Annotated in this window: 107 protein-coding genes and 1 tRNA gene (1 of these 108 cut by a window edge); 53 read left to right on the forward strand and 55 right to left on the reverse strand. The window is 56.2% G+C overall.

The window, feature by feature from the left end:
• From ravA to NQH49_RS00120, 24 genes are all read left to right on the forward strand, one after another.
• A partial coding sequence (gene ravA / locus NQH49_RS00005; protein ID WP_256699404.1) for an ATPase RavA occupies positions 1–1389 on the forward strand: 1389 nt, incomplete at its 5' end.
• Entirely contained in the window at positions 1386–2846 is a 1461-nt protein-coding gene (gene viaA, locus NQH49_RS00010) for an ATPase RavA stimulator ViaA (RefSeq protein WP_154156963.1), read from the forward strand. The genes ravA and viaA, both read left to right, overlap by 4 nt.
• Positions 2847–2913: 67 nt before the next feature.
• Complete coding sequence (gene ovoA / locus NQH49_RS00015) at positions 2914–5040, forward strand: 5-histidylcysteine sulfoxide synthase (protein ID WP_256697884.1); 2127 nt, start codon at positions 2914–2916, stop codon at positions 5038–5040.
• Between the two features lie 106 nt (positions 5041–5146).
• Positions 5147–5608, forward strand: coding sequence for a transcriptional regulator AsnC (asnC, locus tag NQH49_RS00020; RefSeq protein WP_008106733.1), 462 nt, complete (start codon positions 5147–5149; stop codon positions 5606–5608).
• A gap of 154 nt (positions 5609–5762) precedes the next feature.
• Positions 5763–6203 carry an FMN-binding protein MioC gene (gene mioC / locus NQH49_RS00025; RefSeq protein ID WP_064738315.1) on the forward strand — a complete coding sequence of 147 codons (441 nt, stop codon included), beginning with the start codon at positions 5763–5765 and terminating at the stop codon, positions 6201–6203.
• Positions 6204–6645: 442 nt separating this feature from the next.
• On the forward strand, positions 6646–8535 hold the full coding sequence (gene mnmG, locus NQH49_RS00030; RefSeq protein WP_176973320.1) for a tRNA uridine-5-carboxymethylaminomethyl(34) synthesis enzyme MnmG: 1890 nt from the start codon (positions 6646–6648) through the stop codon (positions 8533–8535).
• A gap of 47 nt (positions 8536–8582) precedes the next feature.
• Positions 8583–9200, forward strand: a complete 618-nt coding sequence (gene rsmG / locus NQH49_RS00035; RefSeq protein ID WP_256697885.1) for a 16S rRNA (guanine(527)-N(7))-methyltransferase RsmG — start codon at positions 8583–8585, stop codon at positions 9198–9200.
• A gap of 713 nt (positions 9201–9913) precedes the next feature.
• Entirely contained in the window at positions 9914–10294 is a 381-nt protein-coding gene (gene atpI, locus NQH49_RS00040) for a F0F1 ATP synthase subunit I (protein ID WP_008106725.1), read from the forward strand.
• Between the two features lie 8 nt (positions 10295–10302).
• Complete coding sequence (atpB, locus tag NQH49_RS00045; RefSeq protein WP_007893608.1) at positions 10303–11121, forward strand: F0F1 ATP synthase subunit A; 819 nt, start codon at positions 10303–10305, stop codon at positions 11119–11121.
• A 49-nt stretch (positions 11122–11170) separates the two neighbouring features.
• Entirely contained in the window at positions 11171–11410 is a 240-nt protein-coding gene (gene atpE / locus NQH49_RS00050) for a F0F1 ATP synthase subunit C (RefSeq protein ID WP_003849523.1), read from the forward strand.
• Positions 11411–11517: 107 nt separating this feature from the next.
• Complete coding sequence (gene atpF / locus NQH49_RS00055) at positions 11518–11988, forward strand: F0F1 ATP synthase subunit B (protein WP_007893603.1); 471 nt, start codon at positions 11518–11520, stop codon at positions 11986–11988.
• A gap of 14 nt (positions 11989–12002) precedes the next feature.
• Positions 12003–12536 (forward strand): F0F1 ATP synthase subunit delta, encoded by a 534-nt coding sequence (gene atpH, locus NQH49_RS00060; RefSeq protein ID WP_008106723.1) that lies wholly within the window; start codon positions 12003–12005, stop codon positions 12534–12536.
• 14 nt (positions 12537–12550) lie between these two features.
• Positions 12551–14092, forward strand: a complete 1542-nt coding sequence (atpA, locus tag NQH49_RS00065; RefSeq protein WP_008106721.1) for a F0F1 ATP synthase subunit alpha — start codon at positions 12551–12553, stop codon at positions 14090–14092.
• Positions 14093–14144: 52 nt separating this feature from the next.
• Positions 14145–15011 carry a F0F1 ATP synthase subunit gamma gene (gene atpG, locus NQH49_RS00070; RefSeq protein ID WP_007893596.1) on the forward strand — a complete coding sequence of 289 codons (867 nt, stop codon included), beginning with the start codon at positions 14145–14147 and terminating at the stop codon, positions 15009–15011.
• A gap of 63 nt (positions 15012–15074) precedes the next feature.
• Positions 15075–16472 carry a F0F1 ATP synthase subunit beta gene (atpD, locus tag NQH49_RS00075; RefSeq protein ID WP_008106718.1) on the forward strand — a complete coding sequence of 466 codons (1398 nt, stop codon included), beginning with the start codon at positions 15075–15077 and terminating at the stop codon, positions 16470–16472.
• A 24-nt stretch (positions 16473–16496) separates the two neighbouring features.
• A complete protein-coding gene (locus NQH49_RS00080; RefSeq protein WP_008106717.1) occupies positions 16497–16916 on the forward strand; it encodes a F0F1 ATP synthase subunit epsilon in 420 nt (139 codons plus the stop codon).
• 163 nt (positions 16917–17079) lie between these two features.
• Positions 17080–18450 (forward strand): bifunctional UDP-N-acetylglucosamine diphosphorylase/glucosamine-1-phosphate N-acetyltransferase GlmU, encoded by a 1371-nt coding sequence (gene glmU, locus NQH49_RS00085; protein WP_256697886.1) that lies wholly within the window; start codon positions 17080–17082, stop codon positions 18448–18450.
• Between the two features lie 130 nt (positions 18451–18580).
• A complete protein-coding gene (glmS, locus tag NQH49_RS00090) occupies positions 18581–20410 on the forward strand; it encodes a glutamine--fructose-6-phosphate transaminase (isomerizing) (protein ID WP_256697887.1) in 1830 nt (609 codons plus the stop codon).
• A 174-nt stretch (positions 20411–20584) separates the two neighbouring features.
• Positions 20585–21628 (forward strand): phosphate ABC transporter substrate-binding protein PstS, encoded by a 1044-nt coding sequence (pstS, locus tag NQH49_RS00095; RefSeq protein WP_008106709.1) that lies wholly within the window; start codon positions 20585–20587, stop codon positions 21626–21628.
• A gap of 89 nt (positions 21629–21717) precedes the next feature.
• Complete coding sequence (gene pstC / locus NQH49_RS00100) at positions 21718–22680, forward strand: phosphate ABC transporter permease PstC (RefSeq protein ID WP_256697888.1); 963 nt, start codon at positions 21718–21720, stop codon at positions 22678–22680.
• On the forward strand, positions 22677–23564 hold the full coding sequence (gene pstA / locus NQH49_RS00105) for a phosphate ABC transporter permease PstA (protein ID WP_008106705.1): 888 nt from the start codon (positions 22677–22679) through the stop codon (positions 23562–23564). The genes pstC and pstA overlap by 4 nt, the downstream gene beginning before the upstream one ends.
• 43 nt (positions 23565–23607) lie before the next feature.
• Positions 23608–24381 carry a phosphate ABC transporter ATP-binding protein PstB gene (pstB, locus tag NQH49_RS00110; RefSeq protein WP_007893584.1) on the forward strand — a complete coding sequence of 258 codons (774 nt, stop codon included), beginning with the start codon at positions 23608–23610 and terminating at the stop codon, positions 24379–24381.
• Between the two features lie 14 nt (positions 24382–24395).
• Positions 24396–25130: a phosphate signaling complex protein PhoU gene (gene phoU / locus NQH49_RS00115; RefSeq protein ID WP_007893583.1), complete on the forward strand. Its 735-nt coding sequence runs from the start codon at positions 24396–24398 to the stop codon at positions 25128–25130.
• 119 nt (positions 25131–25249) lie between these two features.
• Entirely contained in the window at positions 25250–26488 is a 1239-nt protein-coding gene (locus NQH49_RS00120; RefSeq protein ID WP_256697889.1) for an MFS transporter, read from the forward strand.
• 171 nt (positions 26489–26659) lie between these two features.
• Here NQH49_RS00120 and yieH read toward each other — a convergent pair whose 3' ends face one another.
• A complete protein-coding gene (gene yieH / locus NQH49_RS00125) occupies positions 26660–27322 on the reverse strand; it encodes a 6-phosphogluconate phosphatase (RefSeq protein ID WP_256697890.1) in 663 nt (220 codons plus the stop codon).
• Between the two features lie 151 nt (positions 27323–27473).
• Between yieH and NQH49_RS00130 the strand changes: the two genes are divergently transcribed.
• Positions 27474–28787 (forward strand): NCS2 family permease, encoded by a 1314-nt coding sequence (locus NQH49_RS00130; RefSeq protein WP_256697891.1) that lies wholly within the window; start codon positions 27474–27476, stop codon positions 28785–28787.
• A gap of 28 nt (positions 28788–28815) precedes the next feature.
• Here the strand turns inward: NQH49_RS00130 and NQH49_RS00135 are convergent, their stop codons facing one another.
• The gene (locus tag NQH49_RS00135) at positions 28816–29565 is read right to left on the reverse strand and encodes a 4'-phosphopantetheinyl transferase family protein (protein ID WP_256697892.1); all 750 of its coding nucleotides are present in this window, start codon (positions 29563–29565) and stop codon (positions 28816–28818) included.
• Positions 29566–29860: 295 nt separating this feature from the next.
• On the opposite strand from NQH49_RS00135, the gene NQH49_RS00140 reads away from it, so the two are divergent.
• On the forward strand, positions 29861–30370 hold the full coding sequence (locus NQH49_RS00140) for a flavin reductase family protein (protein ID WP_256697894.1): 510 nt from the start codon (positions 29861–29863) through the stop codon (positions 30368–30370).
• Between the two features lie 46 nt (positions 30371–30416).
• On the opposite strand, the gene NQH49_RS00145 is transcribed toward NQH49_RS00140, so the two are convergent.
• The 6 genes from NQH49_RS00145 to rpmH form a co-directional block, all read right to left on the reverse strand.
• The gene (locus tag NQH49_RS00145) at positions 30417–31007 is read right to left on the reverse strand and encodes a malonic semialdehyde reductase (protein WP_256697896.1); all 591 of its coding nucleotides are present in this window, start codon (positions 31005–31007) and stop codon (positions 30417–30419) included.
• 221 nt (positions 31008–31228) lie between these two features.
• On the reverse strand, positions 31229–32593 hold the full coding sequence (gene mnmE / locus NQH49_RS00150; RefSeq protein WP_256697898.1) for a tRNA uridine-5-carboxymethylaminomethyl(34) synthesis GTPase MnmE: 1365 nt from the start codon (positions 32591–32593) through the stop codon (positions 31229–31231).
• A gap of 84 nt (positions 32594–32677) precedes the next feature.
• The gene (gene yidC, locus NQH49_RS00155) at positions 32678–34324 is read right to left on the reverse strand and encodes a membrane protein insertase YidC (RefSeq protein ID WP_256697900.1); all 1647 of its coding nucleotides are present in this window, start codon (positions 34322–34324) and stop codon (positions 32678–32680) included.
• 2 nt (positions 34325–34326) lie between these two features.
• Positions 34327–34584, reverse strand: a complete 258-nt coding sequence (yidD, locus tag NQH49_RS00160; protein WP_007893564.1) for a membrane protein insertion efficiency factor YidD — start codon at positions 34582–34584, stop codon at positions 34327–34329.
• Entirely contained in the window at positions 34548–34907 is a 360-nt protein-coding gene (gene rnpA, locus NQH49_RS00165; RefSeq protein WP_036648555.1) for a ribonuclease P protein component, read from the reverse strand. The genes yidD and rnpA overlap by 37 nt, the downstream gene beginning before the upstream one ends.
• Positions 34908–34921: 14 nt before the next feature.
• Positions 34922–35062, reverse strand: coding sequence for a 50S ribosomal protein L34 (rpmH, locus tag NQH49_RS00170; RefSeq protein ID WP_003849659.1), 141 nt, complete (start codon positions 35060–35062; stop codon positions 34922–34924).
• Between the two features lie 602 nt (positions 35063–35664).
• Between rpmH and dnaA the strand changes: the two genes are divergently transcribed.
• The 11 genes from dnaA to NQH49_RS00225 all read left to right on the forward strand — a co-directional run bounded on the left by dnaA (position 35665) and on the right by NQH49_RS00225 (position 49289).
• Positions 35665–37071 (forward strand): chromosomal replication initiator protein DnaA, encoded by a 1407-nt coding sequence (gene dnaA, locus NQH49_RS00175; RefSeq protein WP_008105301.1) that lies wholly within the window; start codon positions 35665–35667, stop codon positions 37069–37071.
• Positions 37072–37076: 5 nt separating this feature from the next.
• A complete protein-coding gene (gene dnaN / locus NQH49_RS00180) occupies positions 37077–38177 on the forward strand; it encodes a DNA polymerase III subunit beta (protein ID WP_008105300.1) in 1101 nt (366 codons plus the stop codon).
• Between the two features lie 138 nt (positions 38178–38315).
• Positions 38316–39401 (forward strand): DNA replication/repair protein RecF, encoded by a 1086-nt coding sequence (gene recF, locus NQH49_RS00185; protein WP_256697901.1) that lies wholly within the window; start codon positions 38316–38318, stop codon positions 39399–39401.
• Between the two features lie 17 nt (positions 39402–39418).
• Entirely contained in the window at positions 39419–41824 is a 2406-nt protein-coding gene (gene gyrB, locus NQH49_RS00190) for a DNA topoisomerase (ATP-hydrolyzing) subunit B (RefSeq protein WP_256697903.1), read from the forward strand.
• A 170-nt stretch (positions 41825–41994) separates the two neighbouring features.
• Positions 41995–42804 carry a sugar-phosphatase gene (gene yidA, locus NQH49_RS00195; RefSeq protein WP_008105292.1) on the forward strand — a complete coding sequence of 270 codons (810 nt, stop codon included), beginning with the start codon at positions 41995–41997 and terminating at the stop codon, positions 42802–42804.
• Positions 42805–43063: 259 nt separating this feature from the next.
• A complete protein-coding gene (locus tag NQH49_RS00200; protein ID WP_256697904.1) occupies positions 43064–43762 on the forward strand; it encodes a FadR/GntR family transcriptional regulator in 699 nt (232 codons plus the stop codon).
• Positions 43759–44637: a 2-dehydro-3-deoxygalactonokinase gene (locus tag NQH49_RS00205; RefSeq protein ID WP_256697906.1), complete on the forward strand. Its 879-nt coding sequence runs from the start codon at positions 43759–43761 to the stop codon at positions 44635–44637. The genes NQH49_RS00200 and NQH49_RS00205 overlap by 4 nt, the downstream gene beginning before the upstream one ends.
• On the forward strand, positions 44621–45238 hold the full coding sequence (locus NQH49_RS00210) for a 2-dehydro-3-deoxy-6-phosphogalactonate aldolase (protein WP_256697907.1): 618 nt from the start codon (positions 44621–44623) through the stop codon (positions 45236–45238). The genes NQH49_RS00205 and NQH49_RS00210 overlap by 17 nt, the downstream gene beginning before the upstream one ends.
• Positions 45235–46383: a galactonate dehydratase gene (gene dgoD, locus NQH49_RS00215; protein ID WP_007893527.1), complete on the forward strand. Its 1149-nt coding sequence runs from the start codon at positions 45235–45237 to the stop codon at positions 46381–46383. Before NQH49_RS00210 ends, dgoD begins: the two co-directional genes overlap by 4 nt.
• 192 nt (positions 46384–46575) lie before the next feature.
• The gene (locus NQH49_RS00220; protein ID WP_256697908.1) at positions 46576–47868 is read left to right on the forward strand and encodes an MFS transporter; all 1293 of its coding nucleotides are present in this window, start codon (positions 46576–46578) and stop codon (positions 47866–47868) included.
• A gap of 158 nt (positions 47869–48026) precedes the next feature.
• Positions 48027–49289, forward strand: coding sequence for a YidR family protein (locus NQH49_RS00225; protein ID WP_256697910.1), 1263 nt, complete (start codon positions 48027–48029; stop codon positions 49287–49289).
• Here NQH49_RS00225 and NQH49_RS00230 read toward each other — a convergent pair.
• Positions 49267–49626, reverse strand: a complete 360-nt coding sequence (locus NQH49_RS00230; RefSeq protein WP_293795770.1) for a YceK/YidQ family lipoprotein — start codon at positions 49624–49626, stop codon at positions 49267–49269. The two genes, NQH49_RS00225 and NQH49_RS00230, sit on opposite strands and share 23 nt — an antisense overlap.
• Positions 49627–49912: 286 nt before the next feature.
• Between NQH49_RS00230 and ibpA the strand changes: the two genes are divergently transcribed.
• A complete protein-coding gene (gene ibpA, locus NQH49_RS00235; protein ID WP_008105285.1) occupies positions 49913–50326 on the forward strand; it encodes a small heat shock chaperone IbpA in 414 nt (137 codons plus the stop codon).
• 47 nt (positions 50327–50373) lie between these two features.
• Here the strand turns inward: ibpA and NQH49_RS00240 are convergent, their stop codons facing one another.
• Genes NQH49_RS00240 through NQH49_RS00265 form a run of 6 tightly spaced genes read right to left on the reverse strand, consistent with a single transcriptional unit; the run spans position 50374 to position 56091 of the window.
• Positions 50374–51279 (reverse strand): EamA family transporter, encoded by a 906-nt coding sequence (locus NQH49_RS00240; RefSeq protein ID WP_256697912.1) that lies wholly within the window; start codon positions 51277–51279, stop codon positions 50374–50376.
• A gap of 21 nt (positions 51280–51300) precedes the next feature.
• A complete protein-coding gene (locus NQH49_RS00245; RefSeq protein ID WP_008105283.1) occupies positions 51301–51801 on the reverse strand; it encodes a YbaK/EbsC family protein in 501 nt (166 codons plus the stop codon).
• Between the two features lie 27 nt (positions 51802–51828).
• On the reverse strand, positions 51829–52629 hold the full coding sequence (locus tag NQH49_RS00250; protein WP_256697913.1) for a 2OG-Fe(II)-dependent halogenase WelO5 family protein: 801 nt from the start codon (positions 52627–52629) through the stop codon (positions 51829–51831).
• A gap of 5 nt (positions 52630–52634) precedes the next feature.
• A complete protein-coding gene (locus NQH49_RS00255; protein ID WP_008105281.1) occupies positions 52635–53342 on the reverse strand; it encodes a class II glutamine amidotransferase in 708 nt (235 codons plus the stop codon).
• A complete protein-coding gene (locus NQH49_RS00260; protein ID WP_256697914.1) occupies positions 53330–54607 on the reverse strand; it encodes an ATP-grasp domain-containing protein in 1278 nt (425 codons plus the stop codon). Before NQH49_RS00260 ends, NQH49_RS00255 begins: the two co-directional genes overlap by 13 nt.
• Before the next feature lie 17 nt (positions 54608–54624).
• Positions 54625–56091 (reverse strand): hypothetical protein, encoded by a 1467-nt coding sequence (locus NQH49_RS00265; RefSeq protein ID WP_256697916.1) that lies wholly within the window; start codon positions 56089–56091, stop codon positions 54625–54627.
• Between the two features lie 213 nt (positions 56092–56304).
• Between NQH49_RS00265 and NQH49_RS00270 the strand changes: the two genes are divergently transcribed.
• Positions 56305–57741, forward strand: coding sequence for an aminotransferase-like domain-containing protein (locus NQH49_RS00270; RefSeq protein ID WP_256697918.1), 1437 nt, complete (start codon positions 56305–56307; stop codon positions 57739–57741).
• Between the two features lie 27 nt (positions 57742–57768).
• Here NQH49_RS00270 and NQH49_RS00275 read toward each other — a convergent pair whose 3' ends face one another.
• From NQH49_RS00275 to NQH49_RS00315, 9 genes are all read right to left on the reverse strand, one after another.
• The gene (locus NQH49_RS00275; RefSeq protein WP_256697919.1) at positions 57769–59016 is read right to left on the reverse strand and encodes a valine--pyruvate transaminase; all 1248 of its coding nucleotides are present in this window, start codon (positions 59014–59016) and stop codon (positions 57769–57771) included.
• 82 nt (positions 59017–59098) lie between these two features.
• On the reverse strand, positions 59099–60073 hold the full coding sequence (gene ghrB / locus NQH49_RS00280; protein ID WP_256697920.1) for a glyoxylate/hydroxypyruvate reductase GhrB: 975 nt from the start codon (positions 60071–60073) through the stop codon (positions 59099–59101).
• A gap of 50 nt (positions 60074–60123) precedes the next feature.
• A complete protein-coding gene (locus tag NQH49_RS00285) occupies positions 60124–61407 on the reverse strand; it encodes an MFS transporter (protein ID WP_256697921.1) in 1284 nt (427 codons plus the stop codon).
• Positions 61408–61550: 143 nt separating this feature from the next.
• Positions 61551–62498 (reverse strand): sugar kinase, encoded by a 948-nt coding sequence (locus NQH49_RS00290; protein WP_372340029.1) that lies wholly within the window; start codon positions 62496–62498, stop codon positions 61551–61553.
• Between the two features lie 7 nt (positions 62499–62505).
• Positions 62506–63252, reverse strand: a complete 747-nt coding sequence (locus NQH49_RS00295) for a sugar phosphate isomerase/epimerase family protein (protein WP_256697922.1) — start codon at positions 63250–63252, stop codon at positions 62506–62508.
• Positions 63253–63379: 127 nt separating this feature from the next.
• Entirely contained in the window at positions 63380–64405 is a 1026-nt protein-coding gene (locus NQH49_RS00300; RefSeq protein ID WP_256697923.1) for a LacI family DNA-binding transcriptional regulator, read from the reverse strand.
• Positions 64406–64463: 58 nt separating this feature from the next.
• Positions 64464–65468, reverse strand: a complete 1005-nt coding sequence (locus tag NQH49_RS00305; RefSeq protein WP_256697925.1) for a LacI family DNA-binding transcriptional regulator — start codon at positions 65466–65468, stop codon at positions 64464–64466.
• Between the two features lie 157 nt (positions 65469–65625).
• Positions 65626–66288, reverse strand: coding sequence for an OmpA family lipoprotein (locus NQH49_RS00310; protein WP_008105270.1), 663 nt, complete (start codon positions 66286–66288; stop codon positions 65626–65628).
• Positions 66289–66397: 109 nt separating this feature from the next.
• Entirely contained in the window at positions 66398–66958 is a 561-nt protein-coding gene (locus NQH49_RS00315; protein ID WP_256697926.1) for a DNA-3-methyladenine glycosylase I, read from the reverse strand.
• Between the two features lie 140 nt (positions 66959–67098).
• On the opposite strand from NQH49_RS00315, the gene NQH49_RS00320 reads away from it, so the two are divergent.
• The 4 genes from NQH49_RS00320 (at position 67099) to NQH49_RS00335 (ending at position 70311) form a co-directional block, all read left to right on the forward strand.
• The gene (locus tag NQH49_RS00320; RefSeq protein ID WP_256697927.1) at positions 67099–67794 is read left to right on the forward strand and encodes an autotransporter; all 696 of its coding nucleotides are present in this window, start codon (positions 67099–67101) and stop codon (positions 67792–67794) included.
• Between the two features lie 101 nt (positions 67795–67895).
• Positions 67896–68432: a primosomal protein DnaT gene (gene dnaT, locus NQH49_RS00325; RefSeq protein ID WP_008105267.1), complete on the forward strand. Its 537-nt coding sequence runs from the start codon at positions 67896–67898 to the stop codon at positions 68430–68432.
• Positions 68432–69172, forward strand: a complete 741-nt coding sequence (gene dnaC, locus NQH49_RS00330) for a replicative helicase loader DnaC (protein ID WP_007893471.1) — start codon at positions 68432–68434, stop codon at positions 69170–69172. The genes dnaT and dnaC overlap by 1 nt, the downstream gene beginning before the upstream one ends.
• 8 nt (positions 69173–69180) lie before the next feature.
• Positions 69181–70311, forward strand: coding sequence for an ROK family protein (locus tag NQH49_RS00335; protein WP_256697928.1), 1131 nt, complete (start codon positions 69181–69183; stop codon positions 70309–70311).
• A 52-nt stretch (positions 70312–70363) separates the two neighbouring features.
• Here the strand turns inward: NQH49_RS00335 and NQH49_RS00340 are convergent, their stop codons facing one another.
• Complete coding sequence (locus NQH49_RS00340) at positions 70364–71827, reverse strand: sugar porter family MFS transporter (protein WP_256697929.1); 1464 nt, start codon at positions 71825–71827, stop codon at positions 70364–70366.
• A 401-nt stretch (positions 71828–72228) separates the two neighbouring features.
• Between NQH49_RS00340 and NQH49_RS00345 the strand changes: the two genes are divergently transcribed.
• Both NQH49_RS00345 and NQH49_RS00350 read left to right on the forward strand, forming a co-directional pair.
• Positions 72229–73221 (forward strand): LacI family DNA-binding transcriptional regulator, encoded by a 993-nt coding sequence (locus tag NQH49_RS00345; protein ID WP_256697930.1) that lies wholly within the window; start codon positions 72229–72231, stop codon positions 73219–73221.
• 246 nt (positions 73222–73467) lie between these two features.
• Positions 73468–73866, forward strand: coding sequence for a helix-turn-helix domain-containing protein (locus NQH49_RS00350; RefSeq protein ID WP_008105263.1), 399 nt, complete (start codon positions 73468–73470; stop codon positions 73864–73866).
• Here the strand turns inward: NQH49_RS00350 and NQH49_RS00355 are convergent.
• Positions 73823–74671 (reverse strand): AraC family transcriptional regulator, encoded by an 849-nt coding sequence (locus tag NQH49_RS00355; protein WP_256697931.1) that lies wholly within the window; start codon positions 74669–74671, stop codon positions 73823–73825. The genes NQH49_RS00350 and NQH49_RS00355 overlap by 44 nt on opposite strands.
• A gap of 271 nt (positions 74672–74942) precedes the next feature.
• Between NQH49_RS00355 and NQH49_RS00360 the strand changes: the two genes are divergently transcribed.
• Positions 74943–75602 (forward strand): DUF1345 domain-containing protein, encoded by a 660-nt coding sequence (locus NQH49_RS00360; protein WP_256697933.1) that lies wholly within the window; start codon positions 74943–74945, stop codon positions 75600–75602.
• A 17-nt stretch (positions 75603–75619) separates the two neighbouring features.
• Here the strand turns inward: NQH49_RS00360 and NQH49_RS00365 are convergent.
• The 5 genes from NQH49_RS00365 to xylF form a co-directional block, all read right to left on the reverse strand.
• Positions 75620–75714, reverse strand: a tRNA-Sec gene (locus NQH49_RS00365).
• Positions 75715–75775: 61 nt separating this feature from the next.
• Positions 75776–76954: a D-xylose utilization transcriptional activator XylR gene (gene xylR, locus NQH49_RS00370; protein ID WP_061719296.1), complete on the reverse strand. Its 1179-nt coding sequence runs from the start codon at positions 76952–76954 to the stop codon at positions 75776–75778.
• A gap of 93 nt (positions 76955–77047) precedes the next feature.
• Entirely contained in the window at positions 77048–78229 is a 1182-nt protein-coding gene (gene xylH / locus NQH49_RS00375; protein WP_256697935.1) for a xylose ABC transporter permease XylH, read from the reverse strand.
• Positions 78222–79748: a xylose ABC transporter ATP-binding protein gene (locus tag NQH49_RS00380; RefSeq protein ID WP_256697936.1), complete on the reverse strand. Its 1527-nt coding sequence runs from the start codon at positions 79746–79748 to the stop codon at positions 78222–78224. Before NQH49_RS00380 ends, xylH begins: the two co-directional genes overlap by 8 nt.
• Positions 79749–79770: 22 nt before the next feature.
• Positions 79771–80763, reverse strand: coding sequence for a D-xylose ABC transporter substrate-binding protein (gene xylF, locus NQH49_RS00385; RefSeq protein WP_008105256.1), 993 nt, complete (start codon positions 80761–80763; stop codon positions 79771–79773).
• A 345-nt stretch (positions 80764–81108) separates the two neighbouring features.
• On the opposite strand from xylF, the gene xylA reads away from it, so the two are divergent.
• The 3 genes from xylA to NQH49_RS00400 all read left to right on the forward strand — a co-directional run bounded on the left by xylA (position 81109) and on the right by NQH49_RS00400 (position 85038).
• Positions 81109–82431, forward strand: coding sequence for a xylose isomerase (gene xylA / locus NQH49_RS00390; protein WP_256697938.1), 1323 nt, complete (start codon positions 81109–81111; stop codon positions 82429–82431).
• A gap of 17 nt (positions 82432–82448) precedes the next feature.
• Positions 82449–83891 carry a xylulokinase gene (gene xylB / locus NQH49_RS00395; RefSeq protein ID WP_256697939.1) on the forward strand — a complete coding sequence of 481 codons (1443 nt, stop codon included), beginning with the start codon at positions 82449–82451 and terminating at the stop codon, positions 83889–83891.
• Positions 83892–84105: 214 nt separating this feature from the next.
• Entirely contained in the window at positions 84106–85038 is a 933-nt protein-coding gene (locus NQH49_RS00400; protein ID WP_154194656.1) for a GlxA family transcriptional regulator, read from the forward strand.
• Here NQH49_RS00400 and NQH49_RS00405 read toward each other — a convergent pair.
• The 10 genes from NQH49_RS00405 to NQH49_RS00450 form a co-directional block, all read right to left on the reverse strand.
• Positions 85023–86018, reverse strand: a complete 996-nt coding sequence (locus NQH49_RS00405) for an acyltransferase (protein WP_256697940.1) — start codon at positions 86016–86018, stop codon at positions 85023–85025. The genes NQH49_RS00400 and NQH49_RS00405 overlap by 16 nt on opposite strands.
• A 162-nt stretch (positions 86019–86180) precedes the next feature.
• The gene (locus NQH49_RS00410; protein ID WP_256697941.1) at positions 86181–87296 is read right to left on the reverse strand and encodes a mandelate racemase/muconate lactonizing enzyme family protein; all 1116 of its coding nucleotides are present in this window, start codon (positions 87294–87296) and stop codon (positions 86181–86183) included.
• Positions 87297–87328: 32 nt separating this feature from the next.
• Positions 87329–88090, reverse strand: coding sequence for a GntR family transcriptional regulator (locus NQH49_RS00415; protein WP_256697942.1), 762 nt, complete (start codon positions 88088–88090; stop codon positions 87329–87331).
• 14 nt (positions 88091–88104) lie between these two features.
• Positions 88105–89481, reverse strand: coding sequence for a dihydroorotase (locus NQH49_RS00420; protein WP_256697943.1), 1377 nt, complete (start codon positions 89479–89481; stop codon positions 88105–88107).
• Complete coding sequence (locus NQH49_RS00425) at positions 89481–90404, reverse strand: ABC transporter substrate-binding protein (protein WP_256697944.1); 924 nt, start codon at positions 90402–90404, stop codon at positions 89481–89483. The genes NQH49_RS00420 and NQH49_RS00425 overlap by 1 nt, the downstream gene beginning before the upstream one ends.
• Positions 90404–91447, reverse strand: coding sequence for an alpha-hydroxy acid oxidase (locus NQH49_RS00430; protein WP_256697945.1), 1044 nt, complete (start codon positions 91445–91447; stop codon positions 90404–90406). Before NQH49_RS00430 ends, NQH49_RS00425 begins: the two co-directional genes overlap by 1 nt.
• The gene (locus NQH49_RS00435) at positions 91431–92960 is read right to left on the reverse strand and encodes an amino acid ABC transporter permease/ATP-binding protein (protein WP_256697946.1); all 1530 of its coding nucleotides are present in this window, start codon (positions 92958–92960) and stop codon (positions 91431–91433) included. The genes NQH49_RS00430 and NQH49_RS00435 overlap by 17 nt, the downstream gene beginning before the upstream one ends.
• 55 nt (positions 92961–93015) lie before the next feature.
• Entirely contained in the window at positions 93016–93912 is an 897-nt protein-coding gene (locus NQH49_RS00440) for a transporter substrate-binding domain-containing protein (RefSeq protein WP_256697947.1), read from the reverse strand.
• Positions 93913–94112: 200 nt separating this feature from the next.
• Positions 94113–95084, reverse strand: a complete 972-nt coding sequence (locus NQH49_RS00445) for a D-2-hydroxyacid dehydrogenase (protein WP_256697948.1) — start codon at positions 95082–95084, stop codon at positions 94113–94115.
• Positions 95084–95476 (reverse strand): RidA family protein, encoded by a 393-nt coding sequence (locus NQH49_RS00450; protein ID WP_256697949.1) that lies wholly within the window; start codon positions 95474–95476, stop codon positions 95084–95086. Before NQH49_RS00450 ends, NQH49_RS00445 begins: the two co-directional genes overlap by 1 nt.
• A 347-nt stretch (positions 95477–95823) precedes the next feature.
• Here NQH49_RS00450 and glyQ point away from each other — a divergent pair, with 347 nt between their 5' ends.
• Together glyQ and glyS are read left to right on the forward strand one after the other, a co-directional pair.
• On the forward strand, positions 95824–96735 hold the full coding sequence (gene glyQ, locus NQH49_RS00455) for a glycine--tRNA ligase subunit alpha (RefSeq protein ID WP_008105242.1): 912 nt from the start codon (positions 95824–95826) through the stop codon (positions 96733–96735).
• A gap of 9 nt (positions 96736–96744) precedes the next feature.
• The gene (gene glyS / locus NQH49_RS00460) at positions 96745–98814 is read left to right on the forward strand and encodes a glycine--tRNA ligase subunit beta (RefSeq protein WP_256697950.1); all 2070 of its coding nucleotides are present in this window, start codon (positions 96745–96747) and stop codon (positions 98812–98814) included.
• A gap of 155 nt (positions 98815–98969) precedes the next feature.
• On the opposite strand, the gene NQH49_RS00465 is transcribed toward glyS, so the two are convergent.
• The 9 genes from NQH49_RS00465 to fdnG all read right to left on the reverse strand — a co-directional run bounded on the left by NQH49_RS00465 (position 98970) and on the right by fdnG (position 108967).
• Positions 98970–99158 (reverse strand): hypothetical protein, encoded by a 189-nt coding sequence (locus NQH49_RS00465; protein ID WP_256697951.1) that lies wholly within the window; start codon positions 99156–99158, stop codon positions 98970–98972.
• A complete protein-coding gene (locus NQH49_RS00470; RefSeq protein WP_256698467.1) occupies positions 99136–99408 on the reverse strand; it encodes a type II toxin-antitoxin system ParD family antitoxin in 273 nt (90 codons plus the stop codon). The genes NQH49_RS00465 and NQH49_RS00470 overlap by 23 nt, the downstream gene beginning before the upstream one ends.
• Positions 99409–99519: 111 nt before the next feature.
• The gene (selB, locus tag NQH49_RS00475; RefSeq protein ID WP_256697953.1) at positions 99520–101373 is read right to left on the reverse strand and encodes a selenocysteine-specific translation elongation factor; all 1854 of its coding nucleotides are present in this window, start codon (positions 101371–101373) and stop codon (positions 99520–99522) included.
• Positions 101370–102749, reverse strand: coding sequence for an L-seryl-tRNA(Sec) selenium transferase (selA, locus tag NQH49_RS00480; protein ID WP_256697954.1), 1380 nt, complete (start codon positions 102747–102749; stop codon positions 101370–101372). Before selA ends, selB begins: the two co-directional genes overlap by 4 nt.
• 8 nt (positions 102750–102757) lie before the next feature.
• Complete coding sequence (locus tag NQH49_RS00485; protein ID WP_256697955.1) at positions 102758–103369, reverse strand: glutathione S-transferase; 612 nt, start codon at positions 103367–103369, stop codon at positions 102758–102760.
• A 72-nt stretch (positions 103370–103441) separates the two neighbouring features.
• Positions 103442–104368, reverse strand: a complete 927-nt coding sequence (fdhE, locus tag NQH49_RS00490; RefSeq protein WP_008104689.1) for a formate dehydrogenase accessory protein FdhE — start codon at positions 104366–104368, stop codon at positions 103442–103444.
• Entirely contained in the window at positions 104368–105009 is a 642-nt protein-coding gene (gene fdoI, locus NQH49_RS00495) for a formate dehydrogenase cytochrome b556 subunit (protein WP_256697956.1), read from the reverse strand. Before fdoI ends, fdhE begins: the two co-directional genes overlap by 1 nt.
• Positions 105009–105908, reverse strand: coding sequence for a formate dehydrogenase subunit beta (gene fdxH / locus NQH49_RS00500; protein ID WP_256697957.1), 900 nt, complete (start codon positions 105906–105908; stop codon positions 105009–105011). Before fdxH ends, fdoI begins: the two co-directional genes overlap by 1 nt.
• Positions 105909–105919: 11 nt before the next feature.
• Positions 105920–108967, reverse strand: coding sequence for a formate dehydrogenase-N subunit alpha (gene fdnG, locus NQH49_RS00505; RefSeq protein ID WP_256697958.1), 3048 nt, complete (start codon positions 108965–108967; stop codon positions 105920–105922).
• Positions 108968–109146: 179 nt separating this feature from the next.
• On the opposite strand from fdnG, the gene fdhD reads away from it, so the two are divergent.
• Positions 109147–109929, forward strand: a complete 783-nt coding sequence (fdhD, locus tag NQH49_RS00510) for a formate dehydrogenase accessory sulfurtransferase FdhD (RefSeq protein WP_372340041.1) — start codon at positions 109147–109149, stop codon at positions 109927–109929.
• On the opposite strand, the gene NQH49_RS00515 is transcribed toward fdhD, so the two are convergent.
• Positions 109926–110702 (reverse strand): DeoR/GlpR family DNA-binding transcription regulator, encoded by a 777-nt coding sequence (locus tag NQH49_RS00515; RefSeq protein ID WP_256697962.1) that lies wholly within the window; start codon positions 110700–110702, stop codon positions 109926–109928. The two genes, fdhD and NQH49_RS00515, sit on opposite strands and share 4 nt — an antisense overlap.
• Before the next feature lie 174 nt (positions 110703–110876).
• On the opposite strand from NQH49_RS00515, the gene NQH49_RS00520 reads away from it, so the two are divergent.
• Positions 110877–112217 (forward strand): aspartate aminotransferase family protein, encoded by a 1341-nt coding sequence (locus NQH49_RS00520; protein WP_256697964.1) that lies wholly within the window; start codon positions 110877–110879, stop codon positions 112215–112217.
• Positions 112218–112282: 65 nt separating this feature from the next.
• On the opposite strand, the gene alsE is transcribed toward NQH49_RS00520, so the two are convergent.
• The 4 genes in view from alsE to NQH49_RS00540 are tightly spaced (at most 50 nt apart) and all read right to left on the reverse strand, a layout consistent with a single transcriptional unit that may run on beyond the window.
• Complete coding sequence (gene alsE, locus NQH49_RS00525) at positions 112283–112960, reverse strand: D-allulose 6-phosphate 3-epimerase (protein WP_256697965.1); 678 nt, start codon at positions 112958–112960, stop codon at positions 112283–112285.
• 50 nt (positions 112961–113010) lie between these two features.
• Positions 113011–114270, reverse strand: a complete 1260-nt coding sequence (locus NQH49_RS00530) for a PTS ascorbate transporter subunit IIC (protein WP_061719314.1) — start codon at positions 114268–114270, stop codon at positions 113011–113013.
• Between the two features lie 44 nt (positions 114271–114314).
• Positions 114315–114581 (reverse strand): PTS sugar transporter subunit IIB, encoded by a 267-nt coding sequence (locus NQH49_RS00535; protein ID WP_256697966.1) that lies wholly within the window; start codon positions 114579–114581, stop codon positions 114315–114317.
• 15 nt (positions 114582–114596) lie between these two features.
• Positions 114597–114877, reverse strand: partial view of a PTS sugar transporter subunit IIA gene (locus NQH49_RS00540; RefSeq protein WP_008104669.1) — the 3' portion only. Its footprint extends 163 nt past the window's final position; 281 of the gene's 444 nt are visible here — the last part of the coding sequence; the start codon falls outside the window, past its right edge; its stop codon occupies positions 114597–114599.

The raw sequence follows: 114877 nt of genomic DNA on the forward strand, positions 1-114877 counted from the left end.
TTAAGTGGCGAAAGCGTGTTTCTGCTCGGGCCGCCAGGCATCGCCAAGAGTCTGATTGCCCGCCGATTAAAATACGCCTTCCAGCACGCCCGCGCTTTTGAATACCTGATGACCCGTTTTTCCACCCCGGAAGAGGTGTTTGGTCCGCTATCGATTCAGGCCCTGAAAGATGAAGGGCGTTATCAGCGTCTGACCAAAGGTTATCTGCCGGATGCTGAAATTGTCTTCCTCGACGAAATCTGGAAAGCCGGCCCGGCGATTCTGAATACCTTGCTGACCGCTATCAACGAACGCCGCTTCCGCAATGGCGACAGCGAAGAAAAAATCCCGATGCGCTTGCTGGTTACCGCTTCCAACGAACTGCCGGAAGCCGATAGCGGACTGGAAGCGCTGTATGACCGCATGTTGATTCGCTTGTGGCTGGATAACGTGCATGAGAAGCAGAACTTCCGCAGCATGCTCACCCACCAGCAGGATGAAAACGACAATCCGGTGGCGGAATCGCTGCGCATCAGCGATGAAGAGTATGAACAGTGGCAGAAAGGCATCAGCCAGGTCAGTTTGCCGGATCACGTGTTTGAACTGATCTATCAGCTACGTCAGCAGTTAGAAACGCTGCCGGATGCGCCGTACATTTCCGATCGTCGCTGGAAGAAAGCCATTCACCTGTTGCAAGCCAGCGCCTTTTACAGCGGTCGCGTGACCATCGCGCCCATCGACTTAGTGCTGCTGAAAGATTGCCTGTGGCATGACGTGGCATCGATGAAACTGCTGGATCGCGAAATCGATACGCTGATGTCGCAACATGCCTGGCAGCAACAGGCTCTGCTGCACAAACTGCAGCAGATCAAAGGCCGCCGTCTGGCGCTGCAACAGCAGCAAAGCGTGGCGCAAGCGCTGACGCTGGAGAAACACAGCGGCATGTTCAGCCGCAAACCGCACTACGAATTACCCGCCGCCATTACCGATGAGCAGCTGACGCTGATGCTGCAACAGCCGTTAATGCTGCACGACATGCAGGTGACGCACATTCTGATTGGCCGTGAAGCACTGGAGCAGTGGCTGCTGAAGGGCGGTGAAATTCGCGGCAAGCTGAACGGCATCGGCTTTGGTCAGACGCTGGATATGCTGGTGGATACGCATCATTGTCTGACGCTGCGCGATGTTAGCCTGCAATCCACGCGTCTGACGCTACCGGGCGCCAGCAGCAGCAGCGAGATGCCGCAGGAGATCGCCGATGAGTATGACGCGCTGGAAACTCAGCTGCGCGCGCAGCGCACCCTGTTCAGCCAGCATCAGCGTTGCCTGTTCATTAGCGATGACTGGCTGGCGCGCATTGAAACCAGCCTGCAGGATGTCGCGGAACAGCTGAAACAGGCGAGAAAATGATCTCACTGGAGACGCTGAGTGCGCTGCTGTCGATTGGCGAAACCGAGTTAATCGAAGAGCTAATTATCGCGCTGCTCGCCTCGCCGCAGCTGGCGCTGTTCTTTGAGAAGTTTCCCCGCCTGAAGCAAGCCATGATGCGCGATCTGCCGCGCTGGCGATCGGAGATCGCCGAGCAGATCAAAGTCACGCCGGTGCCAGAAGCGCTGGCGCAGGAGTTTCAGCTGTTTCAACAGATGCAGCTGCTCAGCACACAACATTTCACCCAGCAGTTACCCAACATCATGACGCAGCTGAAAAGCCTGCCGTCGCCGTTCATCGAAGAAGCCAGCAAACTGCTGCTGAATGCCGAAAGCGACCAGCTCAGCAACGCGCAACACACCTTGTTCCTGCAACGCTGGCGTCTCAGCCTGACGCTGCAAACGCTAACGCTGAATGAAACCATTCTCGAAGAGCAGCGCGAACGCTTGATGGCCGAGCTGCAACAGCGCATGGCGATCAGCGGCCAACTGGCGCCAATCCTCACCGATGATGATGAAGCCGCCGCCGGACGCCTGTGGGATTTGAGCAAAGCGCCGCTGCAGCACGGCGATTATGAACTGATCGTGCAATACGGCGATTTCCTCGCCCAGCAGCCGGAGCTGATGAAGCTGGCGCAGCAGTTGGGTCGCAGCCGCGAAGCTAAATCGGTGCCGTCGCAGGATGCGCCGCTGGAGGAGTTTCACCAGCTGGTACGCGAACCGGATAACGTGCCGGAAGAGGTCAGCGGCATTCATCAAAGCGATGATGTGCTGCGTCTGTTACCGCCTGAATTGGCGGCATTGAGCATCAGCGAGTTAGAGCTGGAGTTTTACCGGCGCTTAGTTGAAAAACGCCTGCTGACTTATCGTCTGCAGGGCGATGCGTGGCATGAAAAAGTCACCATGAGTCCGGTCAGCCACCAGCAGCATGAAGAGCAACCGCGCGGCCCATTTATCGTCTGCGTTGATACGTCCGGTTCGATGGGCGGTTTCAACGAACGCTGCGCCAAAGCCTTTTGCCTGGCGCTGCTGAAAGTGGCGCTGGCGGATAAGCGCCGCTGCTACATCATGCTGTTCGCTCATGAAGTGATCGGCTATGAACTCACCGCCGACAATGGCATTGAGCAGGCAATCCGTTTCCTCAGCCAGCGTTTTCGCGGCGGCACCGATCTCGCTGCCTGCCTTGCGGCGGTGGTGAAACGCATGGAAGGCAGCGCCTGGCAGGAAGCGGATGCGGTGATCGTCTCTGACTTTATTGCCCAACGTTTGCCGGACGACATCGTCAGCACCATTAAACAGCGTCAGCGCCAACATCAACAGCGTTTCCATGCGGTGGCGATGTCCCTGCATGGCAAACCCGGCATCCTGCGCATCTTCGATCACATCTGGCGCTTCGATACCGGCCTGAAAAGCCGTCTGCTGCGCCGCTGGCAGCGCTAATTCATCTGACGGAAATGCTAATTTGCTATATTGATAAGTTCGAGCACATAGCAAACTGGAGCATCTTGTGACGACCGCCCAACTTCCCGTACCAACCCGCACGCTAAAACTTTCCGGCCATAACTCCGAACAAAAACGGGCCGAGCTGCTGGCGTACTTCACCCAAACCTGGGAACTGTATGAAAGCTTGTTTGATTGCCTGGCGGACGAGCGCGCCTGGTTTAACAAAGCCATTTCGTTGCGCCATCCGCTGATCTTCTATTTTGGCCACACCGCGACCTTCTACATTAATAAGCTGATGGCGGGCCGCTATCTCGATCAACGCGTTGACGATCGCATCGAAGCGATGATGGCGATCGGCGTCGATGAGATGAGTTGGGACGATCTCAACGACAGCCATTACGACTGGCCGAGCATCGCAGAGGTGCGCGACTATCGTGGCAAAGTGAAAAGCCTGGTGAGTGAGTTTATTCGCACTATGCCGCTGGAACTGCCAATCGGCTGGGACAGCCCGGCGTGGGTGGTGTTGATGGGCATTGAGCACGAGCGTATTCATCTGGAAACCTCCAGCGTGCTGATGCGCCAGTTGCCGATTGAATGGGTCAAGCCGCAGCCGTACTGGCCGGTTTGTCCGCAGGCGCGTCACGATCGTCAATCGGTACCGGAAAATGCCCTGATCGCGATGCCCGGCGGCCGCGTGCAGCAGGGCAAAACCGACGACACCTATGGCTGGGATAACGAATACGGCAGTCAGCAAACCGAACTCAAGCCGTTTAAGGCCAGTAAGATGCTGGTCAGCAATGCCGAGTTTTATCGCTTCATTGCGGCGGACGGTTATAACAATCGCCGCTGGTGGGATGACGAAGGTTGGGGCTGGCGTGAATTCTCCGGCGCACAGATGCCGACATTCTGGGTCGGTGACGAAAAGCTGCCCGATCAGCTAAAACTGCGCGTGCTGGCCGAAGAAGTGGCGATGCCGTGGGATTGGCCAGCGGAAGTGAATCAACTGGAAGCCGCCGCTTTCTGCCGCTGGCTGGCCGAAGAGACCGGTAAATCTATTCAGCTTCCCTGCGAGGCCGAATGGGCGCTGCTGCGTGAGCAGGTTGGCGGCGATCAGCCTGATTGGATTGAAGCACCGGGCAATATCAATCTGGCGTATTGGGCTTCCTCCAGCCCCGTCGACCGTTTCGCGCAGGGTGAGTTTTACGACATCGTCGGCAACGTTTGGCAGTGGACCACGACGCCAACCAACGGTTTCGAAGGCTTTAAGGTGCATCCGCTGTACGACGACTTCTCGACGCCGACCTTTGATGGCAAACATGCGCTAATCAAAGGTGGCAGCTGGATTTCTACCGGCAACGAAGCGCTGAAATCTGCGCGCTACGCTTTCCGTCGTCACTTCTTCCAGCACGCCGGTTTCCGCTATGTGGTTTCTTCCCATGAAGAGAGCATGGCCCTCAATCCCTATGAAACTGACAGCATGGTGTCGCAGTATCTCGATTTCCAGTACGGGCCGAGCTACTACAACGTGCCTAACTACGCGGCGGCACTGGTGGAAAAACTGCTGCCGCACTGCACTGCGCGCGGTCAGGCGCTGGACATCGGCTGCGCTACCGGGCGTGCCAGCTTTGAACTGGCACGACACTTCGACGCGGTAACCGGCATGGATTACTCGGCGCGTTTTATTGATGTCGCGCTGCAGCTGACCTCCGGTGAGGATTTCCGCTATGTTGTGCCCGAAGAAGGGGATCTGGTGGAGTATCGTCAGGTGCGGCTGAAAGAGTTTGGTCTCGAAGCAGAGCAAGCGCAGCGCATTCAGTTTGTGCAGGGCGATGCCTGTAACCTGAAGCCGCAGCCGGATCGTTACGATCTGGTGCTGGCCTCTAACCTGATTGATCGTCTGCGTCAGCCGAAGCGCTTCCTGCAGGATATTATCCCGATGATCCGTTCCGGCGGTTTGCTGGTGCTGTCATCGCCGTATACCTGGCTGGAAGATTTCACACCAAAAGAGAACTGGCTGGGCGGTGTGCGCGAAAATGGCGAAGCACTGACGACCTATCAGGCGCTGCAGCGTCTGTTGCGTGATGCTTTCGACGAAGTGGCACCGCCGCAGGATGTGCCCTTTGTGATCCGCGAAACGGCGCGCAAATTCCAGCACACGCAGGCGCAAGTGACCTTCTGGCGTAAGCGCTAAAAAGCAGGCAGACAACGGCAAGGCTGTTGTCTGCACCTTGCCTGCACCGCTAATTTGCTGCACATTCTCCTCTATTCATAGAAGAAGAACTCAACGAGGATGGATAATGGCGGAACACCTTCAGCTGGATAACCTGGATCGCGGCATTCTGAATGCGCTGTTACAGAATGCGCGCACCGCCTATGCCGAGCTCGCCAAACAGTTCAACGTCAGCCCCGGCACTATTCATGTGCGGGTGGAGAAGATGCGTCAGGCGGGCATTATTTTAGGCACGCGCGTGGAGATCGATCCGCGTCAGCTCGGCTTCGATGTGTGCTGCTTTATCGGCATTATCCTCAAAAGCGCGCGCGATTATCCGGCGGCGCTGAGCAAACTCGACGCGCTGGATGAAGTGGTGGAAGCTTGGTACACCACCGGCCATTACAGCATCTTTATCAAAGTGATGTGCCGATCGATCGATGCCTTGCAACAGGTATTGATCAACAAGATCCAGACCATCGACGAAATCCAATCCACCGAAACCCTGATCTCACTGCAAAACCCGATCATGCGCACCATTAAGCCGTGATCCCTCTCTAAGCTGTGCACAAACTTATCCCCGGCAGATCGCGCGTATGGCGCGACTTGTCGCCTGATGCTTTCATCTATTAACCCTGTTTTCCACAGGTGGATCACGGCTTGATCACAGCGTACAATGCTCGCCTTTAGTGCGGGAGAGCATCATGGCCGATATTACGTTAATCAGTGGAAGTACCCTTGGCAGCGCCGAATATGTTGCTGAACATCTGGAAGAAAAACTGCAGGAAGCGGGCTTCTCAACCGAGGTGCTGCATGGCCCAGAGCTGGATGAGCTGCAACCGGAAGGCATCTGGCTGATTGTGACCTCCACGCACGGTGCCGGTGAACTGCCTGATAATTTGCTTCCTTTATATGAAGCACTGCAAGAGACAAAACCGGACCTCTCGGGCTTACGTTATGGCGCAGTCGGCATCGGTAATCATGAATACGACCTTTTCTGCGGCGCGATCAAGCTGCTGGAAGAGCAATTGAACCAGTTGGGCGCCAAACGCATTGGCGATCGACTGGAGATCGACGTGCTGGAGCATGAGATCCCGGAAGACGCGGCTGAAGTGTGGGTCGCCACATGGAAAACGCAGATTTAAAACGATCGTCAGTGGCTGGGGATCGGGAAATTACAATGATCCCCAGTTGATTGCGCTGTTTTTTTACTTTAAACACGCGATCGACTGTGGATAACATAGCCTGATTCATGCGTATAACCAGTAGTTATCCAAAGAACAACGGTTGCTTCTATTTTGACCTGTGTATAAGTCGCTATTTTGATCCCAGCTTATACGGATCAGGATCACCGATCATTCACAGCTAATGATCTTCTCTAATCTGCTGTTAAGCCTGCGCTTTTCGAGGTTATCAACAGCAAGGTGCGATCCTAATAGTAGATCTAACAGAGAGATCATATAAAAGACTTAAGATCCTTTCTTTTAAACCTCAGGATCCCGCGACTTTCGCCGCCGACATTATTTCAGTAGAATCCACCGCCCAGGGCAACGATCCCTGTCCGAAACATTAACGAGGACCCACTTCATGTTTTATCCAGATCCTTTTGACGTCATCGTAATCGGTGGTGGTCATGCGGGCACCGAGGCCGCGATGGCCGCAGCCCGAATGGGTCAGCAAACCCTGTTACTCACCCATAACATTGATACGCTTGGACAAATGTCCTGTAACCCGGCGATCGGTGGCATCGGGAAAGGACATCTGGTGAAGGAAGTGGATGCCTTAGGCGGTTTGATGGCCACGGCAATTGACCAGGCAGGTATCCAGTTTAGGATACTAAACGCGAGCAAAGGCCCCGCCGTTCGTGCCACTCGTGCTCAGGCTGACCGTGTACTGTATCGCCAGGCGGTACGCACTGCGCTGGAGAATCAGCCGAACCTGATGATCTTCCAGCAGGCGGTTGACGATCTGATTGTGGAAAACGATCGTGTCGTCGGTGCGGTGACGCAAATGGGCTTGAAGTTCCGCGCCAAAACCGTGGTGCTGACCGTTGGAACCTTCCTTGATGGCAAAATCCACATTGGCCTGGATAACTACAGCGGTGGCCGTGCAGGCGATCCGCCATCAATCCCATTGGCAAAACGCCTGCGTGCACTGCCGCTGCGCGTAAATCGTCTGAAAACCGGTACGCCGCCACGTATCGACGCACGCTCGATTGATTTTTCAGTGCTAACACCGCAGCACGGTGATAATCCGATGCCGGTGTTCTCGTTCATGGGCAAGGTTTCACAGCATCCACAGCAAGTGCCGTGCTGGATCACCTACACCAACGAACAGACGCATGACGTGATCCGCAATAACCTCGATCGCAGCCCGATGTATGCCGGGATCATCGAAGGTATTGGTCCACGTTACTGTCCGTCGATCGAAGACAAAGTGATGCGCTTTGCCGATCGCAACGCGCATCAGATCTTCCTGGAGCCGGAAGGCCTTACCAGCAACGAGATCTACCCGAATGGTATCTCCACCAGCCTGCCGTTTGACGTACAGATGCAGATCGTACGTTCGATGAAAGGACTGGAAAACGCGAAGATCATCCGTCCGGGTTATGCTATTGAGTATGACTTCTTCGATCCACGCGATCTTAAACCGACGCTGGAGAGCAAATTTATCCACGGCCTGTTCTTTGCTGGCCAGATCAACGGCACCACCGGCTACGAAGAAGCGGCAGCGCAAGGTTTGCTGGCTGGTCTGAACGCAGCACGCGCTTCCGCCGACAAAGAAGGCTGGGCGCCACGCCGCGATCAGGCTTATCTCGGTGTGCTGGTTGACGATCTCTGCACGCTTGGCACGAAAGAGCCGTACCGCATGTTTACATCGCGCGCGGAGTACCGCTTGATGCTGCGCGAAGATAACGCCGATCTGCGTTTGACCGAAGCCGGTCGCGAACTCGGTCTGGTTGATGATGCACGCTGGGCGCGCTACAACCAGAAACTGGAAGCGATTGAGCAGGAGCGTCAACGTCTGCGCGATCTGTGGGTGCATCCAAAATCGGATAACGTGGCTGAAGTGAACGCGGTGATCAGCGCGCCGCTTACCAAAGAAGCCAGCGGTGAAGATCTGCTACGTCGTCCAGAGATGACCTATCCGCTGCTGACGTCACTCGCCAGCTACGGTCCGGCACTGCCTGATGAGCAAGCCGCTGAGCAGGTGGAGATTCAGGTGAAATACGAAGGATACATTGCTCGTCAGCAGGAAGAGATTGATCGCCAGCTGCGTAATGAAAACACCTTGTTGCCTGTTGAGCTCGACTATCGTCAGGTGAATGGCTTGTCGAATGAAGTGATCGCCAAACTCAACGATCACAAACCGACGTCCATCGGCCAGGCTTCGCGTATTTCGGGTATCACGCCTGCGGCAATCTCAATTCTACTGATTTACCTGAAAAAACAGGGCCTGCTGCGTAAAAGCGCCTGATAGACTTTGGGGCGAGGCAACTCGCCCCCGTTAATGGAATTCTCGTCGTGATCAACAAACTCTCCTCGCTGCTCAATGCGGCAAACATTTCCCTTACCGATCAACAAAAACAGCAGTTGGTTGGCTATGTTGAGTTGCTGCATAAGTGGAATAAGGCCTATAACCTGACATCGGTGCGCGATCCGCAGCAGATGCTGGTGCGCCATATTCTCGACAGCGTGGTGGTTGAGCCACATTTGCAGGGCGAACGCTTTATTGATGTGGGCACCGGTCCGGGCTTACCGGGTATTCCGCTGGCAATTGTGCGCCCGCAATCGCATTTCACCTTGTTGGATAGCCTTGGCAAACGCGTGCGTTTCCTGCGTCAGGTACAACATGAGTTAGGACTTACTAACGTCACGCCAGTGCAGAGCCGCGTTGAAGAGTTCCCGTCTGAGCCGCCATTTGATGGTGTTATCAGCCGTGCATTTGCGTCACTTGAAGATATGCTGAACTGGTGCCATCATCTGCCGAGCCCTGAAGGTCGCTTTTATGCCCTGAAAGGCGTGCGTCCGGATGATGAAATTGCTGCATTACCCGCAGGCTTTACAGTAGAGAAAATTCAACCGCTGCAGGTACCCGAACTGGATGGTGAACGTCATCTGGTGGTGATAACCCGCCAATAGCCTTTTAAACGGTATGGATTTAAGCCAGTTCATGCCGTTTGCCTTCGTCTTTTCACTGAACGAAAAAGCAGCGATTGAACACTTTTAGGTAAACGCTTTTATTTAGCAGGGCAGGGCGAGCGAGTTAACAACTCCGACGGAAATTATCCGAAAAGCTCTGTTACATTTAACGAACATTTCACATTTCATTATCACTTAGATCACTTTATTGCGTGTATTTACCCAACCAAATAATCACTGGGGAAAATATAACTTTGCAATAAATTGGCGTGCGTAATATCAGTTTTGCGTTTTTATTGCAGCGCATGATGTCAATAGAGTGTTTTTCTCGAAAATCGTAGTGCATCACCTAATAAATAAATTTAATGCACTGATTTATTGATGCTTTAGGCGTATTTGAAATCGTATAAATCTTGTCTGATACAAATTCAGTCAGGCATTCCTTGTTTATTATGTGATCTAAAGCACGCTTTAAAAGCAAGTCGATCGGGCATTTTCAGCATTTAAGTCAGACATTGCCTAAAGACGATGTTTTGAAAAATAGCCCTTCAGAAAGAAATTTAAATAATTGTTCACCTTTTCGCTACTTACCGATTGAAATCGCAGGTGGCGCCCGTATAATTTGCACGGCTTTTGCTGCTTGACTCAAATGAGTAAAGGCAGTCTTATACGACACGCGACATACCCCGTTCGGGGCAGGAGAGTTCAGCGTCATGTCAGTGTCTCTTTACAGTGTGAAATTAGCCCGGGCCGTGCTGATCATTCAGCTGGTGACCTTTGTCATCATCGGTGCGCTCTTTACCCTGAAAGAGGTTACCTGGGGCGCCTCCGCCTTCGCGGGTGGAGTGGCAGCCTGGCTGCCGAACGTGTTGTTTATGTTTTTGGCCTGGCGCCTGCAGGATCAAACGCCTGCGAAAGGACGTGTTGCCTGGAGCTTCGCCCTCGGTGAAGTGTTGAAGGTGTTCACAACCGTCATTTTCCTCGCGGTGGCGTTGGGTGTGTTTGGAGCGGTCTTCTGGCCACTCGCAATCACGTGGTTATCGGTGCTGGTGGTGCAGATCGTCGCTCCGGCTGTAATTAACAACAAAGGGTAAGAGGCATCATGGCTGCTGGAGAAATCTCTACTCCGCAAGAATACATAGGTCACCACCTGAATAACCTTCAGTTGGACCTGCGTACTTTCGAGTTGGTGAATCCGCACGACGCTCCCGCGACGTTCTGGGTATTAAATATCGATTCCATGTTTTTCTCTGTGGTGCTGGGACTGATTTTCCTGGTGTTGTTCCGTAAAGTGGCGAAAAGCGCTACCAGCGGTGTTCCAGGGAAATTACAAGCGGCTATCGAACTGGTTGTCGGCTTCGTTGATAACAACGTGCGCGACATGTACCACGGTAAAAGCAAACTTATCGCCCCGCTGGCTCTGACGATTTTCGTCTGGGTCTTCCTGATGAACTTCATGGATCTGCTGCCTATCGATTTGCTGCCGTTTATCGGCGAGCACTATTTAGGCCTGCCGGCGCTGCGCGTCGTGCCGTCTGCAGACGTGAACATCACGCTGTCTATGGCGCTGGGCGTATTTATTTTGATTCTGTTCTACAGCATCAAAATGAAAGGCATTGGCGGCTTCACCAAAGAGTTGACGCTGCAGCCTTTTAATCACCCGATCTTCATCCCCATTAACCTGATTCTTGAAGGTGTTAGCCTGCTGTCCAAGCCTGTTTCACTGGGTCTGCGACTGTTCGGTAACATGTATGCGGGTGAGTTGATCTTTATCCTGATTGCCGGCTTGCTGCCGTGGTGGTCGCAGTGGTTGTTGAATGTGCCTTGGGCCATTTTCCACATCCTGATCATTTCGCTGCAGGCTTTCATTTTCATGGTCCTCACGATCGTCTATCTGTCGATGGCATCTGAAGAACATTGATTTTTATCTCAACACTTAAGCTTTTAACTGAAACAAACTGGAGACTGTCATGGAAAACCTGAATATGGATCTGCTGTACATGGCTGCCGCTGTGATGATGGGCCTGGCGGCAATCGGTGCTGCGATCGGTATCGGCATCCTCGGAGGTAAATTCCTGGAAGGCGCCGCGCGTCAACCGGATCTGATCCCTCTGCTGCGTACGCAGTTCTTTGTTGTAATGGGTCTGGTGGATGCAATCCCGATGATCGCTGTAGGTCTGGGTCTCTACGTGATGTTTGCTGTCGCTTAAACCTGGTAGCCTTGTTCACTCATGGCACCTGGTGTGATGAGGGACGGATTCTGCCGTTTATCTCTGATAGCGGCAGAGCAAGTTAACTTAATAAGAGGCATTGTGCTGTGAACATTAATGCAACAATCCTCGGCCAGGCCATCGCGTTCATTCTGTTTGTCGCGTTCTGCATGAAGTACGTATGGCCGCCGATTATGGCTGCCATCGAAAAGCGCCAGAAAGAAATTGCTGAAGGCCTTGCTTCTGCTGAGCGCGCGAAGAAAGATTTAGATCTCGCGCAGGCCAATGCGACCGACCAGCTGAAAAAAGCGAAAGAAGACGCTCAGGTCATTATCGAGCAGGCGAACAAACGCCGTGCCCAGATTCTGGACGAAGCGAAAACCGAAGCTGAGACTGAACGTAACCGCATCGTGGCACAGGCGCAGGCAGAAATTGATGCCGAGCGTTCGCGTGCCCGTGAAGAGCTGCGTAAGCAAGTCGCGTTGCTGGCATTAGCTGGCGCCGAGAAAATCATCGAACGTTCCGTGGATGAAGCTGCTAACAGCGACATCGTTGATAAACTGGTCGCTGAACTGTAAGGAGGGAGGGGCTGATGTCTGATCTGATTACTGTAGCTCGCCCCTACGCCAAAGCAGCTTTTGACTTTGCTGTTGAGCATCAAAGCATCGATCGCTGGCAATCAATGCTGGCGTTTGCCGCAGAAGTGGCTCGCAACGAACAGATCGCAGATCTTCTTTCCGGTGCGCTCGCACCGGAAGCTTTGTCTGCTTCTTTCATTGCAGTTTGTGGCGATCAACTTGATGAAAACGCCCAGAACCTGATTAAGGTAATGGCCGAAAACGGACGTTTGACAGCGCTTCCAGCCGTACTGGCTCAGTACATTCAACTGCGTGACGCTTATGAAGCGACAGCCGAAGTTGATGTGATTTCTGCCAGCACGCTGAGTGACAGTCAGCTGACTAAAATCAGCGCCGCGATGGAAAAACGTCTGTCACGTAAAGTTAAGCTGAATTGCAAAATTGATAAGTCTGTAATGGCAGGTGTGGTTATCCGTGCGGGTGACCTGGTCATTGATGGCAGCGTACGCGGCCGTCTTGATCGTCTGGCAGACGTCTTGCAGTCTTAAGGGGACTGGAGCATATGCAACTGAATTCCACCGAAATCAGCGAACTGATCAAGCAGCGCATTGCTCAGTTCAATGTCGTGAGTGAAGCTCACAACGAAGGTACTATTGTTTCTGTAAGTGACGGTATCATCCGCGTACACGGCCTGGCCGATGTGATGCAGGGTGAGATGATTGCCCTGCCGGGCAACCGTTACGCTATCGCACTGAACCTCGAGCGTGACTCGGTTGGTGCAGTAGTGATGGGCCCGTATGCTGACCTCGCGGAAGGCATGAAAGTAAAATGTACGGGTCGTATTTTAGAAGTTCCAGTTGGCCGTGGCCTGCTGGGCCGTGTGGTGAACACCTTGGGTGCACCGATCGACGGTAAAGGCGCAATCGAAAACGACGGCTTCTCGCCTGTTGAAGTGATTGCACCGGGCGTTATCGACCGTCAGTCAGTAGACCAGCCTGTTCAGACCGGTTACAAATCTGTCGATGCGATGATTCCAATCGGCCGTGGCCAGCGTGAGCTGATCATCGGTGACCGTCAGACCGGTAAAACTGCAATGGCAATCGACGCCATCATCAACCAGCGCGATTCAGGCATCAAGTGTGTCTACGTTGCGATTGGCCAGAAAGCGTCAACCATTTCTAACGTAGTTCGCAAACTGGAAGAGCACGGCGCGCTGGCTAACACCATCGTGGTTGTCGCTTCTGCTTCTGAATCTGCAGCACTGCAGTACCTGTCACCGTACGCCGGTTGTGCGATGGGTGAGTACTTCCGTGACCGCGGTGAAGATGCATTGATCGTGTACGATGACCTGTCTAAGCAGGCTGTTGCCTACCGTCAGATTTCTCTGCTGCTGCGCCGTCCACCAGGTCGTGAAGCATTCCCTGGCGACGTGTTCTATCTCCACTCTCGTTTGCTGGAGCGTGCATCACGCGTTAGCGCTGACTACGTTGAGCGCTTCACCAATGGTGAAGTGAAAGGCCAGACCGGTTCTCTGACAGCACTGCCAATCATCGAAACTCAGGCGGGTGACGTTTCTGCGTTCGTTCCGACCAACGTAATCTCGATTACTGATGGTCAGATCTTCCTGGAATCTAACCTGTTCAACTCCGGTATTCGTCCAGCCGTTAACCCGGGTATCTCGGTATCCCGTGTTGGTGGTGCTGCACAGACCAAGATCATCAAGAAACTGTCCGGTGGTATTCGTACCGCGCTGGCACAGTATCGTGAACTGGCTGCGTTCTCTCAGTTCGCTTCCGATCTGGACGATGCAACGCGTAAACAGCTGAGCCACGGTCAGAAAGTGACCGAGCTGCTGAAACAGAAACAGTATGCGCCGATGTCAGTCGCGCAACAGGGTCTGGTGCTGTTTGCTGCTGAGCGCGGCTATCTGAACGATGTTGAACTGGCGAAAGTCGGCAGCTTCGAAGCCGCTCTGCTGGCGTTCGCGGATCGCGATCACGCTGAGCTGATGGCTGAAATCAACCAAGCGGGTAACTTCAATAACGAAATCGAAGAGAAGCTGAAAGGCCTCCTCGAAACGTTTAAAGCAACCCAGTCCTGGTAATGTCTGGCGGCTTGTCTGAAAAGGCAGGCCGCAAGGCTTTGAGGAGAAGCTAATGGCCGGCGCAAAAGAAATACGTAGTAAGATCGGAAGCGTAAAAAATACGCAGAAGATCACCAAAGCGATGGAAATGGTCGCCGCCTCCAAAATGCGTAAAACGCAGGAACGCATGGCGGCCAGCCGTCCGTATGCAGATACCATGCGCAAAGTGATTGGTCACCTTGCTCTGGGTAATCTGGAATACAAGCACCCTTACCTGGATGAGCGTGACGTTAAGCGCGTCGGCTACCTGGTCGTTTCGACTGACCGCGGGCTTTGTGGTGGTTTGAACATTAACCTGTTCAAAAAATTGCTGGCAGATATGAAAGGCTGGGCAGATAAAGGCGTACAGAGCGATCTGGCCGTTATCGGTTCGAAAGGCAATTCATTCTTCGGCTCTGTAGGTGGCAACATCGTGGCACAGGTCACCGGTATGGGCGATAAGCCTGCACTGTCTGATTTGATCGGCCCGGTAAAAGTGATGTTGCAGGCCTATGATGAAGGTCGCATCGACAAGCTGTATATCGTTGCCAACAAGTTTAATAACACCATGTCTCAGACTCCGACCATTACCCAACTGCTGCCGTTACCGCCAGCGGAAGGTGAAGAAGAGATGAAGGCGAAGACCTGGGATTACCTGTACGAACCCGATCCGAAAGCGCTGCTGGATACCCTGCTGCGTCGTTACGTCGAATCGCAGGTTTATCAGGGTGTGGTGGAAAACCTGGCCAGTGAGCAGGCCGCACGTATGGTTGCGATGAAAGCTGCAACCGATAACGGCGGAAACCTGATCAAAGAGCTGCAGTTGGTTTACAACAAAGCTCGTCAGGCCAGCATCACCCAGGAACTTACCGAGATCGTCTCGGGAGCCTCCGCGGTTTAACCAGGCATATATCCTGTCGCGCGAGCGCGGCTGGGTATTTTCGTATTAGGTAGAGGATTCAAGATGGCAGCTGGAAAGATTGTCCAGATTATCGGCGCCGTAGTTGACGTCGAATTCCCTCAGGACGCGGTACCGCAGGTATACAGCGCTCTCGAGGTGAAAAATGGTGATGCTCGTCTGGTGCTGGAAGTTCAGCAGCAGCTGGGTGGTGGCGTGGTTCGTACCATCGCCATGGGTACTTCTGACGGCCTGAAGCGCGGTCTGGAAGTTACTGACCTGAAAAAACCTATCCAGGTTCCGGTTGGTAAAGCAACCCTCGGCCGTATCATGAACGTATTGGGTGAGCCAATCGACATGAAAGGCGACCTGCAGAATGACGACGGCACTGTAGTAGAGGTTTCCTCTATTCACCGTGCAGCACCTTCTTATGAAGATCAGTCTAACTCGCAGGAACTGCTGGAAACCGGCATCAAGGTTATCGACCTGATGTGTCCGTTCGCTAAGGGCGGTAAAGTCGGTTTGTTCGGTGGTGCGGGTGTTGGTAAAACCGTAAACATGATGGAGCTGATCCGTAACATCGCGGCTGAGCACTCAGGTTATTCGGTATTTGCTGGCGTGGGTGAGCGTACTCGTGAGGGTAACGACTTCTACCACGAAATGACTGACTCCAACGTTATCGATAAAGTAGCGCTGGTGTATGGTCAGATGAACGAGCCGCCGGGTAACCGTCTGCGCGTAGCACTGACCGGCTTGACCATGGCGGAAAAATTCCGTGATGAAGGCCGTGACGTTCTGCTGTTCATCGACAACATCTATCGTTACACCCTGGCCGGTACTGAAGTATCAGCACTGCTGGGTCGTATGCCATCTGCGGTAGGCTATCAGCCAACGCTGGCAGAAGAGATGGGTGTGTTGCAGGAGCGTATTACCTCCACGAAGACCGGTTCAATCACCTCTGTACAGGCCGTTTACGTTCCTGCGGATGACTTGACTGACCCGTCACCAGCAACCACCTTTGCTCACTTAGACTCAACCGTTACGCTGAGCCGTCAGATCGCCTCTCTGGGTATCTACCCAGCCGTTGACCCGCTGGATTCAACCAGCCGTCAGCTGGATCCACTGATCGTGGGTCAGGAGCACTATGACGTTGCGCGTGGCGTGCAGTCTCTGCTGCAGCGTTACCAGGAACTGAAAGACATCATCGCCATCCTTGGTATGGACGAGCTGTCTGAAGAAGACAAACTGTTGGTGGCACGTGCGCGTAAGATTCAGCGCTTCCTGTCTCAGCCGTTCTTCGTTGCTGAAGTCTTCACCGGTTCTCCAGGTAAGTACGTGACCCTGAAAGACACCATCCGTGGCTTCAAAGGCATCATGGAAGGCGAATTCGACCACCTGCCAGAGCAGGCGTTCTACATGGTCGGCGCTATCGAAGAAGCCGTAGAAAAAGCGAAGAAACTGTAATTTAGGTTTCCCAGGAGGAATGGTATGGCTATGACTTATCATCTGGACGTGGTCAGCGCGGAGCAACAAATGTTCTCCGGTCTGGTCGAGCGTATCCAGGTGTCAGGTAGCGAAGGTGAGTTGGGGATTCGTCCTGGCCACGCCCCGCTGCTGACAGCCATCAAGCCTGGTATGATTCACATCGTGAAACAGCACGGCGAAGAGGAGTTTATTTACCTCTCTGGCGGCGTGCTGGAAGTTCAGCCTGGCAGCACCACCGTTCTGGCCGACACCGCGATTCGCGGTGAAGACCTTGACGAAGCGCGCGCGCTGGAAGCGAAACGTAAAGCAGAAGAGCACATGAACAGCAGCCACGGCGACGTGGACTATGCTCAGGCTTCTGCGGAACTGGCGAAAGCCATCGCGAAACTGCGTGTCATCGAGCTGACCAAAAAAGCGATGTAATCAGGCTTTATGCGTCACGAAATGCCAGCCCTTTGGGTTGGCATTTTTTTTGCCCAAAATTTGCCGCCTGGCGCTGAGCCCGGCTAATTTCGACCCGAGAAAAATGTAGTAATCTCGGGGTTAAACCTTACACTTTCGACAGTTGAAGAGAATCAGGATAGTTATGTCTACGAACGCGATGAGTGTGGTGATCTTGGCCGCTGGCAAAGGCACCCGAATGTATTCCGACCTGCCCAAAGTTCTGCACACCCTTGCAGGCAAACCGATGGTTCAACACGTGATTGATGCCGCCACCGGTTTGGGCGCCCAGCAGATCCATCTGGTTTATGGCCACGGCGGAGATTTGCTGCAATCGACGTTAGCGCATAACGCACTCAACTGGGTGCTGCAGGCCGAGCAACTCGGTACCGGCCACGCGATGCAGCAGGCCGCCCCTTTCTTTGCCGATGACGAAGATATTCTGATGTTGTACGGCGATGTGCCGCTGATTTCGCAGGCCAGCTTGCAGCGTCTGCGCGATGCAAAACCCGCTGGTGGCATCGGTTTACTCACCGTGGTTCTGGATAACCCAACCGGCTACGGCCGTATTGTGCGTGAAAACGACACGGTGACCGGCATTATCGAGCAGAAAGATGCCTCGCCAGAACAGCTGAAAATTCAGGAAATTAACACCGGCATCCTGATTGCCAACGGCGGCGACCTCAAGCGCTGGCTGGCGCAGCTGAACAACAACAATGCGCAGGGCGAATTCTACATCACCGATATCATCGCCATGGCGCACCATGAAGGCCGCGTGATCAATGCGGTGCATCCGGCGCGCATCAGCGAAACCGACGGCGTTAACAACCGCCTGCAGCTGGCAACGCTTGAGCGTGTCTATCAAAGTGAGCAGGCAGAAAAGCTGCTGCTGGCGGGTGTGATGCTGCGCGATCCGGCGCGTTTCGATCTGCGCGGTTCGCTGCAACACGGCCGCGATGTGGAGATCGACACCAATGTGATCATCGAAGGCAAGGTTACGCTCGGCAACCGCGTCAAAATCGGTGCCGGCTGCATCATCAAAAACAGCGTGATTGCTGACGACTGCGAAATCAGTCCCTATTCGGTGATCGAAGATGCCACCTTAGCCGCCGCCTGTACGGTTGGGCCTTTTGCGCGTCTGCGTCCGGGCAGCGAGCTGGCGGAAGAAGCGCACGTGGGCAACTTCGTAGAGATGAAGAAAGCGACGCTCGGCAAAGGCTCGAAAGCCGGTCATCTCTCTTATCTTGGCGATGCGGAAATTGGCGCGGGGGTGAATATTGGCGCGGGCACCATCACCTGCAATTATGACGGCGCCAACAAATTCAAAACCATCATCGGCGATAACGTGTTTGTCGGCTCCGATACGCAATTGGTAGCACCTGTAACCGTAGCGAGCGGCGCCACTATCGCTGCCGGCACCACGGTGATGAAAGATGTCACCGCGGCGGATCTGGTCTACAACCGTAAAGAGCAGAATCAAAAATCGGGCTGGCAGCGCCCTGTTAAGAAAAAATAAATTTTAAAGGCCGACAACGATCGGCCTGTTTGCAGTGCCATAAAAAAATATCCCCACTCTCTACAAGGCTCGGGGAAATCAGGTCAGATGACAACGCAATGGCCGAAAGCCATGAAGTCAGGAAATTACTATGTGTGGAATTGTTGGTGCAGTAGCGCAGCGTGACATCGCAGAAATTCTGCTGGAAGGTTTGCGTCGTCTTGAATATCGCGGTTATGACTCAGCGGGATTAGCCGTTGTCGATCGTCAGGGCCACATGACGCGCCTGCGTCGTCTGGGCAAAGTGCAGAACCTGGCGGAAGCCGCAGAGCAGCAGCCGCTGATTGGCGGCACCGGTATCGCACACACGCGCTGGGCGACCCACGGTGAGCCGTCGGAGGCCAATGCGCATCCGCACGTTTCTGAGCACATCATCATCGTGCACAACGGCATCATTGAAAACCATGAGCCGCTGCGCGCGCAGTTGCTTGAGCGCGGCTATCACTTTGCCTCAGAAACTGACACCGAAGTGGTGGCGCATCTGGTGCATTGGGAGCAGAAGCAGGGCGGCACGCTGCGTGAAGTGGTGCTACGCGTCATTCCGCAGCTGCGCGGTGCGTATGGCATGGTGATCATGGACAGCCGCGATCCGTCGCTGCTGGTGGCGGCGCGTTCCGGTAGCCCGCTGGTGATTGGCCGTGGCGTGGGTGAAAACTTTATTGCTTCCGATCAGCTGGCACTGCTGCCGGTGACGCGTCGCTTCATCTATCTGGAAGAGGGCGATATTGCCGAGATCACCCGCCGCGAAGTCACCATTATCGATCGTGACGGTAACACGGCTAAGCGCGCCGAAATCGAATCGACCGCGCAATACGATGCCGGCGACAAAGGCATCTATCGTCACTACATGCAGAAAGAGATTTACGAGCAGCCGAACGCGATCAAAAACACCATCACCGGTCGTTTTAATCACGGCGAAGTCGATCTCAGCGAGCTCGGTCCGGATGCTGAAAAGCTGCTGAGCCAGGTCGAGCATATTCAGATCATCGCCTGCGGTACGTCATACAACTCCGGCATGGTGTCGCGCTACTGGTTTGAGTCGCTCGCCAACCTGCCTTGTGATGTGGAAATCGCTTCGGAATTCCGTTATCGCAAATCTGCGGTGCGTAAAAATAGCCTGCTGATCACGCTGTCACAATCGGGTGAAACCGCCGATACGCTGGCGGCACTGCGCCTGTCAAAAGAGCTGGGTTATCTCGGTTCGCTGGCGATCTGTAACGTGGCCGGTTCATCGCTGGTGCGTGAATCCGATTTGGCGCTGATGACTAAAGCCGGTACCGAAATTGGCGTTGCCTCGACCAAAGCTTTCACCACGCAGCTGGCGGTATTGCTGATGCTGGTGGCGAAACTGGGGCGTCTGCACGGCATGAAAGCCGAAATCGAGCACGAAATTGTGCACGCGCTGCAAGCCTTGCCGAGCCGCATCGAACAGATGCTGGCGCAGGACAAAGTGATCGAAAATCTGGCGGAAGGTTTCTCGGATAAACATCATGCGCTGTTCCTTGGCCGTGGCGATCAGTATCCAATCGCTATGGAAGGCGCGCTGAAGCTGAAAGAGATCTCCTACATCCACGCCGAAGCCTATGCGGCGGGCGAGCTGAAGCACGGCCCGCTGGCGCTGATTGATGCCGATATGCCGGTGATCGTGGTCGCGCCGAACAACGAACTGCTGGAGAAGCTGAAATCCAATATTGAAGAGGTACGCGCGCGCGGCGGTTTGCTGTACGTGTTTGCCGATCAGGATGCCGGTTTCAGCGACAGCGATGGCATGAAAATCATCTCTCTGCCGCATGTAGAAGAGGTGATTGCACCGATCTTCTACACCGTGCCGCTACAGCTGCTCTCGTATCATGTGGCGCTGATTAAAGGCACCGACGTTGATCAACCACGTAACCTGGCGAAATCGGTTACCGTTGAATAATCAGTAACAAGAGTGGGCCCGCAATGGGCCCGCTTCATTTCTACATGCTGTCATATAACTGTCATATTTCGTACATTTCACTGTCATCAAACTGTCCTATTTTCCCTCCAGCAGCAATCACTAACTCCTACTAAAAAGGCATTGAGCCTGTTTTTTAAATCCCCTGGAGGGAACATGACACTGATGCGTAGCACCGTAGCCCGAATCCTCGCCGCCACCTTCGCAGTAAGCGCGGTCTCTGCTTTTGCAGCAACCGATCTGACGGGCGCAGGCGGGACATTCCCGGCGCCGGTTTATGCCAAGTGGGCAGCCGAGTACCAGCAAGCCACTGGTAGCAAAATCAACTATCAGGGTATTGGTTCTTCAGGCGGCGTGAAGCAAATCATCGCGAAAACCGTCGATTTCGGTGCGTCTGATGCACCAATGAAAGAAGAAGATCTGCAGAAAAATGGCCTGTTCCAGTTCCCTACCGTGATTGGTGGCGTGGTGCTGGCGGTTAACATCCCAGGTGTGAAATCAGGTGAACTGACTCTCGACGGTAAAACCGTGGGCGACATCTACCTCGGTACCATCAAAAAGTGGAACGACCCGGCGATCACTAAACTGAACCCAGGCGTGAAACTGCCAGATTCCAACATCAACGTGGTTCGCCGCGCTGACGGTTCCGGTACTTCATTCGTCTTCACCAGCTACCTGGCGAAAGTGAACGAAGAGTGGAACAGCAAAATCGGTAAAGGTAACACCGTTAACTGGCCGACCGGTCTGGGCGGTAAAGGTAACGACGGCGTGGCCGCATTTGTACAGCGTCTGCCGGGTTCAATTGGCTATGTGGAATACGCTTACGCCAAGCAGAACAACCTGACCTACACCAAACTGGTTGATGCCGATGGTAAAGCGGTCGCACCAAGCGAAGAGAGCTTTGCGAACGCCGCGAAAGGCGCAGACTGGAGCAAAACCTTTGCTCAGGATCTGACCTTCCAGAAAGGCAACGCAGCATGGCCGATCACCTCAACCACCTTCATCCTGATTTACAAAGATCAGGCGAATGCGGAGAAAGGTAGCGAAGTGCTGAAGTTCTTCGACTGGGCTTACAAAGGTGGCAGCAAAACCGCAACCGACCTGGATTACGCCGCGCTGCCAGAAAGCGTTGCTAACCAGATTCGTGCAGCGTGGAAAGCGAACATCAAAGATAGCTCCGGTAAAGCGCTGTATCAGTAACCGATTTACCTGGCCAGCCGAGACGGTTGGCCAACCCCAATGGGCGGCCTGCGTGCCGCCCTGACATCCTCCTGAGAACAGAGAATTCTATGGCTGCCACTAAGCCGACGTTCAAAGCCCCCGGTAAACAAGGCGACATGATTTTCGGCGCGCTGGTGAAGCTCTCCGCGCTTATCGTGTTGTTATTGATGGGCGGCATTATCGTCTCCCTGATTTTCTCCTCCTGGCCAAGCATCCAAAAATTTGGTTTCTCTTTCCTGTGGAATAAAACCTGGGATGCGCCAAACGAACAATTTGGTGCGCTGGTACCGATTTACGGCACCCTCGTCACCTCGATTATTGCCTTGATCATTGCCGTACCGGTGAGTTTCGGCATCGCGCTGTTCCTGACGGAACTGGCGCCAGGTTGGCTGCGTCGCCCGCTGGGCACCGCCATTGAGCTGCTGGCGGCGATCCCCAGCATCGTTTACGGCATGTGGGGCCTGTTTGTTTTCGCCCCGCTGTTCGCCGAATATTTCCAGACGCCGGTGGGTAACGTGATGTCGACTATCCCGATTGTCGGCACGCTGTTCTCTGGCCCGGCATTTGGTATCGGTATTCTGGCGGCGGGCGTGATTCTCGCCATCATGATCATTCCGTACATCGCCTCGGTGATGCGCGACGTGTTTGAACAAACGCCGGTGATGATGAAAGAGTCGGCTTACGGTATCGGCTGCACCACGTGGGAAGTGATCTGGCGCATCGTGCTGCCGTTCACCAAAAACGGCGTGATTGGCGGCGTGATGCTCGGCCTGGGCCGCGCGTTGGGTGAAACCATGGCGGTGACCTTTATCATCGGTAACACCTACCAGCTCGACAGCGCTTCGCTGTTTATGCCGGGTAACAGCATCACCTCCGCGCTGGCCAACGAATTTGCCGAAGCGGAATCGGGTGTCCACGTCGCGGCACTGATGGAACTGGGTCTGATCCTGTTCGTGATTACCTTTATCGTGCTGGCGATCTCCAAACTGATGATCCTGCGTCTGGCGAAGAGTGAAGGAGCCCGTTCATGACCGCTATTGAAGTTCAGGCTCGCGCTGAGCTGGAAGCCTCGCGCCGCAAAATGCAGGCGTGGCGCAGTACCAAAAACAAAATTGCCCTGACGCTGTCGCTGATGACCATGGCTTTCGGTCTGTTCTGGCTGGTGTGGATTCTGTTCACCACCATTACGCGCGGTGTTGATGGTTTAAGCTGGTCGCTGTTTACCGAATCGACGCCGCCGCCGAATACCGCGGGCGGTGGTTTGGCGAACGCCTTAGTCGGCAGTGGTTTACTGATTTTCTGGTCGACGATCGTCGGAACGCCGCTCGGCATCATGGCCGGGATCTATCTGGCGGAATATGGCCGTAAACACTGGCTGGCGGAAGTGATTCGCTTCATCAACGACATTCTGCTGTCAGCACCGTCGATTGTGGTGGGCCTGTTCGTCTACACCATCGTGGTATCGCAGATGCAGCACTTCTCCGGTTGGGCCGGCGTAGTTGCGCTGGCGCTGCTGCAAATCCCGATCGTGATCCGCACCTCCGAAAACATGCTGCGTCTGGTACCTGACAGCATGCGTGAAGCGGCTTATGCGCTGGGTACGCCGAAGTGGAAGATGATTTCGGCAATCACGCTGAAAGCCTCGGTTTCCGGCATCATCACCGGTGTGCTGTTGGCCGTAGCGCGTATCGCCGGTGAAACTGCACCGTTGCTGTTTACTGCGCTGTCGAACCAGTTCTGGAGCACCGACATGATGCAGCCGATCGCGAACCTACCGGTCACCATCTTTAAATTCGCCATGAGCCCGTTTGCCGAGTGGCAAAGCCTGGCGTGGGCAGGTGTGCTGATTATTACCGTGTGCGTGCTGCTGCTGAACATTGTGGCGCGTGTGGTTTTCGCCAAGGGCAAACACTAATTTCCCGGCGCGGCTTCGGCGGCGCTGCTTATGAGAGACGAGAATGAGTAACGTGACTTCATCAGCCGGTAAAATTCAGGTCCGTAATCTGAACTTCTATTACGGTAAGTTTCACGCGCTGAAAAACATCAACCTGGATATCACCAAAAACCAGGTGACCGCGTTTATCGGCCCATCAGGCTGCGGTAAATCCACTTTGCTGCGCACCTTCAACAAAATGTACTCGCTCTATCCGGAGCAGCGTGCAGAAGGTGACATCCTGCTGGATGGCGATAACATTCTGGCTTCTAATCAGGACATCGCCCTGCTGCGCGCGCGCGTCGGCATGGTGTTCCAGAAGCCGACGCCGTTCCCGATGTCGATTTATGACAACATCGCCTTCGGCGTGCGTCTGTTTGAAAAGCTGTCGCGTGCCGATATGGATGAGCGCGTGCAGTGGGCGCTGACCAAAGCCGCGCTGTGGAATGAAACCAAAGACAAGCTGCATCAGAGCGGTTACAGTCTCTCCGGCGGCCAGCAGCAGCGTCTGTGCATCGCGCGCGGCATCGCCATTCGCCCGGAAGTGTTGTTGCTGGATGAGCCTTGCTCCGCGCTGGATCCGATCTCAACCGGTCGTATCGAAGAACTGATCACCGAACTGAAGCAGGATTACACTGTGGTGATCGTGACCCACAACATGCAGCAGGCCGCGCGTTGTTCTGACCACACCGCTTTCATGTATCTGGGCGAGCTGATTGAGTTCAGCGATACCGATACCTTGTTTACTAAGCCCGCACAGAAGCAGACCGAAGATTACATCACCGGTCGTTACGGCTGATTCAGGAGACGCACATGGATAATTTAAATCTGAACAAACACATCTCCGGTCAGTTCAACGCGGAGCTGGAGCACATTCGCACGCAAGTGATGATCATGGGCGGCATGGTTGAGAAGCAGCTGATGGACGCCATCACCGCGATGCATAACCAGGATGGCGAGCTGGCGCGTCACGTGATCGACGGCGACCAGAAGGTCAACATGATGGAAGTGGAGATTGATGAAGCCTGCGTGCGCATCATCGCCAAACGCCAGCCCACCGCCAGCGATTTGCGTCTGGTCATGGCGATCATCAAGACCATTTCTGAACTGGAACGCATTGGCGATGTGGCGGAAAAAATCAGCCGCACCGCGCTGGAGAAGTTCAGCCAGCAGCACCTGCCGCTGCTGGTGAGCCTTGAAGCGCTGGGTCATCACACCGTGCAGATGCTGCATGACGTGCTGGATGCGTTTGCGCGCATGGATCTCAACGAAGCCATCAAAATCTACCGTGAAGATAAGAAGGTGGATAAAGAGTACGAAGGCATCGTGCGTCAGTTGATGACCTACATGATGGAAGATCCGCGCACCATCCCAAGCGTGCTGACCGCGCTGTTCTGCGCGCGCGCCATCGAGCGTATCGGCGATCGCTGCCAGAACATCTGCGAAATTATCTTCTATTTCGTCAAAGGTCAGGATTTCCGTCATGTGGGCGGCGACAAGCTGGATGAACTGCTGTCGGGCGATGATGGCAGCAATAAACCCTCTTGATTGACGCGTCGGCGGCCCGTTGCCACTGTGGCTAACGGGCTGCCTGCTTAAATTCTGTCTGTTCTCAGCGATTCCCTCTCTTTATACTTGGCGCACTTTTTTCTGCCAGGTGCTGTTACATGTCCTCCCCAACTCCTAAAAAACAAGCCATTACACCGGCGAAAGCCATGGTGGCTGCGATCAGCGGCTACGCGATGGATGGATTTGATCTGCTGATTCTTGGTTTTATGCTGCCAGCGATCAGCGTCTCGCTGGCGCTCGATCCTTCTCAGGCCGGTTCGCTGGTCACCTGGACGCTGATCGGCGCGGTGATCGGCGGCATTGTGTTTGGTCATCTGAGCGATCGTTATGGTCGCATCCGCATTCTTACCGTCACCATTCTGGTGTTCTCGGTGTTCACCGGCCTGTGTGCGGTGGCGCAAGGCTATTGGGATCTGTTGGCGTACCGCACGCTGGCGGGTGTGGGATTGGGTGGCGAGTTCGGCATCGGCATGGCGCTGATTGCCGAAGCCTGGCCGAAAGAGAAGCGCAACCGCGCCTCGGCGTGGGTTGGCATTGGCTGGCAGCTCGGTGTACTTCTGGCGGCCTTTATCACGCCGCCGCTGCTGAGCGTGATTGGCTGGCGCGGCATGTTCCTCGTCGGTTTGCTGCCGGCGCTGGTGTCGTTTGTGATCCGCCGCAGCATGGGCGAGCCGGAAAGTTTTACCCGCCACGTTGAGAGAACGCCGCAGCTCTCCTTTGCCGCACGCATTAAATTGCTGTTTGCCGACCGCGCCACCAGCAAAGCCAGCCTGGGAATTTTCATTCTCTGCTCGGTGCAGAATTTTGGTTACTACGGATTGATGATCTGGATGCCGAGCTATCTGTCATCCAACTTCGGGTTCAGCCTGACCAAATCTGGCCTGTGGACCGCCGTCACGGTGGTGGGCATGACATTCGGCATCTGGCTGTTTGGCGTGCTGGCCGATCGCTTCGCGCGCTGGAAAATCTTCCTGCTGTATCAGTTCGGCGCGGTGGTGATGGTGGTGGTGTATGCACAGCTGCGCGATCCAACGGTGATGCTGTTTACCGGCGCGCTGATGGGGATGTTTGTAAACGGCATGATTGGCGGCTACGGTGCGCTGATTTCCGACACCTTCCCACCGCACGCACGCGCGACGGCGCAGAACGTGTTGTTTAATTTGGGACGTGGCGTGGGCGGATTTGGTCCATTGGTGATTGGCCTGCTGGCCACCAATATCTCTTTCACCGCCGCGATTACGCTGCTGGCACTGATTTATCTGCTGGATATCGCCGCCACGCTGTTCTTGCTGCCGAAGAAGCAGAGCAACGAGGATTCGTTGGGGGCGATTGGCTGATTTAGATTGTGCTGGTTGTCCCCCATCCCGGCCTTCCCCCATAAATGGGGGAAGGAGATGCTGCCACATGCAACTCCCAACTCACATATTGCAGCATCTTCCTCCCCCCTTCATGGGGGAGGACCGAGGAGGGGGACAGCCAGCACGGACAGAGAAGCGGGACAGCCAGCACTACCCCACCAAATCCCACCCACGCGCACGCCACAGATCCGGCAACTGCGCCATATCATCAAAGCGCGTCACCAGCGGATGATCTAATTCAGGATTGTGCGCATCGGCGCAGTAGTAAAACACCGGAATCCCGGCAGCGATTCCCGCGCGCGCGCCAGCCTCGGAATCATCCACCAGAATGCACTTCTCAATCGGCACCTGCATCTGCTCGGCGGCGTGATACATCAGCTCTGGATCCGGCTTCCAGTGGTTAATGTCATAACCGCTATACAGCTTGCCATCGAGATACGGCAGCATGCCGGTCAAGCCCAGCGAATGTTGCATCTTCTTCACCGTGCCGTTGGAAACCACGCACATCTTCACTTTGACACTTTCCACCAGCGCTTTGGCACCGGCAATCGGCTTCAAATCGAGATCAAACAATCTCGCCACTTCGGCGCGATAGGCGGTTTCCACCTCTTCGAGCGGCAATTCAACCTGATGTTCGGCCGCCACATCGCGGATGATGTCGTAAAGCTTCACCCCTTTATACTGCTCAAACATTTGCTGTAGAGAGCGTTCAATACCGTAGCGGGCAAAGGTGTTGACGTAAGCTTGCGTACAGATCACTTCGCTGTCGACCAGCGTGCCGTCGCAATCAAAAAAAATACATTCAACCGACATCGCACATCATCCTTTTGTTAAACAATAAGCTGACACTCTAACGCACTGAGCGCAGAAAGCGACCCTGAGCAACCGGTTGCGAAAAATCAGTGTTTTGCCGCGCTAAACTCTATAGGATACGCGGCGATAAATTTTTTAGCGGAACAGTGGAATGACTAATCAGGGCCTTTTGCAGCGTATCTTCAAACTGCAGGAACACGGAACCACGGTGCGCACCGAAGTGATTGCCGGTTGCACGACTTTCCTGACGATGGTGTACATCGTTTTCGTTAACCCGCAAATTCTCGGTGTGGCGGGCATGGATACGCAGGCCGTGTTTGTTACTACCTGCTTGATTGCCGCGTTCGGCAGCATTCTGATGGGGCTGGTGGCGAATCTGCCGGTGGCGCTGGCGCCGGCGATGGGCCTGAACGCCTTCTTCGCCTTTGTGGTGGTCGGTGCCATGGGTTATTCCTGGCAGATTGGTATGGGCGCGATTTTCTGGGGCGCGCTGGGTCTGCTGATCCTTACGCTGCTGCGCGTGCGTTACTGGATGATTGCCAACATTCCGCTCAGCCTGCGCGTGGGTATCACCGCCGGTATCGGCCTGTTTATCGCCATGATGGGGCTGAAAAACGCCGGTATCATCGTGCCAAACGCCGATACCATCGTTGCCGTTGGCAATCTGACCTCGCACAGCGTGCTGCTTGGGGCGCTCGGTTTCTTCATCATCGCGATTCTGGCTTCTCGCAATATCCATGCGGCGGTGCTGGTGTCGATTGTGGTGACGACCGCGCTGGGCCTGATCATTGGCGATGTGAAATTCAGCGGCGTGTTCGCGGCGCCGCCTGCGATCACTTCCGTTGTCGGCCAGGTCGATATCAAAGGCGCGTTCAACATCGGCATGGCCGGTGTGATCTTCTCCTTTATGCTGGTCAATCTGTTCGACTCATCCGGCACGCTGATTGGCGTAACCGATAAAGCCGGGCTGACCGACGAGAAAGGCACGTTCCCGCGCATGAAGCAGGCGCTGTACGTTGATAGCGTCAGTTCAGTGACCGGTTCGCTGATCGGTACCTCATCGGTGACCGCCTACATTGAAAGCTCGTCCGGCGTGGCGATCGGTGGTCGCACCGGCTTGATGGCGGTGATTACAGGCATTTTGTTCCTGCTGGTGATGTTCCTGTCACCGCTGGCGGCGATGGTGCCTTCTTATGCGGCGGCGGGTGCGCTGATTTACGTTGGCGTATTGATGACGGCGTCGCTGTCACGCGTGCAGTGGGACGATCTCACCGAAGCGGTGCCAGCATTCGTTACTGCGGCGATGATGCCTTTCAGCTTCTCGATCACCGAAGGTATCGCGCTGGGCTTTATCTCTTACTGCGTGATGAAGTTGGGGACCGGCCGCTGGCGTGAAATCAGCCCGTGCGTGGTGGTAGTCGCGCTGCTGTTCGTGCTGAAAATCGTCTTTATCGACGCCCACTAAATAGAAGAGGCCGCTGATGCGGCCTTTTTTATGACGGATGTCCCATCTCATGCGGCGTGACCAAACTGGTGAGGCGCAAGGTACGCGGCCCGATATTGGGTTTGCTCATCTCGACATCGCGCAGCGCTTGCCAGTGCTGCGCGCCATCAATCTCCCACAAGTGTAAGCGTTCGGTGCCGGGCGACAGCGCGCATGACCACACCAGCGTTGGCTCAGCATCACACACCGCCTGAATATCGGGAAACACGGTGGAACGCAGCCGACCGGCCGCAGGATGCAAACGCAGTGAATCAATGCCGCTATTGGTTTCGCCGGTGAGCTTGAGAATGCTTTGGCGCAGCGTCCAGATTTGCGTCACCGCTTCCATGAAATCCTGCTGCGCGTTGATCCAGGCTTTTTCGCCGGAGGAAAGATCTTGCGTCAGCATATCCTGCGTTTGACGGCTGTGTGCGCGCACAATCTCCATATCCAATCCGGCGCGCCCGCCTTCTTCGGCCAGTAGCACACCGATGGTGTTTCCAGCGTAGGAAATACTGAAGTCGGGCAGGTTAGTATCGGCAAAGCAGGGACGTCCGCTGCTGGAGGTCGTCAGCGCGGGGAGTTCGCGAATGCCATAAACGCGCAGCATCAGTTGCGCCAGCAGTTCACGCGCGGCAAGAAAGCGTCCGCGACGCTTGTCAGCGAAGCGCTGAGCGCTGTTGATCACTTCCTGTGGCACCCGCATATTCTCGGAAGAAAAGGGCGGATTACCTATCCAACGTACAAAATGACTAGCCATCTGTCGCTCCGTGAAAATGGTCGAATAATCATCAGTGCTATTGTAAGAATTTTCTCATGGGTTTGCATCCGGCTTAAGATGGAATCGGCGATATTTCAGATAAGGACGAAGCCAGGCGGCAATCCCATTTGGCAACTTTGCATAGAACGCTTTTGCAGATTCGTGTCTCAACGGATGCCGAACGGCCTGATGTGGTGTAGGATTTGGACAGTAAAAAGGCACAGTGAAGTGCGCTAACCAATTCATTCATCTGCCAATCGTGCGCATCTTAGAAGCATGCACGTCGGAGTTTTCTATGTCAGTTACCGCTATTTCTCGCCAGGAATCGATCTCGCTTGATGAGTTTCGTCACGGCATGCGTCGCTTAACCGCGGGTGTTTCTCTGGTTACCACCGAATTTCAGGGCGAAAAGTTGGGGCTGATTGCGACGTCGGTCAGTTCGCTGGCGGCTGAGCCACCAAGTCTGCTGGTGTGCGTCAATCGCAGCGCATCCAGCCATGATGCCTTTATCAACGCCGGCCATTTTGCCGTTAACGTGCTGCGTGAACAGCATGACGACTTATGTGCTCAGTTCAGCCAATCCTCACGCCGCGACGAGCGCTTTCAAAGTGGTACGTGGCAGACATTAAATACCGGCGCGCCGATTTTAGCTGATGCGCTGGTGAGCTTTGATTGTCAGCTGGAGAAGGTGGTGGAGTGGAACACGCACAGCGTGCTGCTGGCGCGTATCGTGGGGATCGCTCTGCCTGGTGAAGCGGCAGAGCCGATGATCTACTTCAACAGCGGCTTCCATTCACTGGGATAACCGCTTAAAACCGGCGTCGTGGACTCAGCCCGACGCCTTTTCTCAATCAGGCAAAGGTGCTGGCTTCATCAAAGCCCAGACGCGGCAGACGCGCATGCAGTTTGCTGGCTTCGCCATAGCCGAGATTGATCAGTAAGTTCACCTGCCATTTACTCTCGCTGAAGAACGCCTCGTTCACTTTTGACGGATCGAAACCGGACATCGGGCCCGCATCCAGGCCCAGCGAACGCGCGGCCAGAATCAAATAACCTGCTTGCAAGCTGCTGTTACGGAACGCGGTTTCTTTCGCCAGATCCGGGCTGCTGGTAAACCAGCTGCGCGCATCACCGTGCGGGAACAGCTTTGGCAGCGCTTCGTAGAATTCAGGATCCCACGCCACGATCACCGTCACCGGTGCGGCCATGGTTTTATCGACGTTGCCGGATGAGAGCGCGGGTTTCAGCTTCTCTTTCCCTTCCTGCGAGGTCACAAATACAAAACGGCCTGGCGAGCAGTTAGCGGAGGTTGGGCCCAGCGCGGTCAGGCTATAGAGCTGCTTCAGCAAATCCTGCGAAACCGGTTTGTCCTGCCAATAGCTGTGGGTGCGGGCTTCGTTGAACAGCGCGTTCAGCGCCACGCTGTCGAGCGTTGTACTCATGTTTCTCTCCTGTTCAGGCAGCAACTGGCGCCCAATATTTAGCATGAATAATGAATGTACCCAGCAGGACCTGTACGCCGGGCAGTGATCGTTATACTGCAAAGGCGTTGGGGAGCCAAATAACAAAGACGCATGATTACCGTGAGCCAGGTTCACATGAATGCGCACCCTACATTAGAACGCCGTAGGGTCGCCATTCATGGCGACCACGTAACAGGTCATTACTTACCAATACAGAAACTGGAGAAGATTCTGCCCAGCAGATCGTCGGAGGTGAATTCGCCGGTGATTTCGCTCAGCGCCTGCTGCGCTAAGCGTAACTCTTCTGCCAGTAATTCCCCGGCCCACGCGCCTAACAGCTGATGCTTGCCCTGCTGCAAGTGCGTTGCGGCTAGCTCCAGCGCTTGCAGATGGCGGCGGCGTGCGAGAAATCCGCCTTCCATATTGCCGGCAAATCCCATGCTCTGTTTCAGGTGATCGCGCAGCGCTTCCACACCTTCCCCGGTGCGCGCCGAGAGACGAATCAGTGAGTGACCGTTCACTTCAGTGAGGCCCAGCTCTTCGCCGGTCATATCCGCTTTGTTGCGCACCACGGTTATCGGCAGCGCTTCCGGCAGACGGGCAACGAAATCCGGCCAGATTGCGGCGGCTTCGGTCGCGTCGGTGGTGGTGCCATCAACCATAAACAGCACGCGGTCGGCCTGCTCGATCTCCTGCCACGCGCGCTCAATACCGATGCGCTCGACTTCGTCGCTGGCTTCTCGCAAACCTGCGGTATCGATGATGTGCAGCGGCATGCCGTCAATGTGGATATGCTCGCGCAGCACGTCGCGCGTGGTGCCAGCAATATCGGTGACGATCGCCGCTTCGCGCCCGGCTAAGGCATTCAGCAGGCTCGATTTCCCGGCATTGGGACGACCGGCAATCACCACCTTCATCCCTTCACGCAGCAGGCTGCCCTGACGCGCTTCGGCACGCACGCCATCAAGGTCGCCGATCACCACATTGAGCTGGGCTTCAATTTTGCCGTCGGAAAGGAAATCGATCTCTTCATCCGGGAAGTCGATGGCCGCTTCTACATAGATGCGCAGGTGAGTAAGTGCTTCCACAAGCGCGTTGATGCGCAGGGAAAATGCGCCCTGCAACGAGTTCACCGCCGAGCGGGCGGCTTGCTCTGAACTGGCATCGATCAGATCGGCAATCGCTTCGGCTTGCGCTAAATCGAGCTTGTCGTTGAGGAAGGCGCGTTCCGAGAATTCGCCTGGCTGGGCAATACGCAAGCCGGGCAGCGCCACGATGCGTTTCAGCAGCAGGTCAAGAATTACCGGGCCGCCATGGCCTTGCAGCTCCAGCACATCTTCACCGGTAAAGGAGTTCGGGCCAGGAAACCATAGCGCAATGCCCTGATCGAGCACGCTGCCATCGGCATCGGTAAAGGGCAGATAGTCGGCATAGCGCGGTTTTGGCAGCTTGCCGAGCAAGGCTTGCGCCACCTCAGCGGCTTTTGCGCCGGAGATACGCAGAATGCCGACGCCGCCGCGGCCGGGAGGCGTCGCCTGGGCAACAATAGTGTCGCTGTGGCTCATGATTCACCTTTTCTCAAAACAAAAAAACAGGGCGACATAAATGCCGCCCCTTAATTATACGCTGCTGCTGGTTGCAGTCAGACGTTACGCTTTCTTCTTGTCGCGGCTATGCAGACCACGTTTTTCCAGGCCGCGATAAATCAGCTGCTGCTGGAGAATGGTCACCAGGTTGCTGACGATGTAGTACAGCACCAGACCTGATGGGAACCACAGGAAGAACACGGTAAAGATAACCGGCATGTAGGTCATGATCTTCTGCTGCATCGGATCGGTCACGGTGGTCGGTGACATCTTCTGAATGAAGAACATGGTGATACCCATGATGATCGGCAGAATGTAGTACGGGTCCTGCGCTGACAGGTCATGAATCCACAGAATAAACGGCGCATGACGCAGTTCAACCGAGCCTGACAGCATGTAGTACAAGGCCAGGAAGATTGGCATCTGGATAACCAGTGGCAGACAGCCGCCCAGCGGGTTCACTTTCTCCGCCTTATACAGCGCCATCATTTCCTGGCTCTGCTTCTGCTTATCATCGCCCAGACGTTCACGCATCGCCTGAATCTTCGGCTGCAGCATACGCATCTTCGCCATCGAGGTGTACTGCGCTTTGGTCAGCGGGTACATGATGCCACGTACGATGAAGGTGATAACGATAATGGAGAAGCCCCAGTTACCGATGAAGCTGTGGATGAACTTCAGCAGCTTAAACAGCGGCTGAGAGATGAACCACAACCAGCCGTAATCCACGGTCAGATCCAGGTGCGGCGCGATGGCTGCCATCTGGTCCTGAATTTCCGGGCCGACCCAAAGCGTTGCGCCGAGATCCTGCTGTGCGCCTGCGCCAACGGTAACCGGTGCAGATTTGTAGCCAATTGCCGCGATGCCATTGCCGAGGTTGCTGGTGTACAGCGTGTTGTTACCCTGCGTGCGTGGCACCCATGCGGTAGCGAAGTACTGCTGCAGCATCGCCACCCAACCATTGCTGGTGGTGGTATTCAGGTTCTCATTATCCGCGATGGTGTCGAATTTATATTTTTCGTATTTCGCATCGCTGGTTGAGTACGCTGCGCCACGGAAGGTGTGCAGAGCAAAGTTGTTGCTGCCGGTATCACGGTGCTTAGGCACGTCGATGGTCTGCTTCAGCTGACCAAACATCGACACTTCCAGCGGCTGCTGAGTGGTGTTGTTGATGTTGTAGTCAACGTTTACCGCATACTCACCGCGCTTAAAGACGAACGTCTTGGTGTAAACCACGCCGTTTTCACCGGTCCAGGTCAGCGGCACGCGCAGTTCGCTCTGGCCATCCGCCATCACGAAGCTTTCTTGCGAAGTGGTATACAGCGGACGTGCGCCATTGTTCGGGTTATCCGGACCGTTACGGCCCGTTAAGCCGCTCTGCGCCTGATAAACGAAGGCAGGTGTGGTTTCAAGCAGCTGGAACGGTGCGTCTGAACCCAGTTTGTCCGGGTAAGTCAGCAGCTGAGCCTGCTCAATATCGCCACCACGCGTATTGATGTTGAGTGACAGGACATCTGTCTTAACGGTGATCGTTTTGCCCTGTCCGCTAGCCGGCACGCCGGAAGTGGCGGCATCACCCGCTGCGCTGCTTGTGTTTTGCGTGGTCTGGGTTTGCTGTGGCTGCGGAGCGTGGTCCGTCTGCCAGGCTTGCCAGATCATAAAAGACACGAACAGAAAAGCGATGAGAAAGAGATTGCGTTGCGAATCCATCGTTAATGTTCTCTGGTATCAAAGGTTTTTGGCGGCACAGGATCGTCACCACCCGGGTTCAAAGGGTGGCATTTTAATACGCGTTTTATCGTCAACCAACTGCCTTTTACAACGCCAAAGCGGCGTAAGGCCTCAATCCCATACTGCGAACAGGTGGGATGGAACCGGCAATGAGGTCCCAGCAGTGGGCTGATGGCGCGTTGATAAACGCGTATCAGGGCAATCAGGAGCCGCGAGCCAGGCGACAGTGACGACGCCATAGTTTCTCCAACGCTTCCGTCAGCGCACGGTTATCCAGGTCAGCAATCCCTTTTTTAGCCACGATCACAAAATCCATCGCAGGGAGCTCATGTTGACGCAGACGAAAGCTTTCGCGGGTCAATCGCTTGATCCGGTTGCGTTCATGGGCACGTTTTACATGTTTTTTTGCGACGGTGAGACCGATGCGGGGATGCCCCAGCGCGTTAAGTCGGCCGAGTATGGTGATTTGCGGCGTACCGGCTCGTTGTGGCTGCTGGAAGACGAAAGTGAAATGAGTGGGAGTTAACAAACGTAACTCCCTGGGAAATGCGAGCTTAACCACGAGGGTTAGCTTTATTACTTAGAAACGGTCAGACGAGAACGGCCTTTAGCACGACGACGTGCCAGAACCTGACGACCATTTTTTGTTGCCATACGAGCACGGAAACCGTGTGAACGGTTGCGCTTCAGTACGGACGGTTGAAAAGTGCGTTTCATGGCGATTTCTACCTAAACTTGAAAATTTTCACTGGGTGACGCGTTTTCGGGCCAGTAAATCGACCAACGCCTCAATGTGTCTTTAATAAAGAGGCGGGATTGTAATAATTGTACAGTCCAGAGTCAATTTACTTCGCTGGTCGCGGCACCTGGAAACCCAGATACAGCCCGCTGATTCCGGGCATCAAGGCTTCACGCAATAATGCCGGGTGGGGAATTATACGGGCTGTGGGTTAAAGCGCAAGGATCGCGCAGGATCTTCTTGCGATCAATTTGCAGATTTGTTGCGCAGAAACGAGAGCTCGCCAGAAAAATTACCGCTTTCAGCCACATTAACGCTGGCTTTTTTCGCAGAAAGCGTAAACTCATTATCGCTTCAGCAGCCTGTGGATAAATTGGATCAAAACTGTGTAGAAAGGGAAGATCTCTGTGCGGCTTTACGTTATGATCCGCCCTTCCGCTGACGATCCTTACTGCGATCGCCGGGGAAGACTACCGCGAATAGCGGTCGCAGGCGCTTTCCAACCGTCTGTGTCTAAAAATTACGTTTCTATTTATTAGCGCCTAAAATTCTTATCGATTTTGTACGAGTGGAGTCCGCCGTGTCACTTACGCTTTGGCAACAGTGTCTTGCCCGTTTGCAGGATGAGCTTCCTGCCACCGAATTCAGCATGTGGATTCGTCCGCTGCAAGCTGAATTGAACGACAATACGCTGACCTTGTATGCACCAAATCGGTTTGTACTCGACTGGGTTAGAGATAAATATCTCAATAGTATCAATGGGCTGCTGAATGAATTCTGCGGTGCAAATGTGCCGTTACTGCGTTTCGAAGTCGGCACGCGTCCTGCCGCACAGGTGACAACCAGCCAACCGGCGATGGCCACGTCCAGTTACAGCGCACCTGCACCGATTGAAAATCGTCCCGCGCCGACGCAAATCCTGCGTCCAAGCTGGGATTCTGTGCCTGCGCCGGCGGATGTCACTTACCGCTCCAATGTGAATAACCGTCATAACTTCGACAACTTCGTTGAAGGTAAATCGAACCAGCTGGCGCGCGCGGCGGCACGTCAGGTGGCGGATAATCCTGGCGGCGCGTATAACCCACTGTTCCTTTATGGCGGCACCGGCCTGGGTAAAACTCACCTGTTGCACGCGGTGGGTAACGGCATTATTGCGCGCAAGCCCAATGCCAAAGTGGTGTACATGCACTCTGAGCGTTTTGTGCAGGACATGGTTAAAGCCTTGCAGAACAACGCCATCGAAGAGTTCAAGCGTTACTACCGCTCGGTTGATGCGCTGCTGATCGATGACATTCAATTCTTTGCCAATAAAGAGCGCTCGCAGGAAGAGTTCTTCCATACGTTTAACGCGCTGCTGGAAGGCAATCAACAGATCATCCTGACCTCGGATCGTTATCCAAAAGAGATCAACGGCGTAGAAGATCGCCTGAAATCACGTTTTGGCTGGGGATTAACTGTGGCGATCGAGCCGCCAGAGCTGGAAACGCGCGTCGCGATCCTGATGAAGAAAGCCGATGAAAACGATATTCGTCTGCCAGGTGAAGTCGCCTTCTTTATTGCTAAGCGTTTACGTTCCAACGTTCGTGAGCTGGAAGGCGCGCTGAACCGCGTGATTGCCAACGCGAACTTTACCGGTCGCGCCATTACTATCGATTTTGTGCGCGAAGCGTTGCGCGATCTGCTGGCGCTGCAGGAAAAGCTGGTCACCATTGATAATATTCAGAAAACGGTGGCCGAGTATTACAAAATCAAAGTGGCGGATTTGCTGTCGAAACGCCGTTCGCGTTCGGTAGCGCGTCCGCGCCAGATGGCGATGGCGATGGCGAAAGAGCTCACCAACCACAGCTTGCCGGAGATTGGCGATGCGTTTGGTGGCCGCGACCATACCACCGTGCTTCACGCTTGCCGTAAAATCGAGCAGCTGCGTGAAGAGAGCCACGACATCAAAGAAGATTTCTCTAACCTCATTCGAACACTATCTTCCTGACGCATATGAAATTTATTGTAGAACGTGAGCAGTTACTGAAGCCACTGCAACAGGTTAGCGGTCCACTTGGCGGACGCCCAACGCTGCCGATCCTGGGAAATTTACTGCTGCAGGTGAGCGAAGGCTCGCTGCGCTTGACCGGTACCGATCTGGAAATGGAAATGGTAGCCCGTGTTGCGCTGACGCAGCCGCACGAGCCGGGCGCCACCACGGTTCCCGCGCGTAAATTCCTCGATATTTGCCGCGGTTTGCCGGAAGGCGCGGAGATCAGCCTGACGCTGGAAGGCGACAGAATGCTGGTGCGCTCTGGCCGCAGCCGTTTCTCGCTGTCAACGTTGCCCGCCAGCGACTTCCCGAATCTGGATGACTGGCAGAGCGAGGTGGAATTCACCTTACCGCAGGCGACGTTGAAACGTCTGATCGAAGCCACGCAGTTCTCAATGGCGCATCAGGATGTGCGTTATTACCTCAACGGTATGTTGTTCGAAACCGAAGGCGAAGAGTTGCGTACCGTCGCCACCGATGGTCACCGCCTTGCGGTGTGCTCCATGCCGATTGGTCAGGCGCTGCCGAACCATTCGGTGATCGTACCGCGTAAAGGTGTGATTGAGCTGATGCGTTTACTGGATGGCGGCGAAACGCCATTGCAGGTGCAAATCGGTAGCAGCAACATCCGCGCACACGTGGGTGACTTCATCTTTACGTCGAAACTGGTTGATGGCCGTTTCCCGGATTATCGCCGCGTACTGCCGAAGAATCCCGACAAAGCGCTGGAAGCTGGCTGTGATATTTTGAAGCAGGCGTTTGCGCGTGCGGCAATTCTCTCGAATGAGAAATTCCGCGGCGTTCGCATCTATATCACGGAAAATCAGCTCAAGATCACGGCGAATAATCCTGAGCAGGAAGAAGCAGAAGAGATGCTGGATGTCTCTTACAACGGCACCGATCTGGAGATCGGTTTCAACGTCAGCTATGTGCTGGATGTGTTGAATGCGCTGAAGTGCGAGAACGTGCGTTTGCTGCTGACCGATGGCGTTTCAAGCGTGCAGATTGAAGATGTTGCCAGTCCGGCTGCAGCCTACGTCGTCATGCCAATGCGCTTGTGATCATGCCATTCCCCCTCCCACTTGTGGGAGGGGGCTAGGGGGAGGGACAGCGAGCAGATAACCTATTTCGCTGTCTTTCCCCCACCCAGCCTCCCCCGCAAGCGGGGGAGGTGAAAACCACTTCGACCCGGACTTTTCATGGCTTTAACCCGCCTCCTGATTAAAGATTTTCGCAACATCGAGCAGGCCGATCTGGCCTTAGCGCCGGGCTTTAATTTCCTGGTCGGTGCCAACGGCAGCGGCAAAACCAGCGTGCTGGAGGCGATTTACACGCTGGGGCACGGTCGCGCGTTTCGCAGTTTGCAAGCGGGCCGCGTGATTCGTCATGAGCAGGACGCCTTTGTGCTGCACGGTCGCATTGAAGGCAGCGAACGAGAATTGTCAGTAGGTTTAACTAAGAATCGTGCTGGCGACAGTAAAGTGCGTATTGATGGCAGCGATGGCCACAAAGTGGCGGAGTTGGCGCAGTTGCTGCCGATGCAGTTGATTACGCCGGAAGGGTTTACCCTGCTCAATGGCGGTCCAAAATACCGGCGTGCCTACATCGATTGGGGCTGTTTTCACGCTTCGCCCGGATTTTTCCATGCCTGGAGCAATTTGCGTCGTCTGCTCAAACAGCGCAATGCTGCGCTGCGTCAGGTTTCGCGCTATAGCCAGATTCGTCCGTGGGATCAGGAACTGGTGCCGCTAGCTGAGCAGATCAGTGCCTGGCGGGCCGAATACAGCGCGGCGATTTCCCGCGAGATCATCGCCACCTGCGGCCAGTTTTTACCGGAGTTTGAGTTGGCGTTCTCTTTCCAGCGCGGCTGGGATAAAGAGAGCGACTACGCCGAACTGCTGGAACGCAATTTCGAGCGCGACCGCGCGCTCACCTACACCGCCAGCGGCCCGCATAAAGCCGATTTTCGTATTCGTGCCGAAGGTACGCCGGTGGAAGATTTACTCTCACGCGGTCAATTGAAACTGCTGATGTGTGCGCTGCGTTTAGCGCAGGGCGAATACCTGACGCGCAGCAGCGGACGACGCTGTTTGTATTTGATTGATGACTTTGCCTCAGAGCTGGATGACACCCGTCGTCGGCTGTTAGCTGAACGCCTAAAAGCCACGCAGGCTCAAGTATTTGTCAGCGCCATTGGTGTCGAGCATGTAATCGACATGAGTGATGAAAAGGGCAAGATGTTCCGCGTGGAACAGGGTAAAATAGTGGTTCAACCTGAAGATTAAATGAGCGAGAAACGTTGATGTCGAATTCTTATGACTCCTCAAGTATCAAAGTCCTGAAAGGGCTTGATGCGGTACGCAAACGCCCGGGCATGTACATCGGCGATACGGATGACGGCACCGGTCTGCATCACATGGTATTCGAAGTCGTGGATAACGCAATCGACGAAGCGCTCGCCGGTCACTGTAGTGATATTACCGTTACTATTCATGCAGATAACTCTGTCTCAGTGCAAGATGATGGCCGTGGTATTCCTACCGGCATTCACCCGGAAGAGGGCGTCTCTGCTGCTGAAGTGATCATGACCGTCCTGCACGCCGGCGGTAAATTTGATGATAACTCGTATAAAGTTTCCGGTGGTCTGCACGGCGTTGGCGTTTCAGTGGTAAACGCCCTGTCGCAGAAGCTGGAGCTGACCATTCGCCGTGAAGGCAAAGTGCATCAGCAGGTTTATCAGCACGGCGTGCCGCAGGCACCGCTGGCAGTATCGGGTGATACCGATGCAACCGGTACTCGCGTGCGTTTCTGGCCGAGCTACGAAACCTTCACCAACGTGATTGAGTTTGAGTACGACATCCTGGCGAAACGCCTGCGTGAACTGTCGTTCCTGAACTCTGGCGTCTCAATTCGTCTGGAAGACAAACGCGACGGCAAGAACGATCACTTCCACTACGAAGGCGGCATCAAGGCGTTTGTTGAGTATCTCAACAAGAACAAAACCCCAATCCATCCAACGGTGTTCTACTTCTCGACGGAGAAAGATGGCATCGGCGTGGAAGTGGCGCTGCAGTGGAACGATGGTTTCCAGGAAAACATCTACTGCTTCACCAACAACATTCCACAGCGCGACGGCGGTACGCACCTGGCCGGCTTCCGTGCGGCAATGACACGTACGTTGAACGCCTACATGGACAAAGAAGGCTACAGCAAAAAAGCCAAAGTCAGCGCCACCGGTGACGATGCGCGTGAAGGCCTGATTGCCGTGGTTTCCGTGAAAGTGCCGGATCCGAAATTCTCTTCTCAGACCAAAGATAAGCTGGTCTCTTCAGAGGTCAAATCGGCGGTTGAGCAGCAGATGAACGAACTGCTGGCGGAATACCTGCTGGAAAACCCGTCTGACGCGAAAATCGTGGTCGGCAAAATTATTGATGCGGCGCGTGCGCGTGAAGCTGCACGTCGTGCACGTGAAATGACTCGCCGTAAAGGCGCGCTGGATTTGGCCGGTCTGCCGGGCAAACTGGCCGACTGTCAGGAGCGCGATCCGGCGCTGTCTGAAATCTACCTGGTGGAGGGTGATTCTGCAGGCGGTTCAGCCAAACAGGGTCGTAACCGTAAGAACCAGGCGATTCTGCCGCTGAAAGGTAAAATCCTTAACGTAGAGAAAGCGCGTTTCGACAAGATGCTCGCTTCGCAGGAAGTTGCCACGCTGATCACCGCGCTGGGTTGTGGTATCGGCCGTGATGAATACAATCCGGACAAACTGCGTTATCACAGCATCATCATCATGACCGATGCGGACGTCGACGGCTCGCACATTCGTACGCTGCTGTTGACCTTCTTCTACCGTCAGATGCCAGAAATCGTGGAACGTGGTCACGTCTACATTGCTCAGCCACCACTGTACAAAGTTAAGAAAGGCAAGCAAGAACAGTATATTAAAGACGACGAAGCGATGGATCAGTATCAGATTTCTATCGCACTCGACGGCGCAACGCTGCACACCAACGCCAGCGCACCGGCATTGGGCGGCCAGCCGCTGGAAACGCTGGTGGCTGATTTCAACGGCACGCAGCGCATGATCAAACGTATGGAACGCCGTTTCCCTACGGCCCTGCTGCGCGGCCTGATCTATCATCCAACCTTAAGCGACCTCAGCAATGAAGCCGACGTAAAGGGATGGATTGACGGTTTAGTGGCCTATTTGACCGAGCGTGAAGCGCATGGCAGCAGCTACCTGGCGCATGTCCGTGCTAACCCTGAGCAGAAGTTTGAACCGGTGCTGCGTGTGCGTACGCACGGCGTGGATACCGATTATCCGCTGGATAGCGAATTCATCGATGGACCGGAATACCGCAAAATCTGTGCGCTAGGCGAGCAGCTGCGCGGCCTGATCGAAGAAGATGCTTATATCGAACGTGGCGAACGCCGTCAGCCGGTCACCAGCTTCGAGCAGGCGATTGAGTGGCTGGTGAAAGAGTCGCGTCGCGGCCTGTCAGTGCAGCGTTATAAAGGTTTGGGTGAGATGAACCCAGAGCAGCTGTGGGAAACCACCATGGATCCTGATAGTCGCCGCATGTTGCGCGTGACCATCAAGGATGCGATTGCTGCCGATCAGCTGTTCACCACCTTGATGGGCGATGCGGTTGAACCGCGCCGCGCCTTCATTGAAGAGAATGCGCTGAAAGCGGCCAACATCGATATTTAATCGACACGGCAAAACGTAAAAACCCTTCCCTGGTGGAAGGGTTTTTTGTTTTCAGCGTGGTAACTCAACAACGCTCACAATGAGAAAAAATCTTAAGTTAGGCGCAAAACTGGTCAGTGTGAGCTGAATCGCGCTAGCATTGATCAAAACCCTGACTCAACGAGGACGTTATGGCTATAAAACTGGTAGCAATCGATATGGACGGCACGCTGCTCAATCCGCAGCACGAGATCACGCCTGCAGTTAAATCGGCCATTGAGCGCGCACATAAAAAAGGTGTGATGGTGGTGCTCACTACCGGCCGTCCGTTCGTCGGTATTCAGCGCTATCTGATGGAGCTGAATCTGGTTGATGAAGGCCAATATTGCATCAGCTACAACGGTGCGCTGGTGCATCGCGCTAATGATGGCGAGTGCGTCGCGGAAATCACGCTGGGTTTTGACGACTATCTCTATATCGAACAGCTGGCGCGCGACCTTGGCGTCCACTTCCAGGCCTTCGATAAATCCTTCCTCTATACGCCGAACAAAGACATCAGCGAATTCACCATCCACGAAGCGAGCCTGACCGGCATTCCGGTGCGCTATCGTTCCGTGGAAGAGATGGATCGCGCCACGCGTTTCCCTAAGCTGATGATGATTGATAAGCCCGATCTGCTGGATTCTGCCATTCAGCGCTTGCCGCAGCAGGCTCGCGACAACTACACCATTCTCAAAAGCGCACCTTACTACCTCGAAATCCTCGATTCCCGCGTGAATAAAGGACAAGGCGTGAAAATGCTGGCTGAGAAGCTCGGCCTGGCGCGTGAAGAAGTGATGGCGATTGGCGATCAGGAAAACGATCTGGCGATGATTGAGTATGCTGGAACCGGCGTAGCAATGGGCAATGCTATTGATTCCGTGAAGAAAATCGCGCAGTTCATTACCAAAACCAATATGGAAGACGGCGTAGCGCACGCCATTGAAGAGCTGGTGCTGTAAACCCTTCTTATTTCTCCTCACGCTTTTTTTGATCGCCATAAATGGCGACCCTACAAACCTCACCAAGCCATCGTAGGGTCGCCATTCATGGCGACCTTATCGCATCATCGCACATGCATTGTCTATTTTGTGATCCAGATTGTAGTACAACTTAACGTTATGGTACTACAATCGACGGCACAGGTCAGGGCGGCCGTTAGGCTTCGCTCCGCGAAAGCAGTAATCTGATGCGTAACTGCCTTTCACTGAATGGAACATCATGACGCAAGAACAATTAAGCAAAACAGAGCGCATCATCCTGACGCTGGGTGAAGAGATTGTGGCCGGCAAATTTGTACCGGGCGCGGCGTTACCCGCCGAAGCTGAGCTGTGTGAACGCTTCGGCACCTCGCGCAATATCATCCGCGAAGTGTTTCGCTCGCTAATGGCGAAACGTTTGATGGAGATGAAGCGCTATCGCGGCGCGTTCGTCACGCCGCGCAATCACTGGAACTATCTCGATAGCGACGTATTGCAGTGGGCGCTGGCGCACGATCAGGACCCGCGTCTGATTGCCGCCATGAACGAAGTGCGCGTGCTGGTTGAGCCGCAGATTGCGCGCTGGTCTGCTGAACGCGCCACCTCAAGCGATCTGGCTGCGATTGAACAGGCGTACAACGACATGGTGGCTAACCACCTCAATCGTGATGCCTTTAATGATGCGGATATCCGCTATCACGAAGCGGTGCTGAATTCGGTACACAATCCGGTGCTGCAGCAGCTCAACGTGGCGATCAGCCAGCTGCAAAAAGCGGTGTTTGCGCAAACCTACATGGCGGACGAAGGCAACATGCCGCGCACGCTCGCCGAACATAAAGCGCTGTTCGATGCCATTCGTCATCAGGATGGCGATGCCGCCGAGTTGGCGGCGAAAGCGATGATTGCCAGCTCAACGGCGCGACTCAAGGAGATTATGTGACCAGCTATATCGCGATTGATTGGGGCTCAACCAACCTGCGCGCCTGGCATTATCAAGCCGGCGTTTGTATTGATGAGCGCCGCTCTGAAGCTGGCGTTACGCGCCTTGGCGATCGCACGCCAGCTGAAGTATTTGCTAGCGTCACTGCGGGTTGGCCAGTCAACGACGTGCCGGTGGTGATGGCGGGCATGGTGGGCAGCAATGCCGGCTGGCTGTCGGTGCCGTATCTCTCCTGTCCGGTGGCGCTGGGCGAAATCGCTGGCCGCCTGACGCGCGTTGAGGAGAAAGCGTGGATCGTGCCGGGATTGAGTGTGGAACGTGCTGACAACTACAACGTGATGCGCGGTGAAGAGACGCAGCTGCTCGGCGCGGTGGAACTGCAACCTGCGCCGCTCTACGTGATGCCAGGCACGCACGCTAAATGGGTGCAGATGGAACAGGATCGCGTGCTGGATTTCCGCACCGTGATGACCGGTGAACTGCATCATCTGCTGCTGAAACAGTCGCTGATTGGCGCGGGTTTACCCGAGCAGCAAGCGAACGCGGCGGCTTTCCACGAAGGTGTGCAAGTCGGCAGCAACGATGCTTCGATTCTCTCGCGCCTGTTTGAAGTCCGCGCTTCTCACGTGCTCGGTGCACGCGACCGCCGCCATATCAGTGACTTTCTTTCAGGCTTGCTGATTGGTCACGAAGTGGCGCTGATGACGCAACAGGCCAACGCCACCAGCCAACCGATCACCATTATTGCCGGTAGCGCGCTGGCGCAACGTTATCAGCAGGCGCTGCAGTTTATCGGCATGGATTCAGTCACGCTGGAAGGCGATCGTGCTTTCCAGCACGGAATAAGGAGTATTGCGAATGTCCTGGCAAACTAAAGTCCCGCTGATCGCCATTCTGCGTGGCATCACGCCGGATGAAGCCGAAGCGCACGTTGGCGCACTGATTGACTCGGGTTTCGATGCGATTGAAATCCCACTTAACTCGCCGGAGTGGGCGAAAAGCATCGGCGCGATGGTGAAAACCTTCGGCGATAAAGCGCTGATTGGTGCCGGTACGGTGCTGAATCCGGCGCAGGTCGATGAGCTGGCGACGCTGAACAGCAAATTAGTCGTCACGCCGAACACCGATGCCGCCGTGATCCGCCAGGCGGTCGCCAAAGGGATGATCGTCGCCGCCGGTTGCGCCACCGCGACCGAAGCGTTTGCCGCCTTACAGGCCGGTGCGCAGGCGTTGAAAATTTTCCCGTCGTCAGCCTTTGGGCCGGGCTACATCAAAGCGCTGAAAGCCGTGCTGCCGCCGGAAGTGCCGGTGTTTGCCGTGGGCGGCGTGACGCCGGAAAACCTGCATGAATTTATGGCCGCAGGCTGCATTGGCGCGGGTCTGGGCAGCGATCTCTATCGCGCCGGCCAACCGCTGTCGCGCACTGTGGAACAGGCTCGCGCATTTATTGCTGCATATAAGGACGCTGTACGATGAAAATTACCAAACTGACCACTTATCGCCTGCCGCCGCGCTGGATGTTCCTGAAAATCGAAACGGACGAAGGCATTGTCGGCTGGGGCGAACCGGTGATTGAAGGCCGCGCGCGCAGCGTAGAAGCGGCGGTGCATGAGCTGTCGGAATATCTGATTGGTCAGGATCCGGCGCGCATCAACGATTTATGGCAGGTGATGTATCGCGGTGGCTTCTATCGCGGCGGCCCGATTCTGATGAGCGCCATCGCCGGTATCGATCAGGCATTGTGGGATATCAAAGGCAAAGCGCTCGGCGTGCCGGTTTATCAACTGCTGGGCGGTTTGGTGCGTGACAGCATCAAAGCCTACAGCTGGGTGGGCGGCGATCGTCCGGCGGATGTGATTGATGGCATCAAGAAACTGCGCACCATCGGTTTTGATACCTTCAAACTCAACGGCTGCGAAGAGATGGGCATTATCGATAATGCGCGCAAAGTCGATGACGCGGTGAATACCGTGGCGCAGATCCGTGAAGCCTTCGGTAAAGAGATTGAGTTTGGCCTCGATTTCCACGGCCGCGTTAGCGCGCCAATGGCAAAAGTACTGATCAAAGAGCTGGAACCTTATCGCCCGCTGTTTATTGAAGAGCCGGTGCTGGCGGAGCAGGCGGAATATTATCCGCGGTTGGCGGCGCAAACTCACATCCCCATCGCCGCTGGCGAACGCATGTTCTCGCGCTTTGAGTTCAAACGCGTGCTGGAAGCGGGTGGACTGGCGATTCTGCAACCGGATCTGTCACACGCGGGCGGCATCACCGAGTGCTACAAAATTGCTGCGATGGCCGAATCTTACGATGTGGCGCTGGCTCCACACTGTCCGCTGGGCCCGATCGCGCTGGCCGCGTGCCTGCACGTTGACTTCGTCTCACGCAATGCGGTGTTCCAGGAGCAGAGCATGGGGATTCACTATAATCAGGGCGCTGAACTGCTCGATTACGTGATCAATAAAGACGATTTTAAAATGGATGACGGTCATTTCTATCCGTTAAATAAACCGGGCCTCGGCGTGGAAATTAATGAAGAGCTGGTGATCGAGCGCAGTAAAAATGCACCTGACTGGAGAAACCCGCTTTGGAGATTCCCCGACGGTTCAGTTGCCGAATGGTAATTAACACGTACTAAAAATAGTCATTTGAAAATATCTATATGCCGGTGAAATAGGGCATAGGGCTTCGCTCAGCCTGTTTCCCGGCACAGCTTATTTACCGTTGACGCGGTTTTACCTTTGATATCGCTACCCTACATCTGCCGGGGCGTGCTCTGTCGCGCCTAAACGGCAAAACGATTACGGAGAAACACCATGGATCTCTCTGCTGTTCAGGCCAAACCGACGCGCCGTCGCTATATCACGCTACTGATGATATTTATTACGGTGGTCATTTGTTATGTCGATCGCGCTAATTTAGCTGTCGCTTCCGCGCATATTCAGGAAGAGTTCGGTATTACCAAAGCGCAAATGGGTTATGTCTTCTCCGCCTTTGCCTGGTTATATACGCTGTGCCAGATTCCCGGCGGCTGGTTCCTCGATCGTGTAGGTTCACGCTTAACTTATTTTATTGCCATCTTTGGCTGGTCGGTTGCGACCTTATTACAAGGTTTCGCCACCGGCTTATTATCGTTAATTGGTCTGCGTGCGATTACCGGCATATTTGAAGCGCCGGCTTTCCCCACCAATAATCGTCTGGTAACCAGCTGGTTCCCGGAGCAGGAGCGCGCTTCCGCCGTCGGCTTCTACACGTCCGGTCAGTTTGTCGGCCTGGCTTTCCTCACACCACTGCTGATCTGGATTCAGGAACTGCTGAGCTGGCATTGGGTGTTCATTATTACCGGCGGCATCGGCATTGTTTGGTCGTTCATCTGGATCAAGTTCTATCAGGCGCCGAGCCAGAGCAAAGGCATTAATAAAGCCGAGCTGGAATACATCCGCGAAGGCGGCGCGATGGTGGATGGCGATGCGCCGAGCGAAAAGAAAACCCGCACCAAACTCACCGCCGCCGATTGGAAACTGGTGTTTCACCGCAAGCTGTGCGGCGTCTATCTTGGCCAGTTCGCCGTGACATCCACGCTGTGGTTCTTCCTGACCTGGTTCCCGAACTATCTGACGCAGGAAAAACACATCGCGGCGCTCACCGCGGGCTTCATGACCACCGTGCCCTTCCTCGCGGCATTCGTTGGCGTGATTCTCTCGGGTATCGTCGCCGATCGTCTGGTGCGCAGCGGCCGTTCGCTGGGTTTTGCGCGCAAAACACCGATCATCTGCGGCCTGCTGATTTCCACCTGCATCATGGGCGCGAACTACACCAATGATCCCATCTGGATTATGACGCTGATGGCGATCGCCTTCTTCGGCAACGGCTTCGCCTCAATTACCTGGTCGCTGGTCTCCTCGCTGGCGCCGGTGCGTCTGATTGGTTTGACCGGCGGCATGTTCAACTTTGTTGGCGGCCTGGGCGGCATCACCGTGCCGCTGGTGGTGGGCTATCTGGCGCAGGATTACGGCTTTGCGCCAGCGCTGGTGTATATCTCGGCGGTGGCGCTGATCGGCGCGCTGTCTTACATCCTGTTAGTCGGTGATGTAAAACGCGTAGGTTAATACACCCCGTAGGGTCGCCATTTATGGCGACCTGGCCAACAACCGCACGATAATGGCGACCTTGCAGATAACCGCACAATAAGCGCAACCTGGTTTATTCGCATCGCCCCGCCAAATCACGTAATTTATCCGGCAACAGTTTGATGGAAGGTTGCCTCATGTCAGAAAAACAAATCACCTTTGCCGCGCGTCATCATCAACTCACCAACATCAACGTCTGGACCGGCGACAGCCAGTGGCTGGCATTTGATGTGCGACCTTCCGGCGCCTCTTTTACCAGCCTGACCATTGAGCGCGTCAACGTGGCGAGCGGTGCCGTTGAGGTGCTGTATCAGGCGCGCGATGGCGCGCATGTTGGCGTGGTCACCGTCAGTCCGGATTTGCCGCCGCGTTACGTCTGCATTCATGGGCCGGAACATCCGGATGCGCACTGGCACTACGATTTCCATCACCGTCGCGGCGTGATCGTGCAGCACGGCATCGCTGAGAACCTCGACGCCTGCGATATCACCGCGCCTTACACGCCCGGCGCGCTGCGCGGTGGCTCGCATGTTCACGTCTTCAGTCCGGACGGTTCGCGCCTGAGTTTTACCTACAACGATCATGTGATGCATGAAAAAGAGGCCGGCGACGATCTGCGTAACGTCGGCGTGGCCGTGCCGCTGCATCCGGTGTGTCCGCCCAAACAGCATCCGCGTGAATATGAGGGCAGCCATTATTGTGTGCTGGTCAGCCAGACGCAGCGCGATCCACAGCCAGGCAGCGACCAGATTGACCGCGCCTATGAAGAGTGCTGGATCGGGAATCAAGGCTATCAGAAAGCAGATGGCAGCTGGCAGCGCTGGGCCATCGCCTTTATCGGCGATACGCGCGGCGCGAACGGCGACAAAGTGCCGGAGGTGTTCGTGGTGGATCTGCCCGCCGCGTTAGCCGATTATGCTAAAGCTGGCGCATCGCCCTTGCAGGGCTCGGCGGATAAATTGCCTGCGCCGCCAGCTGGCGTGCAGCAGCGCCGCATCACGCACACCAACGGCCTGGCGTTGCAACCGCGTCACTGGCTGCGCGCCTCAGCGGATGGCAGCGCCATCGCCTTTTTGCTGGCGGACGATCAGGGCGTGATTCAGCTGTGGACGGTTTCACCTAATGGCGGTCAGCCGCGTCAGGTGACGCAGCTAGCAAGCAGCATTCAGTCGGCGTTTAGCTGGCATCCACAAGGTGGCGCGATAAGCTTTATCTGTGATAACAGTGTGATGCGCTGTGAGGTGGCAACGGGGAAATGTACGCGCTTAACGCCACGTAGCGATCAAGCGCCATCCGGTGATGCGGTGGTTTGGTCACCAGATGGGGAAAAGATCGCTTATATGCGGGAAGTAGACGGCTGGCGGCAGCTGTTTTGCGTTAATGCGGCTGCACGGGCATAGCCGCCGCGGTCGCCAGGCTGGCTTGCGTGCCGGCCATTTTCTCGCTCTGCATCACGCGCTCGTGGATGGAATCCTTACTTTTATCGTCGTCAGAACGGAAGTAATCCCACGGCAGCAGCACGGTGTCCATCACCGCTGAGAACGGGAGATCGATCAGCGCCAGCGGCTTGATCGCCCAGCTGGTGTTGTCGTCAGTGATCATCTCTGCGCTGGCGCGCGTGCCGGGGTAGTAGCCCTGACTGGCGCCGGTGTGAGACATAACGCTGGAGCAGCCCGAAGTAACGAAGGTACTGCAAACCAGCACAGCTGTGAGCGGAAAGCGTTTCATCATATTCATCATCATCATCCCTTCAGTCATGGCATGGCCCTGGCTGGAGTGTTTCACCTGACGTTAAGCAAAGCTCTATGGCTAGGTCTTGGATCTCAGGCGATTGGTCCCCTGAGTGTATGTCATATCGTCAAATTTGCTGTAAAAAAATACGCATCAGCCCTTGAAAGCGACCAGGCTGCACCCACTTTTAAGGAACGGTCTTGTTGTTGTTGCCGGAAGGGACAACAACGGACTGCACAACCTGTCCATGGTGGAAGGTTGCCTAAACTTGCTGAATATCAGGAGTCTTATTATGCGTAATTTTGATCTCTCTCCACTTTATCGTTCTGCCATTGGTTTCGATCGCCTGTTTAACCTGCTTGAGTCCAATCAAAACCAGGCCAATGGTGGCTATCCTCCGTATAACGTTGAGCTGGTGGATGAGAATTTTTACCGTATCACCATTGCCGTGGCGGGCTTTGCCCAGAGCGAGTTAGATATCACCTCGCATGACAACGTGCTGGTGGTGCGCGGCGCGCATCCTGAAGAGCAGCCGGAGCGTAAGTACCTGTATCAGGGCATCGCCGAGCGCAACTTCGAGCGCAAATTCCAGCTGGCCGATCACATCACCGTGCGCGATGCGCGTCTGGAGAATGGTCTGCTGAGCATCGATCTGGTTCGCATCGTCCCGGAAGAGGCGAAACCGCGTCGTATCGAAATCCTGTAATCAGGATGTGAGTTGAAAAAAACGCCGCTGAAAAGCGGCGTTTTTGTTTAGGTGCGCACCAATAATCGCTGACTGACCATGCCGCCAAACACGTTCACCAGCAGGCCGAGGATGATCACTGAAACCCCAATCATCTGCTGAATTGACAAGGTTTCACCGAGAATCAGCGCCGCGCTGAGAATGCCCACCACCGGCACCAGCAGCGACAGCGGAGCTACGCGCCAGGTTTCATAGCGACTCAGCAGGTTGCCCCAAATCGCGTAGCCGACAATGGTGGCGATAAAGGCGAGATAGATCAGCGCCAACACCGTTTGCAGCGAGATGTGCAGCAGGCTGGTGACAATCGCCGCCTTACCATCGAACAGCCACGAGCAGGCAAAAAACGGCACTATCGGCACCAGCGCACTCCACACCACCAGCGACATCACCGGCACTTTGCGGTTACGCAAAATGATTTTGTTGGTGATATTGCCGAGCCCCCACGACAGCGCCGCAGCCAGCGTCAGCATCATGGTGGTGAGCGTAATGCCCGCCGTGGTTTGGCCTGCCATGCCTGCCGTCGCCAGCATAAACATGCCGAGCGTCGCCACTAAAATGCCGGCGATGTGATTCCAGCGCAGCTTCTCCGCCAGGAACAGCGCGCCCAACAGTAAGGTGAAAAAGGCCTGCGCCTGTAACACCAGCGACGCCAATCCTGCCGGCATGCCCAGCTTGATGGCAAGGAACAGAAAAGCGAACTGGCCAAAGCTGATGGTCATGCCGTAGACGATCAGCCAGCGCAGCGGAATCGCCGGCCGCTTCACAAACAAGATCGCCGGAAACGCCACCAGGCTAAAACGCAATCCCGCCAGCAAGAAGGGCGGCATGTCCTGCAGGCCCAGCTTAATCACCACAAAATTCACGCCCCATGCCACCACAACCAGCAGGGCTAACAACATATCTTTCACTGACATACTCATTCCTTCCTGCCGTAATCAGGCAGTTGCCGTTACCGGTGTCGCGATCTCGGCACAACATTCTTCACCGACAATCTTAAAGAAATCATCCACCTGTAAAGCAATGGAGCGATCCAGTGCGCCCGCGTTGAACCACAGCGTGCCGACGTCGCGCAGGCGCGCATCGACGCGTAGCGCCAGCCGGTCATCAAAACTAAACGGCGGCACCGCGCCCATCACGCACTGGGTTAACTCCTGCGCTTTCTCTGGCGGCGCAAAGCTCGACTTCTTGCCGCCAATGGCGCGTGCGGCGCTTTTGAAGTTAATCTTGCAGTCGCCCGGCACAATCGCCAGCAGATAGCGCGCATCCGCGCCATCCGGCATCGTCACTTCCAGCACCATCGCTTTGGCCGCCTGATTGAGATCGTTACCGCGAATCTCGCTAATCAGGTCGGTCTGGCCGATGGCTTCATGCTCCACCACGCGATAACGCGCCTGATGCTGATCCAGCAGGGCCGCTACTTTTTCATAGGTATTCATGCTCGTCTCCTCGTCGAAAACCTGGCGTTAACTCCAGGCGATGGCGTGTTTCATTTTTTTGTCGGTCAGGCCAAAGAAGAAGCCCATGGTGATGCGCGTGTCGCCTTCCACGCGATCAATTTCGTGATAAAACGCAGGGTTAAACAGATAGATATCGCCACTGCGCGGTGAGAACTCGCACACCTCGCTGTGCTCAATGACGCCGGTTTGATAACCGAGCTCGCCCGGCGTTTTGTAATACTCATCCATCGGCTGCCACTTCTTATTGAAGATGCGCAGCTCGCCGCCGGCGTTGCACTCCTGCAAACAGACCACGCAGCTGAGTTGATGCAGGATGTGGGTCACCGCCAATCCGCTGCCAGCGGCATCGCGCACGATGTTGTCGTTATGCAGGGGATTGGCGACGCCGTTTGCGTGGAAGCGCACAATCGAACCGGCGTAATCGCCCAGTTCAGGTTCGTTAGCGGTTTGCAGGCTTTCCAGGCGCAGCGCGTGCTTAACCCAGTTGTAGATCTGATCGCGCAGGCAGTGCAGCGACGGCGGCAGCGCGGGCTGGATATCGCGCAGCTCAGTGAAGTAGTTTTCCGGCGCAGCGGTGTGCTTCGCCAGATAAGGGCCAAGCGTGGTCAGCGCGCCGTTCGGATAGTGCGACACCCGCACCTGTTCGCGGCACTGCTGCAAATCATCGACCACCGCTGCGCGCACGTCCGGTGTGAGGAAATTACGTAATACCAGCAACGGCACGCGCGCGGTGACGATGTCATCCAGCCAGGTGCTTTCCACAAACATGTTCGGATGAATAACGCGGATCTGATTGAAAATCGCCATGTTGATCACTCCCCAATAGGAAACTCATGAAGTTCATGGTTACTCATACGACGCCATTCAGACGCCGTGCCCAGTGCTGAAATAGGTTCAGAAGAGATAAATGTGGTGTTGTTATTCTGTAAGCGGTGCAGCGTGAAATAGTTGGGATAGGGCGTATCGTCGGGATGCCATTGCCACGCCCAGGCTTTATCGCGGGTGACAAAAATGGCGTTTGCCGAACTGCCGCCCGGCGCGACCTGCGCCATCTTGTCGCGCAAATAATCGCGGGTGAAATCCGCGGGCGTGGCGCGATCCACTACATATTCCAGATACTCAGCGGAATCAAAACGCGACTCCGCCATGCCCAATTGCTGATAGACGGTGGGCAAAAAACCGTTATGCATCATGTACCACTGCGTTGCGCCGCTGGTGCGCCACAGCGGATGGGAAAATTCGATACCGTGATTTTTGCTCAGCGTGGCGTGGCGGACATGCACCGCCAGAAAGCGGCCGCGCAGGCGATCAACATCAATGGTCGGCAGCGCATCGGCGAAAGTGCCGGTGCCGTGCAGCGTGCGAATGTGCCCTTGTTCCAGCCATAAACAGCCCCAACCGTTGGGATGCTGTTTAATCGGACCTTCGTGCGTGGCGGTTTCACCGCAGCTCATGGCACGCGCGGCGTCCAGCACTGCGGCGGCATCAAATTGGCCGTGCGCCACGATCATTCTGCACATAGTAAATCTCTCCGTGTGGTGAGCGATGAGACTTCAAGGATCTGATGGAACACCGCCAGAATTTCGTCACGGCTGGTAGCGGCGAGGCGGAAGGTGGCGAGAATGCCGGCGTGGCGGGTTAAATCGGCATACAGCGAAGAGCGCGGCGAAACCGCCAGCGCCGGCAGATTGAGCGGCGGCAACAGCTGACCGCGTTGATGCTGCTCGATCCAGCGTTCAGCCGCGTCATACTGCAGGCGCTGACGCAAACGCACGCGGCCCACCGCCTGCGGCTGCGGCGGAAAATGCAGCGGCGGCATGCTGTGACCGGCTTCGATGTGAAACGCCACTTCCGCCCAGTTAATGCCGGTAACTTCCTGCACCAGATTCACCACGCCCATGCCGGAAAGGCGGAAGCCCATTTCGAGGAAGTGCGGTTCGCCATTGACCACAATAAAGTCGATATGAAATGCGCCCTGACGATAGCCGAAGGTTTCGCAGCAGAAGCTCATCAGGCTGCTAAAGCTGGCGGGCAGTTGCTGCGCCGCGACCGCCACATGACCGGATTCGTAAAAACTGACGCAGCCATCGGCATCGCGATGGTGTTCGATCACCTTTTGGCAGCAGGTCAGCGCGACGGCGTGGCCGTCCGCCACCACGCCTTGCAGCGAATACTCATCGCCCGCCAGCCAGCTCTCAACGATAAATCCGCTGAAGCCGCGTCCGCCGTAATTCATGGTATCGACCAGCTTGCCGATCACCGCATCGAGCTGGCTGGCCTCTTTCACCAGCCAGATGCCAAGGCCGCCGCCGCCATCAACCGGCTTAATCACGCAGGGATAGAGCAGCGCTTCACGCGCATCGCGGATGCTGAGCGGCGAGGCAAAAAAGCGAAACTCCGGTTGCGGAAAGCGCTGCCAGGCTTTGCGTAACGCCATGCGCTGCGCGTACTTATCCGGCGGAATAAAGCTCACACCGGCGTCGGGCCCCGCCAGCAGTTCGCGCACGCGACCGGCGCTGGCGTTGTAGGCTTCAAAGCCGGCCAGCACCACGTGAGGATGTTCCATCAACCCGGCATGCAAACAGGCTTGCAGCACATCCCACGGATTTTCCGGGCGATCGAGCCGCACAATCAGATCGAATGGCAACGGGATGCTCAGCGATTGGTAATCGACGAAGTCGCCCATCTCCGCCAGCACGGTAAAGTAGCCCTCGCGTTTGGCCACCGCGCAGTAAGGATTTTGTCCGTCGCGGGTGGCGCCAATCTGCAGGAAAATCTTTCTCATCGCGTTGCCTTACCGGGTTAACGCCCGGAGATCACTTCAGTGACGACGTCTTGCATGACACCGTTATTCACCTGAATCACTGCTTTGTGCGGGTCAAAACGCAGCACGCGCGAAAGCGCATCGCCGCGCTGATCGTCCAGCAGTGAACTCACCTGCGCGCTGCGCCAGCAGTGACGCATCTGCGCCACGGTCAAACCAGAAAGTTGCTCCAGCTGCTGCGCCAGCAACAGATCGTCGCTTTCGCCGCGCAGCAGCGCGCGCACCGCCGCTTCGTCCGGCGCATCGGCCAACTGCTGCAGCCAGCTTTTTAGCTGATGGCCTTCGGCGATAAACGGCGAATAGATCATGCAAACCAGTTGGGTTTCATTGAGGCCGAATGCTTGTTCGGCGAACTGCGCAGCGCGCTGGCGGGCGCGCTTAATCGCCTTATCGTCCTGATAGCGTGCCGCCATCTCATCGATCAGCTGCGGCGGGAAATCCTTTTTCACCATCAGCCCGAGCGCAAAGCGCACATATTCGCGAATGCCTTCGGCGTAGCTGCGCTGCAACAGCGTCTCCGCTCGCAGACCGCGAATATGTGCCATTAACGTCGGGTTACCGCAGTCCGATTCGGAGAAGCTGAACATCAGTTCATCAAAGCGGAAATGCATAAATTCGGTCAGCAGCGCCCAGTGCGCGCCAGCTTCATACGCGGTGTCTTGATAGATATTGAAGAACAGCGGATCGCGTTCCAGCTGCCAGGTAATGCGGTGCGCGGGCGTCACCTGGTCGGCGCCGTAGATATCGGCGAAATAGCGCTCGGCCACGCCATCCAGCGTCTGCAGGAAGCCGCTAAAGCCGCGCGATTTATCCGCCACCGGCGCATCAAACAGCCGCGAAAGATGGCGCGCCCATGCCAGATAAGCGGTTTGTTCCTGCGGCGAATCACCTGTGATGATCACATCAACGCCACCGTCGTAATGCGCCGCCAGGCCAAACGAGTTCACCATGCTGAGATTGCAGGCGTTACAAAAGGTAGAGCGCGCATCGGCACGGAAGCGGTGGCCATTCATCAGCACATCGTTGCGATTTTGCTGGCGTACGCTGTCGGGCATCGGTAAATGGCGATCGAAGTGGCGGATTTGCAGGCCGTCGGTCACCAGACATTCGGTAAAGTCATCATCGGGGATGTGCAGCGCGCGATACACGCGATCGATATTCTCCATCACGCTGTCGTTCATCGCCGCATGACGGTTGGTGCTGATGCGCAGCTGAAAGGTGGTGCCGTGCTGCTGCCAGATCAGCCCCTGAATGTAGCGTACGTACGCCACCATATAGCTGCTGTCTTTGCCGCCGCCGTAGGCCAGCAACACGCGGTTATTTTCCGGGTGCGCGGCATCGGGAAGTGCGGCCAGTAAACGGCGTGAACAGTGTTGCGCTGAATCGATAATCGTCGGAGTGAGATATCCACTCATCTCTCGCATCATGGTGGACAGATTATTCATTTTTCACTTCATCCTTTGGCTAATAAAGTCGCTGCTGCCGTGCTGGCGGCAACAGACGGGAAATGGGCCACGAAGGTGCTACGGAATGAATTTTTTAGTCGGAAGCGGCACTGCAACTAATGCGTATGGTTATCAATTAACTGATGCAGCCTAAAGTACTTTGAATGTAATCTGGTGAAAACGCACAGATCCGGACGAAATAGGGTGGAACAGATGGCGGGTGAAACGGAACAGGGCAGTCGTTACCGTCAAATCGCAGAGCAGATAAAACAAGCCATTCACAGCGGCTCGCTGCCGCCCGACAGCCGTTTACCGTCGGTGCGCACGCTGGCGACGCAGTACAGCGTCAGCATGACCACCGCGCTGAAAACATTACGTACCCTTGAGGATGAGCACTACGCGGTGGCGCGTCCCAAGTCTGGTTTTTTTGTCGCCCCGCGACCTGCTAATAAAGCGCTTCCCACGGTGATCAACGAGCAAGCGCGCGAAGTGGCGCCGCTCGACGAGCAAACCGAGCTGCATCTGGCGATGCTCGGTTCAGACTGCCGCGTGCGGCTGGATCTGGCCAACGGCGACATCTCACTCTATCCGGTGAAGAAGATTGGTTTGCTGATGCGCCAGATGGGATACAGCAAACCGGCGCTGCTCGGCAACACCGTGAAGGGCACCGGCTATGCGCCGCTGAAAAATGAAATTGCACGCCGCGCGGTGGATTATGGCTGCAATATCAACGCTGATGACATCCTGATCACTAACGGCTGCATTGAAGCGATTTCGCTGGCGCTGCGCGCCACCACGCGGCCTGGCGATATCGTTGCGGTGGAGTCGCCCTGCTATTTCGTGCTGCTGCAGATGCTGCATAACCTCAATCTGCGGGTGATTGAGGTGGAAGCCGGGCCGGAGGGTTACGTCAATGTGGAAAAACTCACCGCGCTGTTTCAGCGCAAAGCGGTGCAGGCGTATCTCACCATCAACAACATCAACAATCCGCTGGGCAAAAGCATTCCCAACGAGCAGAAAGCCTATATTGCGCGTCAGGCCGACGAGAACGATGTGGTGATCATTGAGGATGATATCTTCGGCGATACCGCATTCGGCGAGCGCCGCCCGTTCCCGATGCGCGCCTTCAGCCCGAACGCTATTTTGTGCAGCGGCTTCTCGAAAACTGTCGCGCCTGGCATTCGCATTGGCTGGGTGCACAGCAGCAACTACATGCGCAAAATCGCCTCGCTGAAATACACCACTAGCATGGGCACGTCGGTATTGTCGCAGGCGGCGATTGCAGAGCTGCTGCGCAGCGGCGGCTACGATGCGCATCTGCGTAAGCTACGGCGTGAGTTGAAGAATCAAATCCAGCATATGCGTCAGGCGGTGCTGCGCTACTTCCCGCCGGGCACGCGGGTTTCTGATCCCGAAGGCGGCTATGTGTTGTGGGTGGAAATGCCGATCGGTGCATTGAATGTGCGCGCGCTGTTTCTCAAGGCGCGCAATGCGGGCATCGGTATCGCGCCGGGGCACATTTTTGCCACGGATCACCGCTACGATCACTGTTTTCGACTCAACGCTGGTTTTGGCTGGAATGCCGAAGTGGAGCAGGCGATTCAGCAACTGGCGCAGTGGTGCCAGTTGTCGTTACCGGCGGGATCGTAGGGTCGCCATTTATGGCGACCTGGCCGATTAATCGCTAAACGCGGCTTCCAGCTCTTCCGCCAATATTTGCACCGCGCGCTCAATCTTCTCCGCATCTGGCACATAGTTCATGCGCATGCATTGATGGGTGTGCGGCCATGCGTGTTCCAGGCCGGGGAAGAAGAAGTGGCCGGGCACCATCAGCACACCGCGCGCCTTCAGGCGCTGATACAGCGTTTCGGTGCTGATCGGCAGATCGCGGAACCACAGCCAGAGGAAAATTGCGCCTTCGGGTTTATGAATCAGGCAGCGATCTTCCGGCAGATAGCGGCGCAGAATCGCAATCGTCTCGCTCACTTTCGCCTGATAGAACGGCTTAATCACCTCTTCCGACAGACGCAGCAAATCCCCGCGCACAATCATCTCATTGGCAATTGCAGGACCGATGCTGCCCGGCGCCAGGCTGATAATCCCGTTCATGTTACCAATTGCGGCGATTGTGCTCTCATCGGCGACGATGATGCCGCAACGTGCGCCCGGCAGGCCGAGTTTCGACAGGCTCATACACAGAATGGTATTGGGATTCCACAGCGGACGTGCTTCGCTAAAGATGATGCCGGGAAACGGCACGCCGTAGGCGTTATCAATCAGCAGCGGTACGCCGTGCTGCTGCGCCAGCGCATCCAGCTGCAGCAGTTCGTCATCAGTGATGACGTTGCCGGTTGGGTTAGTCGGGCGCGATACGCAAATCAGGCCGACATCATCATTCAGCGGCAGATGATCGAAATCGACGTGATATTTGAACTGGCCTTCCGGCAGCAGCTCAATGTTGGGCTTGGCGGAGACAAACAGATCCTCTTCCAGACCGGCATCGGCGTAGCCGAGGTATTCCGGTGCCAGCGGGAACAGCACGCGCTTTTTGCTGCCGTCGGCGCGACGTCCGGCGAACAGATTGAAGAGATAGAAGAACGCGCTCTGGCTGCCGTTGGTCAGCGCAATATTTTGCGCGGTTAATGGCCAGCCAAGTTCGTCACGCAGCATCTTCGCCAGCGCATCCAGCAGCAGCGCTTTGCCGCGCGGACCATCGTAGTTGCACAGCGCTTCGCTCAGCTTGCCGTCCTGATGCATCTGCATCAGCAACTGGTTGAAATAGTCATTCATCGCCGGGATCTGCGCCGGATTACCGCCGCCAAGCATGATGGTGCCGGGCGTGCGCAGGCCTTCACCCATGTCTTCCATCAGACGTGAGATGCCGGAGTGTTGAGTAAATTTGTCGCCGAACTGAGAAAAGGACATAGGAAGTTAAAACGTTGTGAAATCGAATGGGGAACCACCATAGCGCCCGCCGCTGGCAGGCGCAATGGGTAAAGCAGCAAGCTTAGCCTTGGATCTGCGGGTTAACGCAGTTTTTCTCGACTTTGCCACTCAGGGCGGCGATCAGGTTATCTACCGCGTCGCGCGCCATGCCGTAACGGGTTTCATGGGTGGCGGAACCGATGTGCGGCAGCGCCACCACGTTCGGCAGCGTCAAAATCTCGGCATCGGCAGGTACCGGCTCAACTTCGAACACATCCAGACCGGCGGCGTGGAGGGTGCCGTCTTTCAGGGCCGTTGTTAGCGCCTGCTCATCCACTACCGGACCGCGACCGGCGTTGATCAGAATTGCGCTTGGCTTCATCAACTTGAGCTGCGCCGCGCCAATCATATGGTGCGTTTGTTCGGTCAGCGGCAGGCTGATGCAGACAAAATCACTCTCTTTCAGCAAGGTTTCCAGATCGCAGGCACGCGCGCCAAAGCGGGTTTCTGCCTCTTCATGCTGACGGCGCGCGTTATACAGAATGTTCATGCCGAAGCCAAAGTGCGCACGCTGCGCCAGCGCCAGGCCGATGCGGCCCATGCCGAGAATGCCAAGGGTTTTGTGATGCACATCGATGCCGAAATGATCCGGGCCGATGCTCTTTTTCCACTCGCCGGCTTTCACCCACTTATCCAGCTCGGTCACGCGACGCGCGGTGCTTAGCACCAGCGCCATCATGGTGTCGGCGACGGTTTCGGTCAGCACGGTTGGCGTATGCATCAGCAACACCTTGCGTTGATTCAGCGCGTCGACGTTGAAGTTGTCGTAACCCACCGACACGGTGGAGCAGGCGCGCAGCGCGGGCATTTTTGCCAGCAGCTCGCCATCCACTTTGCCGCCAGAGCCGAGCAAACCTTGCGCCTGTTCGAACTGCGCCGCGTGTTTCTGGATGGTTTCCGGCGAAATATCATGCACTTCAGTAACGGTGAAATGGGCATCCAGTTTGGTGCGCAGGTCATCTGGCAGGCTCTTATAAAGAATCACAGCAGGTTTCATCTTTTGCTCCCTATGAAATGGTGAGGAGGCCTTGAGGCCTCCCGAATTGATTACGCGTGCTTTGCGCCATGCATCGGCGGCGATGTTTTATTCTGCGCCGGTTTGACGATCAACGTCAGCCAGACCGAGGCCAACAGCGCAGCACCCATGAAAATGTAGGAGGCGGCAGGCGAACCGGTCGCGCCATTAAGATAGCCTACAATCCACGATCCAACGAAGGAACCGAGTGCGCCCATGCTGTTGATCAGTGCCATCGCACCACCGGCGACGTTGCGCGGCAACATCTCCGGAATGATGGCGAAGAACGGACCGTACGGCGCATACATCGCACCACCGGCAATCACCAGCAGCGTATACGACAGCCAGAAGTTACTGGAACCGACCAGGTACGAACCAAGGAATGCCAGTGCGCCAATCAGCAGCAGCGGCCAGACAAACAGTTTACGGTTCTGGGTTTTATCGGAGGCCCACGACACCACGATCATCGCAATGGTCGCCACCAGATACGGCACCGCTGACAGCCAGCCGGCTTCCACCATGCCCATCTGCGAACCGTTACGCAGAATGGACGGCAGCCACAGCACGAAACCGTACACGCCGATGCTCCAGGCAAAATATTGCAGGCACAGCAGGATCACGTTGCGATTACGGAACGCTTCACCATAGTTACGTACCGCTTTAATGCCTTCCTGCTCTTTTTGCAGTTGCGCCTGCAGCGCGGCTTTCTCGCTTTCACTCATCCATTTGGCCTGGGCTGGTTTGTCCTGCACCAGGAACCACCAGGCAACCGCCCAGATCACCGCCGGAATGCCTTCAATGATAAACATCTCACGCCAGCCAAAGGATTCAATCAGATAGCCGGAGACCACCGACATCCACAGCACCGTGACCGGATTACCGAGGATCAGGAAGGTATTGGCGCGCGAACGCTCGGATTTGGTAAACCAGTTGCTGATATAGATCAGCATCGCTGGCATCACCGCCGCTTCCACCACGCCGAGCACAAAGCGGATCGCCGCCAGCATCGGGATGTTGCTGACCACGCCGGTCAGCGAGGCGCAGCCGCCCCATAAAATCAGGCACCAGAAAATCAGCTTCTTCACGCTGCGACGTTCGGCATACAGCGCACCGGGAATCTGGAAGAAGAAGTAGCCGAGGAAGAACAGAGCGCCCAGCAGCGATGACATGCCTTTGGTGATGCCAAGATCGTCATTTATCCCTGCGGCAGAGGCGAAGCTGAAGTTCGCCCGGTCCAGATACGCCAGACTGTAAGTGATAAACACGATGGGCATGATAAACCACCAGCGTTTTGGCGCGATTGTCTGCGATTTCATGGGTGACTCCTCTGGTTGAGGTGGACGCATTTAGGGGATGCGCCTCGCAATATAGTTGTAGTAGGTACAGATATTTTTTAAATCTTTGTCGGGAGGTCGCCATAAATGGCGACCCTACAAAAACGCATCGACTGTCGTGAGTATCAATAATCACCCAACGCCGCGCGCGTCGGCAGGCCTTCGCTGTCGCCAGCGACCTGAATCGCCAGCGAACCGATTTTATTACCGCGCAGAATCGCTTGCGGCAGGGATTTTCCCTCCAGCAACGCGCTGATCAGCCCAACTGCAAAACCGTCGCCGGCACCGACAGTATCGACCACGTTCTCGACACGAATCGGTGCGACCTGGCCTTGCTGGCCGTCAGCGGTTTTGTACCAGGCGCCGTCGCCACCGGTTTTGATCACCACCGCTTTTACCCCTTTATCGAGGTAGAAATCGGCGATGGCTTCCGGCTGGCGATAGCCGGTAAGAATCAAACCCTCTTTTTCGCCTGGCAGCACCCAATCGGCGTATTCCGCTAAATGATTGAGCTGCTTACGCATCTCCTCTTCGCTGCGCCATAACACCGGACGCAGATTGGGATCGAAGGAGATGGTTTTGCCCCGCGCGCGCATCTCTTTTGCCGCATGTTGCGCCAGGGCAAGTGAGCTGTCGGAGATCGCCGCCGCCACGCCGCTTAGATGCAGATGGCGCGCGCTGCCAAAGTAGTCATCGTTGAAATCGTCGGGCGACAGATGGCTGGCGGCGGAGCCTTTGCGGAAATATTCCACTTCCGGATCGGAGCCGTCATCGACGCGGGATTTGAGCTGGAAACCGGTGCGATAGCGTGCGTCGGTGGTGACGCAGCGGTGATCGACGCCCTCTTTTTCCAGCTGCTGCAGCGTGAAGCGACCAAAGCTGTCGTCGCCGACGCGGCTCACCCAACCGACCTGCAAACCGAGACGCGCCAGGCCAATCGCCACGTTGAGTTCGGCACCGGCGATGCGTTTGACGAAGCCTTCCGCTGCGGCGAGATCGCCGGTTTGCTGGGCGATAAACATCGCCATCGCTTCGCCAATCGTCACCACATCCAGCGTTTTATGCGTCATCATCGGCTCCTTACGCTGCACGCAGCAGGTCAACGTAATGGCGCGTGACCGCCAGCAAATCCGCGCCTTCCAGCGGGAATTCGATGCCGCGCGGTGCGTCGGTTGGCAGCGCGTTCAGCAGCGAGCGCCAGCTATCGTCGGCCTGATCCAGCGCGATAGCGCGGAAAGTCTCACCGTGCGGCACCGCCGTTTTAACGTGGATGTAGCTAACGTAGCGGCTGAGTTGCGCGGCGGCTTGCAAACCGTCTTCGCCGGTCCACTGCCAGTTGCCCATATCGAAGGTCATATCCAGCGGCAATGCGGCATCACAAGCCTGATGAAAGAAGCGCAGCATCGGCGTCAGTTTGCTGTCCGGGGTTTGATCGTTCTCCACCACCAGCGTCACCGTTGAGGCGTTCAACACAGCGCGCAGCGCACTGGCATCGAGCTCCATAAAATGACCGAGCGCCACTTTCAGGCGCTTAGCGCCGATTTGTTCGGCCTCCTGCAGGAATTGCGCCAGACGCGGATTCAGCGCGCCATCATCCAGCCACAGCGCTTCCGGCACGGAATAGCTGGCGCTCAGCTGATGCTGGGAAATCGCATTGCCGAGTGCGTGCAGCAGGCAGAGTTCGTTTTCGTTGAACAGCTCGCGACGGATTTCGACGCCATCCGCGCCCGCCTGTTTGATCAGCGGCAACAGCGCGGTCTGGCCACCCAATTCCGCTACTTTCTGCGCGCCGTATGCGGCAGTTACAACAATAATTTCTGGTTTCATCACGTTTCTCCGGGCATGACCACATCCCATTCGTTATAAAAAACCTAAATGGAACCGGTTCCAAAGAGAAGAGGCAGACCGTGAAATTATGATCATGCTCACGAAGTGAGCCATAAAAGGGGGGAGATTAGCGCAGCGGCTGGCTGGAGCCGCGCACGATCAGTTCGCCGGAGAAGAGCTGTTCGCTGATCGATTGCTCGCTGCCTTCGATGCGTGCAATGACTTGTTCCAGCGCGGCGTAGCCAATCTGCCAGGTGGGCTGTTTTAAAGTGGTGATGCCGACGCCCGCCAGCGCCGCCCATTCCAGTTCGTCAAAGCCCAGCAGGCCAATCGCTTCGCCCCAGCGCAGCTCAAGGCGCTGCAGCGCGCGCGCCACTTGCAAGGTCAGCGCGCCGTTGGCGGCGATCACCGCACAGCGTTTGTCAGGATGGCGCTGGTGGAACGCGCGCAGCTGTTTTTCCAGCGCGTCGGGCTGATGCAGCGCCACTTCGGCATTCTCTGCCGCAATCTGTGACGCGCTGTTCACCGTGTCGTAGAAGGCGCGCAGACGTTCGCGGCGGGTGTTGACGCTGCCGAGCGGCTCGCTAAGAAAGAGCAGGGCTTGATAACCGTTATCCAGCAAATGTTGGGTGGCAATGGTGGAGGCTTCAACGTTGTTGAGCCCCACCATATCGCAGGCGAAATCGGGAATTTTTCGGTCGATCAACACCATCGGCAGCATCGACTGTTGCAGCCGATTAAGGACTTCTTCATGCATGCCCACGGCATTAACCACAATGCCTTCCACCTGATAGCTGCTGAGCAGTTGCAGGTAATGCTGTTCGAGATCGACTTCGTTGTTGGTGTTACACATCAGCAGAGTAAAGCCCTGCGCACGACACGCCGCTTCGATGCCGCTCAACACGTCAACCGAGTAGGGATTGGTGATGTCAGCAATGATCAAACCAATCAAACGCGTGCGGCCGCGTTTCAGTCCACGCGCCATCTGGCTGGGACGATAGTTGAGTTCGGCGATGGCCTGTTCGATACGGGCTTTGAGATCGGGCGAGAGCAGATTCACTTCGCCATTCAGATAGCGGGAAACGCTGGTTTTACCGGTTTTTGCCGTACGGGCAACGTCACTGATTGTGGCTCGTGGCGGCCTGGTTTTCATTGCTTACACCTGCTGAAAAGAAACAGGCGAAGACTAACACAGCTCGCGCCAGTCGCAATCATTGCGTGTCTGAAGTGAGTCGCAGCACCGGCTGCCAGAGCGTTTGCAGATCGCCTGGCGGCACATCATCGAGCAGTTGCAGCACCATTTCGGCGATGCGCTCGCCAATGTGCTGCTGCGATGATTGCAGAATGGTGTTCACCGGCTGATCGACAATCGAATCGGGCGGCAATCCATCATACACATACAGCGGAATCGCCTGCGCGCCCTTGAGGCGGGCCGCTTGCTGCAGTGCAATCGCGGCTCCTTCACCCAGCGTGCTGCAATCGGTAATGATCGCTTGCGGCGCATCGCCTTGGGCCAGCCAGGCATTGGTTTGTTGATAGCCGGAGCGGCGCGTGGCGGGCAATGCAGCCATCAGAGATTGATCGACCGGCGCCTGATGCTGAATCAACGCATCAATAAATCCCTGGCGGCGATCGAGGATATACGTCGCCGATTCGTTACTGCCGAGATAAGCCAGACGCGGCCATCCTTGTTGCAGGCAGTGTTGTGCCGCGAGAAAAGTACCGGCGTGATTATCGTAATCAATCCACGCGTACGGCTGCGGCAGCTCGCTGCGACCCAGCGTCAGGAAGCGGAAACCTTTCTGTTGCAGGCGTTGCAAACGCGCATCCTGCGGCATGGTGTGGGTTAAAATCAGGGCATCGATGGCGCCGCTGCGCAGCATGCGAATCAGCTTGCGTTGCAGCTCCTGCGGCTTATCGGGTAGCAACAGCAGATCAATATCGTGCTGCGCGAGACGTTGATCCAGCGTCAGCAGCATTTGGCTGTAGTAGCTGTCATTGAGCGAGGCGTGGCTGATGGGAAAGAGCAGTCCAACCGCATTGGCGCGCCCGGTTTTCAGGCGACGGGCCGCATCGTTGGGACGATAACCGCGCGCTTGCGCTTCATCTTCAATGCGTTTGCGCGTGACGGCCGCTACATCGTCATAGCCATTTAGCGCCCGGCTCACGGTAGTAACAGAGAGGCCAAGGGTAGCGGCAATGGCTTTCAGTGACATGATAGCGTCCCATTGATCAATTTTTGATCACGCTAGCATAAAGGAAAAGGCGGCTCTATCAGTTACGAATTTTTTAGCTTTTTCTGACAAAGGTGGCGTCAAAAGTGGCGAAAAAGAGTGATAAAAGCCGACCTGCTGGCGCAGATCGGCTTTACTTTTAGCTCAGCGGGCTGAGGGTGATCTCAACGCGACGGTTCTGTGCTTTACCGTCTTCGGTGCTGTTGCTGGCGACCGGATTATCCGGGCCTAAACCCTGAGTACGCAGGCGGTTCTGCGCCACGCCCTGCAGAATCAGACCGCTGGCGACGCTGTCAGCACGCTGCTGTGACAGGCGCATATTCAGCGCGCGCGTGCCGGTGCTGTCGGTGTAGCCCACCACATTCACGGCGGTTTTTGGATACTCTTTTAGTACCATCGCGACGCCGGTCAGGGTGTTAGCGCCCGCCGGTTTCAGGTTGCTGCTGTTGGAATCAAAGGTGACGTTATTTGGCATGTTGAGGACGATGTTGTCGCCCTGACGCGTCACGCTGACGCCGGTGCCGCGCATTTTGTCGCGCAGTTTCGCTTCCTGCACATCCATGTAATAACCCGCGCCGCCGCCCAGAGCAGCACCGGATGCCGCGCCAATCAGCGCGCCTTTACCGCGATCTTTCTTCGACGACGACAGCACGCCCACGCCCGCGCCTAACACCGCGCCTAAGCCGGCACCGATGCCCGATTTGCCCGCCTGCGATTCGCCGGTATACGGATTGGTGGTACAACCCGACAGCGCCAGGCTGCCGCTCAATAACAAGGTCAGCGCCAAAATACGCTTATTCATGAAAAATCCCTCACAGATTTAAACGGGGAAAAGCCCCAAAACGGCACTATTATGCCGTTCAATTATGGGGAAATGCGTGAGGGTCAGTCTTAATTTGTAAACTTTTGCTTTAAAGATTATCAGGATGGCAGAAACAGCTGGTTTGATGATCGTTAATTAAGCCGCAAGCCTGTAGAAATGAGTGGCAGGTTGTGGGACCGACGAATTTAAAACCACGCTTCTTAAGTGCTTTAGAGAGCGCAATGGCGGGCTCGGAGGTGGTTGGCGCGTCTTTATAATTCGCGTAACGGTGCAAAATCGGCGTATGGTCGACAAAAGACCAGATAAAGCGTGAAAAGTCCTCTCCGGTGGCTTCCAGCGCCAGCAATGCGCGCGCATTGTTGATTATTGCCTCCAGCTTGCCGCGATGGCGAATCAGTCCCGCATTTTGCATCAGACGTTCCATGTCGCTTTCATCCATCAACGCCACGGCATCCGGATCGAATTCATGGAAGGCGCGGCGGTAATTTTCGCGTTTTTTCAGCACGGTAATCCATGAAAGCCCCGCCTGCTGACCTTCAAGACAGACCATTTCAAATAAGACTCGCTTATCGGTTTGCGGCACGCCCCACTCTTGATCGTGGTACGCCAGATACAGTGGATCCTCAGTTACCCAGCCACAACGCTGCATTGCATCACTCCCTTAGCATATGAAATAGCGATAGATCCCTTGACGTATAGCAAATTCGATTAATAGTTATACAACGGGCGCCGATATAGATCTTATAAAACCTAAACGCCCCTCTCTTCCCGGCTCGTCAGGAGTCCTTCATGTTGCAGAAAAGTCAGCGGACAGGCCAGCACAAAATTGCGCTGGTTTTTAGCGGTTGGTGGCTATTATTTCTGGCCGGGAATGCCTATGCCTTTGATCAGTCGAGCCAGAATAGCGCGCCCGATTACAACGCAATACTTGCTGAAAAAATTTCCAGTAATCATCTGATGTTGACAGAAAATCCCGATGCCAACCTGTTTGACGCTGCGCTCAATTCGCCGAACGACTTCGCGATGGTGATGCACAATGAAACCGCCAGCGTTGGCGCCGCGCCCTTTGTGAATCGCTATTCGGCCGGTTGGTCGATGCCGATGAGTGAAGCGGTGAGCACCGGGCCGGTGGCGCAGTTTGCGGTAGATGATTCGACGTTGAGCTGCCCGAAGTGTGAACGCGTGGACAGCAATAATGCCGAGCATATTGCCTCGCTCGGCTGGCGCGTGGATTCCAGCTTTGGCTGGATATCGCCGTGGGCACAGGTGAGCTACAGCCATCTGGTGAATGAAGAGCTGCCTTCACCCACCCGTGAACACGCTGACGACATGAATGGCCGGGAAAACAATTGGGTGGATGTCAGCGTCGGTGCCAATATGCCGTTGGGGCAAAATATGGCTGCCTTTGCTTCCTTCGCGCAAACCGGTGCGGTGAGCAGCGGTGAGCAGTTCATCTACAGCCTTGGCGTCAGCGCCAGCTTCTAAATCGCGCGCGATCCGCCGCGCTAAAACAGTTACACTGAGCGTATTACGTCGGGCTGAATTAACCGTCCGGCGCACCATGCTGGTTAACGTCAGGTTTCTTCATGTCAGTCAAAATCTTATCTTCAACGTTGGTGGGGCTGGATGGCTTCTGCCATGACCCGCTCGCCGTGCTGCAGCAGGCCGATAACGGCACGCTGGCGGTGCTGCATAACAATACGCCGGCATTTTATGCGCTTACGCCGCAGCGTCTGGCGCAGCTGCTGGCGCTGGAAGCTGCCGCGCAGCAGCCCAATGATGTCACGCTGGATGAGAGTCTGTTTCAGACCGATAGCGCGCCTATCGCTACACCGGTTGGCAAGTTCGCGATGTATGAAGGCTGGCAGCCGGACAGCGATTTTCAACGTCAGGCCGCCATCTGGGGCGTGGCGTTGAGTGAAGCCGTTACTGCCGCCGAGCTGGCCACGTTTGTGGCGTACTGGCAGGCGGAAGGCCGTTTGTTTCACCATGTGCAGTGGCAGCAGAAGTTAGCGCGCAGCGTGCAGATGAATCGCGCCGCCAATGGCGGGCAGCCAAAGCGCGATCTCACGCAAATCAGCAATACTGATTACGATATTCCCGATGGATTCCGAGGTGAGTAATGAAAACGCCGAACGATCTTTTTAGCCGCCTGAAAAAGATGATGCCGTCCGAAGTGCAGCCGAAATTCAAAAACGGCGCGGAGCTGCTGGCCTGGAATCAGGAGCAGGGCCGTTTGCGCTCGGAAGCGATTGTGCGGGAAAACCGCGCGATGAAAATGCAGCGCATCATGGGGCGCTCGGGCATCCGCGAGCTGCACATGAACTGCTCGTTCGACAACTATCGCGTGGAAAATGATGGGCAGCGTAAAGCGCTGGCGATGGCGCGCGAATACGCCGCCGGATTTGAAAATAGCATCTCCAGTTTTGTTTTCTCTGGCCGTCCCGGCACCGGTAAAAACCACCTTGCTGCAGCGATTGGTAACGATCTGATTATTCGCGGTAAAAGCGTGCTGATTGTCACCGTGGCCGATTTGATGTCGAGCATGAAGGGCACTTTCAGCGGCGGCAGCGATTTAACCGAAGAGCGCCTGCTGCACGATCTCAGCCACGTGGATCTGCTGGTGATCGATGAGATCGGCATGCAGAGCGAATCGCGCTATGAAAAAGTGATCATCAATCAGATTGTCGATCGCCGCTCATCGTCGAAACGCCCAACCGGCATGTTATCGAACCTCGATCCGGCGGGCATGAATTCGCTGTTGGGTGAACGCGTGATGGATCGTATGCGCCTCGGCAACAGCTTGTGGGTGCGCTTTGACTGGGAAAGTTATCGCAGCCGTGTGCGCGGTGATGAGTATTGAGGAGTGCTATGAAAGCAGCCGGTAAAGGTCCAGCACTACTTCGTCTGAACAACCTGAAGCGGGTGATGACGCAACTGCGCACCACCCGCATCACCTCCCGCCAGGATCTGGCATTAGCGCTCGAGCTGAGCAAAAACACCGTTTCACTGATTGTCGATGATTTGCTGGAAGCCGGGCTGATCAATGAGCTCGGTCCGGTTAGCGTGGCTTCAGCCGGCCGCCCTAAAATCGAAATCTCGCTGCGCGCGGAAAAGCTGAAAAGCGCCGGCATCATGGTGGAGCGCCAGGCGATTCACTGGCGCGTGTGCGACTACTACTCGCAGGTGATTGCCGAGCAAACCTGGCGCACGGAAACCAGCGATCCCGAGCAATTACTGCATGAGCTGGTGGAAGTGTGTCAGACCTTGCACGCGGCGCATCCCGAGCTGCTCGGCGTGGCGATTGGCTTCCCCGGCATCATCGATCCCCATCGTGGCTGGGTGCATTTTTCCGCCCATCTTGGCTGGCAGAATGTGGATGTGATGACCATCCTCAGCCACGAGATGCCGCTGCCGCTGCGCATCATGAATAACGTCAAAGCCGCCGCGCTGCTCTCGGTGCAGCAACTCGAACTGAATAAGTCGCAAAGCCATTTCTATCTGCGTATCTCAGAAGGCTTGGGCGGCGCGCTGGTTGAACTGGGTGAAGTGTTTACCGGCAGCAGCTGGACGGCGGGCGAGATCGGCCATCTTACGGTGCAACCCAACGGCGAACGTTGTAGCTGCGGACGCTTAGGTTGTCTGGAAACGCTGGTGAGCAAACCGGCCATTCAGCAGCAGTTGGCAAAACGCAAACCGGGCCTGCGTTGGCAGAATGGTGATAGCGAGCCGGAAATCCTTAAAGAGGTGATGACGCAGGCGGGCACCCATTTGGGCAACGCGTTGAGTCAGGTGATGCAGCTGGTGAATCCGGCCAGCATCATTATTGATGGGCCGTGGAATGCGCAGCCGGCGTTCGTGCAGGCGGTGCAACAGGCGGCGCAGGCCGGTACGCTGGCCTTTACCTTTGCCCACACCGCGCTGCATTTCCTGCCGCTGCGTATCGATCCGGCCAACGGCTTAGCGCTGGCGGTGATTGAGCAGTATGAGCGCCTGAATTAAACAGGCGCCATCAATGATCCCGTAGGGTCGCCATTGATGGCGACCAAATGCTTTAATGCCTCGGAATATCAAACGACTCACTCGCTTTCGTAGTGGACGTCGTCTTCGGCAGATCTGCTTCAACGTTAAATTTACGCAGTACCAGCGCATGAATCTTCTCAAGCGACACGCCGGCGGTTTCTGGCAGATAGCGGAAGGTGAAGAAGTACATCCCCAGCGAGAAAATCGCGAACAGCAACAGTGGGAAGCCACCGTGGAATATATCCAGCAGCATCGGGCTGCTGTTCATGATCGGGAAGGTGCTGCTGATAACAAAGTTGGCCATCGACATCGCGCAGATGGAAATCCCCACGCAAATCGAACGAATCTCAGTTGGGAACACTTCGCCCAGCACCGTCCAGACGATCTGGCCCCACGTCATACCGAAGAAAATCATGTATGCGAACAGGCCAATCACCGCCAGCATGCCCGGCAGGTGGTAATAGAAGGCGATGAAGGAGTAGGTCAGGCACACGCAGGAGGTGATGGCCCCCAGCAGCAGCAGCTTACGACGACCAACTTTATCGATTAGCATCATCCCCGCCAGCACGCCAATGAACTGACAAATCGACAGCCAGAAGGTTTGCAGCAGCGCTGAGTCCGTGCTGCCCGCGACGTTTTTCAGCAAGGTTGGCCCAAAGTACTGAATCACGTTAATGCCGCTGATCTGGTTACCCACCGCCAAACCGATACCGACGATCAGCAGTGGAATGGTGGTTTTATCCAGACGCAGACGCGATTTGTGCTGATGCGCGGTTTTATCAGAAAACGAATGTTTGATTTCATTGAACACGCTCTCGGCATGCTCGCGGTTTGAGATTTTGGTCAGCGTATCCAGCGCTTCATCGTACTTGCCTTTCAGCACGTTCCAGCGCGGCGATTCCGGGATAAAGGCGATGAACAGGATAAACAGCGCGCACGGCACCAGCGCCGTGGCGAGGATGTAGCGCCAGCCCATATTGATCATCACGTCAGGCAAGGTGGATTTGGTGATGAAGTAGTTAGTCAGCAACACCACCGATTGTCCGCCGACGCAGCACACCGCATACAGCGCGGTAGTACGGCCACGAAACCTGGAAGGCGACAACTCCGCCAGATAGATAGGCGAAATCACCGACGCCAGGCCAATTGCCAATCCGCCAATCATGCGGAAGATGACGAACACGGTGAAGTTATGCGCCAGCGCCGTCCCGATCACCGAAACGGTAAACAGCAGGGCGGTGATGGCGAGGGATTTTTTGCGTCCCAGTTTGTCGCTGAGGCGCGGTGCCATAAAGCAGCCGATCAAACTGCCGAGCAGGATATTGGAAACGGCCCAGCCGGTTTCAGCGGGCGATAACTGGAAATATTCACTTAAGGGTTCGATTGCACCGGAGATAATTGAAGAGTCATATCCCATCAGCAGACCGCCGAATGCCGCGACAGTACAGCAGAGAATGACATACTTCATGTTGTAGCGTTTTTGCCTGGTATCCATTGTTATAGCCCCTTGTCTCTACGGCCTGAACGTTGCTTGTTCAGAAAGAGGGTGGTGTAGGTTTAGATGTTCAACTTTTATTCACGCGAGGTCTTCGTGTTGGAATATATGTTCTAAATGATGGTTTTTGGATCATTTTTTCCGAAAAGTGTGAAGAGGGTTGCGAAAATTGCTGAATAAGTCGTCAGGGGCATGTTTATAGCCTAATGAAATGATAGGTTTTTCATCAGTTCACTTTGTAAGGACATTGCAAAGTTTGCTTTTTATTGGAATTTTCATTCTGTTATGCAAGCTGATTTGCCGACTTTATTTCACCCGACTGAGCGCACGGGCGCGTTTCATTTTTTAACAGGCAACGGGCATAATACGTTGATTCTCAGCCCCTCTTTGCGGACGCCGTAATGAAAACGCAGCGCATCACTCTGGACGATATTGCTACCCTGGCGGGCGTCACCAAAATGACGGTAAGTCGCTATCTGCGCACGCCGGAAAAGGTCAAAACGGAAACGGCGGAGAAGATCGCCAGCGTGATTGCCGAAATTGGCTACGTGGCGGATACCGATAATGTCGCGGCGACCAAACAGAACCCACCGCGCATCGGCGTGTTGATTCCTTCCTTTAATAATCAAATCTTTGCCGACCTGCTGGCGGGCATTGAATCGGTGACCAGCGCGCACGGCTATCAAACGCTGGTGGTCAATTACGACTACAACGCGCAACGTGAAGAGGAGCAAATCGCCACGGTTTTAGCCTTTAACATCAAAGGGCTGATCCTGACCGAATCGGTACACACCGTACGCGCGGAAAAATACCTTAACGCCGCCAACATTCCGGTGGCGGAAGTGATGGGATTGACCGAAGCGCGTGGACGCATCAATGTTGGCTTCGACAACTATCACGCCGGCTACGATATGACGGCGATGCTGCTGGCCAGCGGCAAACAGCGTGTTATCTACTTTGGTTCGATGTCCGATCGTCGTGATGAACAACGTTACGCCGGTTATCGCGATGCGGTTGAAGCGGCCGGTTTGCCCGCAGGGCGGATTGTGCCAAATAAGGTCTCATCGGTATCGATTGGCACCGGCATGATGACGCTGGCGCGCCAGCTTTATCCGGAGATGGATGCGATTCTCTGCACCAATGATGATCTGGCGGTCGGCGTACTGCAGGAGTGTCAGGCGGCGCGCATTGCCGTGCCGCAAGCGATGGCGATTGCCGGTTTTCACGGACTGGAAATCGGCCAGGCAACCACGCCACGCTTAGCCAGCGTCATCACGCCGCGCTTTGAGATGGGAAAAGTGGCGACGGAGATCATCCTGAAAAAGATCAACCAGCAGCCCACCATCGAGCAGGTCGACCTGCATTATCGCCTCTCAATGGGTGCGACGATTTAATTCACTGCCCGTATCGCAGATGAAGCAGCGGAAAAGGATTTTCCTGTCCATTTAGCGGCGAGCGGCCGGTGACGACAAATCCCTCTCGTTTTGACAACCCTCGAACTGGATGTGGCGCAGCCATAAATTGGCGAGTTATCGTTATTTATTGGCTTTTGACCATCACATAGCCAGCGAGCGGCTTTCTATAATGCTTGCCACTTGCCGGATTTCCATCCGGTTTTCATTTCGACATCAGGAGGAAAGATGGATATGCACGCCGCCTTCATGCAGCAACTGATGCTCTGGATTGAGGACAATATTGAGCAGAAACTCATTCTGGAAACCGTGGCGCGCCGCGCCGGGTATTCGCAGTGGCATCTGCAGCGACTGTTTCGCAGTTATACCGGCGTGGCGCTCGGTACTTACATTCGCGAGCGCAAGTTAACGGCTTCGGTGATCGCGCTGTTGAACAGCAATACGCCGCTGATGGATATCGCCATCAAATATGGCTTCGACTCGCAGCAAACTTACTGCCGCACTTTCCGCCGCATGTTCGACCTGCCGCCCGGTGCGTTCCGGCGTAAATATCAGCACACTTTGCCGGACATTGATGGACCTGCTAGCTTGCTGTTTTTGCATCCGCAGAGTCGGCTGGCGGCGTAAAGTATTTGCCTGGCGTTGAACCAAACGCGCTGCGAAAAGCGCTGATATAGCTGCTAACGCTGTCGAATCCGACCTGCCACGCTACTTGCTGCACACTTTTGCCCGCCGCCAAACCTTCCAGTGATTTAAGTAAACGTGAAACCTGGCGATAGCGCGTTAAACTCATGCCCACCGCGCTGGCCCAATGTCGGCTCAAACTGCGCGGGCTGAGTCCCGCCCAGCGCGCCAGTTCTGGCCCGGTGCGGGTATCGGAGGGATCGTCCATCAACAGGCGTGCAATCTGCAGCAAGCGCGGTTCCGTCGGCAGCGGTAACGTCAGCGGATGTTCGGTCGATTCATATAACTCATCCAGAAACACCTCGCTCAGGCGATTGTAGCGCGCGCTGCCCCAGTGATCGGGCGACAAGGTTGCCAGCCTTTCTGCCAGCGGCTCCAGCACCGACGGGCAGGAGAGCAGGACCGGATGATCTGGCAACGGCGCGGCCAGCGCGTCGTCAACCAATACCGTCCAGCCAAGCACCGGGCCCGGCCCGATGATCGCATGTTCAAAGTAGGGCGGAATCCAGCCCACCAGTCGCGGCGGATTGGCGAAAATACCGGACGGCGTTTTCACCGTCATCAATCCCTGTTTCAAACAGAAGAGCTGCCCGGCGGCGTGGCGATGGGTGAAGGTTTCACGGTCCAGCTGTTTCGCTAACGCAGCGGCAATCACTTTCGGCGCATCCGGCTCCAGCAGGCGCTGACGCAGCTCAGCCTGACGCGGATTGCCCGAGAAAGTCAGAGTATCAGTTGGATGGATTAACATGCCAGGCTCCACAATGCGATGAAGGAGCAAAGTGGCGGAGATTGGTGGGGAAGTAAAGCGTGGTCGCGTATAAGTTGGGGGAGGGCCTGCTTAATAACTTCGTTTCCATTGAACTTGTAACTAAGACTTACAGGTTGCGTTCTGTTCACACTCACCTTTATTTTGCATTGTGAGAGTGTCAGTTGATGGATTGAGGTGAAATCCTGAGAGGTTACTGATCAAAAGGTCTACAGTTATCCTATCCACCTTCCTTCACTAAGCCTCTGACACCATGAGCCTTTCCTTGATGCATTACTTTCGCGCACGCCTGCGTTTGCTGGTTTCGATTGTGGCTGGCGTGGCCTGTTATTTTTTCCTGCCAGCACATCTGAGCATGTTGCAGCGTCTGCTGATTGGCTGGAACGTGCTGGCATGGCTCTATCTCGCTTTTCTATGGCTGCGCATGTTGGGTACCGAGGCCAAAGACATTCCGCATATTGCGAAAATCGAAGATGAAAGCGCGACGTTGGTACTGAGTATGGTGACGCTTACCTGCCTGGTTAGTATTCTGGCGATCCTGATGGAGCTCACCACGCTGAAAAGTCTGACAGGAACGCCGCGCGTGCTGCATCTGCTGCTGACGGCGGCAACCTTGGTAGTCTCATGGGCGCTGCTTCCTACTTCATTCGCCATGCATTACGCGCATCATCACTATCTGCGCCGCAGCAAAAATGTCACGCCGATGATCTTTCCTGAAAAGCCCGAGCAGCCGGGATACTGGGATTTTCTCTACTTCTCTTTCACCATCGCGGTAGCTTCGCAAACAGCTGATGTGGCAACGGGCACCACGGATATGCGGCAAATCGCTCTGTTACAGTCGGTGATTTCGTTTGTATTCAATCTGGCGATTTTGGGATTGTCGGTGAATGTGGGGGCGGGGTTATTGAGTTAACGGGTATGAACGGGAAGTGGCGGAAGATCACAGGAGTCGAACCTGCCCAGGACCGCTGGCGGCCCCAACCGGATTTGAAATCCGGCCGCCTCACCGGAGACGACGATCTTCCTTTGAAGATGCCGCAGGAGTATAGCGACAATCGCGGCGGAATTCTTGATCTTAGCCGTGCGTCACAGCACGTTTTCACCGTGAAGCTGCCGATACTCCTTCGGCGTGTTGGCATAACTCTTCTTAAACACCGAATAGAAATATTGCAGTGACGGGTAGCCACACATTTGTGAGATCTCATTGATGCTCAATGAAGAACACGCCAGCAGCTCACGCGCTTTCTCCAGTTTTTCGCGGTGAATCATGGCGTGAATGGTGTCGCCGGTTTCATCGCGAAAGCGTTTTTCCAGATTCGATCGTGAGATGCCGATGGCATCCAATACCTGTTCCACCTTAATGCCTTTGCAGGCGTTAAAGCGGATGTAGTGCATCGCCTGAATCACCGCCGGGTCGTGCAAGGAGCGGAAGTCGGTGGAGCGCCGCGCAATCACTTTTACCGGTGGCACCAGAATGCGTTGCAGTTGCAGAGGCTGATTATCCAGCAGGCGATGCAGCAGTTTTGCCGCCTGATAACCCATCTGGCGCGAACCCTGTGCCACGGACGAGAGCGCCACGCGCGACAGATAACGCGTCAGTTCCTCGTTATCGATACCGATCACCGTGAGCTTTTCCGGCACCGGGATTTTGAGGTATTCGCAGGCCTGCAGCAGATGGCGAGCACGGGCATCGGTAACGGCGATGATGCCAGTTTGCTGCGGCAGCGTTTGCAGCCAGTCAGCCAGGCGGTTTTGAGCGTGCTGCCAGTTTTCCGGCGCTGTTTCCATGCCCTGATAGACCACGCCTTGATAACGCTCGCGTGCCACCAGTTGGCGAAACGCATGCTCACGCTCTTGCGCCCAGCGTTTGCCGCTGGCTGCGGGCAAACCATAGAAAGCAAAGCGGTTCACGCCTTTCTCTTTCAAATGCAAAAAGGCGCTCTCGACCAGCGCGGCGTTGTCGGTGGCGATGTAATGCACGGGCGGATAGTCCTGCGGCTGATGGTAGGATCCACCGACACCGACAATTGGCACCGACACGTTGGCCAGCAGTTTTTCAATTGAGGGATCGTCGTAATCGGCGATAACTCCATCGCCCAGCCATTCCCGGATGTTGTCGATGCGACAGCGAAAATCCTCTTCAATGAAAATGTCCCAATCCGTTTGAGATGCCTGTAAATACTCACCTACGCCCTCAACCACCTGGCGGTCATAAACCTTATTGGCGTTGAACAGCAACGTAATGCGAAAGCGTTTCTCATGCATCGTGGCGCACTCTCCTAAATCGACAGCACCTTGCATAGCATGGCACGACGAACAGCAGAAAGAATTTGCGCCACATTGTGATCCCCCACGCGATTACACCCGACGGCGCGTCGCGGTATCCATCCACACTGCCAGCAGCAGGATGGCGCCCTTGACGATGTACTGCCAGAAAGTCGGGACATCCATCATGCTCATGCCGTTATCCAGCGAAGCCATGATAAATGCGCCGATCACCGCGCCCGCCACCGAGCCAACGCCGCCCGCCAGGCTGGTACCGCCAATCACACAGGCGGCGATGGCATCCAGTTCGGCGATGTTGCCTGCCGAAGGCGAACCCGCGCCAAGGCGTGAGCTGAGAATCAAGCCGGCTATCGCCACCATCACGCCATTGATGGCGAAGACCGCCAGTTTGGTGCGGGCCACATTAATGCCGGAAAGGCGTGCGGCATCCAGGTTGCCACCGATGGCATAGATCCGGCGACCAAAAGCCGTGCGCGTCGCCATAAACATGCCGCCGAGTAGCAGCAGCGCCAGCAGCAACACCGGCGTTGGCACGCCGCGATAATCGTTGAGCAGCCAGATCGCGCCTAACACCAGAACAGCGGTGATGACCTGTCGCACCAGCGCACCGCTGACGGAGGTTTGCGTCAGACCAAGCTGTTGGCGGCGCAAGCGCAAACGCCATTGCCAGAGGATAAACAGCGCCAGACCGGCAAAGCCGAAGCCAAAACCGATCCCGCCAGGCAGATAGCTTTGCCCAATCTGCGACATTGCTGGGCTAGTAGGCGCTACGGTTGTGCCGTCGGTGATGCCGACCAGAATGCCGCGAAACGCCAGCATTCCCGCCAGCGTGACAATAAACGACGGAACTTTGCGATAGGCCACCCACCAGCCGTTCCAGGTGCCGAGCAGCAGGCCCATCACCAAAGTTACGACGATGGTGAGCGGCAGCGGCCAACCGAGCCAGACGTCAAAGATGGCCGCAGCACCGCCGAGCAATCCCATCATCGAACCGACTGAGAGATCGATCTCCGCTGAGATAATGACGAACACCATGCCGACCGCCAGAATGCCGGTGATCGCGGTCTGGCGCAGCAGGTTGGAAACATTACGCGCGCTGAGCCACGCACCGTCGGTGGTCCAGGTGAAGAACAGGGCGATCAGCACAATCGCACCCAGCATCACCAGCACCTGCAGATTCGGCAGCGAGACTTTACCTGGCGCACCTTTACCCGGCGTGGTGAGGCCGCGTTGCGTACTTTCGGTCTTAAACATAGTGTTCACTCCGCAGGGCGGCTTCCATCACCTGCTCCTGAGTCAGGTTATCGTTAATCAGATCGGCTTTGATTTTGCCTTCATGCATCACCAAAACCCGATCGCTCAGGCCCAGTACTTCGGGCAGCTCAGACGAAATGACAATCACGGCAATCCCTTGCTGCACTAACGAGTTAATCAGCAGATAAATTTCCTGGCGCGCGCCCACATCAATGCCGCGCGTCGGCTCATCAAGAATTAGGATTTTTGGATTGAGCAGCAGGCATTTAGCGAGGATGGCTTTCTGTTGATTCCCGCCGCTCAGGCGACCAATCGGCAGGTCTGCCGACGAGGTTTTTACCCGCAGGCGTGCAATGGCCTGGTTGATTGCCTGCTGTTCCTGAGCTTCATCCAGCAGCGAAAGTCGGGGACTAAATTGGTCCAGCGCGGCCAGCGTGATGTTTTTGCCCACGCCCATCAGCGGCACGATGCCATCCTTTTTACGATCTTCCGGCACCATTGCGATGCCGTGAGCGATGGCGGCGCGGCAGTCATTGATACGGACTTTCTTACCGTTGATGTGAATAGCGCCCTGCCAGCGTCCCGGCCAAACGCCAAACAGACACTGCACGGTTTCGGTTCGCCCGGCACCGACCAGCCCGGCAATGCCAAGGATTTCGCCGCGCTTCAGGCTGAAAGAGACGTTATCCACCCGGCGAATATGGCGATTGATGGGATGCCACGCCGTGAGGTTCTCCACCTGCAGCAGGGTTTCGCCAATCTCGTGTGGGCTATGCGGATAGAGCGCCGTCAGTTCGCGCCCGACCATCATAGTGATGATGTCATCCTCACTCAGCCCGGCGGCCGCGCGGGTCGCGATATGCTGGCCGTCGCGGATCACGCATATGGTGTCCGAAATCGCCTTTACCTCATTGAGTTTGTGCGAGATGTAGATGCAGGCGATGCCGTGTTCGCGCAGGTTTTTGATGATGCTCAGCAGCACCTCGGTTTCCTGTTCGGTGAGCGAAGAGGTCGGCTCGTCGAGGATTAGCAGGCGCACCTGTTTATTCAGGGCGCGTGCAATCTCCACCAGCTGTTGCTGGCCTAAACCCAGCTCGCCGACGCGCGTATCCGGCGAGACATGCAGCTTGACCCGCTCCAGCAGCTGCTGGCAGCGCAGCGTCATGGTTTCGTCATCCACCATGCCGAAACGCCCCAGCTCAGCGCCGAGGAAAATGTTCTCCATCACCGTTAGCTGCCGCACCAGCGCCAGCTCTTGATGGATGATCACGATCCCTTTGCGTTCGGTATCGCGAATGGTCTGCGCCTGAATCTCGTCGCCCGCAAAATGGATAGTGCCTTCGAAGTCACCGTGCGGATAAAGGCCGCACAGGATCTTCATCAGCGTCGATTTTCCCGAGCCGTTTTCGCCGCACAGCGACATCACTTCACCCGCTTCCAGCTGCAGGCTCACGTCATCCAGTGCTTTCACCGCGCCGAAACGTTTGGTGATATGGTTCATTTCCAGCAACATCGACATATCTCCTTCGCGGGCTCGCGCCTCAGAGTTCGCTCTGCTTGTGGAAGCCGTCTTTAACTACCGTGCTTTCAATGTTGTCTTTGTTGACCGGAATAGGATTCAGCAGGCGCGATGGCACATCTTTCAGGCCATTGTTGAGCTTGCTGTTGCTGGCGGGTTGTTTGTCGTCACCGAGTTCCACCGCGATTTTGGCCGCTTCAGTCGCCAGTTCAGTGATAGGTTTGTAAACCGTCATGGTTTGCGTGCCGTTCATAATGCGTTTGATGGCGGCGAGATCGGCATCCTGACCGGAGATCGCGACTTTGCCGGAAAGTCCCTGCGCGCTTAATGCCTGAATGGCACCGCCTGCGGTGGCATCATTCGACGCTACAACGGCATCAATGTGGTTGCTGTTCGCGGTTAAGGCGTTTTCCATTATTTTCAGCGCATTTTCCGGCAGCCAGGCATCAACCCACTGATCGCCGACCACTTTAATGCTGCCATTATCAATATAAGGTTTTAACACTTTCATCTGACCGGCACGGAACAGGCGCGCATTATTATCCACCGGCGATCCGCCCATCAGGAAGTAATTACCTTTAGGCACTTGCTTTACAATACTTTCGGCCTGTAATTCGCCCACTTTTTCATTGTCGAATGAGATATAAAAATCAATATCGGCGTTATTTATCATGCGGTCATACGCCAGCACTTTAATGCCTTCACGTTTCGCTTCCGCCACAACGTTACTTAAAACCTGGCCGTTATAAGGAATGATGACCAATACATCGACGCCGCGATTGATCATATTTTCAATTTGCGACATCTGCGTTTCTTCGTTGCCGTTGGCCGATTGCACAAACACTTTGGCGCCCAGTGATTCGGCTTGTTTAACAAAGATATCGCGATCTTTTTGCCAGCGTTCCAGACGTAAATCATCAATAGCCATACCGATTTTTACTTCTTTAGCGCTACCCGCGTGACTAAACAGGGCCAGAGCCGCGCAGGCGGCCAACAGTGATTGTTTCATGTTCATGGTATTAATCCTGTAGGTTGAGGCTGTTGTCGTTGTAAGGCTTATAACCAGGCCGATGAATTGTTGCCCTGAGTTTCAGATGACATCAATTACTGATTTTTATCCGGCTATTACGTTTTTTGGTTTATTTACGATTTTATGAGCGCGATCGATATTTCAACGCTTTCAGAAAAAACGAAGTCGAGAAGACGGAATGAAAATAACGACATTATTTTGCGAGCTGGCGCACAAATAATAATTATCTTACGTTGAGTGTTAAATATCGTAATTGAGCAGCAGTAAATTACATCATCACAATAACCGCTCAAAGCTGACCATTCGGGTCCTCATGCTAAGGAGCTAACTATGCACGCCTATTTCGACCAGCTTGATCGCGTTCGTTATGAAGGGAGTAATACCCGCAATCCTCTGGCGTTTCGTCATTACAACCCGGACGAAGTGATTCTCGGTAAAACCATGGCGGAGCATCTGCGCTTTGCGGCCTGTTACTGGCATACCTTCTGCTGGAACGGCGCGGATATGTTTGGCGTTGGGGCGTTTGATCGTCCGTGGCAGAAGCCGGGAGATGCGCTTGAGTTGGCGAAACAAAAGGCCGATGTTGCCTTTGAGTTCTTTCATAAACTGAATGTGCCTTATTACTGCTTCCACGATGTGGATGTCTCGCCGGAAGGCGATTCGTTGAAAAGCTATCGCGAAAACTTCGCCGTGATGACGGATAAGTTGCTGGAAAAGCAGCAGGAAACCGGCGTGAAACTGCTGTGGGGAACCGCCAACTGCTTTACCCATCCGCGTTACGGTGCGGGTGCGGCAACCAATCCGGATCCAGAAATTTTTGCCTGGGCCGCCAGTCAGGTGTGCAGCGCCATGCAGGCCACGCAAACCCTCGGCGGCGAGAACTATGTGCTGTGGGGCGGGCGCGAAGGGTACGAAACCTTACTGAATACCGACCTGCGCCAGGAGCGCGAGCAGATTGGCCGGTTTATGCAGATGGTGGTAGAGCACAAACATAAGATCGGCTTCCATGGCATGTTGCTGATTGAGCCCAAGCCGCAGGAGCCGACAAAACATCAGTATGACTATGATGTGGCAACGGTTTATGGCTTCCTGAAGCAGTTCGGGTTAGAGAAAGAGATCAAAGTAAATGTGGAGGCTAACCACGCAACGCTGGCGGGCCACTCATTCCATCATGAAATCGCAACGGCCATCGCGCTGGGCATTTTTGGCTCGGTGGATGCTAACCGTGGCGACATGCAGTGTGGCTGGGATACCGACCAGTTCCCGGTCAGCGTGGAAGAGAATGCGCTGGTGCTGTACGAAATTATCAAAGCGGGCGGATTCACCACCGGCGGCTTAAACTTTGATGCCAAAGTTCGCCGCCAGAGCACCGACAAATATGACCTGTTCTACGGCCATATCGGCGCAATGGATACCATGGCGCTGGCGTTAAAAGTCGCAGCCCGCATGGTGGCGGACGGCGAGCTGGATAAGCGTGTGGCACAACGCTACAGCGGCTGGAACGGTGAGTTCGGGCAGCAGATTCTGAAGGGTGAATTTTCCCTCGCCACGCTGGCGGAACAGGCGCAGCAACAGCAATTCAATCCACAGCATCGTAGTGGACGCCAGGAACAGCTGGAGAATCTGGTGAATCACTACTTGTTTGATTTTTAATTTTTCAGGAGCGCAGCATGGTTATCGGCATCGATTTAGGCACCTCCGGCGTGAAAGTGGCATTGCTGGATGCGCACGGCAAAGTGATGGCAGTGGAGAGTGCGCCGCTGGAGGTGTCGCGGCCGCAGCCATTATGGAGCGAGCAAGATGCCGAAAGCTGGTGGCAGGCAACCGATCGTGCCATGCAGGCGCTGGCGCAGCAGCACGATCTCAGCGGCGTGAAGGCGATTGGCCTGAGCGGGCAGATGCACGGTGCCACCTTGCTGGATAGCGAGAATCGGGTGCTGCGTCCGGCGATTTTGTGGAATGACGGGCGCAGCGGCGAGCAGTGTCAGGAACTGGAAAAGCGCGTGCCGGATTCGCGTCGCATCACCGGCAATCTGATGATGCCCGGCTTCACCGCGCCAAAGCTGCTGTGGGTGAAACAGCATGAGCCGCAGGTGTTTGCTCAGGTGGCGAAAGTGCTGCTGCCAAAAGATTATCTGCGCTTCCGCATGAGCGGCGACTTCGCCAGCGATATGTCGGACGCGGCGGGAACGATGTGGCTGGATGTGGCGCAGCGCGACTGGAGCGATGAGATGCTCAGCGCCTGCGAGTTGCAGCGCAGCCAGATGCCGCAACTGTTTGAAGGTAATCAGATCACCGGCACGTTATTGCCAGATGTCGCCGCGCGCTGGGGCATGCAAAGGGTGCCGCTGGTGGCGGGCGGCGGCGATAACGCGGCGGGCGCGGTGGGTGTCGGCATGGTCGAGCCGGGACAAGGCATGCTGTCGCTCGGCACGTCGGGCGTCTATTTCCTGGTAAGCGACGGTTATCTTAGTAATCCTCAGCGCGCGGTGCACAGCTTCTGCCACGCGCTGCCGCAGCGCTGGCATTTGATGTCGGTGATTTTGAGCGCGGCTTCCTGTCTCGATTGGGCGGCGGCGTTAACCGGTTGTGAGGACGTGCCGCAACTTCTGAGTGAGGCGGAGAAAGCGCGCAGCGATGTGCCGCCGGTATGGTTCCTGCCTTATCTCTCTGGCGAACGCACGCCGCACAATAATCCGCAGGCGCAGGGCGCGTTCTTTGGTTTAACGCATCAGCATGGCCGCCCAGAACTGGCGCGCGCGGTGCTGCAAGGCGTGGGCTTCGCGCTGGCCGAAGGCATGGATGCGGTGCATGAGTGCGGCGTGCAGCCGAAAACCGTGATGCTAATTGGCGGCGGCGCGCGCAGTGCGTATTGGCGTCAGATGCTGGCGGATATCAGCGGGCAAACGCTGGATTATTGTCACGGCGGCGAAGTCGGCCCGGCGCTGGGTGCAGCGCGACTGGCGCAGCTGGCGATTGATCCGGCGAGCGAATGGCCGTCGCTTGAACTGGCGCAGCGGCATCAACCCGATGCGGCGCGGCATCAGGCGTATCAGCCGCAGCGCGAAGTGTTTGCGCGCTTGTATCAACAGTTGCAGCCGTTGATGTCTTGATATGGGAGGGTGATGGCTGGATTTGGCAGGGTGTTGGGGTTTTTATCGGGTATGATTGGGGTTTTGTGTTAAATGTAGTGGCCTGATTTGCCCTCACCCCAACCCTCTCCCGTAAACGGGAGAGGGAGTCGTTAGCTCGATCGGTTCCCTCTCCCGCTTGCGGGAGAGGGCTAGGGTGAGGGAAAAAACACACCAAACCCAACCGGAGCTCACCATGCCGCAGTCCGTCTTCTTCCTCGTGCTTCCCGGCGTGATGGCGCTGGATCTCACTGGTCCCGCAGAAACCCTGCAGCTGGCCGACGGCCACTTTGCGCTGCATTACATTGGCCCGCAGCCGAGCGTGCTGTGCTCCACCGGCATGACCATCGCTGACATCGCGCCGTTGCCTGCGCAACTGCCGGAAAACAGCCTGCTGGTGGTGCCTGGCGTATACAATTCGCGCGTCTGTTTCGATACCGAACCGGCAGCCATAGCGCGTGACTGGCTGCGCCAGCAGCAAGCGGCGATTACCGATCAGCGCATCACGCTGGTATGCATCTGTTCTGGCGCATTGCTCTCGGCACAGGCAGGATTGCTGGATGGCATTCAGTGCACCACGCATCACGATGTATTACCGCGCCTGAAAGCGGCAGCACCGGCGGCATTAGTGAAAGATAATCGGGTTTTCGTCGAAGATGGCGGCATCTGGACCAGCGCGGGCATTACTGCGGGTATCGATCTGGCGCTGCACTTAATCAATAGATTGTGCGGTGCGCCGCAGGCATTGAAAGTGGCGCGCGAAATGGTGGTGTGGTTCCGCCGTTCTGGCGACGATCCGCAGCTGTCGCCTTGGCTGCGCTATCGCAATCATATGCATCCGGCGATTCATCGCGCGCAGGATGTGATGATTGCCCATCCCGAACACGATTGGTCGCTTACCGCTTTGGCCGAGCGGGCGCACGTCAGCGAACGTCACCTTACGCGGCTGTTTCGCCAGCATCTTGGCATCAGCGTGCGCGAGTACCACGAACAGCTGCGCTTAGTGATTGCGCGACAACGTCAGCAGCAGGGCGAAGCGGCGGAGAAAGCGGCGCTGGCCGCCGGATTCTCCTCGGCCCGCCAGCTACGCCGCGCGCACCAGCGCTGGGACGATCAGCTCACCAGATGACGCTTATCCACGCGCTGTAAGCCCATCGCCAGCAGCAGGCTGCCGATCAGCGTCACGCCCATCACCCACGGCAAATCGAGCCACGGACGCGACATATCGTCGTAGTGATTGGTGCGCAGAAAGTGGATAAACAGCGCGTGAAAGCCGTAGATCGGCAGTGAATAGCGCGAGATAGTGGCTAATACCGGCAGCGCGCGCTGATTCAGGGTATTTTTGAACAAAATCAACAAGCTGATGGCGGCAATAAATACCAGCGGCCCGCAGTAGAGATACCAGGTATCGTTGAACGTGCCGTTGATTTTCAGCATCTGTTTGGTGCCGAGCGCAATGCCAACCACGCAGGCAACAAAGCCCAATCCCGCCAGCCAGCTGATGCTGCGCTTGTCGGTCTCCATGCAGCCAATCGCGCGTCCGAGCAGCGCATACAGCAGGTAATAGATGCTGTCGCCGCTGACATACAGATTCACCGGCAGCCAGTGGAACGGCCCTAGCGATTGGCTCACGGTATTCGGATTCGCCAGCACCGCCAGCACGATCACCAGCATGGCGACATAGCGCGGCGCCACGCTTTTCACCTGAATCAGCGGGGATAACAGATAGATGCCGATAATGGCGAAGAAGAACCACAGGTGATAGAACACCGGTTTTTGCAGCAGCTTAAGCAGCGATCGCCCTTCATTGATCGGCGTTAGCCAGGTGATATAGACCAGTGCTACCGCGCTGTAGAACAGCAGGCACAGCACGATGCGCAGCAGATGCCGCCCTTGCGCGCTGCGTTCGCCGAAAAACAGATAGCCTGAGATCATAAAGAACAGCGGCACACAGACGCGTGACGCCGAATTAAGCAGGTTCGCCACATCCCAGCTCATGCCTGTCACCGCCATCGGTCCGGTGATATACCAGGTTGTGGTGTGAATGACGATCACCATCAGGCAGGCAACCGCGCGTAAGTTGTCGATCCAGTAAATTTTTTGCTGCATGGCGTCCTCTTGCATTCGCTGCGAAGAAGGGTAGCCAGTGAGCTGCGCGGCAACAACCTTTTGCGGTGTAATTCAGATCACTCTGTTACCAGGTCGCCATAAATGGCGCCCCTACAAAAACAATTCCGATCCGTCGTAGGGTCGCCATTCATGGCGACCTTGCTAATCACGCACCAAAAACTTCTCGATCACCGCTTCGTCGGGTTCAACGCCGAGGCCTGGCTCGCCTGGCAGCCACGCGTAACCGTCGGCGATGCGCACCGGATTCTTCGCCAGTGAGCGGCTGATCTCGCCCGGCTCGACGCAATACTCCATCACCAGCGCATTCTCAATCGCGCAGAGGAAATGCAATGATGCGGCGGTATTAACGTCGGTAGTGAAGTTGTGGTTGCACACTTTGCGTCCGCGGCTGTGCGCGTAGCTGGCGATCTCCATCGCCTGGGTGAAGCCGGTGCGCGTCAGGTCGATCTGCACGATGTCGATGCCGCCTTCATCTATCAGGCGCTGGAAACCCGTTACCGAACACTCTTGCTCACCGGCGGCGATATTTTGCTGGCACGTCGCCGAAACCTGGCCGTAACCGGCGTAGTTATCCGGATGCAGCGGCTCTTCAATCCAGAACAGATTGAGATGTTCATAGCGCTGGCTGCGGCGGATGGTGGTTTTGGCATCCCACACGTGGCCGACATCCAGCATCAAATCCACGTTATCGCCCATCGCTTTGCGCAGCGCCTCGAGATAGCGCAGATCCTGCGCTTCGTCAGTACCAAACGGTTCCCAGCCAAACTTCACACCGCTATGGCCGGTATCAATCGCGTGTTGGGCGCGCGCGACCGTCTCTTCGACGCTGAACTGGAACATGTTGGAGGAATAAACGCGCATCTTGTCGCGCATCGCGCCGCCCAGCAGTTCAACAATCGGCTTGCCGAGCGCTTTGCCTTTGATATCCCATAACGCGATATCGATGCCCGCCATCGCCTGCAACACCGCGCCGCTGCGGCCGTAGTAGATGGTGGCTTTGTGCATCTTCTTCCACAAACGACCGGTTTCCAGCGGGTTTTCGCCAATCAACAGCGATTTCAGGCCGGTGACCATGGTGTGCGAATAGGGTGCTTCGATGATGGCTTTGGTGACATACGGACTACCATCCACTTCGCCCCAGCCGGTGATGCCGGCATCGGTGGTGATTTTGATCAGCAGCGCATCCTGAGAGCTGTCGGTGCGCTGCTCAATCACTGGCAGGCGCAGGTAAAACGCCTCAACGTTAATGATTTTCATGGTGTTTTCCCTGGTGTAAAGGCAATGCGAAATTAGCCGAGAGCGGAACGGTGCTGGCGGCGTTGGGTAATCAGGGTTTCGTAATCCACGTCCAGCGCCTGAATGCGGATGTGGTTCTCAACCTCGTCGGTCATTTTGGCGATGTCGCCATCGGCAAAGACATTAATCAGCCGCTGGTGCTCCTCGATGATGTCGCTCATCGATTTGCCCATGGTGGAGAGGCCGAAAATCACCGTCAGCTGACGGGCAATCGACTCCCACAAATTGCTCAGCACCGGGTTGTGCGCGAAGCTGCACAGCGTGCGGTGGAAATCGGTATCGGCGGAGGCAAAGCCGTAAACGTCATCGTTTTGCATCATCGCCTGCATCTGCGCCACGCCTTGATAGAGCTGATTAAGCTGCTCGGCGCTGTTGCGTCCGGCCTCAATCGCGCGGCGACAGGCCAGCGTCTCCAGCGGAATGCGCACATCGATAATCTGCTCCAGCCGCTGATGGGAAATCTCCATCAGGCGAATGCCTTTGTACGGCTCGCTGGTGACGATGCCCTGGCTCTCCAGAATGCGCAGCGCCTCACGAATCGGTACGCGGCTCATGCCGAGTTTGGCCACCAACTCCGGTTCCGCGATGCGGTCGCCGGGCAGGATCAGGCCGCGCGAGGCGGCGCTGAGAATGGCATCCACGGCGTGATCGACCAGCGTGCGCGGACGCGCGGTATTCCAGTTGTTATCGGTGGCCGCGTCCTGCGCCAGCGGGGCGCTGTTTTTACGGCTAGTGGTAGAGGATTTTCCTGCCATGTTATTTGTCCTGTTTAAACCTGTCGGGTCACGAACTGACCGAAGCCGGGTTCAACCTGCATCTGGTCATCCTGGAATACTGTGACGCCACGAATCAATGTGCGCACCACTTTACCCTGACAGCGCATCCCTTCAAATGCGCTCCACTTGCCGAGTCCCTGAAAATTCGCGCCGCGCACCGTCCAGCTCTGGCTGGCGTCGTAGAACACCAAGTCGGCGTCGAAGCCGGGCGCAATCGCCCCTTTTTTGCCCCACAGCTGGAAAGCTTTGGCCGGGCCGCTGGCGGTCATGCGCGCAAACTCGCTGAGCGCTAAGCCACGTTCACTATGGGCCGCACTGAAGAACATCGGGCTGAGGGTTTCCACGCCGGTTAATCCCATGCCTGCATCCCAGATGCTGGCTTCACCCGCCTGCTTTTGTGCGGGCGTGTACGGACAATGGTCGGAGGCGATCATGTCGATATCGCCGCGCAGCAGCATCTGCCACAGCGCATCCACCACCGGACGCGGGCGGATCGGCGGGCCGCAGCGCGCGTTAGGGCCGATGCGCACCAGATCGTCTTCATCGAGCAGTAAATAGTGCGGACAGGTTTCGAAGCTGGCACGGACGCGGCCTTTGGCGGCGACGATGGTTTCCGCCGCGCGCGCCGAGCTGACGTGCACGATATGGCAGCGCGCGCCGGTCTCTTCGGCAATCGCTAACACGCGTCCCACCGCTTCGATCTCGGCGATTTCCGGCCCCGCCAGCGCATGCGCGCGTGCATCTTTGCGTCCGGCACGACGCTGTTCGCTGCCGGCACCGATCAGAATTTCGTGGTTTTCCGCGTGCACACCAATCAGCCCGTCGAAAGTGGCCAGCTCGCGCATGGCACGCAGCAAACCGTCATCGTCGAGACGCGGCAAACCTTTCTCGTCGGTGGCTTCACCGTTGGGCGCGCCGCTGCACAGGAAAGCTTTGAAGGCCAGCGCACCAGCCTGATCCAGCGCCGCCAGTTCATGTACGTTGCGGCCATCCAGTCCGGCCCATAGGGCGTAATCCACCGAACAGTTGTCTGCCAGCCAGCTTTTCTTGGCGCTGAAGTTAGCCAGCGATGTCGCCGGTGGCAGCGAATGCGGCATTTCGACGATGGTGGTGACGCCGTGCGCCGCTGCACCGCGCGTGCCTTCGCGCAGTTCCTGCTCGGGGAAATCGTGCGAGCCGGTGAAATGGGTATGCACATCAATCGCGCCAGGCACGATGATCAAGCCTTGCGCATCAATCACCTCATCAACGCCGTGTGTAATGGCGCCAGGCGATAACACGCCGCTAATCTTGCCGTTTTCGATCAGCAGATCCGCCAGTTCAGCGCGGGTTTCTGTCACCACCAAACCATTAATAATCAGCTGTTTCATCACTCTGCTCCTGCCTGCGTCACCAGCGCCGCATACGGCACCGGCTGTGACGAGTCGAGCCAGCCGATAGCCGTTAACAGCTGGCTGAAATGCACAAATTCGGTGCGTGGAATCACGCAATCAGGCGCAAACACGCCGGCCTGTTGATAAGCGGCAAGGCCGCGCACCAGCGCATCGCGCGGATAATCGGGGTAAAAAGCCTGCACCTGTTGCGCCAGTTCAGTGGCGTCATGGTTGGAGATCCACGCCAGCGCCTGCGCAATGGCGCGGGAGAAGGCGGCAAAGGCGGCGGCTTTCTCCTGCAGCACATCAGCGCGGGCGATGTAGGCGCTCCAGGGTACGTGGCCGCACAAACTGGCGAGGCTGCTAATGCTGTGGAGTTGTCCGGCGGCGATGGCGGGCGCCAGCATATGCATGGCGTGCAGCGCATAATCGGCTGCGCCATGGGCGACGGCTGCGAAATCTCGCGCCTGGTCGCCGCTGCCGGCGATCAGCTCGACATCATCCTGCAAACCGTGACGCGCCAGCAGCCAGCGGAACGTCAGCGTGGCGGTACCGACATTGCCGACATCCAGCACGCGTTTACCGCGTAAATCGCTGAGCTGAAAATCCGGCTGCGCCTGTGCCGCCGCAAGAAACCACGGATTGGCTGCCACCGAGGCGCAGAAACACTGCAGCTCCGCGCCGTGCTGCTGAAAATGCTTCATCACCACCATCGGGCCGCCGAGCGTGAGATCGGCGTCGCGATTCAGCACTGCGGGAACCTGGCCGCCTTGTACCGTGTGTCCGCCCGATTCGCTGGTGGTGAAGATCACATCAACTTGTTCGGCGGCAAACAGGCCAAGGCTCTGCGCCAGATAGTGCGCGCAGTAATAGATGCGCGATTCGCTGGCATCGCCTTGATTGAAAATCAATGTCTGCATTAGCCGCGCTCCTCGGTGATGAAACTGCCGTTTAGGCTCGCCATATCGCTGACGCCGCACCAATGGCTGATCGCGGTGATTTCATTGATCCAGCCGGACAGCAGATCGAACACCGCGCTTTCGCCATCCGCCACTAACGCACTGATGATCGGTCGCACGCTGAGCGACAGCGACGCGCCGAGGCAGCGCGCCACCACCGCATCGCTGCCGCAGCGCACGCCGCCATCCAGCAGCAGCGGCAGCCGGGTCACCGCCTGCAAATCGGGCAGCTGATCGACCGGCGTGGCCCAGCGCGCGCTCTGACGCAGGCCAATGTTCGAGGCGATCAGTCCACTGACGCCGTGCTGCGCGGCCTGCGCCGCATCGTCATGATGCAAAATACCTTTCAGCCACAGCGGAATATGATGATCGGCGCAGTGCGCCGCCACCTCGTCAATGTCCTGCCAGCGCCACACCGGAAAAGCCGGCAGCGGTGTAACGCCCGGCTGTGTGCCGCCGATGGTGTGCCAGCCGCGCTGTTTTAACGCATCGCCAATCGAGAAGCCGCCGGGCTGTAATCCCGCCACCGGATGTACCGGTGCCAGCACCGTTAGCACGATATTTTTAAATCCGGCCTGTGCAGCCTGATCGATTAACCCTTTAATGCGGCCGACATCGCCCGCCGCACGCAGTTGCAGCCAGCAGCGATCGTACTCCGCACCAATCTGCTCCAGTGGCGTGACGGTCTCTTCGGAGATCACCAGCGGAAGCTGCAGACGTTTACAGGCGCGCGCAATCGGCAACACACCTTCTTCATGGAAAATACGGTCACCGGCAAAGGCGCCGACGCCAATCGGCGCGGACCAGTTTTGCTGCAGCAGTGAAATCTGCGTTTCGATGCTTTCATTGCCCTGCAGCACGCGCGGTAACAGACGAAAGCGGCGCAGCGCCTGCTGATTGGCATCGGGTTCGTTACCCAGCGCATCGGCCGGTTGGCCCTGCATATAACGGAATAGCGCATCGCCGAGGCGTTCGCGTGCCGTGAGTTCAAAGCGCATTGGCATGTTGCGCCTCCGCAGCATTTTCATGTTCCAGGAAGGTGGCAAACGCTGGCGTTTGCGGATTTTGCAGAATCGTCGGCGGGCCTTCTTCAATCAGCGCGCCGTTCTGCAGGAACACCACGCGATCGGCAACGCCCGCCGCAAACGCGATGTCGTGGGTGCTGATGATCATGGTGATGCCGGTTTGTGCCAGGCTGCGCATGGTATGGTTCACTTCGCGTACCAGCTCCGGATCGAGCGCGGAAGTCGGCTCATCAAACAGCAGGATTTGCGGTTCTGCCGCCAGCGCGCGCGCAATGCCGACGCGCTGCTTCTGTCCGCCAGAAAGTTCATGCGGCAGCGAGGCGGCGAAATCACCGAGTCCTACCATTTTCAACGCGCGCATCGCTTTGCCGCGCGCGATTTCCGGCTGTGCGCCCTGCACGCGCAGCAGAATGCTCATCACGTTTTCCAGCGCTGTGAGGTGATCGAACAACGCGAAGTGCTGGAACACGATGCCAATGCCTGATTTGGCGCGGTTCACCGGCAGATGACGCTGCGCCAGCGCGCGACCATTTTCGTCGCTGCCCATAAAGTGGCCTTCGGTTTGAATGGTGCCGCTGCTGCGTGGCGTCAGCGCCAGAATCGATTTCAGCAGTGTACTTTTGCCCGAACCAGAGCGACCGAGCAGCACCACCACTTCGCCGCGACGTACGGTTAACGACAGCGATTTCAGCACCGCTTTACCGGCGTACTCGACGCTCAGCTGATCCACTTCCAGCACCGGCGCGGCAGTTTGTGTATCCCAGCGTCGTTTTGGTAGCTGCATCGGCATCACTTCCGCTTCCGGCGGCAGTTTCGCCAGCCGTGCGCGTGCCCGACGTGCACGTTCATCAAGGTTGTAGAACTTCTCCAGCCACCACTGCCCGCCCGCCAGCAGCGTGGAAAGAATCAGGTAGATGCCGCCCGAGGCGACCAGCACCGGAATAAACAGGAAGTTTTGCGACACAATCGCCTGGCCGCGCATCGTCAACTCATTGACGCCCACCACCGAAGCCAGCGAGGTCGATTTCAGCAGCCCAACAGTTTCATTGCCCATGGTGGGCAGAATGGCGCGCAGCGCCTGCGGAATCACCACGTGAATCATCTCTTTACTGCGTGAGTAACCGAATGCCTGCGCTGCTATGCTTTGGTCGCGATCGGTCGCCATAATGCCGCCGCGAATGATTTCGGCGCAGAAGGCGGTTTCGTTGATCATCAGGGCGACAAGGGCGCTGGTGAACGGGCTCAAACGCAGGCCAAATTCCGGCAGCACGTTGTACAGCAGAATCAGCTGCAGCAGCACCGGCGTGCCGCGCAGCGTATAGATGTAGATTTTCACCGGCACGCGAATAAACCCGTGCTTTGAGCTGCTGGCTAACGCCAGGAAAAAGCCAATCAAAATGCCGCCCGCCAGCGCGCCAACCAACAGCTGCACCGCGATAACAGCGCCTTCCCACAAGTAGGGGAAAGTCAGGTACTTAAGAAAATCATCCAAGGCGTTATCCTCCTCAACGCCTCGGTTTAGTCACCGAGGCGGCTGAGTTTATGCATTAACCACGCGCAACCACCGGACGTTCGGCAGCACTGCCCTGGCCCCAGTAATCCAGCAGTTTTTTCTGTGCGCCGCTCTCCTGAATCACCTTCATCGCGTCCAGCACCGCTGCGCGCAGCGTGGCGTTGTCTTTGGCGATCGGGAAGCCAACCATGATCGGCAGATCCACGGTGAAGCCGCTTTGCAGTGATTTGTCCGCTTTGGCGATGGCAATGGCTGAACCGGCTTCGGTCAGGTACACGTCCGCGCGACCGCTTTTCACCGCCTGAATGCTGTTGTCGGTGTTCTGCACCATCAGCATGCTCACTTCTGGCTTACCGGCGGCGCTGCATTTGGCGCTTTGCTCCGGTACCAGTTTGTTGGCTTCGTAGGAACCCGCTGCGGCGGCGACGGTTTTGCCGCACAGATCATCAACGCTGTTGATTTTCTTCGGGTTGCCTTGCGCCAGCACCGAGCCGTCTTGCACCTGCATTGAGGCGACGAAGGCGATCTGCTTCATGCGCTCTTCGGTGACGTAAAGCATCGGGCCGATATCCGCGCGTCCGCTGGAGATTGAGGTGAGCAGCACGTTGAACGAGCCGCTTTGGTAACTGTGTTTCGCGCCAAGGCAGCTGCTGATGCGCTCGAACAGCGAAGGATCGAGACCTTCAATGATGCTGGGATCTTTTTTCGATGGCGCTTCAAAGCCTTTGGTGTAGCCGCCAAGGCCAACCACCAGATCTTTGCCTTTCAGCGACGGATATTTAGTTTGCAGTGTTTTGCACTGCGCCATCGCCGCGAAGTCGCTGGCGGTAGGCGTGATGGGATCGGTGCTGGCTGCGTGGGCGCTGGAGAGGCCCGCCAGTAAGCTGCCGCTGAGACCAGAGATTAACAAAGCAGTGCGTGCAAATTTCATAATAAGGTTCCCCTGATGCTGGTGAATGAGAAAGCGATGACCTTGTGATTTATGAACGTCTTTGGTATTTGGGTGCTGCTTGTCCCTCACCCCAGCCCTCTCCCGCAAGCGGGAGAGGGCGCCGATAGTGCGGGCTGGAAATCTATTCATCCCCTCTCCCATTTATGGGAGAGGGTTAGGGTGAGGGGAAAAGCGCACCCTTAATAACCTCGTGCCGGATCAACCTGATTACGCAGCGGTTGCCCGTGGCGGAAACGTGCCAGGTTATCGATAAACACCTCAAGGCATCCGGCGAGGTAGGCGCTGTGATCGTCAAGGCTGCAGTGCGGCGTCATCACTACGCCGGGCGTGTGCCACAGCGGGTCGTCGGCGGGTAACGGCTCTTGCGGATAGACATCCAGCACCGCGCCAGCCAGTTCGCCCGCGTTGAGTTTTTCGCGCATCGCGCTGTAATCAAACACATCGGCGCGGCCAACAATCACGATGCCCGCGCGTACGGGCAGCAGATCGAAGCGGCGGCGATCGAACAGGTTGTGGGTTTGTGGCGTCAGCGGCAGCGTCGACACCACCACATCCACCTGCGGCAGCACATCGTCTAGCGCGTCAATGCGGATGCAGCGCGCCACGTTGGCATCACACTGGCCGCTGCGCGTCACGCCAATCACGCGATAGCCTTGTGCCGTCAGCAGTTTTGCCGCTGCGGCGCCAATGCCGCCAACGCCCAGCAGCAGCACGGTTTTGCCGCGTGCGCAGCCGCCAAAGGTCGGACGCCACACACGCTGCGCCTGATCCTGCAGAAAACCGGGAATGCCGAAGTTGAACATCAGCGCCGCCATCAAAATGAATTCGGCACCTTTATCGCCGTGCACGCCAGAGGCATTGGTGAGCGTCACGCCCGGCGGCCAGTGCGCCAGCCACTGCTCAACGCCCGCCGACATCACCTGCACCCAGCTCAAGCGCGGCGTGCTGAACTGATCGAGCGCTAGCTTGCGGCCGCTCCACAGAATGTCGCAGCGGGCGAGGAAGTCGGCAGTGTGTGCCGCATCGCTGTTTTCGCTCAGCGTAAAGTGGCCGCGCAACGGCGGATGCGCGTCGAGCTGCAGTTGCAGCTGCTCGACGGAGAGATGGAGTGCGCGCGGCGCGCTGGCGTCGTTCTCGATATGAATATGCATCAGCGCATCGCCGTCACTTCCATCTCGACCAATAGGTCAGGATGGTTGAGTTGAATGCCGACGGTGGCGCGCGCCGGGAAAGGGAACTGGAAGAATTCACTGTAAGCGGCGTTCATCGCGCTGAAGGTGCTGAGATCGGTCAGGTAAATAGTGACGCGAACGACGTTGTCGAAGGTCATGTTCGCTTCGCTCAACAGGTCGCCGACGTTTTTCAGCACCTGACGCGTCTGGCTGGCGATGTCGTAGCCCATCATCTCGCCGCTGTAGGGATCAATCGCCACCTGGCCGGAAATAAACAGCATCGGTTCGTGCAGCACGGCGGCAGAGAGCGGCGCAGGCCCCATTGGGCGGTCGCTGGCGATCATTCCGGGATAACTCAACGCAATCTTCATGGTGAAATCTCAGGCAAAACTGTTTCACCGCAATTTCGTATACGATTATACGAGTGTCAATGTGCGATTTTTAACCATCGGGTCAAAAAGGTGATGTGCGTCACGTAATAGGATTTGCTGATATATCTATCAATATTATGAAATTTAAGGTTTTAATTAGGTTGTTGTTGAGATAAATGGTGATGAATGTGAATCGTATACGATTTTCTTATTGTTCTGTTTTTGCCGGCTGAAGCCTGCTGCAATCACCTGGCCGCTGGCCTGGATTTCCGGCTGCACAATCCGCGGTCAAAGGGTATACTGGCGCACTCTTTTTTTAACCGATCCGTATCGCGTGCGAATTCAACATGCAAAAGTTTGATACCAAGACCTTTCAGGGCCTGATCCTGACCTTGCAGGATTACTGGGCGCGTCAAGGCTGCACCATTGTCCAACCGTTGGACATGGAAGTGGGCGCCGGCACCTCACACCCGATGACTTGCCTGCGTGCCTTAGGCCCAGAGCCGATGGCGACTGCTTACGTGCAGCCATCTCGTCGTCCGACCGATGGACGTTACGGTGAAAACCCGAACCGTTTACAGCACTATTACCAGTTCCAGGTAGTGATTAAGCCTAACCCGGACAACCTTCAGGAGCTGTACCTTGGGTCGCTGAAAGAGCTGGGTATGGATCCCACCATCCACGACATTCGCTTTGTCGAAGACAACTGGGAAAACCCAACGCTCGGTGCGTGGGGACTCGGTTGGGAAGTGTGGCTGAACGGCATGGAAGTGACGCAGTTCACTTACTTCCAGCAGGTTGGTGGCCTGGAGTGCAAGCCGGTAACCGGCGAGATCACCTACGGCTTAGAGCGCCTGGCGATGTACATTCAGGGCGTAGACAGCGTTTACGATCTGGTGTGGAGCGACGGTCCGTTCGGCAAAACCACCTACGGCGAAGTGTTCCATCAGAACGAAGTGGAGCAGTCGACCTACAACTTCGAATACGCTGACGTTGACTTCCTTTTCACCTGCTTCGAGCAGTATGAGAAAGAAGCGCAGCAACTGCTGGCGCTGGAAAAACCGCTGCCGCTGCCGGCTTACGAGCGCATTCTGAAAGCGGCGCACAGTTTTAACCTGCTGGACGCCCGCAAAGCGATTTCGGTTACCGAACGCCAGCGCTATATCCTGCGTATCCGCACCCTGACGAAAGCCGTGGCGGAAGCCTATTATGCGTCCCGTGAGGCGCTTGGCTTCCCGATGTGCAATAAAAACAAGTAAGAGGCAGCCATGACCGATAAAACTTTCCTGGTGGAAATTGGCACCGAAGAGTTGCCTCCGAAAGCGCTGCGCAGCCTGGCAGAAGCCTTTGCTGCGCACTTCACCGCTGAACTCGATAGCGCCGGTCTGGCGCACGGCGAAGTGAGCTGGTTTGCTGCGCCGCGTCGTCTGGCGCTGAAAGTGGCCCAGCTGGCTGCCGCGCAGCCCGATCGCGAAGTGGAGAAACGTGGCCCGGCTATTGCCGCTGCGTTTGATGCCGATGGCAACGCCACCAAAGCGGCCGAAGGTTGGGCGCGTGGTAACGGCATCACCGTGGCGCAGGCGGAACGTCTGAGCACGGACAAAGGTGAATGGCTGGTGCATCGCGCCGCCATCACCGGCGAAAGCGCGCAGGCGCTGCTGCCAGCGATGGTTGCTACCGCGCTGAGTAAGCTGCCGATTCCTAAGCTGATGCGCTGGGGCGCGAGCGACGTGCAGTTTGTGCGTCCGGTGCACACCGTTACGCTGCTGCTGGGTGACGAGCTGATCCCCGCGAAGATTCTGGGCACTCAGTCCGATCGCGTGATTCGCGGCCATCGCTTTATGGGCGAGCCTGAATTCACCATCGACAACGCCGATCAGTATCCGCAGCTGCTGCTGGAACGCGGCAAAGTGGTGGCGGATTACGCGGCGCGTAAAGCCAAAATCAAAGCAGACGCGGAAGCAGCGGCCCAGAAGATTGGCGGCATCGCCGATCTGAGCGAAAGCCTGCTGGAAGAAGTGACCTCGCTGGTGGAATGGCCGGTGGTATTGACGGCGAAATTCGAAGAGAAGTTCCTCGCGGTGCCGGCTGAAGCGCTGGTTTACACCATGAAAGGTGACCAGAAGTACTTCCCGGTGTACGACGCGGCGGGCAAGCTGCTGCCGAATTTCATCTTCGTCACCAACATTGAATCCAAAGATCCTCAGCAGATTATTTCCGGTAATGAGAAGGTGGTGCGCCCGCGTCTGGCGGACGCCGAGTTCTTCTTCAACACCGACCGCAAAAAGCGTCTGGAAGATAATCTGCCGCGTCTGGAAACCGTACTGTTCCAGAAAGAGCTGGGTACGCTGCGTGACAAAACCGATCGCATTCAGGCGCTGGCTGGCTGGATTGCCGCGCAGATTGGTGCTGATGTGAATCACGCTACCCGCGCCGGTTTACTGTCAAAATGTGACCTGATGACCAACATGGTGTTCGAGTTCACCGACACGCAGGGCGTGATGGGCATGCACTACGCGCGCCACGATGGCGAAGCGGAAGATGTGGCTGTGGCGCTGAACGAGCAGTATCAGCCGCGCTTTGCCGGTGACGATCTGCCGTCAAATCCTGTGGCCTGTGCCGTCGCGATTGCCGACAAGATGGACACCCTGGCGGGTATCTTTGGCATCGGTCAGCATCCGAAAGGCGACAAAGATCCGTTCGCACTGCGCCGTGCCGCGCTGGGCGTGCTGCGCATCATCGTTGAGAAAAACCTGCCGCTCGATCTGCAAACGCTGACCGAAGAAGCGGTGCGCCTTTACGGCAGCAAGCTGAGCAACGGCAAAGTGGTCGATGAAGTGATCGACTTTATGCTGGGCCGTTTCCGTACCTGGTATCAGGAAGAGGGCCACAGCGTTGACACCATTCAGGCGGTGCTGGCACGTCGTCCAACCCGTCCGGCTGATTTCGATGCGCGCATGAAGGCGGTTTCGCACTTCCGCACGCTGGAAGCGGCCGCGACATTGGCCGCCGCCAACAAACGTGTGTCGAACATCCTGGCGAAATCGACTGAAACCCTGAATGACAGCGTGCAGGCTTCCCTGCTGAAAGAGAACGAAGAGATCCAACTGGCGACTTTCGTGACCGCGCTGGGCGATAAGCTGCAGCCGTACTTTGCAGAAGGTCGCTATCAGGATGCGCTGGTTGAGCTGGCGCAGCTGCGTGAAGCGGTGGATAACTTCTTCGATAAAGTGATGGTGAACGCTGATGATCAGGCGGTGCGTATTAACCGTCTGACGCTGTTGGCACAGCTGCGCCAGCTGTTCCTGCAGGTGGCGGATATTTCGCTGCTGCAGTAGTTTACCTGGTCGCCATAAATGGCGGCCCTGCGAAAAAAGGGGACGAGAAATCGTCCCCTTTTTGTTTTCAAAACTCGGCGCTAACGTCCTGCGAGTGGTGCAAGATACGCCCGATGAAGATTTCATCCACTTCAGCGCGATAGATTACAATATGCTTAATAAATCTGCTTACCTAAATCCGGTCGTTTGCGGCCTAAATCAAACATGGCGAGTTTGTCGAAGAGCTGAGTGAATCTGGCGCTATAGTCATCAGCTAACTGCTCTCCATAATTCCAGTAGCCATAAATCCAGATCTTCATCAGATCTGCATCAGCTTCCGGTTTAATCGTGATGGTCCTTTTCATAAATGCCTATCCTGGCTTTTGCTCGTCTTAGAAAATCTTCATGATTCCACTCTTTTCCCGGGCCGCTTTCAAAGCCCTCTCTGACCAACTCTCTGAGTTTTTCCAGCTTTGATTCCGCCTGCTTCTCCCGCAGCAAGCGCAGCGAGTCGCGCACCACTTCGCTTTGCGTACGGTAGTCGCCAGACTCAACCAGAGATTCAACAAACTCGCGCAGTTCATCGCCTAAATCGATCGTCATGGTACGTGCCATCATTGCCATCCAATGTAAGAGTATTTCTTACATTCTGGCACTTTTTTGCGCAACTGGGAATGTGCGTTGCAGCGCAGTTACAAGCTGAACTGCGAGGCAACGCGAGAGATTTTATGCAGATGAGATGGGAAACAGGCGTGCGTCGCGCAGCAGATGTTCGTTACCACGGCGGCGGGTGAAGCCGCTGCGGTCGAAGAATTCCAGAATCTGTATCGCCACTTTGCGCCCGGTGCCCAGCTGGTTGCGGAAGTCGGCGGCGCTGGTGCTGCCATCCTGCGCGGCGCGGCTCCGAATCAGATCGGCGAAGATCTGGATCTGGTCGCTGCGATAGTAGCGATCGCGCACGATCGCGGTGATGTGTCCGAGCCGTGCGGCAGTGAGCAGCAGCGATCGAATCGCCTGTTCATCCTGCTGCAGCGCCAGCGCGATATCGCGCACCCACAGCGGCTGGTCGCCAAACAGCGGGCCGACCTGCTGCCAAAGTGCTTCTTCCTGCGGGTTGAAGCGCGGTTCGAAATCGGGCAGATGCAGCCAGCCTTGCCGCTGTTGCAGCTGGCCTTGCGCCAGCAGCTGATCAATCAGCGCTAGCACCCATTCGGCAGGCTGATGCGGCATGGCCACGCGACGCAAACGGTCGTGACCGATCCCCGGCACTTCGGGATGCTGCTGATGAAAATGTGCCAGCGATTCCAGCAGCTTTTGCTGCCAAAGTGCCGCCTGCGCAGCACTCATTAGCGCGTTACCGAGCTGCACCGGCGCTGTGTTCTCAATCAGTGCATCCAGCGCGGGTTCGGTAAGCTGACGCGCCCATGCCAGATCGCGTAATTCTGTCGGTTGATACGCCAGATGCGCCTGCAGGCTGGCGTCATCATCTTGTGCGGCGGCCAGCTGCTGCAGCCAGACGAGATACTCCGCCTGACGTTTGCCACGCTTTTTACTGTTAAGCAGCAGCACGCGCGCGCCGCCCAGCGTGTGCTGTGCGTTGCTGTCGCGAAGAATCAGCCGATCGTTCTCCGCCAGCCACAGCGGCTCGTTCAGGACTATTTCCGCCACATCATCCGCCAGCAGCGTGATGCGTCCGGTGACGTGGCTGGCGGCGTGGTGGATATGAATCGGCTGCGATGCACTTTTCAGCGGCTGCAGCAAGCGCAGCGCCACGGTTAAGCGCGTGGTGCCTTCCGCTTTGGCCTGTGACAGCAGCCAATCGCCGCGCGCGATCTGCGCTTTTTCCACATCGCCAACGATATTTAATGCAATACGCTCACCGGCCTGCGCGTGCGTCACCGATTGGTTCTGCGCATGCAGGGCACGCACGCGCAGCGGCAGATTCAGGCTGCTGAGCCAAAGGGTATCACCGACGTTCACTTCACCCGTCAGCGCGGTGCCGGTGACCACCAATCCAGTACCTTTCAGCGTGAAGGCGCGATCGATGGCGAGACGAAAACGGTAACGCGGGTCGAACGCCGGTTCCGCCAGCGTGCTGAGATGCTGGCGCAGCGCGTCGATGCCTTGCTGCGTGTGGCTGCTGGTGACAAATTGCGGCACTGCCGGCCAGCCGAGTTGCTGCGTGAGCTGCGCCACCTGTAGCTGGACTGACGCGATGCGCGCCTCATCCACGCGATCGGCTTTGGTCAGCGCCACGCTAAGCGGTGGCTGTCCGGCCAGGCTCAGCAGCTGCAGATGTTCGCGGGTTTGCGGCATCACGCCATCGTCGCAGGCCACCACCAGCAGCGCGTGATGAATGCCGCCAATGCCCGCCAGCATATTGGCGAGAAATTTCTCGTGGCCCGGCACATCAATAAAGCCGAGTACGCGTCCGTCCGGCTGCGGCCAATAGGCGTAGCCGAGATCGATGGTCATACCGCGCCGTTTCTCTTCGGGCAGGCGATCGGCATCCACGCCGGTTAATGCCTGTAGCAACGCGGTTTTACCGTGATCGACGTGTCCAGCGGTGGCAATAATCATGGCGCTATGGCCTGAATCAGCGCGCTTTCATCATCAAGGCAGCGTAAATCCAACCACAGTTTGCCTTCCTGAATGCGGCCAATTACCGGGCGCGCTAAGCTGCGCCAGCGCTGTGACAAACTGGCAAGCTGGCTGCCGCGACCATCGCGTGGCGTGAAGGTGATGGCGAAACTGGCAATACGCTCAACCGGTAGCGATCCGCTGCCGATTTGCGAAGAACAGGGCGCGATCGCCAACGAAAAATCATTGCTAAAAGTCTTTTCTAATGCGGGCATCAATCGTTCGGCCTGCTGCAGAATATCGTGCGAGGAACGCGTCAGCAGCCGCAGCGTCGGCAGGGCTTCGCGCAGCGTGTCTGGCTGGCGATAAAGTTGCAAGGTGGCTTCCAGCGCTGCGAGCGTCATTTTATCGACGCGCAGCGCGCGTTTCAGCGGATGCGACTGCAGTTGATCAATCAGCGCCTGCTTGCCGACGATAATGCCGGCCTGCGGACCGCCGAGCAGTTTGTCGCCGGAGAAGCTCACCAGACTGACGCCCGCGGCGATCAGCTGCTGCGGCATCGGTTCGGCGGGCAGACCAAATTCGGTCATATCGACCAGCGAACCGCTGCCAAGATCGGTGATCACCGGCAGTTGATAAGCGTCACCCAGCTCAACCAATTCCGCTTCTGTTACCGCATGGGTAAAGCCCTGAATCTGATAATTGCTGGTGTGCACCTTCATCAGCAAGCCGCTGTTTTCCGCGATCGCGGCACGATAATCTTTCAGATGCGTGCGGTTGGTGGTGCCGACTTCAACCAGCTTGCAGCCCGCCTGGCGCATCACGTCGGGGATGCGAAAGGCACCGCCAATTTCCACCAGCTCGCCGCGCGAGACAATCACTTCGCGTCCCGGTGCTAAAGCCGCCAGCATCAGTAACACGGCGGCAGCGTTGTTGTTGACGATACAGGCCGCTTCCGCGCCGGTTAATTCGCACAGCAGCGCGCTGACGGCGCGATCGCGATGGCCGCGCGCCGCATCATCCAGCGCATATTCCAGCGTGACCGGCTGACGCAGGCTGTTAACCACCGCATCGATGGCGCGATCGCTCAGCTGCGCGCGGCCGAGATTGGTGTGCAGCACGGTACCGGTGAGATTGAACACCGGACGCAGTGCACTTTGCTGCTGCTGCTGGCTGCGGCGCAGCGCTTCATCGGGCCAGTTCACGTGCCATTCCGGCAAGGTTTGATGCTGCTGAATGTGCTCGCGCGCTTCCTGCTGCATGCTGCGCAGCTGGCGCGTGGCAAAGGCGGTACCGTGATGCGCCAGCAGCGGCTGCAGCGCCGGATCGCGCAGCAGGCTGTCGATAGCAGGTAATTGGCTGTACAGGTTTTTCATCAGGTGACTTAGAGAGTAGGCGGAACAGTGCGGGCAAAGCTTTCGCGCGCAAACAGGTTTTCGGCCAGCTTCACCAGCGCCGGGCGATTCACGCACCAGTTGGGCAGCACGCGGCGGAAATTCAGGTAACCAATCATGCAGCCGGTGGCGATATCGGCCAGATTCAGCGTGCCGCTATTGAGCCATTCGCCCTGTGCGGCGGCGGTTTCCAGCGCATCAAGGCCGCGCTGAATTTTGTCGCGATTGCGCAGCAGCACCTCTGCGGATTGCTGATCGCCGGGTCGCATTTGCTCGCGCACGATCATCACCGCAGCGTCGTTGATGCCGTCGGCGAGTTTTTCCAGCTGACGAATTTGCAGCGCGTGCAGCGCATCATCAGGCAACAGCGCAGGCGCATCGCCGCGCAGTTCAATCACCTGCGCGATGATTGAGGAGTCGAACCAGGTGAGCTGATTGTCATCAATCAGCGCCGGCACTTTGCCCAGCGGATTGTACTGCGGGACATCGCTGTCATCGGTCCACGGAGAGTGATTAACGAATTCGAAAACCAGGCCTTTTTCCAACAGAATGACGGATATTTTGCGTACAAAAGGGCTGGTGTAGCTGCCAATCAGTTTCATCGTTCGCCTCCGTGTTGAGCTGCGTGGATTTGTGCGTTCATTGAGAAGGTCGCCATGAATGGCGACCTACAGTTAGTCGCCGGGGAACATAAACGGATTCAGGCTGCTGCGTGCGAATCCTTCCTGCTCCATGCGGGCATCCAGCACCAGCGAAGCGAGGTCATCGGCCACCGGTTCCACCGCCGGATCTTTTTCCTGATACAACATCTTCAGGTAGGTTCCGCAGTCGCCGCAGCTCTCTGCTTTCACCGCCGCTTTTTCGCTGTCCAGCGACCAGTAATGCAGATCGCCGGTTTGCTCGCAGTTGGAGCACTTGCTGCGCACCACATACCATTCGCTTTCACACAAATTGCAGTGCAGATAGCGCAGTCCTTGCTGGCCCACGCTCATGTGCACCACGCTGGTGACCGGCACGCTGGCGCACACCGGACAGAACTGGCGATGCTCACCGTATTCTGCGCGTGCTTTGCCCGGAATCAGCGCCGCCATTTGCGCCCAGTAAATCGACAACGCTGCCCAGATGAACGGCGATTTATCGCTGCTCACCTGCGCGAAATCGCCTTCCAGCAGCGCATGCGCCAGATTTTCCAGCTCGGTAGTGGAGGCTTTTTCCAGATTCTCCAGCACCGCCAGCGCCTGGCCGCTCATCTCCGGCTTCAGCTCGGCGATCAGCGAATGCAGCAGACGTTGCCAGTGCGCATCGCGCGGGTAGGTGTGGATATCGAGCGGCGGCTTGCCCTGCTCGGCGCTCTGTGTCAGCCGCTGCTGCAGGTCGATTTGCAGCGGATGGTCATACAGCACGATCTCCTGCGCCTCGGCGATCACCGCAGCAAAGCGCAGGTAATCACCCAGCGGATTCTTCGCGGCCAGGTCGCGCAAACGTGCCGCACGGCGGCTATACAGATTTTTCAGCCGGGGGAAAAGTAACGGCGGAACTTGCTCCGCCGTCAGTTTTGCACCTTTCTCCAGCTGGTCCTGCGGGATGATGCGAATACTCATCAGGGACGTTTTTCCTGTTGTGTTTGGCGTTGGCGCTGCTCGCGATACCAGCGTGGGTGATGTTTCTTCGCCCACGCGGCCGGAACCCAGCCCTCAACCATGGCGGTAATGGTGCCTTTTACCCACAACGCGGCGTAAATGTGCACCATAATCACCATGATCAGCGCCACAGCTGAGACCGAATGCACCACTAGCGCGATGCGAATCAGCGGAATAGCAAAGGCACCGGCAAAGTACGGGCGCCAGATAACAATTCCGCTCACCAGCAGCAAGACTAAGCTGATGATAGCAGCCCAGAACACACACTTCTGCCCGAAGTTGTATTTGCCGGTATCGCCGACCTCTTCGTTTTGCACGATTTTGTGGATGTTTTTCGCCCACACCAGGTCTTCGCGATTGATCAGATTATGTTTCCAATAGCGTAAGAACATGATGATAAAGGCGGCAAACATCACCGTGCCAATAAAGGGATGCAGGATACGCGCCAACTGCGGCGTGCCGAGCACGTGCATCAGCCAGTTAAATGACGGGAAAAAGAAACCCAGTCCGCTCAGGGCGGCGAGCACAAAACAGAACGCCACAATCCAGTGATTGATGCGTTCCGGTGCGCTGTAGCGCACCAGACGATCGCGTTTTTTCATTATTCGCGCTCCTCTTTTTCGTGCAGGTTCTCGTCCTCATCCTCTTCCACGCGGTTCGGCCCTAAGCCAACGTAGTGGAACACTGAGGCGGCAAAGGTGGCGGCAAAACCAATCGCTGCCAGCGGTTTCCAGATCCCTTTCCAGAAAGTCACCGCCGGGCTGATGCTCGGGTTAGCCGGCAAACCGTGATAGAGCTGCGGTTTGTCGGCGTGGTGCAGCACGTACATCACGTGCGTGCCGCCGACGCCTTCTGGATCGTACAAGCCCGCGTTGGCATAGCCGCGCGTATTCAGCTCGGCCACGCGTTCACCCGCCAGCGCCTGCATATCGCTTTTGCTGCCGAAGTGAATCGCGCCGGTTGGGCAGGTTTTCACGCACGCCGGTTCCTGACCAACATTGACACGATCGACGCACAGCGTGCATTTATACACGCGGTTGTCCTCTTTATTCATACGCGGCACATCGAACGGACAGCCAGCGATGCAGTAGCCGCAGCCAATGCACTGTTCTGACTGAAAATCGACAATGCCGTTGGCGTACTGAATAATCGCGCCTTCAGACGGACACGCCTTCAGGCAGCCGGGATCGGCGCAGTGCATGCAGCCATCCTTGCGGATCAGCCACTCTAACTTGCCGTTCTCCTCCACTTCTGAGAAGCGCATCACCGTCCAGGATTTGGCGGTCAAATCGGCGGGATTGTCGTACACCCCCACGTTATGTCCCACTTCATCGCGGATATCGTTCCACTCCGAACACGCCACCTGGCAGGCTTTGCAGCCGATGCAGGTGGTCACGTCGATCAGTTTCGCCACTTCCTGCTGATGGTTACGCGCCTGCGGGGCAGGCGTGAGTCCATTGGTGGCGGAGCGGCGGATAATGTCTTGAGATTGATAAGCCATATTCGTTCTCCTTACACCTTCTCGACGTTGACCAGGAACGCCTTAAATTCTGGCGTCTGCGTGTTGGCATCACCGACAAACGGCGTCAGGGTGTTGGCGATAAAGCCTTTTTTCGCCACGCCCTGATAACCCCAGTGAATCGGAATGCCGATGGTATCGACGATTTTGCCGTCGACGTTGAGTGGACGGATGCGCTTGGTGACCACCGCTTTGGCTTTGATGTAGCCGCGATTGGAGCTCACTTTCACCGTATCGCCCTGCGCGATGCCGAGCTTGTTGGCCAGCTTCTCGCCGATTTCGATAAACTGTTCCGGCTGCGCGATGGCATTGAGCCGCGCGTGTTTGGTCCAGTAATGGAAATGCTCGGTGAGGCGATAAGTGGTGCCGACATACGGGAACTGCTCCGCCTGGCCCATCGATGCCAAATCGTCCTTGAACACGCGCGCCGCCGGGTTGGATACCACGTTCGGATGCAGCGGGTTGGTACCAATCGGCGTTTCAAACGGCTCGTAGTGTTCCGGGAACGGACCTTCAGCCATTTTGTCGAGCGCAAACAGGCGGCCCATGCCTTCCGGCTGCATGATGAACGGCCCAACATCGCTGCCTGGTGCGGCGGCGCTGTAATCCGGCACATCCATGCCGCCCCATTTCGCGCCATCCCATTTCAGGATTTGGCGTTTCGGATCCCACGGATTGCCTTGCGGGTCAGCCGAGGCGCGGTTGTAGAGAATGCGGCGATTCAGCGGCCATGCCCAACTCCAGTTCAACGTGTTGCCCAAACCGGTGGGATCGGTGTTGTCGCGGCGCGCCATTTGGTTACCGTCCGGCGTCCAGCTGCCGGCGAAAATCCAGCAACCGCTGCTGGTGCTGCCGTCATCTTTCAGATGGGCAAAGGTGCTGAGCTGTTGGCCTTTTTTCACCAACAACGTGCCTTTGTCATCGTACACATCGGCCAGCGCTTTACCGTTGTTCTCCATCGCCACTTCTTCCGGCGCTGGATTTTCTGGCGTCAGGTAGTTCCAGCTCATGTTCAGCACTTGCTCAGGCAGCGCGCCGCCTTCACTGGCGTACATTTTGCGCAGGCGTGAATAGATGCCGGAAAGGATTTCGCCATCATTCAGCGCTTCGCCCGGTGCATCCTGACCTTTCCAGTGCCACTGCAGCCAGCGTCCCGAGTTGACGATCGAACCGTTCTCTTCAGCGAAGCAGGTAGAGGGCAGACGGAACACTTCGGTCTGAATTTTTGACGGATCAACATCGTTAAACTCGTCGTGATTCTCCCAGAAGGTAGCGGTTTCGGTGTTGAGCGGGTCGATGGTGACCAGGAACTTCAGCTTCGACAGTGAATCAATCACTTTGCGCTTGTTCGGGAACGACGCCACCGGGTTAAAGCCTTGGCACAGATAGCCGTTGACCTTGCCTTGCGACATCATCTCGAAGTACTGCAGCACGTCGTAGCCTTTATCCCACTTCGGCAACCAGTCGAAGCCCCAGTTGTTTTCTTTCTGGGCTTTGTCGCCGAAGAAGGCTTTCATTTGGCTGACAAAGAATTTCGGGTAGTTGCTCCAGTAGTTCACCTGGCCCGGCAGCAGCGCTTTTGGCGTGTTGGCGGCAAGATAACTCTGCAGATCGGTCTGTTTCTCCGACGGCAAGGTCATGTAACCCGGCAAACTTTGCGACAGCAGACCGAGATCGGTCAGACCCTGAATATTCGAGTGGCCGCGTAGCGCATTGATGCCGCCGCCAATCATGCCCATGTTGCCGAGCAGCAGCTGAATCATCGCCATGGTGCGGATGTTCTGCGCACCTACCGAGTGCTGCGTCCAGCCGAGCGCATACAGGAACGAGGTGGTGCGATCGCGCGCGCTGGTTTCGCCCAGCAGTTCGCAGACATGCAGGAAGTCAGCTTTTGGCGTGCCGCAGATGCGTTCAACAATTTCCGGCGTGTAGCGGCTAACGTGTTGCTTCAGCAGGTTCCACACGCAGCGCGGGTGCGTCAGCGTGGTGTCGCGTTTAGCAAAGCCGTCATCGCCTAACTCGTAGTTCCAGCTGGTTTTGTCGTACTTGCGATTCGCTTCGTCGTAGCCGCTGAACAGGCCATCTTCAAAATGATAATCCTCACGCACAATCAGGCTGGCGTTGGTGTACGCCTCGACATATTCGCGCTGGATTTTTTCGTTTTGCAGCAGCCACAGCAGTACGCCCGACAGGAAAGTGATGTCGGTGCCCGAGCGGATCGGCGTATAGAAATCGGCTACCGATGCGGTTCGTGTGAAACGCGGATCGATAACAATAATTTTGGCTTTGTTGTGAATTTTGGCTTCCATCGCCCAGCGGAATCCCACGGGATGCGCTTCAGCGGCGTTACCGCCCATCACAACGATCAGATTGGCATTACGGATGTCGACCCAGTGATTGGTCATCGCACCGCGACCAAATGTTGGAGCAAGACTTGCTACCGTTGGTCCGTGTCAAACGCGTGCCTGGTTGTCGACCGCTAACATGCCGAGCGATCGGGTAAATTTCTGGGTTAAGTAACCGGTTTCGTTGCTGGATGCCGAAGCACACAACATGCCGGTGGAGAGCCAACGGTTTACCGTCACGCCAGCGGCGTTCTGCGCCACGAAGTTAGCGTCGCGGTCGGCTTTCATCAGCTTCGCGATGCGATCAAAGGCATCGTCCCAGCTAATGCGCTGCCATTTATTGGAGCCTGGCGCGCGGTATTCCGGGTATTGCAGGCGACTTTCACTGTGGATGAAGTCGAGCAGACCTGCGCCTTTCGGGCACAATGCGCCACGGCTCACCGGATGATCCGGATCCCCTTCGATGTGGAAAATGGTCTCTTTGGCGTTTTTCGCGCCGTCACCGAGGCTGTACATTAACAAGCCACAGCCGACTGAGCAGTAAGTGCAGGTGTTACGGGTTTCGCGCGCGCGCAGCAGTTTGTACTGCCGCGTTTCCGCCAGCGCTACCTCTGGCGCAAAGCCGAGCAGCGCTGCCGTTGTCCCTGCCATACCGCCAGCACACACCTTGAAGAATTTTCTTCGGCTGACGTTCATGGATTATCCTTTCAACATGATTGATTGTACTTTTGCAGTGCAGTGGATCGGGCGTCACAATAACCCGACGAATATTGCGGCAATAGCGACCTAATAATACCACTACTTTAGTAAGGTTGTTGTATGAGGCGAAAAAAGTGACAGAGAATGAGCAGGAAAGTCATATTAATGTGAATAAGATCTCAGGCGCGGTGCAGGCGCAGGTGCATCAGCGGCGTGATATCAGACTCGCGGAAACTGACTGGCTGGCCGAGGAAGTGCCGGTGGCGCTGGTCTACAACGGCATTTCACACGTTGTGATGATGGCGACACCCAATGATTTGGAAGCTTTTGCGTTAGGTTTCTCGCTCTCGGAAGGCATTATTGCGCGCCCGGATGAAATCTTCGGCATCGATGTGGTGCCGGGCTGTAACGGTGTTGAAGTGCAGATTGAGCTCTCCAGCCGCCGCTTTATGGCGCTGAAAGAGCAGCGTCGTGCGATGGCCGGACGCACCGGCTGCGGCGTATGTGGCGTCGAGCAACTTGATCAAATTGGTAAGCCGCTACAGCCGCTGCCATTCAGCCAAACCTTTGATTTAGCTAACCTTGATACAGGCCTGGCGCAGCTGCGCGATTACCAGCCGATCGGCAATCTTACCGGCTGCACGCACGCGGCGGCGTGGATGTCACCGCAAGGCGAATTGCAGGGCGGCTATGAAGATGTCGGTCGCCATGTGGCGCTGGATAAACTGCTGGGGAATCGCAGCCAGCAGCCGTGGCAGCAGGGCGCGTTGCTGGTTTCCAGCCGCGCCAGCTATGAGATGGTGCAGAAATCCGCCATGTGCGGCGTGGAAATTCTGTTCGCGGTTTCGGCGGCGACCCAGCTTGCCGTTGAGGTGGCCGAACGCTGTAATCTCACGCTGGTTGGCTTCAGTAAGCCGGGCCGCGCCACGGTTTACAGCCACCCGCAGCGTCTGCGTTAAACCACCTGTACCTGCGGCAACGCCTGTTGCAGCGCTGCCAGCGCACCAGGTTTTGCTGCGCCGCTGTCGCAAATCAGCAGATCGACTTCCGCAATCGGCGCATAAACGGTGCGGCTGATCACGCCGAGTTTGCTGTTATCCGCCAGTAAAATGGTGCGATTCGCCTGCTGCACCATGGCGCGGGCAATCGCCGCTTCGTGGGGATGAAAGCTGCTGGCACCGTTTTTAGCATCGATACCGACCGGCGAAAGCAGCGCCACATCGGCGCGATAACGATAAATTTCGCCGATCGTCATCTCCCCGCGCGTTTGCTGCGCGCCCGCCATCATCATGCCGCCAAGCAAAATCACCTGATTATTCAACGTCTCATGCTCCTCCGCCGCGCTCAGCGCCAGCGCGGCCTGCAAACTGTTGGTGATGATGGTTAAACCCGACATGCTGCGCAGCTGTTCGGCCAGCATGGTGGTGGTGGTGCCGGCATCGAGGAACAGCGTTTGGCCGGGCTGAAGATGCTGCGCGGCAGCAACCGCAATCGCGCGTTTCTCTTTCGCCTGCGCGTTGCGGCGCACCTGTAATGGCGGTTCCGGCTGGCTATCGACGGCAACCAAACCACCATGTACACGCCGCGCCAATCCCTGCGCTTCCAGTTCAATGATGTCGCGCCGCGCGGTTTCGCGCGAAATGCCAAGCTCGTTGATGATGCGTTCGGTGCTGAGCTGATGTTGCGTGGTCAGCAGCGCGCGAATGCGGTGTAAGCGGGTTTCCTGCAGCATGACTTTTCCCTGTGGCGTGTTCAACCTGGGCCTAAGCTTACCTGAGTGTCATGATGCCGTCATGTGTATTTGGTTGTATTTGTGTATTTGGTTGCATTTGTCGTCAAAGCAGGCATGATATTGGCAAACGGCGATTTCGCATGCACCCCTTTCACCTTCGCAACGGGAGTTACCATGGCTACACGTTCTACCATCATGGATACCAACAGTTTTCGTGCTGAGCACGCCGACGGGCTGGATGCGGCAACCCGCAAGCTCACCGACAAGCGCAGCAAAGTGTTGGGCGAGTCGTATCGCCTGTTTTACCGCAAGCCGGTGCACTTGGTGCGCGGCGAAGGGCAGTATGTGTGGGATGCCGCCGGTGATAAATATCTTGATGTGTACAACAACGTGGCGAGCATTGGTCACTGCCATCCGGCGGTGATTGAGGCGGTGAATCAGCAGATGAAGATGCTGAATACCCACACGCGCTATCTGCACGAACGTATTCTCGATTACACCGAAGAGCTGCTGGCGACCACGCCGGATGCCATCGATCGCGCCATGTATATGTGTACCGGTTCGGAAGCCAACGATTTGGCGATCCGCGTGGCGCGTGCTTTCAGCGGCGGCACCGGCATTATTGTGTCGCAGGAGGCGTATCACGGCACCAGCGATCTTACGTCCGGTGTGTCACCCGCGCTCGGCAGCGGACAGCCGCTGGCGGCAACCACGCGTCTGGTTTCACCGCCGGCTGCTTATCGCGTGAATGCGCCCGATCTCGGCGAGTGGTTTGCCAATGAAATCCAGCAGCAGATTGACGATATGAAAGCGCACGGCATTAAGTTTGCCGGCTTCCTCGCTGACTCCATCTTCTCTTCCGATGGCGTATTGCCGAACCCGCGCGGCTTCCTGCAAAAAGCGGTCGATGTGGTGCATGCCAACGGCGGGATTTTCATCGCCGATGAAGTGCAGCCGGGCTTTGGCCGTACCGGCGATGCGTTCTGGGGCTTTGCGCGTCACGGCGTTGTGCCCGATGTGATTACCACCGGCAAGCCAATGGGCAACGGCATTCCGGTTTCAGGTTTGCTGGCGAAAAGCGATGTGCTTGCCGCGTTCAGCGATGAAATTCCTTACTTCAACACCTTTGGCGGTAATCCGGTGGCGATGGCCGCCGCGCAAGCGGTGTTGACGGTGATTAAGGAAGAGGGCTTGCAGGAGCACAGCCGCGTGGTGGGCGCAAAACTACTAGGTGAATTGCAGAAACTGATGGATCGCCATGATTCGATTGGCGATGTGCGCGGTGCAGGTCTGTTTATTGGTTTCGAACTGGTGCAGGACCGCGCCAGCAAAGCGCCGGACAAAACGCTGGCGCTGGATTTGATCGAAAAACTGCGCGAACACCGCGTGCTGACGTCAGTGGCGGGGCCGTACGGCAACGTGCTGAAACTGCGTCCGCCGTTGGCGTTCCAGGAAGCAGATATCGACTGGCTGGTAGGCGCGCTGGATAAGTCGTTGAGTGAGTTGGGGCGGTAAAACGGTCGCTGTGGATAGGGTGCGGTAATGAATGAGGTCGCCACGAATGGCGACCCTACGAGGTATCACGCTGCGGTTTCCTCGGCGAAAATGCTCTCCATCTTCTGCCACGCCTGCGCCACATCGTCATCCAGATTAAACAATCCTGACGTACCGACAATAAACACATCGACGCCGGAAGCGGCGATTTGTTTAAAGGTGCGCGCATTGCACGAACCATCAATTTCGGTCAGATAGTGATAACCGTGCTCTTCGCGCATGGCGATCAGCTGGCGAATCTTATTCAACGTTTCCGGAATAAACGTCTGGCCGGCGAAGCCCGGATCCACCGACATCACCGTCACTTTATCCAGCAGATGCGCATATTCACGAATACTTTCTGCCGGTGTAGCCGGATTTAACACCACGCCGCAGCGACGGCCCGCGTCTTTAATCTGCGTCAGCAAGCGGAAGATTTTATTGTTGGCGGTTTCCGGGTGGAAGCTAATAATATCGGCGCCCGCCTCAATGCACATCGGAATAATGTCTTCCGGATGATTCACCATTAAATGCACGTCAATCGGCACATCGGTAATTTTACGCAGGTTCTCAATAAAGAATGGCGACAGCGTAATATTCTTCACGTAGCTGCCATCCATAATATCGACATGATAAAAGGCGGCGGTGCTATTCATCGCTTCGACCTGCTCGCGGAAGCGCGTGAGATCCATGCACATTAAGGAGGGGGAAAATTTGGCTTGCATAACTTATTTCCTCATTACAAAAACAGCGCCCGCAGGCGCTGTTGATGACATCAATGGAAGAACGAAATAATGTGGCCGAGCACGATACCGACAATGCCGAAGTCAGCATCGCCGAAGGTGGTGGAAGCAAAGCCGAGGTCGCCCATCAGCGGCAGCAGAATCGCTGGCAGGAAGGAGATCAGCAGGCCTTGCACAAAGGCGCCAATCACTGCGCCACGACGTCCGCCGGTGATATTGCCGTAGACGCCCGCAGTTGCACCGCAGAAGAAGTGCGGCACCAAACCCGGAACGATGACGCTCAAACCAAACAGCGGGCACAGGAACATGCTGATCAAACCGGCGGAGAAGCTCGACAGGAAGCCGATGATCACCGCGTTTGGTGCGAACGGGAATACGGTTGGGCAATCCAGCGCCGGTTTGGCGTTGGGTACCAGTTTATCGGCGATGCCTTTAAAGGCCGGCACGATCTCCGCAATCACCATACGCACACCGGCGAGGATGATGTAGACGCCAGCAGCAAAGGTAATCGACTGAATGATGGCGAACACAATGTAGTTCTGGCCGCCACTGATGCTTTCGGTGAACGCTTTGCCCGCAACCAGAACCAACGCGATAAACAGAATCATCATGGTCAGCGAAATCGCTACCGATGAGTCGCGCAGGAAGTTGAGGGTTTTCGGCACCTTGAGTTCTTCAATCGACGGGCTGCCTTTACCGACCACTTTGCCGACCAACGCGGAGAGCAGATAACCGGTTGAGCCAAAGTGGCCGAGCGCCAGATCGTCCGAGTTGGTGATTTTGCGGGTGAACGGCTGCAGAATCGCCGGGCAAACCACCATCATGGTGCCGAGAATCAGCGAACCAATCAGCACCAGCCAGAAGCCGTGTATGCCGCCTACCGATAGAATCACCGCCAGCATCGCCGACATATATAGCGTGTGGTGACCGGTCAGGAAGATGTATTTCAGCGGTGTAATGCGTGCCAGCAAGATGTTCACCAGCATACCGAACACCATGATCATGGCGGTTTCGGTGCCGTAGCTCTTCTGCGCCAGCGCCGCCATTGCATCGGTGTTGGGTACCACGCCCTGAATATTAAACGAGTGCTCAAACAGCTGGCTGAAGATGGTTAATGTGGCCGCAATTAAATTGGCCCCGGCGATGAGAATAACAAAACCCATGATGGTTTTAAGCGTACCGGAAATAACATCAGAAACCGGTTTCTTTTGCAGTAATAAACCAAACAGGGAAAAAAGGCCGACAAGTATTGCGGGTGTTCCAAGAACATCCTTTATAATAAATTGCAGCATAACCTACTCCGTATTAAGTAGCGTGTACTTGCCTTACAAGGTTATTAAATATTTTCAGCGATAATTTCTTTGATTTTTGCATTATCCAGCAGGTTAGTCAGGCCAACGACTTTCGCGCTGTGTCCGGCTAATTGATCGGCAATATCTTTCGCGGCAATAATTAAATCAGCCTGTTCAGATTTCGCTGAGGTTAAATCGGTGTGGCCCACTTCGGCTTCTTTACCCAAATCCGCCACAATCTTCTTCACGTTCATTTCAACAATGAAGCTACTGCCTAAACCATTTCCGCACACAATCAGCACTTTTTTCATAATAGGGTTCTCTGGTTATTTATTTTCAATGACAGCTTCAATCGCTGACAGGGTAGAAGCCGACAGCAACTGCTGCAGGCGGGATTCGTCGCTGAACACGTCGGCTAATGCGGTGATCATCTGAATATGATCGTCGCCAGACACCGCACATAGCATGATGACCACATAAACCGGATCGTTTTCATCGGCCTGAAAGCTCACGCCATTCTTCACATGCAGCAGCGACAGGCCGTTTTTGCGCGCGCCTTGTTCCGGGCGGGCATGTGGCATCGCCAGACCCGGCGCCAGCACGTAAT

This window comes from Pantoea trifolii (assembly GCF_024506435.1).
In the GTDB taxonomy this organism is placed as follows: domain Bacteria; phylum Pseudomonadota; class Gammaproteobacteria; order Enterobacterales; family Enterobacteriaceae; genus Pantoea; species Pantoea trifolii.

Excerpts from the sequence above, each read along its gene's own strand:
- NQH49_RS00260 (WP_256697914.1), bottom strand. The coding sequence starts at position 54,607 with ATGAGAAAGATTTTCCTGCAGATTGGCGCCACCCGCGACGGACAAAAT.
- NQH49_RS00120 (WP_256697889.1), top strand. The coding sequence starts at position 25,250 with ATGTCCTCCCCAACTCCTAAAAAACAAGCCATTACACCGGCGAAAGCC.
- mnmE (WP_256697898.1), bottom strand. The coding sequence starts at position 32,593 with ATGAGCCACAGCGACACTATTGTTGCCCAGGCGACGCCTCCCGGCCGC.
- NQH49_RS00220 (WP_256697908.1), top strand. The coding sequence starts at position 46,576 with ATGGATCTCTCTGCTGTTCAGGCCAAACCGACGCGCCGTCGCTATATC.
- NQH49_RS00305 (WP_256697925.1), bottom strand. The coding sequence starts at position 65,468 with ATGTCACTGAAAGCCATTGCCGCTACCCTTGGCCTCTCTGTTACTACC.
- mnmG (WP_176973320.1), top strand. The coding sequence starts at position 6,646 with ATGTTTTATCCAGATCCTTTTGACGTCATCGTAATCGGTGGTGGTCAT.
- yidC (WP_256697900.1), bottom strand. The coding sequence starts at position 34,324 with ATGGATTCGCAACGCAATCTCTTTCTCATCGCTTTTCTGTTCGTGTCT.
- atpD (WP_008106718.1), top strand. The coding sequence starts at position 15,075 with ATGGCAGCTGGAAAGATTGTCCAGATTATCGGCGCCGTAGTTGACGTC.
- dnaN (WP_008105300.1), top strand. The coding sequence starts at position 37,077 with ATGAAATTTATTGTAGAACGTGAGCAGTTACTGAAGCCACTGCAACAG.
- NQH49_RS00290 (WP_372340029.1), bottom strand. The coding sequence starts at position 62,498 with ATGATGACGCATAAAACGCTGGATGTGGTGACGATTGGCGAAGCGATG.
- NQH49_RS00440 (WP_256697947.1), bottom strand. The coding sequence starts at position 93,912 with ATGAAATTTGCACGCACTGCTTTGTTAATCTCTGGTCTCAGCGGCAGC.
- xylA (WP_256697938.1), top strand. The coding sequence starts at position 81,109 with ATGCACGCCTATTTCGACCAGCTTGATCGCGTTCGTTATGAAGGGAGT.
- NQH49_RS00350 (WP_008105263.1), top strand. The coding sequence starts at position 73,468 with ATGGATATGCACGCCGCCTTCATGCAGCAACTGATGCTCTGGATTGAG.
- ghrB (WP_256697920.1), bottom strand. The coding sequence starts at position 60,073 with ATGAAACCTGCTGTGATTCTTTATAAGAGCCTGCCAGATGACCTGCGC.
- yieH (WP_256697890.1), bottom strand. The coding sequence starts at position 27,322 with ATGTCGGTTGAATGTATTTTTTTTGATTGCGACGGCACGCTGGTCGAC.
- NQH49_RS00310 (WP_008105270.1), bottom strand. The coding sequence starts at position 66,288 with ATGAATAAGCGTATTTTGGCGCTGACCTTGTTATTGAGCGGCAGCCTG.
- NQH49_RS00420 (WP_256697943.1), bottom strand. The coding sequence starts at position 89,481 with ATGAAACAGCTGATTATTAATGGTTTGGTGGTGACAGAAACCCGCGCT.
- phoU (WP_007893583.1), top strand. The coding sequence starts at position 24,396 with ATGGATAATTTAAATCTGAACAAACACATCTCCGGTCAGTTCAACGCG.
- NQH49_RS00400 (WP_154194656.1), top strand. The coding sequence starts at position 84,106 with ATGCCGCAGTCCGTCTTCTTCCTCGTGCTTCCCGGCGTGATGGCGCTG.
- selA (WP_256697954.1), bottom strand. The coding sequence starts at position 102,749 with ATGAAAAACCTGTACAGCCAATTACCTGCTATCGACAGCCTGCTGCGC.
- fdxH (WP_256697957.1), bottom strand. The coding sequence starts at position 105,908 with ATGGCTTATCAATCTCAAGACATTATCCGCCGCTCCGCCACCAATGGA.
- dnaT (WP_008105267.1), top strand. The coding sequence starts at position 67,896 with ATGTCAGTCAAAATCTTATCTTCAACGTTGGTGGGGCTGGATGGCTTC.
- NQH49_RS00470 (WP_256698467.1), bottom strand. The coding sequence starts at position 99,408 with ATGGCACGTACCATGACGATCGATTTAGGCGATGAACTGCGCGAGTTT.
- fdhE (WP_008104689.1), bottom strand. The coding sequence starts at position 104,368 with ATGAGTATTCGCATCATCCCGCAGGACCAGCTGGAGAAAGGTGCAAAA.
- atpI (WP_008106725.1), top strand. The coding sequence starts at position 9,914 with ATGTCAGTGTCTCTTTACAGTGTGAAATTAGCCCGGGCCGTGCTGATC.
- asnC (WP_008106733.1), top strand. The coding sequence starts at position 5,147 with ATGGCGGAACACCTTCAGCTGGATAACCTGGATCGCGGCATTCTGAAT.
- pstC (WP_256697888.1), top strand. The coding sequence starts at position 21,718 with ATGGCTGCCACTAAGCCGACGTTCAAAGCCCCCGGTAAACAAGGCGAC.
- NQH49_RS00410 (WP_256697941.1), bottom strand. The coding sequence starts at position 87,296 with ATGAAAATCATTAACGTTGAGGCGTTTTACCTGCGCCTGCCAGTGATT.
- NQH49_RS00225 (WP_256697910.1), top strand. The coding sequence starts at position 48,027 with ATGTCAGAAAAACAAATCACCTTTGCCGCGCGTCATCATCAACTCACC.
- NQH49_RS00445 (WP_256697948.1), bottom strand. The coding sequence starts at position 95,084 with ATGCATATTCATATCGAGAACGACGCCAGCGCGCCGCGCGCACTCCAT.
- NQH49_RS00345 (WP_256697930.1), top strand. The coding sequence starts at position 72,229 with ATGAAAACGCAGCGCATCACTCTGGACGATATTGCTACCCTGGCGGGC.
- NQH49_RS00275 (WP_256697919.1), bottom strand. The coding sequence starts at position 59,016 with ATGTCCTTTTCTCAGTTCGGCGACAAATTTACTCAACACTCCGGCATC.
- xylF (WP_008105256.1), bottom strand. The coding sequence starts at position 80,763 with ATGAACATGAAACAATCACTGTTGGCCGCCTGCGCGGCTCTGGCCCTG.
- NQH49_RS00515 (WP_256697962.1), bottom strand. The coding sequence starts at position 110,702 with ATGCTGCAGGAAACCCGCTTACACCGCATTCGCGCGCTGCTGACCACG.
- glmU (WP_256697886.1), top strand. The coding sequence starts at position 17,080 with ATGTCTACGAACGCGATGAGTGTGGTGATCTTGGCCGCTGGCAAAGGC.
- NQH49_RS00485 (WP_256697955.1), bottom strand. The coding sequence starts at position 103,369 with ATGAAACTGATTGGCAGCTACACCAGCCCTTTTGTACGCAAAATATCC.
- NQH49_RS00355 (WP_256697931.1), bottom strand. The coding sequence starts at position 74,671 with ATGTTAATCCATCCAACTGATACTCTGACTTTCTCGGGCAATCCGCGT.
- gyrB (WP_256697903.1), top strand. The coding sequence starts at position 39,419 with ATGTCGAATTCTTATGACTCCTCAAGTATCAAAGTCCTGAAAGGGCTT.
- atpE (WP_003849523.1), top strand. The coding sequence starts at position 11,171 with ATGGAAAACCTGAATATGGATCTGCTGTACATGGCTGCCGCTGTGATG.
- NQH49_RS00335 (WP_256697928.1), top strand. The coding sequence starts at position 69,181 with ATGAAAGCAGCCGGTAAAGGTCCAGCACTACTTCGTCTGAACAACCTG.
- recF (WP_256697901.1), top strand. The coding sequence starts at position 38,316 with ATGGCTTTAACCCGCCTCCTGATTAAAGATTTTCGCAACATCGAGCAG.
- NQH49_RS00200 (WP_256697904.1), top strand. The coding sequence starts at position 43,064 with ATGACGCAAGAACAATTAAGCAAAACAGAGCGCATCATCCTGACGCTG.
- NQH49_RS00535 (WP_256697966.1), bottom strand. The coding sequence starts at position 114,581 with ATGAAAAAAGTGCTGATTGTGTGCGGAAATGGTTTAGGCAGTAGCTTC.
- NQH49_RS00415 (WP_256697942.1), bottom strand. The coding sequence starts at position 88,090 with ATGGCAGGAAAATCCTCTACCACTAGCCGTAAAAACAGCGCCCCGCTG.
- pstS (WP_008106709.1), top strand. The coding sequence starts at position 20,585 with ATGACACTGATGCGTAGCACCGTAGCCCGAATCCTCGCCGCCACCTTC.
- dnaC (WP_007893471.1), top strand. The coding sequence starts at position 68,432 with ATGAAAACGCCGAACGATCTTTTTAGCCGCCTGAAAAAGATGATGCCG.
- glyQ (WP_008105242.1), top strand. The coding sequence starts at position 95,824 with ATGCAAAAGTTTGATACCAAGACCTTTCAGGGCCTGATCCTGACCTTG.
- rpmH (WP_003849659.1), bottom strand. The coding sequence starts at position 35,062 with ATGAAACGCACTTTTCAACCGTCCGTACTGAAGCGCAACCGTTCACAC.
- atpH (WP_008106723.1), top strand. The coding sequence starts at position 12,003 with ATGTCTGATCTGATTACTGTAGCTCGCCCCTACGCCAAAGCAGCTTTT.
- glyS (WP_256697950.1), top strand. The coding sequence starts at position 96,745 with ATGACCGATAAAACTTTCCTGGTGGAAATTGGCACCGAAGAGTTGCCT.
- xylR (WP_061719296.1), bottom strand. The coding sequence starts at position 76,954 with ATGCATGAGAAACGCTTTCGCATTACGTTGCTGTTCAACGCCAATAAG.
- NQH49_RS00380 (WP_256697936.1), bottom strand. The coding sequence starts at position 79,748 with ATGTCGATGTTGCTGGAAATGAACCATATCACCAAACGTTTCGGCGCG.
- NQH49_RS00140 (WP_256697894.1), top strand. The coding sequence starts at position 29,861 with ATGTCAGTTACCGCTATTTCTCGCCAGGAATCGATCTCGCTTGATGAG.
- NQH49_RS00245 (WP_008105283.1), bottom strand. The coding sequence starts at position 51,801 with ATGAATACCTATGAAAAAGTAGCGGCCCTGCTGGATCAGCATCAGGCG.
- NQH49_RS00250 (WP_256697913.1), bottom strand. The coding sequence starts at position 52,629 with ATGGCGATTTTCAATCAGATCCGCGTTATTCATCCGAACATGTTTGTG.
- NQH49_RS00265 (WP_256697916.1), bottom strand. The coding sequence starts at position 56,091 with ATGAATAATCTGTCCACCATGATGCGAGAGATGAGTGGATATCTCACT.
- alsE (WP_256697965.1), bottom strand. The coding sequence starts at position 112,960 with ATGCAAGCCAAATTTTCCCCCTCCTTAATGTGCATGGATCTCACGCGC.
- ibpA (WP_008105285.1), top strand. The coding sequence starts at position 49,913 with ATGCGTAATTTTGATCTCTCTCCACTTTATCGTTCTGCCATTGGTTTC.
- NQH49_RS00425 (WP_256697944.1), bottom strand. The coding sequence starts at position 90,404 with ATGCAGACATTGATTTTCAATCAAGGCGATGCCAGCGAATCGCGCATC.
- viaA (WP_154156963.1), top strand. The coding sequence starts at position 1,386 with ATGATCTCACTGGAGACGCTGAGTGCGCTGCTGTCGATTGGCGAAACC.
- xylH (WP_256697935.1), bottom strand. The coding sequence starts at position 78,229 with ATGTTTAAGACCGAAAGTACGCAACGCGGCCTCACCACGCCGGGTAAA.
- NQH49_RS00465 (WP_256697951.1), bottom strand. The coding sequence starts at position 99,158 with ATGAAAAGGACCATCACGATTAAACCGGAAGCTGATGCAGATCTGATG.
- NQH49_RS00270 (WP_256697918.1), top strand. The coding sequence starts at position 56,305 with ATGGCGGGTGAAACGGAACAGGGCAGTCGTTACCGTCAAATCGCAGAG.
- NQH49_RS00430 (WP_256697945.1), bottom strand. The coding sequence starts at position 91,447 with ATGCCAATGCGCTTTGAACTCACGGCACGCGAACGCCTCGGCGATGCG.
- pstB (WP_007893584.1), top strand. The coding sequence starts at position 23,608 with ATGAGTAACGTGACTTCATCAGCCGGTAAAATTCAGGTCCGTAATCTG.
- atpB (WP_007893608.1), top strand. The coding sequence starts at position 10,303 with ATGGCTGCTGGAGAAATCTCTACTCCGCAAGAATACATAGGTCACCAC.
- NQH49_RS00135 (WP_256697892.1), bottom strand. The coding sequence starts at position 29,565 with ATGGCTAGTCATTTTGTACGTTGGATAGGTAATCCGCCCTTTTCTTCC.
- atpA (WP_008106721.1), top strand. The coding sequence starts at position 12,551 with ATGCAACTGAATTCCACCGAAATCAGCGAACTGATCAAGCAGCGCATT.
- glmS (WP_256697887.1), top strand. The coding sequence starts at position 18,581 with ATGTGTGGAATTGTTGGTGCAGTAGCGCAGCGTGACATCGCAGAAATT.
- NQH49_RS00315 (WP_256697926.1), bottom strand. The coding sequence starts at position 66,958 with ATGCAGCGTTGTGGCTGGGTAACTGAGGATCCACTGTATCTGGCGTAC.
- NQH49_RS00450 (WP_256697949.1), bottom strand. The coding sequence starts at position 95,476 with ATGAAGATTGCGTTGAGTTATCCCGGAATGATCGCCAGCGACCGCCCA.
- pstA (WP_008106705.1), top strand. The coding sequence starts at position 22,677 with ATGACCGCTATTGAAGTTCAGGCTCGCGCTGAGCTGGAAGCCTCGCGC.
- NQH49_RS00520 (WP_256697964.1), top strand. The coding sequence starts at position 110,877 with ATGGCTACACGTTCTACCATCATGGATACCAACAGTTTTCGTGCTGAG.
- yidA (WP_008105292.1), top strand. The coding sequence starts at position 41,995 with ATGGCTATAAAACTGGTAGCAATCGATATGGACGGCACGCTGCTCAAT.
- mioC (WP_064738315.1), top strand. The coding sequence starts at position 5,763 with ATGGCCGATATTACGTTAATCAGTGGAAGTACCCTTGGCAGCGCCGAA.
- yidD (WP_007893564.1), bottom strand. The coding sequence starts at position 34,584 with ATGGCGTCGTCACTGTCGCCTGGCTCGCGGCTCCTGATTGCCCTGATA.
- NQH49_RS00300 (WP_256697923.1), bottom strand. The coding sequence starts at position 64,405 with ATGAAAACCAGGCCGCCACGAGCCACAATCAGTGACGTTGCCCGTACG.
- atpG (WP_007893596.1), top strand. The coding sequence starts at position 14,145 with ATGGCCGGCGCAAAAGAAATACGTAGTAAGATCGGAAGCGTAAAAAAT.
- dgoD (WP_007893527.1), top strand. The coding sequence starts at position 45,235 with ATGAAAATTACCAAACTGACCACTTATCGCCTGCCGCCGCGCTGGATG.
- NQH49_RS00255 (WP_008105281.1), bottom strand. The coding sequence starts at position 53,342 with ATGTGCAGAATGATCGTGGCGCACGGCCAATTTGATGCCGCCGCAGTG.
- NQH49_RS00145 (WP_256697896.1), bottom strand. The coding sequence starts at position 31,007 with ATGAGTACAACGCTCGACAGCGTGGCGCTGAACGCGCTGTTCAACGAA.
- xylB (WP_256697939.1), top strand. The coding sequence starts at position 82,449 with ATGGTTATCGGCATCGATTTAGGCACCTCCGGCGTGAAAGTGGCATTG.
- NQH49_RS00530 (WP_061719314.1), bottom strand. The coding sequence starts at position 114,270 with ATGCTGCAATTTATTATAAAGGATGTTCTTGGAACACCCGCAATACTT.
- NQH49_RS00295 (WP_256697922.1), bottom strand. The coding sequence starts at position 63,252 with ATGAAACCAGAAATTATTGTTGTAACTGCCGCATACGGCGCGCAGAAA.
- selB (WP_256697953.1), bottom strand. The coding sequence starts at position 101,373 with ATGATTATTGCCACCGCTGGACACGTCGATCACGGTAAAACCGCGTTG.
- NQH49_RS00240 (WP_256697912.1), bottom strand. The coding sequence starts at position 51,279 with ATGTCAGTGAAAGATATGTTGTTAGCCCTGCTGGTTGTGGTGGCATGG.
- NQH49_RS00320 (WP_256697927.1), top strand. The coding sequence starts at position 67,099 with ATGTTGCAGAAAAGTCAGCGGACAGGCCAGCACAAAATTGCGCTGGTT.
- NQH49_RS00080 (WP_008106717.1), top strand. The coding sequence starts at position 16,497 with ATGGCTATGACTTATCATCTGGACGTGGTCAGCGCGGAGCAACAAATG.
- NQH49_RS00230 (WP_293795770.1), bottom strand. The coding sequence starts at position 49,626 with ATGAATATGATGAAACGCTTTCCGCTCACAGCTGTGCTGGTTTGCAGT.
- NQH49_RS00210 (WP_256697907.1), top strand. The coding sequence starts at position 44,621 with ATGTCCTGGCAAACTAAAGTCCCGCTGATCGCCATTCTGCGTGGCATC.
- NQH49_RS00130 (WP_256697891.1), top strand. The coding sequence starts at position 27,474 with ATGACTAATCAGGGCCTTTTGCAGCGTATCTTCAAACTGCAGGAACAC.
- NQH49_RS00285 (WP_256697921.1), bottom strand. The coding sequence starts at position 61,407 with ATGAAATCGCAGACAATCGCGCCAAAACGCTGGTGGTTTATCATGCCC.
- NQH49_RS00360 (WP_256697933.1), top strand. The coding sequence starts at position 74,943 with ATGAGCCTTTCCTTGATGCATTACTTTCGCGCACGCCTGCGTTTGCTG.
- fdoI (WP_256697956.1), bottom strand. The coding sequence starts at position 105,009 with ATGAAAAAACGCGATCGTCTGGTGCGCTACAGCGCACCGGAACGCATC.
- NQH49_RS00340 (WP_256697929.1), bottom strand. The coding sequence starts at position 71,827 with ATGGATACCAGGCAAAAACGCTACAACATGAAGTATGTCATTCTCTGC.
- NQH49_RS00405 (WP_256697940.1), bottom strand. The coding sequence starts at position 86,018 with ATGCAGCAAAAAATTTACTGGATCGACAACTTACGCGCGGTTGCCTGC.